Here is a 115,343-nt window from a genome sequence, read left to right as displayed (position 1 = left end):
TTATAACGACCAGCACGTTCAAATGCTACTTTACCAGGCACAAGTGCGAATAAAGTGTCATCTTTACCGATACCTACGTTAGTACCAGGGTGGAAGTGAGTACCACGTTGACGAACGATGATGTTACCGCTCTTTACGATGGAACCATCATGGCATTTAACACCAAGACGTTTAGATTCACTATCACGACCATTACGAGTACTGGACACACCTTTTTTATGTGCGAACAATTGCAAATCAAAAGTAAACATGAAGTTCACCTCCTATATTTCGTGTATTTGGACAAACTCTGGATATTGTTTACTAATTTCTTCTAGTCCGAGAAGCATAGTATTTAATATATCCTGACCGCTCTGGGTTATTTTACCAGAGAGGACCATATCACATTGGCCTTCACTATTAGAAAACTCACCGTTTTGCTTAGCAATTTTGGTAAGTCCTAACATAGCTGTAGCAGACAGTACAGATACTGCTGCACACACTATATCATAGCCATGTTCATCATATCCTGCATGACCGGACATATGACAACCAATAACTTGATTATCCTTATCCCGTTGGATTCCAATGGAAACCATAATTAAGCTTGGATAGATTCAATACGAACTTTTGTGAACGGTTGACGATGGCCTTGACGACGACGGTAGTTGGATTTAGCTTTGTATTTGAATACTAAAACTTTTTTACCTTTACCATGTTCAAGAACTGTACCTGTAACTTTTGCACCGTTTACAAGAGGAGCGCCAACTTTAACGTCGCCGTCATTCACTACAGTCAAAACTTCTTCGAATGTTACGGAATCGTTAGCAGCTGCTTCCAATTTTTCGATAGTAATTACATCGCCTTCAGCAACGCGATATTGTTTACCACCAGTTTTAATAATTGCGTACATGAGAACACCTCCTTGTTATCGAACTCGCTGAATTCGGTATCCCGACCCGAACATCGGTCGGGCGTTTAAACCTGCTTCACGCGGATTGCAAAGTTCAGTAAACCGAACTAATACTGATATAGTATATCGTATTTACATCTTCATGTCAAACACAAATCGGTAGAATCCGCTCAGTTTCTGACACTTTCATATATATACAGCCTTTAAAATTCTCCGATGATCCCTAGGTGTTGCAAGAGTATCTTAGTACCGATGAGGATTAGGACACCGCCACCGAGTATGTCTGCATATTTTCCTACAAATTGGCCCATAAATTTACCCAAATATATACCAATTAAGGATATGCCAAAGGTAATGACACCAATCATGGTCGATGCCTCCCATACATTGATAGGTAAAAAAGCAAAGGTTAAACCTACAGCCATCGCATCAAGGCTCGTTGCTACAGAGAGCATAAACATTTCCCAAGCACCTAAGAATTGCTTATCATCATCTTCGTCATCGTCATCACTAAGACCTTCACGAATCATAGCAACCCCAAGGTACCCTAATAGGCCGAAGATAATCCAGTGATCCCACTCGGAGATAACATCGATAAACTGACGACCAATGAGCCATCCAATAACGGGCATAAGGAACTGAAATAGACCAAATAAAAAGGCTAAGGTAACCTTTCGGCCATTTTCACCTACAGGCATAGTCAACCCTTTGCCAATAGAAACGCCAAAGGCATCCATCGCAAGGCCAATACTAATTAATATAATTTCAAAAACAGACACGATACTCACCTATCAACATACTACTTACTTATTCTGCTACAGCCATCAAGGAATACCCTTCCCGGCTGATTTGTGGATTGACTACGATTGATATACTGCGACCAATTGAGGCCCCCAAATCGTCGAGCACAGATTTTGTTAAGTATTGTGCTACCTCCGGATGAACCTCAATTTCTAAATTGGATTTAATGCGACCTGACTTAAAGAGTTCACGAATACGCCGTACAATCTGCATATATACAGTTCGACCAGACAACATATATCCGGTGCCGCCACATTGTGGACATGTATCAAACATCAAGGTTTGCAAACCTTGACGTGCACGTTTTCGCGTCATCTCCACGAGCCCTAGCGAACTGATACCGCAGACAACGGTTTTCATCTTATCTAATTTAGCTTGTGCACTCAACAGTTTTAACAATTCTTGTTGATGCTCTTTATCCTTCATATCAATAAAATCGACGACGATAATACCGCCAATATCGCGCAAGCGCAGTTGTCGACAGATTTCTTTGGCCGCCTCTTTATTAACTGTGAAAGCTAAATCTTCTAGCTTATTGGATTTGCCAGTATAGTGAGCCGAGTTTACATCAAATACGGTAAGGGCTTCCGTATGATCGATGCGAATAGATCCACCAGAAGGAAGATTAATATCGCGGGAGATAAGATCCTCTAATTGCGGTTCAATGTGGTTCGCTTTAAATATAGGCGTACTATCTCGGTGACGTGTTACTTTGATTTGTTGCGATGTAGGTCCGTGGCCTAATAAATCTAGCAATCGAGATTCGCCCATATCGGAATCGACGATAATTTCTTCTACATTGCGATGCGCATAATCGCGCACAAGGCGGAACCAAAAATCCGCATCACTGTAAAGGTCTGTACCGCTCTTAGCCACCTTAAAACGCTTTAACACATGTTGCCATGTACGCCACAAGTAGTCCATATCGCGAGCGATTTCATCGGCACTGGCCTTAGCTGCAGCCGTACGGATAATGAATCCACAACCTTCTTTTACATAAGGCGCCGCCAACTCTTGTAATTTAGCACGTACAGATTCATCGGTAATCTTTTTAGAAATATGCATGCCTTCAGAATATGGTAGTAATACCATAAATCGGCCCGCTAGGCTTACGTCTGCTGTAACGCGTGCCCCCTTGCCAAGCATTTCTTCTTTCACCACTTGAACGAGAATTTGTTGTCCCACAGATAATCGTGGCAATATTTTCTGTTCCTTACCTTGTTGAAGATTCAAATAGGCATTTTGAGAGCCTCCAATATCGACGAAAGCAGCTTGCATTCCATTCAATACATTTTTAACGGTCCCCTTGTACATATGGTTTGCCATGTGAGACTCATCGGTACGTTCCAAAACAAAATCAATTAACTGTTCCTTCTCATCGATAACAGCCATGCGAATTTCTTCGCGCATAACATTGACCAAAATTTTATGCATCCTATCCCTCCCTTCTGTCCAGTTCAACTATATTATATTCAAAATACAAGAAATATAGCCTTAATAATTAATGTCTAATGGAGTAAAACGACCTTCTTCGTTTTCCACCATAATTGCTTTACGGTGAATTTCGTAACCAGAAGTAATAGGCCAATTGTATTGATCCTTACCAAGGTTCCATACTTCACTTGGTTTGATAGTACCTTGTGGATAAATACCAATCCCCATCGTTAATGTCACCATACCATCGTGCATGGACGCTACAATCGGTTCTTTTACGAATTCTTTTACATCTATAATACGCGTCTTTTTAGGGGTAACTTTTTCATAGGAAATTTCAGTAGCCTCATTAAAAGGTTTAAGTAAGGTATTCCAATCCGCATTCTCTTCTGTGACAGGACCTGTTACTTCGTAGATTGCGTAATTGCAGATGGCCATCATTTTCTTGACCTTATCAGGCATGACCTTGCCTCCAAGAGCCTCAAGTCCGCGAGGAGCCACTGCATTTAATCGCGCCATAATAGATTCTAAGCTATCATCTTCCAACACATCCATATCAATATATTCTGCTTCTGCTGTTACACCTAATGCCAAGGCAGAAGAAAAACTGATTTTCATGTGCGGATTAAATCCCTCAGAATAGGCCATCTTAATCTCTGCACGGCGAATCATGCGCTCCACGGCTTGTGCAAAATCGAGATGGGACAAGAATCGTAATTCTTCGCCTTTACGTAAGGCCAAACGTAATTTTTTCAACTCTGCCACCCTCCTTATAATCTACAATAGCCGTATCTAATTCAGGGCATACATTACAACCCTTACATGGTCCACGACGACAATCTGGCGTTAATTTCTCAGCAACAGCCTGTTCCCATTCGCGTTTTAAGAAGGCCTTGCTTACAGTACAATCCAAATGATCCCATGGCAATGGCTCATCAAAGTCGCGCGTACGACGTGCATAATACGCAGGATCAACACCGCAATTTTCAAAAGCCTGTAACCATGTTTCATAGCTAAAGAACTCTGTCCAACCATCAAATTTACAGCCCAATTTCCACGCTTCGACTAATACCTTGGATAATCTACGATCACCACGAGCAAATACAGCCTCCATATAACCGGTATATCCATCGTGATAATGATAAGAGATATTGCGATTATTAATAAGTGATTTTAGATATTTTTGCTTACGATGAATTTCTTCTACATCTTGTTGGCCATACCATTGATATGGAGAATGTGTTTTTGGTACAAAAAACGATACACTAACAGTTACGCTACCATTGCGCTTACCCGTAATATCGCGATGCAAATCGAGTACCTTATACGCTAAATCAGCAATACCCGCTAAATCTTCATCAGTCTCTGTAGGCAATCCCATCATGAAGTATAGCTTTACCGTGTTCCATCCAGATTTAAAAGCATTTGTACAAGCGGCTAACAAATCTTCTTCACTAACACCTTTATTGATAACGTCGCGCATACGTTGAGAACCGGCTTCTGGTGCAAAGGTAAGACCACTCTTACGCACTTGTTGCACCTTCTTAGCAATATCGATAGAGAAGCTGTCAATACGCAATGATGGTAAACTTACACTAACCTGTTTGTCTTTAAACTCTTCCATGAGCATATCTACTAGTTCTGGTAATTTGGAGTAATCAGCAGAACTTAAACTCATCAACGAGATTTCATTGTAACCAGTATTAGCAATCGTTTCTTTTGCAATTTCTAACAATCGTTCTGGTGTTCGTTCACGAACAGGCCGATATAACATACCAGCCTGACAGAAACGACAACCCCGTGTACAACCACGGAATAATTCAAGAACAGCCCGATCATGAACGATATCTAAAAATGGTACTACCGGTTTTGTAGGGAAAAATACATGTTCTACATCTTCGATAATACGTTTTTGAATCGTAGCAGGCACGTCTTCAAAACGTGGTGTAATCGATTTAAAATCGCCTTGTTCCGTATATTCTACATCATATAATGCTGGACAATAGGTGCCAGAAATTTGAGCTGCTTTCCGCAAGAACGCTTCCTTACCACCTGGAAATCCCTTCGCTTTCTCTGCTTTCAAAAGGTCGATAAATTCATCGCCCCACTCTTCAGATTCACCGAGGGACACAATGTCAAAGAAATCCGCAATCGGTTCCACATTATACGCACAAGGTCCACCACATACGAGCAATGGGAAATCCATATCGCGATCCTTTGCATACATAGGTATACCGGCTAAATCTAGCATGTTGAGAATATTGGTAAAACTCATCTCATATTGCAGTGTAAACGCAAGTACATCAAAGTCCTTTATAGGCGTACGGGTTTCTAAAGAGAATAAGGGAATATTGCGTTTTCGCATTTCCTCTTCCATATCGTGCCATGGTGCAAATACACGCTCTGCTACTGCATCTTCACGGCGATTGACTAAGCCATATAGAATCTTGATACCCAAATGGCTCATAGCCACTTCATACACATCGGGAAATCCTAGCGCCATAGTTATATCAACAGTACTGTGATCTTTCACTATACTGTTATATTCACCGCCCGTATAACGAGCTGGTTTTTGGACATGTTGTAACCATGACGTATCTAATTGAATCATACATCCTCCGTCTTTTGTGAAAGACTTCTTTCAAACTCATTCCTAAATTAGAATGATAACTAAAAAATATATTTTTTACGCTGCATTGATATATTTAATAAAATACCAACACTTATCATGTTTGTAGTCAACGCACTAACACCATAACTGATGAATGGCAATGGTATGCCTGTAACCGGCATAATCCCCATGGTCATCCCCGCATTGACCAATACCTCGAAGCATAACATGGATCCAATCCCTGTAGCAAGTAACATACCGAAGCGGTCATTACATGAATATGCTACCTTTATGCTTCGATAAATAAGCATAAATAAAAGAATTAATACAAAGATACAGCCTATAAAGCCTAGTTCTTCACCTATAACAGAAAAAATAAAATCTGTGTGATTTTCAGGCAAAAAGTTTAGCTGACTTTGTGTGCCATTAAATAATCCTTTACCAAATATAGTGCCTGAACCAATAGCAATTTTAGACTGAATGATATGATATCCAGAACCAAATGGGTCGATATCAGGATTCATAAATACGAGAATCCGCTGCTTTTGATAGTCTTTCAACACAAACCAAGCCAACGGCATTAGTAAAACGCCTACCGTAGCGATAATACGAACTAAGCGCAATCGTATGCCAGAAACAAAGAGCATACCCACAAAAATCGCTATATAAACGAGGGACGTTCCCAAGTCTGGTTGCATGAATACTAGCAAAATAGGTATGCCTACATATAAGATAGGCACAACAAGAGATTTAAAGGTATCTAATTTATTGTAACGAGACTCTAACATCTTTGCCATACAGATAATCATCAGTAATTTAGAAAACTCTGATGGCTGCAGCGTAATAGGCCCTAACTGGATCCAACGCTGTGCTCCTAAGGCAGATGTCCCTACAAAGATTACGGCTAACAACAACATAATCGTTACTATATATATGCCGTTAGCCCAATCTTTTAATTTATGATAATCCATAAATTGAATACCAATCACAAGGGCCACATTAATAAGAAAGAAGATGAGTTGCTTCGCTACTAATGTGGAAAAATGAAGTCCTGTTTGATTAATATGGGTGGCACTACCGATGGCAACTACCCCCATGGCAACAAGTAATAGTGTACATATGATGATTGTCCAATCACAATCACGCCAAATTCTTTGTAACATATGGCACCTACTTTATACGAACCCGACGCCACATACTTTCTTTACCAGAAAGAAGTCGATTTCGCGTAGACCAAGAATTTGTATATATTACAGGATTAGTAGAATTATCATTATCAGACTCAACAGGCTGAGCTAATGTGGCCGTCACAGAAGGTTCAGTAACTTTTACAGTCGTCACTTCGTTGAAGCGCTCAATAAGTTCTTGTTCATCCCAAGCATCTCCAGAGGTTATGTACTCTACTACAGGAGCTAGCATATGGCGATATGCCTTTGGCATATCTTGAATGAGTACACCATCCTGTGTATTATCTAATATTTGCGTGTCATAAGGTAATATAGAGCCCACATATTCAGCACCGAGCGCCTCAAGCATTTCATACATATTCGGCATATCCCGATCCGTACGGACTGCATTAAATACAACGGCATAATCGCGATGGCCATATTCACGACAGAATTGAATGGTACGTGCTGCATTTCGTATAGACACCCACAAAGGTTGAGTAACAATTAGAAACCGCTGTGCTAGCTCTACAATAGATTCCAACCCACGACCGATACCTGCAGGACAATCTACAAGTACATAATCATAAGACTTAGCTAAGTGGCTTACAAGTTTTCGATATTTTTTGCGTCCCATATCTTCCCAGCGCACACTTTGACTAGCTGGCAAAAAATATAGATTATCCTGAACTTTCATGACTACATCATCAGCCATGGATTTATCTTCTAATGCATTATATGCATCAAAACATACCTCATCTTCTTTTCCCAAGATAATATCTAAGTCGCGCAAACCAAAATCGCCATCACAAAGAAGAACTCGATATCCTTGTTCGCTAAGCGCAGCCCCTAAGCAGGCTGTTATCGTCGTTTTACCTACGCCACCTTTACCTGAGATAAGACCGATTATATCCCCCATTGTATATCCTTCCTATTCCTTTACACTTGGCTTAATTTCCTGTGTTTCTTTTTTATTGGTTGTTATTTTTGTATCAGTTGTTTTTGTGTCAGTCGTTTTTGAACTACTAGTAGGCACCTTAAAATAGGCACTCAAAATATCCCGTACAATCGGTCCTGCAGAGCCTGCACCAAAACCACCTTGCTCAACGAGAGCAACGACGACAATTTGAGGCTTATCATATGGTGCATACGCAACAAACCAGCCATGATCTCGGCCATGTGCGTTTTCCGCAGTCCCTGTTTTACCTGCTACAGCAACAGGGAAGCCTTTAAACAATTCACCAGCCGTACCACCTTCGCTAGTTACATCACGAAGACCTTCTCGAATAAGGTCCATAATATTTTTAGGTACTGGAAGTACGCCTAGGTTCTTAGGTCCAAAAATTTCAGCTGGTGTCCCATCGGGATTATCAACACGACTCACCACATATGGTTGGTAACGAGTACCTCCATTCGCCACTTGACTGAGAAGTACAGCCATCTGTAATGGCGTTACCAAATGGAATGATTGCCCAATAGCCGCATCAAAGGTTTCGCCTAAATACCAATCTTGATCAAATACTTTCCGTTTATACTCTGGACTCGCTACATTACCGGCTGCTTCACCAACCAGATTGATACCCGTTTTTTCACCTAAGCCAAAGTAATGAGCATAGGTATCGATGTTTTCAATGCCTAAGCGATTACCCATTTCATAAAAATACACGTTATCAGACTTAGCCAAAGCTCGATTAAAATTCAACCAACCCAATGCTTCGCCTTCTGCATTTCTCTTATCAATGAGCCAGTGTTTCCCACTATCGAAAATCATTTCATCAGGAGTTACCTTTTTCAAGTCTAATGCAGCTGTACCAGTTACAATTTTAAAAGGTGATCCTGGTGGATATTCACCAGCAATGACCTTATTTTCAAAAGGATGACTCTTGTCATTGTTCAATTGATTCCATTGAGTCGATGTAATGCCCTTGGCAAACCAATTAGGATTAAATTCTGGCGCACTTACCATGGCAAGAACCGCGCCAGTATTAGGATCTAATGCAACTACGGCTGCACCCGTTGCACCTGAACTACGCAACTGATCCAATTCCTTTTTAACAGCCTCTTCTGCCGCTTTTTGAATATTCACATCAATAGTAAGATGAATATTTGAACCCGGTACAGTATGCTTGCGATCGACCTCTGCTACAGGTCGACCAGATGCATCAACCTCTAATTGCTTGCCACCGTCAACGCCACGAAGCACTGAATCATATAATTTTTCTAAACCAGCACGGCCTAGGATAGATCCAGCACCAACCGTTGTATTAGGATCTTGTTCCTTAATTTCTGCTAGTTCATCTTCACTTACTTCACCAACATACCCAAATAGCTGAGATCCCATAGTTTCATATGGATAATATCTTAAAGGTTCTACATCGATAGAAACACCAGGCAATTCATGACGATGTTCTTCGATACTAGTCACCACGTCCATGGAGATATCGTTAGCTATACGTATCGGTTCATAACCATGTTTGTGGTCATCTACCTTTTTTTGAATTTCTTCTGGCTTTTTATGTAACAATGCGGCTAGCTTAGCCAATTCATCATCATCTAAAGGTTTGCCATTAGGCATAATAGAAATGGTATAGGCCGGTCTAGAACCGACTAAAATCTGACCATTTCTATCATACATAACCCCACGAGCAGCCGTCATAGGTACAATGCGCAGGCGGTTACCCTCTGCTTTAGCTTGATAATAACCACCCTCTAATATTTGCATAGCAAATAGACGGAGCCCTAGAATAACGAAGATACCCATTACAATATAGAAAAGCACATCAAAACGGCTCGTTTTTTTTCTTTTATATAAACTTTCAAGCACCTATGATTCCCCTTATATGCTTTACTAAATCAGCAATACTACCAAATATAATCCTCTTTTTCTTCCATAAGGCCCATCATTTTATGTCCTATACCACCTAATATGGCATTCCAAAATACAGTTGGCATCACCATATGCCCCATGTAAGAAATGAATTGGATATCACCACCACTGGCACCGATCATGATGCAGCGCATAATTCCATCTAGAATCGTACAAACACCGATAATGCCGCATGACCAGTACCAACGCTCTTCGTATACACTACTTTTTACAAGAGACAGTAGATATACTACAACAATGTACGGAAAGAGATGTAATCCAAAAAAGTTAGATATCAAAATATCATGAATGGATCCACCTACTACGGCAGCGATAAGCCCCATTTTTCGACCTTTAAAAATCGTGACTAAAACTACAGCAGTCAGTATACAATTGGGTAGCCAATTCGTATGAAATATGGCCGGTAATAATTGAGCTTGTATAAAATACAACGCACAACATACGAGAATTAATGCAATATACCTCATTGATTTACCGCTCCTTTAGCCCCTTGCACTTGGTCACGCTGCGTTTGAGGAACTAATTTAGGTTCTAATTTTGCTTTATCTGGTGTTTGCACTGTAGAGGCAGTAATAATAAACACCTCTTCTAAGCGATTAAAATCAACGCTCGGTTGGATAGCCGCGTTTTTCACGAAACCTTCTGTATCATTTGTAATGGTTAATACATTACCCACTAACAAGCCCTTTGGATAAATTCCACCATAACCAGAGGTAATCAATTTATCGCCTACAAGGACATCACCATCACGTGCAATATTTACCATCATTGGCTCATTAGGATGATTACCATCCCCTTTTACCACACCGGCCAAGCGTGATTCAGGACGCTGTACAATAACACCAATTGCGCTACGAGGGTCCAAAATAGTTTGAACACGTGCTGAATTTGGGTATACATCGGTAACAAAGCCCACAACGCCACTTGGTACGACAACGGCCATATTAGGTTGTATACCGTCATTCTCACCACGGTCAATGGTAAATGTATTTGACCATGTACCGAAATCCTTAGTAATAATGCCCGCCAAGGTCATTGTAAACTCTGGATGGGACGATTTATAGTTAAGCATCTGACGAAGGCGAATATTTTCCGCCACAACTTCATCGTGATTTAGTACCTTTTGTTGTAAATCTGCAATGGTATTATCCTTATCATTGCTTTCAACAAAACCCGATATAGCATTATCAATGATACGTATGCCGGTTTGAATTGTTGAAAGTACACGAGCTGAACCATATGTGAATGGGGTAACAATTTTTTCAAATGGTACAGTTACAAAGGGGATACTAGTTCGCTGTTTCCAGGCAAAACCAAGAAGGGCCATGATAATACAGCCGAGGACAACAAAGATTAATAATTTACGATCTGACTGTATCATACACGTCCCCTTCTATCCTTTGAATTAATAATAAAACGAGCTAATTCTACAATTTGACCCGAACTACGATGCAAACCTTGTACAACCTTTAACTCTGGATCAGAAGCAACCTGAACAGGCACCCCCATTTCGGTGCTAATTCGCTCTGCTAGACCTTGCAAACGAGCCATACCACCTGTTAACACAATCCCATGCTGCATGATATCAGCCACTAACTCAGGGGCCGTAACGCGTATCATTTGTTGGATTGCATCTAAAAAGTCTGCAAGGCGTTTATTAATCACTTCGTAGATTTCAGATTGATGAAGTACAGCGCGTCTAACTATACCACTTGTCATATCGCGACCAGTAAAGGAAAACTCACAATCCTCCGCAGGTACAACCGCAGTACCTATAGCATGTTTAATATCCGTTATAGTTTGCTCGGATACCATTAAACCAAAACACTGATTAATATATTGCATGATGGCGCGATCTAAATCGCCGCCGCCAAACCGTATCGTCTTACTAATAACCGTGCCACCTAATGAGATAATCCCCATATCGGCAGTACCTTCACCAATATCAATAACCATAGATCCACGAGCCTCAAAAATTGGTAAACCGGAACCTATAGCGGCAGCCACAGGGCGTTCAATTAGAAAGACTTCCCGCGCGCCTGCTTGGATTACGGCATCCATCATGGCCCGTTGTTCTACATCAGTCATGCCACAAGGAACGCCAACGAGTACACGAGATCTACGCAATGTATTGGATACCTTGTGAAGAAAATATTTTAACATCGTATGCATTACGCGGTAATCGACGATAAAACCATCTTGTAATGGTGTCAACTCCATCCACATATCAGGCATACGTCGTACAATGCGATCTGCATCATCACCGACAGCAACAATTTTATCTAATTTTGTATCAGTAGCCACAATGGAGGGCTCACTCATCATGGTCTCGCGCGTGCCCCCCATGACACGTGTCATAGACGTACCAATATCGATACTCACGTCTTTTCCAAAAGACGGTAAAATGGAATTCATAATGCTAATCTCCTTCATTACATCATCATTCCATTTTACCACAACTAGCTTAATTTACCAATTTCACTCAAGCTTGTAAACTCGCCATCACCAATGACGATATGGTCTAAGACTGGAATGCCCATAAATTGTCCAGCACTAACAAATAACTTGGTAACACGTATGTCATCATCACTAGGTCTACTATCGCCGGATGGATGATTGTGAATCAAAATAATAGCGGCTGCATTACAAGCAATGGCTTTTCTAAAAACAGCCCGTTGTTCTACAAGACTTGATGTGAGGCCTCCATTAGATATGGTCTCGATGTGAATTAATTTATTCCGAGACGTCAACATAGCCGCTAATACATGTTCTTCTGTTTCATGGCGCAAGCGTTCCATTACATATTGAGCGATAACATAAGGCTGAGAAAAATCTTCGTATGTAGAGGTGATTTTTAACTCACCCAAACGCCGCCCTAACTCTACAGCAGCACAAATAGTAACCGCTTTATCGATACCAACGCCTTTAATTTTTACTAAATCATCTACGGTCATATGGTTTAGTCCATAAATGCCATCTGTGAAAGAATCGATAATCGTATGTGCTAAATCAATTGATGATTGACCTTTTAAACCGGTACGTAATAATATAGCCAATAATTCTTCCATCGCCATTTGTTTAGCCCCTAGGGCAACGAATTTTTCACGTGGCCGTTGAAATGGCAACATATCTTTTACGCTGATAGTTCTGAGTTGCATTGAATTTCTCCATTCTTACAATACATAAACAAATCAGCCTCATATTTCTACCATAACATTAGAATATCTATTTGATGTGTTAACATGACCATCAATATTAATCTAAGACTTTACACCTAATGCTTTACATAATTCTTCATATACATGTTCTACAGGCAACCCTACAACATTTGTATAGGACCCTTCAATCTTATCAACCCACAAAGCGCCCTTTCCTTGGATGCCATAGGCTCCAGCCTTATCCATCGGTTCCATGGAGTCAATATATGACTCGATTTCAAAATCCTGCAGCGTTTTAAAATATACCTTTGTTTCATTGTGAAAGACGATTTCGCGTCCCTTAATGAGTAAGGCTACACCGGTAATAACAGAGTGAACTTGACCAGATAATGTACGAAGCATTGTACGTGCCTCATCCTTACTATGCGGTTTCCCTAGCACCTTTCCATCAAACACAACAATTGTATCAGCACCTAGTACGATGCTACCATCAGGCACATCATTTGCGCAGCGCGCTTTACCAAGAGCTTGTGCTTTCACCATTTCAATAGGATCTGTAATCACTACATTATCTTCTACATAAGAACTAGTAACAACAGTATGGTCTATACCCACTTGATGCAATAATTCCGTTCGTCTTGGTGATTGACTTGCTAAATATAATCCGCTCATTCTTGTTCCTGTTCTTCCGCACTTTTAATTAGACTATCATAATATTCCTTAACATCGATGCCTTGTTTTACCGCATCAGCACGTACCGTGGCATAGAAAATAACATCCGCTTCTGGCACGCGCACACGATTAGGTACAAACTGTTCTAGTGTTTCATAGAATGCATCCTCTGCTTTCAACATAACACGACCATATTGAACCTTTTTCCCTTTAGTAATGGAATATACCATGAACCAAATCGGTCTATCATCAGAGGTAGAGCATTTTCTATATTTATATCGATAACGTAAATTCGTTAGAAAATCGCGATTATACGCATAAATACCATCAATATCATCATATTTTACAGAAAATGTACGTTTTCTAAAAAAGGATTTTTCTTTGATGATAAATTCAGAATCCGTCAATATATATGTATAGCGGCTCACAGCTTGTTTAACAATGACAATGAGCGCCATAATTTCTATGAAATATTCTGAAAGTAATATATGGCCCTGCGCAATACTTCTATAGGTGGTAAAAACCATAGCCCCCACCAACAAAATAACAAATACCACTACTAATAATTCTGCACTACGGGTGCGCTGAGATTGTTCACTATATAAAATATTCATACGTAACCCCTTTCAAAAGACTCTGCATACTATTTATTATATAGGATTCAGCTCTGAAAAACTACAAAAACCCCGCCTATATCTAAGATATAAGCGAGGTTTCTATAAAAGAGTTTAGATAACCATTAAGAGGTTATATTATTTTTTCAAAGCGCTTGTAATACGTTGAGTATCGCGAGCGATCATGATTTCTTCGTTTGTAGGGATTACGAAGATTTTTACTTTAGAACCTTCAGCACTGATTTCTTGTTCTTTACCGCGAATATTGTTGCGTTCAGGGTCAATACGTGTGCCAAGGTATTCCAAGCCATTACAGATAGCATCGCGGTTACCGATACCATTTTCGCCGATACCAGCTGTGAAGATGATAGCATCAACACCGCCCATAACAGCAGCGAACGCACCGATTACACGACGAACTTTGTAGTGGAACATGTTAAGAGCCAATTGAGCGCGTTTATTACCATTAGAAGCAGCTTCTTCGATTACGCGGAAGTCATTGGACACACCGGAAATACCCAATACACCGGATTCTTTATTCATAACACGGTCAACTTCTTCATAAGACATGCCTGTTTTATCCATCAAGAATGGAACGATAGCAGGGTCGATATCACCAGTACGAGTGCCCATGATCAAACCGGACAATGGAGTGAAGCCCATTGTAGTATCGATGGAACGACCACCTTTGATAGCGGATACGGAAGAACCATTACCCAAGTGACATGTGATGATGCGAAGATCAGACATATGTTTACCCATCAATTCTGCGCAACGTTGTGCTACATATTTGTGGGATGTACCATGGAAACCATAACGACGAATGCCGTACTCTTCATAGTAGGAGTAAGGAAGCGCATACATGTAAGCTTCTTTAGGCATTGTTTGGTGGAATGCAGTATCGAATACAGCAACTTGTGGCACATTTGGCATGATAGCTTGGCAAGCTTCGATACCTTGGATATTTGGTGGGTTATGCAATGGAGCAAGGGATGAACATTCTTCCAAAGCTTCCATTACTGCAGGTGTAATCAATACGGAATCAGCGAATTTTTCACCACCATGTACTACACGGTGACCTACTGCATCGATTTCATCCATAGATTTGATAACACCAAATTCAGGATCAACTAAGATGTCGAGCAAGATGCGTAATGCTTCTTTGTGATTCAAAATTGGTTCAACGCGTTCTAATTTGTCTGCGTTTGGACGTTTATGAGTGAAGATAGCGTCTTGATCACCAATCTTTTCAAATAAACCTTTCGCCAATTCAGTTTCGTTTGTCATATCAAGTAATTGATATTTCAAGGAAGAACTACCGCAGTTAACTACTAATACGTTCATTGATTAACCCTCTTTCTTTTGCGTAACGTAAATCTTATCTTTAATTTGTTTGCTGATATCAGCGCCTATTTGATCATCCGTAGGATATCTATAGGTTATATTCCACAATACGCCCTTATCCATAAAGACATATTGAGAGAAACTAGTTTTAATTTTGTTAACGTAAAAATCGCCAGTAATGAGCTGTGCTTGCACCCCATTTAAATCGATAGATTCCACATTAACAGTAGCACCCAATTTTGCATATTCAGATTTCTTTTGATCCACAAACTGTGCAACCGTTGGCAACGCTTTATTCGGTGCCGGTTGACGGGCCTCTACAGAAATCAACATATGTTGGCTTAGGCTACCATACGCATCCATAGGGTATCCATCAACACTCGTCGTTTCTGATGTTTTCCCCATTTCATATGGCAAGGCTACAGTCACTTCCGATTGACCGGAACGAATGACTTGATTACCAAAGCTATATATATCCATCACATTATCGGAACCACATCCGGCTAAAGCCAATAAGGATGTACCTAACACGATGGTCTGTAACGCTCGTTTCCACTGTACTTTCATCAAATCACCTCACGTCAAATCAGAATTCACAGATAATTATACCATTACACCGCCTCCCATTCTAGTACTTTCACAAGAAATTCTATAATTCCTAACAAGAAGGTCAAAAATTCCATACATTACACATGCCACCCATTATATAAATTCTTTAATTTATTATATAATAATAGAAAATAAACCTATGAAAGGAACTACGATGAAATCAATCGGTATTATTTGTGAATACAATCCGTTTCACAACGGCCATGCGCATCAATTACATACATTACGTACTACCTATCCTGATGCATTGCGTATCGCCATTATGAGCGGTTCCTTTGTACAACGGGGCGAGCCTGCGTATTTTAGCAAATTCGACCGTGCTCGATGGGCTATTCATGGTGGTGCCGACGTCGTTATCGAATTACCTACGGTCTATTCTCTAGGCAGTGCAGAACTATTTTGTACCGGTGCTGTGCGACTTATGAAAGCGCTACACATTCATAGCATTTCCTTTGGCTCTGAGCTTGACGATAATGCCATATTGCACACAGCCGCTGAATTTCTAAATACGCCACAAGGACAAGATGCCATTCAACACCATATAAAAACCGGTGTTTCTTATAGTACAGCATTACGCCAAGTGATTGCTAAGTATGTACCAAATGGAGAACTCATTAACAATGCGCCAAACTCACTACTAGGCCTTGAATATATTCGCGCTGCCCAACGGTATTTCACTAATCTTATGGTCATTCCCATTACTAGACAATCATCACATCATAGTCCTACCCTATCTCAAGGCCAAGATTTTCCTTCTGGGACCGCATTACGTAAGGCACTTGTAGAAGGCACAACCATCGATGCCTATGTACCACATGCTATCATAGATGATATGCACAAAATCATAGCACATGATGTCTATGTGGACTACGAAAGATACAATGATATTCTGCATGGCCTCAATCGCTTACTTTCAGCTGCAGAATTAGAAACATATGGAGATTTTACGGAAGGCATTGAGCATCGTTGGCACAAGGCTATGCAGCAAGTAAGCTGGACGCACGCACTGGAAGAGATAAAGACAAAACGCTATACCTATGCAAGACTACGTCGCATGGCAGCCTATACTGCGCTACAAATCACTAAGCCAATATTACAAGAAGCTCATATACTAGGTCCTCAATACGCGCGATTATTAGCATTTAATCAGCGCGGTCGCACGTGGTTAAAGCACAATACACCGAGCATTCCGCTTATTCAAAAATGGGCTAAAGCATCAACCATAGTTTCCGGTTTTGGTCGCCGAATGATGGAAATCGATACGAAGGCTACTGATCTACAGGCTTATAGTTTTAAATCCCCTATAGCGCGCACAGGTCATGAAGATTTCCGCTATTCTCCACAATATATTGAAATATAGGTTATGACAATATAGCCTTATCATATTATTCCCCTACCAAAAAGACTCGACCATGTACGTCGAGTCTTTTCATATGTCGATTTGTTATATCTACCTATTATTGTTCGATAGTTACGCCATCAGAGCCATCTAATTCCTGAACCTGTACGCGTACCTTTTCCAAATGAGACGTAGGGATATTTTTCCCCACATAATCAGCGCGTATAGGCAATTCTCGATGGCCTCGATCTACCAATACTGCTAGTTGAATAGATTTAGGACGACCAGATGTCATCAATGCATTTAAAGCAGCACGAATGGTACGACCTGTATACAAAACATCATCTACTAAGATAATGGTTTTTTCTGTAGTATCAATAGAGCAAGGTTCCCCTTCCTTAGGTCGCGTATCCCGATCATCGCGATACATAGCTACATTTAAAGGTTCACACTCAATATGAAGGCCTTCAATAGCTTCAATTTCACTTTGCAGTCGTTTAGCTAGCATAACGCCACGTCGTTCAATACCAACAATAACTGCATTTGAAAGCCCCTTATTACGTTCTAATATTTCATGACTAATACGTCTAATGGCACGTCTAATGGCGTCTCCATCCATTAAAATACGTTTTGTTTCCATAGTCTTATCCCTTATCTACGTTCTCTATATTCCTTAGCGAAAGCGATACAATTTTGAAAGTCCTCCGGTACAGGTGCTTCAAAATGCATAGGTTCACCTGTAATTGGATGCACCACATCCAATGTATGAGAATGAAGTGCTTGTCCCTCTATAGGGAAGTCCATGCGGCGATATCCATAAAAAGGATCGTTAACAACTGGATGTCCAATATGAGCAAAGTGAACGCGAATTTGATGAGTACGCCCCGTCTCTAACACACATTCCACTAATGTATGATATCCATAACGTTCTAACACTTTAAAATGAGTCACTGCTTCCTTACTGTTTTCAAACACTACAGCCATTTTCATGCGGTCTTTAGGATGTCTACCGATAGGAGCCTTAATAATCCCCTTTTCCTCCACGATATTGCCTTGAACGAGAGCTAAATATGTTCGTTTTGCACTGTGTGCTTTTACCTGTTCAGCTAAACCAATATGAGCTGCATCATTTTTAGCAGCCATCATGACACCAGATGTATCCTTATCTAAACGATGTACGATGCCAGGGCGAATTTCACCATTAATACCAGATAAGTCCTTACAATGGTAAAGCAAAGCATTCACTAGCGTTCCTGAGTAATTACCAATTGCTGGATGTACAACCATGCCACGAGGCTTGTTGACGATAATAATATCATGATCTTCATAAAGATATTCAACGGGAATATCCTCTGGTAAAATTTCTACCGATTCTGGTTCTGGAATATCTACAGAAATAGTGCTATCTGCATTAAGGCGTAAGTTAGCCTTACCAACCTTGCCGTTTACCAAAACATGACCAGATTTAATAAGACTTTGGATATAACTACGAGATCCTTCCATCACATCCGTCAGAAATACATCAAGACGTTTTCCCTCTTGTTCCAAAGATACTTTATATTCGTTCATCTATTTCTCCTCATGTTCAGATGTTAGTAAATAATATATGACACATACAACGCCTACACATATACCAATATCCGCAATATTAAAAATAGGCCAAATTCTAAAATCAAAAAAGTCTACTACCCCATGTAGTACATATCGATCTATGCCATTACCTATGGCTCCCGCAATCAACAATGCCGTTCCTACTCGTAATGAAAGTGGACCATTATTAACACGTTTACGATAGAAGCCATATACGATAATTAATACAAAAGCAACGGCTAGAAAGAACCACCGCTGATTCGTCAACATGCCAAAGGCTGCACCGCGATTAATAATATACGTAAGATGGAATACATTGTGAATAACCGGTAGTGATTCACCAAGAGCAAAATGGTTCATCACATAATATTTAGAAGCTTGATCCAATACAAGCCAAATGATTGCAATAAAATAAAACAAGTTATACTCCCTTTTAATAATATATATCTTAATAGTCCTATTATACTAAGTTACATGATTTTAGGCAAAATAAAAAGCCCCTCAATGAGGGGCGTATTTTATTTGTGATTACTCAGCGGAAATTACAGATACTGGGCAAACGGATTCGCAAGAACCGCAGTCGATGCAAGTATCGTTGATTTCGTATTTAGTTTCGCCTTCAGAAATAGCAGCAACTGGGCAAACAGATGCGCAAGAACCACATTTAATGCAACCATCAGCAATAACTCTCATGATAAACCTCCATAGGAACATTATAAAAGAAAACTTATTATTATCATTTAAAAAGGCACTTGCCTTAACTTCTGTTCTCATTATCACACAATAATAATTGAAAGTCAAACGAAAATGATAAAATTTTGTATATTATTTTGCATAACAATTGTTCCTTTTTATCATATAAAGTCTATGTTTATCATGATTTTGATATTTCTTTTCATTTATATATTCAAATATATCTTTCAATAATTGAGAATGCACCAATTATCATTTTTATCAAAATACGTAGTAATATACTAGGAATTCAATTATCAATATTTATTATCATAAAAACTATTTTTTTATTACAACAGATTTAACGCTTATCTATATTTCAATCTAACATATAAACTTCACTCTAAAAAAGGCCGAATCATACGATTCGACCTCATTTATATTTATAAAGTAAAGTAATATCTTTACTATTATTCACTATATAACAATAATACTATTTTTTTCTTATAGCACTTAGAAAGATGTTAAGAATGTTAGTGTACCTAAAATAACGCCTGCAAGGTTTGGTACGATTAAAATATAATCACGTTTAGGTGATTTTGTCCAACCATATAATACCCAGATCAAACAGGATACTGCTGCAAATAATGGTTGCCATGGTTGACTAGGTTGACCATGAAGATTAGCAATTATTTGTGGGATATAGGCTAAAAATACAAATACACCAATAAATGCACCAATAGAACCAACTAACATGTTAAATCTTTCTTTTGTCATAGATGACCTCCATATTAAACATTACATTATTATATCTTACACAATATACTATATCATATTTTTTTCGATGTAGTCAATTGTGTAAAATTAATCATGCAAATTAGTTTAATTCATATTGCTTTTGATTACACTTATATGTAATCTATATTAATATCATATAGGCTAAAATCATAAAAAACGAGGCCGAATCTTTCGATTCGACCTCGTATGTGCTTTATAGTAGAGTAACCTGTTCCCTATTATTTACCAGGGAAGAATGGCCATACCATTGGGATAATAATTAAGCTTACTACGAAGCAAACTAAAATCAATGGAACGCCAGCTTTTACATAATCAGTAAATTTGTATTGACCAGGGCCAAGTACTAATGTATTTGGAGGTGTACCTACAGGTGTACCGAATGCACAAGATGCAGCAACGCCGATAGCCATCAATACAGCATGAGGGTCAGCGCCCATACCTTGAGCAATGGAGATACCGATAGGAGCCAACAATGCACAAGATGCTGTGTTAGACATAAATTGAGTCATAACACAAGACAATGCGAATAATACTGCTGTTGCAAAGTAAGGGCTAGGGTCAGAACCCATAACACCGATTACTGCATTAGCAATCATTTTGCCTGCACCAGATTGATCTAGTGCAGTGGCAACTGGCATCATACCAGCAAATAAGAAGATTGTTACCCAGTCAATGGATGTATAAGCTTGTTTTTCGTTTAAGCAACCAGTTAATACGCAAAGCATTGCGCCAATAACTGCAACCATGCTCAATGGTAAGTTGATACCATAATCTTTTAGGAAATCACCTAAAATCATAGCAATAATTACACCTAAAAGAATAAGACCAGAGAATAATTGTTTCTTAGGATCGTTAGAAATATCTTCAGCAGCTACTTCTTGTTCAACGTCGCCAGCATCTTGAATTTCATGCTTAGGTAATAAATGTTTACCAATAAGCATCATGAATGCGATAGTTGCGACAGTTAAAGGAATACCGATCCAAGCAAATTCGAAGAAACCAAATGGTTGTTCACCAAATTTAGTCAATGTACCACTTACAATAATGTTTGGTGGTGTACCAACCATTGTAATGATACCACCGATACCTGCAGCAAATGCTAAAGGCATCAATTGGCGAGATGCAGGAATCTTAGCAACAGCACAGATACCAACAACTACTGGAAGTAATGCAGCTGTAGTACCAGTGTTAGATAAGAATGCGGACATAGTTGCTGTAACAACCATGATTGCTAGCATTAAGCCATTTTCGCTAGTACCAGCATGAGATACTACTGTTTCCCCAATTTTTTGGGCCAAACCAGTGTAGAACAATGCTGCACCAACAACGAACATGCCAGCAAACAACACAACTGTACTATCAGATAAACCAGAGAATACAACCTTAGGAGTAATAATACCCATAAGGCCAAGAGCAATTGCACCGCCTAAAGAAGTAATAGCTAAAGGAATAATTTCCGTAACAAATAAAACAGCCATGACTGCGAGGACGATTAAGGTTTGTTCTGCAGTACCCATACATCATCATCTCCCTTCAGAGAAATGCACTGATATAGTTATAAGAGGTATAAAATATAACCTACGATACCAATGGCGGAAGCCATCAAAAAAGTGATCCCATATCCCTCTCTTGTTTTAGGATACCCAAAGAATAAGGTTTCGCCTAAAAATCCTCGGCGATTAAACCAAGTATATTTAGTTCTTCGTTGAAACCATTTAGCTTTGCCTTCAACACCGATAATCAGTGCCGTAATAAAAAATACAATAAATGCCCAGATAAAACAAATCAGTATTTTTAATTCAATTGATAACAAGTGACCACCTCTACTAAATTTAAAGCACTAGAAGGTTATTGTGTGAATGCTTGTATCACCTAATGACCAATCTGAAAAGCATTTATTGCAAGTATACCCTATTTATGCATGAATACATAGATTTATAGGGTTTTTATATTCACCAATAGGTGTACCAAATTTGGCACACCTTGGTGAATAATTATTAAACTATTAGTGGCTAGACAACATAGCAAGCATTGTACCTGCTGCTACTGCTGTACCAATAACGCCAGCTACGTTCGGACCCATAGCATGCATGAGCAAGAAGTTACCTGGGTTAGCTTTCGCACCTACAACTTGAGATACGCGAGCCGCCATTGGAACCGCGGATACACCAGCAGAACCAATAAGTGGATTTGTTTTACCACCATCTACTAAGTTCATCAACTTACCAAATAATACGCCACCAGCTGTACCACCGATGAATGCAACCAAACCTAAGCAAATGATAAGGAGTGTTTGCACGCTTAAGAAGTGTTCCGCACTCATTGTTAAACCAGTACCAGTTGCCAAGAAGATAGTAACAGTATTGATCAACGCATTTTGAGATGTATCGGACAAACGATCAGTTACGCCAGATTCACGGAACAAGTTACCTAACATCAACATACCTAAAAGAGATGTAATGGAAGGAAGCAATAAGGAAATGAAGATGGTACTAATAATTGGGAATACGATTTTTTCAAAACGTGTAACATCACGCAATTGTTCCATTACAATTTCGCGTTCTTTTTGCGTAGTGAATAATTTCATTACAGGTGGTTGAATCAACGGTACCAAGGACATATAGGAATATGCGGCAACCGCGATAGCACCTAATAAATGAGGAGCTAGCTTAGTAGCTAAGTAAATGGATGTAGGACCGTCAGCACCACCGATGATACCGATAGCAGCTGCTTCTTGAGCTGTGAAGCCAAGCATCATTGCGCCACCTAACGCAACGAATACGCCGATTTGAGCAGCAGCACCTAACAACAATGTTTTAGGATTAGCAATGAGTGGACCAAAGTCAGTCATTGCACCTACACCAAGGAAAATTAAAGGTGGGAAGATTTCTTGGGAGATACCTGCGCTAATAAGTGCCATAACGCCTTCTTCGAAACCATTACGAGGAATATTAGCAAGTACACAACCAAACGCAATCGGACCCAACAATAAAGGTTCAAACTCTTTAGCAAATGCCAAATACAATAGGATCAAACCTACAAGAATCATAATAGCATTGCCTGTTGTAAATGCGAGGAACCCGCTATCATTAATAACGGATTGAATCGCAACAGCAAAAGCCTCCATATGCGTTCCCCTTTCACAAATATAAAGTTGTTATATGACGCGGCGCAGCCGCGCCATAAGACAACACTCGGTATTAGCCAAGAACAACCATGTCATCGCCAGTGGATACAGTTTGGTTAGCAGCTACGCGAACTTCTGCAACTACAGCATCATGAGGAGCTGCGATTTCGTTTTGCATTTTCATAGCTTCAAGGATCAACAAAGTTTCGCCTTTTTTAACTGCTTGACCAGCGGATACTGCTACAGATAGGATTTTACCAGGCATTGGAGCTTTTACAGTTTCAGCACCTGCTGGAACTGGAGCTGCTGCTGCAGCTGGAGCTGGAGCTGGTGCAGGAGCTGCTTTAGGAGCTGCTGCTGGTGCTGCTTTAGGAGCTGCTGCAGGAGCTGCAGCTTTTACTTCATTAACTTCTACATCATATGCTGTGCCATTTACTGTAACGTTGAATTTTTTCATCTTAAATTCCTCCAAATGTGTATATCTACACAATAATTAAATTTCATTTACACATATAATTCTGATAATCCTATCGATTACCTAAAAGCGTTAATCTTATCGATTACCGCGTAAGCGACCTTCCATTTTCCAATTGTAGCTTACGATTGGACGGATATGCGCGATTTGATCAGCGGAATAACCCATTGCCGCTAATGCGCCAACGATAACTGCTACTACATCTTGAGATGGAGCTTTACCGTTAGCTTTTGTAGCATTGCTCATGACAAATGCCTCCTAAAAAATATTAATTTCTACCGCTTAAACGACCTTCCAAGCGCCATTTAGCACTGGTTGCTGTAGGTCGAATAGATGCAATTTGTTCAGATGAATACCCCATCGCCACAATGGCACCCACGATAGCTGCTACTACTTCATCCTCATTTTGAGCAGATGCACTTGGTGTAGCCACTGGAGTAGCTGCAGGAGCTGCAACAGGAGCACTTGCCGGTGCTTCTTTTTTCTTTTTCGTAGGGTCAATCAAATGAACGATTGTCATCAAAATGCCTAAAAGAATCAACACAACAAATACAACTGTCATATTAATGGCCATGATTAACCAGGGATTGGTAGTAACTGCTTGTCCTTCCATAATCATTCCCCTTTCTAAAAAATAAGTAAAGAAAGGTATCTCCCAAATTCGATGATATGATTACCGAATCGAATTATAATGGAATATTACCATGTTTCTTTGGAGCACGGTTTTCACGTTTACTTGCAAGCATAGCCAACGCGTTGATAACAGCTGGACGAGTTTGTTTTGGTTCGATTACAACATCTACGAAGCCACGTTCTGCAGCTTTGTAAGGAGTTGCGAACTCTTCTACGTATTTAGCTGTTTTAGCGTCTTTATCTTCATCTTTTTTGAAGATAATGTTAGCAGCACCAGCAGGACCCATTACAGCGATTTCGGATGTAGGCCAAGCGTATACTTGATCGGCGCCCAAATCTTGGGAACACATAGCGAGGTAAGAACCACCATATGCTTTACGAGTGATAACAGTAATTTTTGGTACTGTTGCTTCAGAGTAAGCATACAACATTTTAGCACCATGACGAATGATACCGCCCCATTCTTGATTTGTGCCAGGCAAGAAACCAGGAACGTCAACGAAGTTAACGATTGGAATATTGAAAGCATCACAGAAACGGATAAAACGAGAAGATTTGTCAGATGCGTTGATGTCCAAGCAACCAGCCATTACTTTAGGTTGGTTAGCAATGATACCAACAGATTGTCCATCAAAACGTGCGAAGCATGTAATGATGTTTGTAGCATAGAATGGTTGTACTTCATAGTATTCGCCATTATCTACAGTAGCTGCGATAACATCTTTCATGTCGTAAGGCATGTTGCTGTTATCAGGTAACAAGCTGTTTAAGCCTTCATCTTCACGAGTTGGGTCATCACCTGTATCTACCAATGGAGCATCTTCCATGTTGTTAGAAGGTAAGAAACCTAACAAGTAGCGGATTTGAGCGATGCAATCATCTTCATTTTCAGCTGCGAAGTGAGCAACACCAGACACAGAGTTGTGAGCCATTGCACCACCAAGATCTTCAGCTGTTACTTCTTCACCAGTTACAGATTTAATAACTGCAGGACCAGTGATGAACATTTGAGATGTGTTTTTAACCATGTAGATGAAGTCAGTCAATGCTGGAGAATATACAGCACCGCCTGCACATGGTCCCATGATTACGGAAATTTGTGGAATAACGCCAGATGCATTTGTATTTTCAAAGAAAATTTTACCGTAACCAGCAAGAGCATCTACAGCTTCTTGAATACGAGCCCCGCCGGAATCATTGATACCAACGATAGGAGCACCCATTTTCATTGCTAAACGTTGTACTTTAACGATTTTAGCAGCGTGCATTTCACCAAGAGAACCACCTTCTACAGTGAAGTCTTGTGCGAATGCATATACCAAACGACCATCGATAGTACCATAACCAGTTACTACACCTTCGCCTGGTAATTCTTTTTTGTCTTGACCGAAGTTAACACAACGATGTTTAACGAATTGATCAAGTTCAACAAAAGAGTTGTCATCGAATAATTTAGCCAAACGTTCACGAGCAGTCATTTTACCTTGAGAATGTTGTTTCTCAACGCGTTTTTCACCGCCACCAGCTTTAACTTTTGCTAGTTTTTCGTGCAACAACTCAATTTTTTCTTGCACTGTTTGCATGTCAGCACCTCCATAAAAACTTGTTACAATAATATTTTATTTCATTCGTTGGCAAAGTTCAAGTAATACGCCACCTGTAGCTTTAGGATGAACGAATGCAATAGAGGAACCGCCAGCACCATAACGAGGTTTTTCGTCAATCATACGAATACCTTTCGCCATAAGATCAGCAATAGCATTTTCAATATTATCTACACGCAAAGCAACGTGTTGGATACCATCACGACCGCCATTTTTTTCGATGAATTTACCGATAGGGCCGTCTGGAGTAGTAGTTTCCAAGAATTCTAATTCAGCATCGCCGCATGGGAAGAAGGATACTTTTACTTTTTGTTCTTCTACTACTTCATCTTCAGGAAGATGTTGAATTCCCAAAGCATTTTTGTAAAATTCTTTAGTTGCTGCTAAATCATTAACACCAATACCGATGTGATCCACTTGTAATACTTTAAAAGCCATTTCGATTATCTCCTTTATAAGGCTAAATCTCTAATGCTATGTAGTCGCCGTCTACTTTAGCACGTTTGTCATTACGCCGTTAACAACTGTATATGGATCGTTTGTACGTTCATTGACAGCTGCCACTTGGCTATTAAATTCGTCGCTTGTAATGATTTTATCAGCTACATAACGACCAATTTGTTCATTAATCATTGCGATGATTTCATCGCGAGTACGTTCTGCCCGACGAGATTCCAATTCACCGGAATCTTCAAGATACTCAAAATGTTCATCTAAGGCTTCGATAAGTTCATCTACGCCTTGGTCTTTACTAGCAATTGTGCGCTTAATTGGTGGGCGCCATTTTACTTCACGAGAATCTAGGTCAAGCATCATTTCAATTTCAACATTCAAACGATCGCAACCATCTCGGTCAGCTTTATTGATAGCAAATACATCGCCGATTTCAAGAATACCCGCTTTAATAGCTTGGATATCATCACCGAGACCAGGAACAAGAACAACCAATGTAGTATCTGCATTTTTTACGATATCTACTTCAGATTGACCTACACCTACTGTTTCAATGATAATCAAATCCATGCCAAAGGCATCCATTAATTTTACAACGTCTGCAGTCTTTTTGGATAAACCACCAAGACTACCACGTGTCCCCATGCTTCGAATGAATACATTTTCATTTAATGTTAAATCATTCATTCTAATACGGTCCCCCAAGATAGCACCACCAGAGAATGGGCTAGTTGGGTCGATGGCAACGATGCCGATTTTTTTACCTTGATCTAGATAATGTTTAACAACCTTATCTGTCAAAGTACTTTTACCAGCACCAGGGGCACCAGTTATACCGAGAATACGTGCATTACCCGTTTTAGGGTAAATTGCCTTCATAATATCGATGGCATTTTCATACTCGTTTTCTACAGCAGTGATGGACCGTGCTAAGGCTAGTCTTGAGCCTTCAAAGAGGCCTTTAACTAAATCCATTCGCCTCACCACCTATCTTAGAATATGGGAATAGAGGGGAGCCAACCATTCCAGTTGAGCCCCTCTCTTGCCCAGTTAATTATTTTACGTTTTCCTTGATGAAGTCTACGATATCACCAGTTGGAGTACCAGGTGTGAATACAGCTGCTACGCCAGCTTTTTTCAAGCCAGGGATATCAGCATCAGGAATAACGCCACCGCCGATTACTAATACATCGCCCATGCCTTTTTCTTTCAAAAGTTCAACAATTTTAGGGAACAATGTGTTGTGAGCGCCGGAAAGAAGGGATAATGCAACTACATTAACGTCTTCAGAAAGTGCTGCTTCTACGATTTGTTCTGGAGTTTGACGAAGACCTGTGTAGATTACTTCGAAACCAGCATCGCGAAGTGCGCGTGCTACAACTTTTGCACCACGGTCATGACCATCAAGACCTGGTTTTGCTACGATTACTCTAATACGTTTTTCTGCCATGATAATTACCTCCGAAATTAGCCGATATTATAATGTGGAATGAGCTTGGTATTCACCGAATACTTCGCGCAATACATTACAAATTTCACCCAAAGTAGCATATGTTTTAACTGCTGCAAGAATTAATGGCATCAAGTTAACGTTTTCGTCAGCTGCGCCAGCTTTCAAATCAGCTAAAGCTTTGTCAACTGCTGCTTGATCGCGGTTAGCGCGAACTGCTTGAGTTTTCTTAGATTGGTTTACACCTACGGAAGCGTCTACGCGAAGCAAGTCTTTTGGAGCTTCTTCTTCAACTTGGAATTTGTTTACGCCAACGATTGTGCGCAAGCCAGATTCAACTTCCATTTGCCATTTGTAAGCGGATTCTTGGATTTCTTTTTGGATGTAGCCTTTTTCGATTGCTACTACAGCGCCGCCCATTTCATCAATTTTCTTGATGTAAGCCATAGCTTCGTCATAGATAGCGTTAGTCATAGCTTCTACATAGTAGGAACCGCCCAATGGGTCAACTACGTCTGCTAAACCAGATTCGTAAGCCACGATTTGTTGTGTACGAAGAGCTACTTGTACAGATGCTTCTGTAGGAAGAGCCAATGCTTCGTCACGGGAGTTTGTATGTAAGGATTGAGTACCGCCCATTACAGCAGCTGCAGTTTGAAGAGCAACACGAACGATGTTGTTATCAACTTGTTGTGCAGTCAACATGGAACCAGCTGTTTGAGTATGTACACGAAGCATCATGGATTTTGGTTTTTTAGCACCAAAACGTTCTTTCATGATAGTTGCCCATAAACGACGGGATGCGCGGAATTTAGCAACTTCTTCAAGTACATTGTTATGAGCATTCCAGAAGAAGGAAAGACGACCAGCGAATGTATCAACATCAAGACCAGCTTTCAAAGCTGCTTCTACATATGCGATACCATCAGCAATTGTAAATGCGATTTCTTGTGCTGCTGTGGAACCTGCTTCACGGATATGGTAACCGGAAATGGAAATTGTATTCCATTTTGGAACGTATTGAGAGCAATATTCAAAGATATTAGTGATCAAACGCATGGATGGTTTTGGAGGGAAAATGTAAGTACCACGAGCTGCGTATTCTTTCAAAATATCATTTTGAATTGTACCTTTCAATTCTGTGGAAGGTACGCCTTGTTTTTCAGCTACTGCGATATACATTGCCAACAAAACGGATGCTGGAGCGTTGATTGTCATGGAAGTGGATACTTTGCCAAGGTCGATGCCGTTGAACAAGATTTCCATATCTGCCAAGGAGTCAATCGCTACACCTACTTTACCAACTTCGCCTTCAGCCATAACGTCATCAGAGTCATAACCGATTTGTGTAGGTAAGTCGAATGCACAGGAAAGACCAGTTGCACCGGATTCGATAAGGTAACGGTAACGTTTGTTAGATTCTTCAGCTGTCGCGAAACCAGCATACATACGCATAGTCCAGAAACGACCACGGTACATTGTAGGTTGTACGCCACGAGTATATGGATATTCACCAGGCATACCCAAATCACGTTCATAATCAAAGCCTTCAATATCAACTGGTGTATACACGCGGTTGTATTTCAAGTTTTGACGTTCTGGAGTTTTTACACACTTTTCGTCACAAAGTTTATTGTACTCAGCAATTTGGGCTTTAAGGTTTTCGTAAGCCATGTTTTCATCATCCTCCTAAAAAAACAGGTTATTTTTTCATGCTTCCAGTTTCTGTGAAGCGTTTATGCCAAGAAAGAGCTTCGTCGAGCAACATTGGTGTATGGGCATTCTTAGTTGCAGCGAGTGCTTTTTCGAGGTATTCAGTTAACATTGGTTTGTAGTCTGGGTGAGCACATTTTTCAATGATCAAACGAGCTCTTTCCACTGGGCTCAAACCACGGCAGTCAGCAACACCTTGTTCTGTACAGAAAATCATAGTGTCATGTTCTGGGTGATCCACATGAGATACATATGGAACGATAGAACTGATGTCGCCACCTTTTGCAACGGAATTAGTACAGAAAATAGTGAGGTATGCACTACGTGCAAAGTCACCAGATCCGCCAATACCGTTCATCATTTTACTACCCATAATATGAGTAGAGTTTACATTGCCAAAAATATCAAATTCGATAGCGGTATTCATGGCAATGACACCAATACGGCGAGCAATACCAGGGTTGTTGGAAATTTCTTGTGGACGAAGAATAATCTTTTTACGATATTCGTCGATGTTGTTGTAGAAACGTTTCAACCCATCTGGAGAAGGACTTAATGCAGTACCGGAACATACAGTTACTTTACCTGCATCGATTAAGTCAAACATACCATCTTGGATTACTTCTGTATAAATGGACAAATCTTTGAATGGGCCTTGAGCCAATCCGCTGATTACCGCATTTGCTACAGAACCTACGCCAGATTGCAATGGAAGCAAGTTTTCAGGTAAACGACCTTCACCGATTTCTTGTTCAAAGAATTTGATAAGGTGTTGACTCATTGCTTTTGCATCATCATCAATAGGTGCCAAAGGTCTTGTAGTATCAGGAACATCACAAGGAACTACTGCAATGATTTTGTCTGGGTCACAAGGAATTGCATCAGTACCAATACGATCACCAGCATGTTCCAATGGAATTGGTTTGCGATATGGTGGATCAAGTGGTTCGTAGATATCATGCATACCAACCAAAGATAATGGTTGAGATACGTTTACTTCTACGATAACTTTTTTAGCTTGGCTAACAAATGTTGGAGAGTTACCAACAGATGTTGTAGGTACTAAAGAGCCATCTTCATTGATTTGACAAACTTCTACGATAGCTACGTCTAAATCACCAAAGAAACCATAGCGTACATTTTGCGCCATTGTACTTAAGTGCATATCAATGTATTTGATGTCGCCGCTATTTAAAGCTTTGCGTGTATCCCCATTTGTTTGATAAGGGAAACGACGGTTAATACCATGTGCACGTGTTAATGCACCGTCGGCTTCATCACCTACGGAAGCACCTGTCCATAAATCAATTTTGAATGGTTCTTTTTCCATTCGTTCAGCCAAAGCCAATGGTACAGCTTTTGCATAACCAGATGGAGTAAAGCCGGAAATACCAACTTTATCATTGTGGTTAATCATTTGAGCTGCTTCATAAGCTGTGACAATTTTGCCTTGGAGGGCCGCATTTTTAATGCGATCTTTGATGTCTATCATCGTACCATCTCCTTAAAATCACCTTGTTAAACGACAGTTGATCAATCTCTTGGTCTAAACCGTTCCTTAAACCAACTTCATCGTATGCTTTTACAATCGCATTGTCAACTTATATGCATAAAATGTATTTTTTGTCACATATTTATGGGTCATTATGACTAAAAGTCATGGATTTTCCATTTTTAGGATAAATTAAATTCACATCGTTATAACTCTCAGGAATTATAGATATATTTTTATAATTTCATATATATAGTTAAAAAAGAGTGAATCGAAGAATTTCTATACAATATATAGATTCTCTTCAATTCACTCTTATTCTAATTCTTATTATACATAACACAACAATTTCGATTTTTTTCGATGCGTTTTAATTATGATTGATTTTAGTCTGATTTTGTTGAACTTTCACAAAAGCACCTACCCATCCTAGTAATAACCAGAATGTAATCGTTACTTGGTGACTATATAATTCAAAATCGGACAAACCGCTCACAAGAACACCAACTGCTAAAGCACCGACACCGATGGAGGCAGCCTTACGGAACACATCACCTTTTAGACGTATAGAGGTAACCACATGACCTATTAATACAGTTATAAAGGAGATAAGTCCTGGTATGCCTATTTCAGCCAACATATTAAGGTATAAATTATGAGCGTGATACATCAATACATTAGGACCTTGAATATAATAATTATATTCTGGATATACTAAGTAAAATGTATTCCACCCAATCCCCCACACAGGATTTTCACGAACAATGTACATCGTGCTATCCCACAAGGCCCATCGTAAATCAGCCGATGTATCATGACCTTGGAATATAGACCAAAGACGAGTAGCAATTTCTCCATCATAAAAATATAGAATAATGGGGATTGCTAACAAGGATAATAATAAACGACGTTCTACAAAAATTCCCCAGTAAATAATCATGGCACCAAAACTGATCCATATGCCACGTGAATATGTTAATAGCATGGTAACAAAAAGTATTAATGCTATGGGAATCATCATGTAGATTTGTTTCTTATATTCCTCCGATAAGATTTTATCGGATAAGCCCTTCCAGTAAACCAATAAATAGCTAATACTAACGCTTAGAATCATCAACAAGTAAGCGCCCAACAGATTGGGATTTGTCAATGTTGACGACATGCGTCGCATTAATTTTGGAAATTGGATGGCATCAACCCATTCCTTTATATGATGATTAGGAATAAAAATATATTCATAAGCACCAATGCAACAAACGAGAATCGCCGTTCCCAATGTACATTGAAGAAAATAACGCCACTGTTTTGGCGTACTAATATAGGTACGTACTAAATAATAAATACCGCCACCGGCCACAATCTGATAAAACCAACTTGTCAAAGCCCATTGCGCATTATCGGAAAGGGCAGCTGATACGCCCGTCCAAAGGACGAAAAACATAACAGTCCACGATAGCCATCCCGTAGGAAAGCTAAGACTACGACTTCGTATTAAATCGACAATGGCAAGCCCAACGGCCAACCACAAGAGCACATCCCCTACCATCGGTTGTAGAGGCATGGCAATAGCCACACCATAAATGAGTCGTTCAATATAAAACTTCAACTTTGTTTCCGTTGGAAATAATGAGTGTTCCATAACGATTACCTAGTGGCTCATACGGTTCTGTAACCAACCGCGAGCTTCGCCAAGAATATATAACGATCCACACACAACAATGATATCTCCATCTTGTGTCGATTGTAATGCTAAATCAAGAGCACTGCTCACAGAACCTTCTGTCTGTGCCACTACCCCTTTCACACATTGCCGAACGGTTTCTACCAATTTCTCTGGCACCTCTGTACGTGGTGTTGGTGCAGCCACTGCAATGACTGTATCTTTTGGTTTTACAACTTCATGAATAATACCCATTTCATCCTTATCTGACAAAATAGCCATCACCATTGTTTTTGGCGTATCTCCAAATAATTCATGGTAAGTCATACCGAAAGATTCTGCGCCGGCTGCATTGTGGGCACCATCAAATATAAATGTTCGATCCAACGTTTTTTTAATCTCAAAACGACCAGCCCAAGTGGCACGGGCAAAGCCTTCGCGCATTGTTTCTTCACTAATAGCATCATCATGTTCCATAACTAGGCGTACAGCTTGTAATGCACAAGCCAAATTGACAGATTGATGAATCCCAGCCATCGTTGTAAATAACATAGCAGGCGGTGCGCCAATAGCACTGACCGTAATCAATTGCCCACCAGGCACTACACTACGGCTATCGATACCAAACTTTTTGTTAAACACATATAATGGTGCATGTTTTTCTTCAGCTGTCTCTTCAATGACCTTTAATGGTCCTTCTTGAGCCGCCGTTACAACAGGAACACCTTCTTTTATAATGCCCGCCTTATGCTTGGCAATCTCTTCAACCGTATTGCCACAATACGCTTGATGATCAAGGGTAACATTAGTAATAACGGAAACCACTGGTGTCACAACATTCGTTGAATCCAGTAATCCACCCAAGCCAGCTTCTACAACAGCATAGTCTACACCTTGTTCTTTAAAGAATAGGAATGCTGCGGCCGTTAGAATTTCAAATTGCGTAGGTGGCTCTACCCCATCAGCAATAATCTTATCTACGCCTTGTCGAACACAATCGATCAAATTGCCAAAAGCGTCTTTGCTAATTTGAACATCATTAATTTCTATACGCTCCGTATAAGATTCAAGGTGAGGCGATGTAAATCGCCCCACCCGTAATCCACTGGTAAATAGAGCATACGAAATATAGGTTGTTACAGAACCTTTACCATTTGTACCCGTAACATGAATGATTTTATAATCTCGTTCAGGATTCCCCAACGCTTGCAATAATGCACGAATACGCTCTAACCCCGGTTTTATGCCAAAGGATGAAGTATCTTCTAAATACGTTAAGGCTTCTTCGTATGTCATATAAACCTCCTATAAGGTTTTTAAGAATTCTTCACGTTCTAACAACGCTTGTTGTTTTTGTTTATATTCTTCTAGTTTTTCTTTTTCTTTTGCTACAACTGCTTCTGGTGCTTTTGCAAGGAAACCTTGATTGCTCAATTTACCTTCTAATCGTGCAATTTCTTTTTGCATTTGACCTTTTTCTTTTTCGATACGTTCTTTTTCTTTATCTGCATCGATAAGATCCTTCAAGAGAAGATATACTTCCATACCATTTACAACAGTTACGGTTGCATTTTCAGGTTTTGGATCATCAGCACCTAGAATAGTTACCTTTTCAGCCCATGCAAGTGTTACGAAATAATCGCTATGCTCTGCAACGGCCTCAGCAATAGACACATCAGTCGGTGCTACGATAACTTCGGCTTTTTTGCCCAAAGGTACATTCATTTCGGCGCGCATGTTACGAATACCTTTAATAGCATCCATCATGATTTCCATTTGACGTGCAGCCTCTGTAAGATTTGTGAAAGCTAATGCTTCTGGCCATTTAGCAATCACAATGCTTTCACCTTCATGAGGCAAGTGTTGCCAAATATGTTCTGTAACAAATGGCATAAATGGATGCAACAATTCAAGCATATGACGCAAGATTGTTACAAGCAAATATTGTACAGTGCGACGATCGCGTTCATTAGCATCGCTATACAAACGAGGTTTTGCAAGTTCAATGTACCAGTCGCAATAGGTATTCCAAATGAAATCATATACGGAGCTAGCCGCTTCACCAAGCTCAAATTTATCAAGATTTGCAGTAATACTTGCTACGGTTTCATTGTATTTTTCAACAATCCATTTGTCCGCCAATGTTAAATCAGCCTCAGTAGGAACGAAACTTTCATCATAATTCGTCAAATTCATGAGAACGAATTTAGAAGCATTCCAAATTTTATTTGCAAAGTTGCGGTTTGCTTCCACACGTTCCATATAGAAACGCATATCATTGCCCGGTGTATTACCTGTTACAAGTGTAAAGCGCAATGCATCAGCACCATATTCGCCGATTACATCTAATGGATTAATACCATTGCCTAAGGATTTACTCATCTTGCGGCCTTGGCTATCACGTACAAGACCATGAATAAATACATGTTTGAATGGAATTTCATGTTCAAACTCAAGAGCCATGAAAATCATACGAGCAACCCAGAAGAAGATAATATCATAACCAGTTACGAGTACACTTGTTGGATACCATTGTTTAAGCTCTGCTGTATCTTTAGGCCAACCCATGGTAGCAAATGGCCATAAACCAGAACTAAACCATGTATCAAGCACATCTGGATCTTGTGTTACATGTCCATGACAATGAGGGCATTCTGTAATGTCTTCACGGCTAACAATCGTTTCACCACAGTCATCACAATACCATGCTGGAATACGATGGCCCCACCATAATTGACGAGAAATCGTCCAGTCGCGGATGTTTTCGAGCCAATTTACATATGTTTTAGTAAAACGTTCAGGAACGAATTGAACTTCACCATCTTTTACAACCTTCAATGCTGGCTCTGCAAGAGGTTTCATATCTACGAACCATTGTTTAGAAACCATTGGTTCAATAATTGTTTTACAACGGGAACAATGGCCAACCGCATGGTCATGATCTTCGATTTTTTCTAGCAATCCTAATTCATCAAGCTCAGCTACCACTTGTTTACGCGCTTCTTCGCGTGTCATGCCGTTAAATTTACCAGCACCTTCGTTCATTGTCGCATCATTGTTCATAACAACGATGGATTCTAAGTTGTGACGTTGACCCATTTCAAAGTCGTTAGGGTCATGGGCTGGTGTAATTTTTACACAACCTGTACCAAAGCTTGCATCTACATAGTCATCAGCAATAACAGGAATTTCACGATTAACAAATGGCAAAATTAATGTTTTACCAATTAAATCTTTATAACGGTCGTCTTCAGGATTTACTGCTACCGCTACGTCGCCGAACATTGTTTCAGGACGTGTTGTCGCAACGATAACAAAACGACCTTCTTCACCTTTTACAGGGTATTTAATATGCCATAAATGACCGTGTTCATCTTCGTGTTCTACCTCCACATCAGACAACGCTGTTGCACAACGAGGGCACCAGTTGATGATGCGTTCACCACGATAGATCAAACCTTTTTCATAAAGGCTTACAAATACTTCACGTACTGCATAATAGTATCCTTCATCCAATGTAAAACGTTCACGGCTCCAGTCACAGGATGCACCTAAGCTGCGAATTTGTTTAACAATGGTATCGCCATATTCTTTCTTCCATTTCCAAACGCGTTCTACGAATTTTTCACGACCTAAATCATAGCGAGATTTGCCCTCTTCTTTAGCGAGCATTTCTTCTACCTTGATTTGTGTAGCAATACCAGCATGGTCTGTACCAGGCATCCATAATACATTGTAACCTTGCATACGTTTAAAACGAATCAAGATATCTTGTAATGTATTATCTAGCGCATGCCCCATATGCAACATACCTGTTACATTTGGAGGTGGTAATACAATGCTAAATGGTTCCTTGTCAGTGTCTACTTCTTCATGAAAGTAACCTTGGTTTTCCCAATAGGAATACCATTTACTTTCGATTTCACCAGGATTGTAGGTGGTTAAATTTTCGTAGGTTTTCATCGTTCCTCCTGAAAGTAAGTACTTATCGTTTCATCACTTTAGCTAACACAAAGAGGCTAGTTTCATATAATAATATCATCGGCAATGCAATCATGGTTTGTGAGAACATATCCGGTGTAGGTGAAATTACTGCACCTATAATAAAGGAAAGCAAAATAAATATTTTGCGTTTCTTTTTTAAGAATTGGGATGTAATTAAATTAAAATATCCCATAATGATAATGACCAATGGCAGTTCGAATATAAAGCCGAACGGTAGTACAAAGGCCAATACAAAGTCCATATATTGACCAATGGAAAACATCGGTTGCAATTCATCGGTGGCAAAGCCCATAAAGAACTTAACCGCAGCAGGCAATACTAAGATATAGGAAAAGAAAATACCTGTTACAAACAACAAAAAGGCTACTGGTAAAATCCAGTTTGATAGATGTTTCTCGCGAACTGTCAATGCTGGTTTCACAAAGAGCCATATTTGATGCAGTATGATAGGCGATGCCAAAATTATGCCGCCTACGATGGATACCTTCATATATGTAAAGAAGGCTTCCGTAGGTCGCATGTAATACAATTTGCCTGCAGGGGCCAATAAAATATCTAATAATACGTCTACATAATAATAGGCAATGCCCGTTCCTATGATAATAGCAACAACCATAATTATAATACGTCTACGAAGTTCTGATAGATGACCTACCAACGATAAATTGGCAGCTTCGTCCATCATCTTTTGTTCCATCTCCGTATATAACGGCTCTGGAGCATCCTCTTCCTGTTCAGTATTTACCACGGCATATTGCTCTTGTTCTGCTTTTTGTGCTTGTTCCCGACGCTTTTGTCGAACTACGCTATCAAATGAAGGTTTCTTTATGGGATATTCGAAATCTTTAGGTTCGAAGGCCTCCATATTATACCTTTCTATCTGCTAAGTTTTGAACAGCTAATACTAAAAACTCTTTGCCATCAAAATCACGTATAGATTGTAATGCAGATAACGCATCATCACAATATTGTTGTGCGACCCGTAATGTATTATCTATACCACCCTGAGCGATAACATAATCGATAATCTCTTGTTCATTACCGCCATGATTAAGGTTCTTAATATCTTGCAACAACTGATTCTGATTGCTTTCATTAACGATACTAAGCAATGGATAGGTTAACAAGCCCTCTCGAAGATCATTCCCCACAGGTTTGCCTGTCGTGTCTGAGGTTTCGCGATAATCCATAATATCATCGGTAATCTGGAACGCCATCCCCAACGCATGACCATATCGTTTTAGGTACATAATTTCATCACTAGACCAGCCACCTAACAGACCCCCTAGTTCCATGCAGCCCTCCATAAAGTCGGCTGTTTTCTTTTGCGTCTTTGTCATATATCGATCTATGCCTTGGTCAATGCGATACACATCTTCCATTTGCATAAATTCACCTTCCACAAGACAGGTGATGATATGAGAAAAGATCTTTAAATATTCCATATGTGGCATTTCGGATACGATACGGAATGCCTTAGCAAATAAATAGTCACCACTTAAAATGGCAACCTTATTGCCTTTGTGCTTATGAATTGTCTCTTCACCGCGACGTATTTCCGCTTGATCTAAGACATCATCATGAATCAACGTCGCTAGGTGTAACATTTCTACAGCTTCTGCAATCTTAATACGTTCCGCCTCTACCGATGTACCCGCATTGGCAATAAGCAAGCATAATTGCGCGCGCAAACGTTTACCGCCGGCCTCGGATAAAGGTCTAATCAGTGTATTAAAATCTTCAGACCCTGTATTAAAGGATGACGCAAGAGCACGTTCAACACCCTCTAAATCAAGAGCGATGCGTTCCATCATCTCTAATTGGTTTGAATTACTCATGCTTCCTCCCCTACTAGTACTTGATTAATTCGTTGCTGCAATAACTCACGGCCCGTATGTTTCAGTGAGCTATACATAATCGGTGGAGAATCAGTTGGATACATGGCTTTAACTTTTGCTAAATTTATTGATTTTTCTTTAGCATTGAGCTTATCTACCTTCGTCACCACGATTTGGAGAGGCACACCGGCCTCAACGAGCCAATCAAACGCCACTTTATCGATAGGCATCTCTGGATGACGCCCATCGATAAGCAAGCATAATAACATTAATCGTTCAGAATGCAATATATAATCAGATATAAATGATGACCACATATTGCGATTATCTTTATTCGTCTTTGCAAAACCATATCCAGGCAAATCCACTAAGAACCAGTGATACCGACGTTCTTCAGTTTCACTAATATCCTCTTTTGATTCAATATCAAAATAGTTTATCGTCTTTGTTTTCCCTGGCTGTCCACTCACAAGAGCAAGGCCACGATAATTACATAAGGAATTAATCAATGAGGATTTGCCCACATTAGAGCGTCCTAAAAAGGCTACTTCTACCGTATCCCCTTCAGGATATTGATCTGCTTTTACACAGGATGTATTATATTTTGCTGCTATAATGCGAGGCCCCTTAATTTCTTTTCTTGTATATTGTGGTTTTGGCCCCATATGTTTTGTGGATTTTTTCTTCTTTTGCATTATACAAGTGCCTTTGCTAAAACTTCATCCATTGTCTTAACAGGTGTGATGATAAGACCTTCTTTTACACTATCTGGTAATTCAGGAATATCCTTTTCATTACCTTTTGGAATTAAAACCTCTTTCACACCGTATAACAATGCTGCCAACAATTTCTCTTTAAGACCGCCAATTGGTAATACGCGGCCACGCAATGTGATTTCACCAGTCATAGCGAGATCAGCGCGCACCTTACGTCCCGTCAAGGCAGATACCATTGCTAATGTCATCGTAATCCCTGCTGAAGGACCATCCTTTGGTGTTGCCCCTTCTGGAAGATGAACGTGAATGTCTAACTTTTTATAGAATTCTTCATCGATTTTCAAGGATTTTGCATTATGACGAATATAGCTCATAGCAGCATGACCGGATTCTTGCATTACTTTACCAAGGCTACCGGTTAGTGCTAGTTTGCCAGTCCCTGCCATTGTTGTCGCTTCACAAGGTAATACTACACCACCTACAGAGGTCCAAGCAAGTCCGTTAACATAGCCCACTTGAGGTTTCTTTTCACGTTCTTGATCGATAAAGATAGGTGCGCCTAAGTATTCGTGTAAATTCTTGACGGAAACCTTCGGAGTTTCAATATCTTGTTCTACTACTTGGTAAGCCATTTTTCGGCATACTTTAGCGATAGTTTTTTCCAAGGTACGAACGCCAGCTTCACGAGTATATTCGGATACAATTTTCTTTAACACTGCATCAGATAATTTAATTTTATTATCTTTTAAACCGTTCTTTTCGATTTGTTTAGGTGCTAAATAGCGCTTAGCGATTTCTAATTTTTCATCTTCCATGTAGCTTGAAAGCTCAATAATTTCCATACGGTCTAATAATGGGCCTGGAATATTAGAGGCCACATTCGCCGTAGTAATCCAGAATACATCGGAGAAATCAAATGGAATTTCAATAAAATGATCGCTAAATGTACTATTTTGTTCCGGATCCAACACTTCTAATAATGCAGAAGATGGATCACCTTTATAATCGGATGCCAATTTATCGATTTCATCAAGCAAGAATACAGGATTACGTGTACCTGCATTTTTAATGCCCTGAATCATACGACCTGGCAATGCGCCAATGTATGTACGACGATGGCCACGAATTTCAGCTTCATCGCGAACACCACCTAAGGATGCGCGTACGAATTTACGATTCATCGCTTTAGCAATAGATGAAGCTAACGATGTTTTACCAACACCAGGAGGTCCTACTAAGCAAAGGATGGAACCGCTATTCTTACCTGTCAATTTGCGAACTGCCAAGAATTCTAAGATACGTTTCTTAACCTTTTCTAAGCCATAATGATCAGCCTCTAAAATATCTTTTGCTTCATTGATATCTAGACGATCATCGGTAACATCGTTCCATGGTAAGCTCAATACCCAGTCAAGATAATTTCTGAGAATGGTCGCTTCAGGCATCATTTGTGGCATGCGGCTATAGCGAGAAATTTCTTTATCGATACGATTGTGAACCTCTTCGCTCAAATTAAGAGCTTTTAATTGTTCTCTTAATTCATCTGCTTCTTCCTCAGGATCGCCCTTATCACCTAATTCATCATGAATGACGCGAATTTTTTCACGCAAGAAATATTCTTTTTGTGTTTTTTCCATAGCTTGACGAACTTGATTGTTGATGGAATTTTCCAAATCAGAAATTTGTAATTCCATATTAAGAATGCCTACAATCATGTTCAATCGTCTTGCAACAGATAATTCTTCTAGTAACTCTTGTCGTTTTGCATTATTAACAGGCAGCATAAATGCTACTTGATCGGCTAGTTCACAAGGGTCACGCAATTCCATAACGCGTGTAACGCCTTCTTCAGTGATTGTTTTAGCTTCATCAGCCCATTCATTGAATTTAGACTGTACTAAACGACGATACGCCTCAAGTTCTACATCATCTTCGAAAATGGATGCTACACGTTCATAGTCCCCTACATAATAAGGATCCATGCTCGTAATGTTCATAACACGAATACGAGTAATACCTTCAACGAGAACACGAACAATACCACCTGGTAAGCGCAACATTTGTTTAATTTTTACAAGTGTACCCATTTGGGCTAAATCATGAACGGTAGGTGCATCTACAGAATCATCCTTTTGGGATACTACTGCCATAATGCGATCTTCGTTCATTGCGGCTTCTACCGCTTTGATGGATTTGTCTCGACCGATATCGAGGTGAATCACGATATTCGGATATACAACCATCCCTCTAAGGGGAACGGTAGGAATACCTACTTCGAGTAAATTCATATGTCCTCCAAGGATTTATATTATGAAAAGAAACTCATTCCTACACAGAAATGAGTTTCTTCGAATTACGATTTCAGCTGGATGTCTTTGTCTGCCTCATTTTTGAGTATAGGTTCACCTGTGCCCTTTACGGCTTCTCTGGTAACTATGCATTTTGCCACATCATCCATAGATGGAACTTCATACATAACATACTTCATTACCTTCTCAATAATGGCACGCAAACCACGAGCACCAGTTTTACGCTGTAATGCTTCATCAGCGATTTCTTCTAATGCATCATCTTCAAATGTTAATTCTACACCATCAAGGGATAGAATTTTTTCATATTGCTTAGTCAATGCATTTTTCGGTTTTGTAAGAATTTGGACCAATGCATCCCGATCTAATAGGTCTAATGTTACCATAACAGGCAAACGACCAATAAATTCAGGAATCAAACCAAATTTCAATAAATCTTCAGGTACAACCTCTTTGAGAATCGCAGATACATCGCGTTCTTCAGCACGTTGTACATCAGCACCAAAACCTAATGTTTTCTTAGCGGTACGTTTTGTAATAACCTTATCCATGCCATCAAATGCGCCACCACAAATAAAGAGAATATTAGTAGTATCGATTTGTAACATTTCTTGATTAGGATGCTTACGACCACCTTGAGGTGGCACCGAAGCAACGGTACCTTCTAAGATTTTTAAAAGTGCTTGTTGCACACCTTCCCCTGACACGTCACGTGTAATGGAAGGATTTTCAGACTTACGGGCAATCTTATCGATTTCATCGATGTAAATAATACCGCGTTCAGCCCGTTCAATATCATAATCGGCGGCTTGAATGAGTTTTAATAGAATATTTTCTACATCTTCCCCTACATAGCCAGCCTCGGTTAAGCTTGTTGCATCTGCAATTGCAAATGGAACCTCTAACATTTTTGCCAATGTTTGAGCCAATAATGTTTTACCACTACCTGTAGGTCCAATAAATAGAACATTGGACTTTTGTAGTTCTACATCATCTACCATATTATCTGTTTGTAGACGTTTGTAGTGATTATATACTGCCACCGCAAGGGAAACTTTAGCATCATCTTGACCAATGACATATTGATCAAGATGAGCTTTAATTTCTTTTGGCGTTGGCAATTCTTTTAATTTAAAGTCTTCTGTACCGATGTCACCAAGTTCATCTTCAATGATGCGTTCACAAACTTCTACGCATTCATCACAGATGTACACATTAGGACCGGCCACTAGTTTTCTTACTTCATCACTTGTGCGTCCGCAAAAGCTACAACGCATAGTATCTTTATCTTTTGCCAATGAGCGCCTCCATTACTTGCTTTCTAGAGTATCGCGAGTTAACACCTCGTCAATCAAACCGTATTCAACGGCATCTTGGGCACTCATGAAGTTATCACGATCAGTATCACGTGCTACCACTTCAATATCTTGGCCACTGCGAGCTGCTAGGATACCATTTAACTCTTCACGCATACGAAGAATTTCACGGGCATGGATTTCGATTTCAGATGCTTGACCTTGTACACCACCCAATGGTTGGTGAATCATAACGCGCGCATGAGGCAATGCAAAGCGTTTTCCCTTTGCACCGGCTGTCAATAATACAGCCCCCATACTTGCAGCAGAGCCTACGCAAATGGTAGACACATCTGGTTTAATATATTGCATCGTGTCATAGATAGCCATACCAGCAGTTACAACACCACCTGGGCTATTAATATATAGATGAATATCTTTATCTGGATCCTCTGCTTCTAGGAAAAGCATTTGGGCAATCACCGCATTTGCAACATTATCATCAATAGGTCCACCTAAAAAGATAATGCGATCCTTTAATAAGCGAGAGTAAATATCATACGAACGTTCACCACGTTCGCCTTGTTCAACTACGATTGGTACATACATATAATCACCTTTTCATGTACCTAGTGAGCAAGCATTATTCTGCTGCTTCTGCACCTTTTGCATTATCGATGATGAATCGAGCTGCTTTTTTGCGAGCTACAGAGCCTGCTAACATAGCTACACGACCTTCTTTTGCAATAATATCCCAAACTTCTTTAGGATCTGCCCCAAAGTTTTGAGCCATAATGAAGATTTCGCGATTCATATCATCTGGAGTTACTTCGATACCTTCAGCAGTTGCAATAGCGTCCAATACTAAATCAGCGCGTACATTTTCAGCTGCGGAATCTTTGTATTCAGTGCGTAAATCTTCGATAGTTTTATTGGAGAATTTCAAGTAGTCATCAAGTTTCAAGCCACGGCCTTCCATGTTCATAGCCAATTCTTGAATCATTTGTTCTACGCGATCGTTAATCATCACTTCTGGAATATCTACAGTTGCATTTTTAACAGCTGCTTGGATCAAATCAGCATTGTAAGTGTCGATGGCACGACGGGATGCTTCTTCTTCCATTTTAGCGCGAAGATCGTTTTTCAATTCTTCAATTGTTTCGTAAGAGCTTGCTTCTTTTGCGAATTCATCGTTCAATTCAGGCAATTCTTTACGTTTAATATCATGGATATGAGTTTTGAATTCTGCTTCTTTACCAGCTAATTCAGCTACAAAGTAGTCTTCTGGGAATGTTACTTTTACAGTTACATCATCACCAGCTTTTGCGCCGATCAATTGATCTTCGAAACCTGGGATGAAGCTACCGGAACCAATTTGTAATGGGTAGGATTTACCTTCGCCACCATCAAATGGTTTACCGTCAACAGAACCAGCAAAATCGATTACTGCGAAGTCGTCTTTTTGAATTGTAGCGCCTTCTTCAGCAACAACCATTTTAGCTTGTTGTTCACGAATATTGTTCAATTGTTCTTCGATTTGTTCATCAGTTACAGTAGCGTCTTGTTTTGTAGCTTCTAAGCCTTTGTAATCGCCAAGTTTAACTTCTGGGCGTTTTGTTACAGTTACTTTGAAGATTAAATCTTTACCTTCTTCGAATTGTACGCGTTCTGTTTCTGGATCAGATACAGGAACGATATCATTTTCACGAAGAGCAGCACTATAGTTTTGGCTAGCCAATACGTCAAATGCTTCTTCCAAGATAGCTTCTTTACCAAAGTTCATTTCCAATACACGACGAGGTGCATGGCCTTTACGGAAGCCAGGAATGTTTACTTGATTTGCAATGCGTTTTACCGCTTGTTTGATACCTTTGTCTACTTCTGCTGCAGGTACTTCGATAGTTAAAGTTACTACGTGTTGATCAACAGGATTTACAGTTGCTTTCATTAAAATATGTCCTCCTTGAAGGGCAAACGCCCAAATTTCTGTAGTATATTATGCACTCCTTATAATATCATAAATGAAAATTCAATGCAATTCTTAGCATTATAAGGAAACAGCCACTCATAGGGAGTGGCTGTTTAGTATTGCATATATGTAAATAATTAGTTATCTTTTGCAATCAATTTAATGATATCACGACGAGATAAAATGCCAATCAAACGGTACTCTTTATCTACAACAGGGACATTTTTCAAATGTTGATCAAGCATAACGGATACAATTTCTTCTACATCTTTATCTGGTGTTGTAGTAATAACATCGCTAGTCATCAATTCATATACGTGGGATGCTAACAATTTTTTGAATTGTGCATTATATTCACCAATACCATTGTAATAGATACTAGCGCCCAAAACATTTACATAATGAGGTACATGAGGGCGAACCTTTTTGTATAACAAGTCACCTTCTGAAATAATACCTAACAATATATTTTCTTCATCCACTACAGAAACAGCTGTTAAATTATATTTAACTAATAAGTCTGCTACATCAGAAATAGGAGCATCTTTACCAACTGTAACAGGATATTTATTCATTACGTCTTGGATTTTCATAGGGAATTCCTCCTTCATATAACTTTACTCTTTATTATACTATTCGACCTTAGAGTTGAAAACTCCTTTTTCATAAATTGTATATAAATAATATTTAGTTAAGTATATCACCAGTGGTATGGTTCATTGCGATTTATCTTAGCACTGCGGTAAATCTGTTCTACTAACAACAATCGAACCATTTGATGAGTAAAGGTCATAGGGCTAAAGGATAACTTAAATTTTACAGAACGGCGCAATTCATCACTAACGCCAAAGGCACCGCCTATGATAAAGACCATATCACTGATGCCGTCCACCTCTAATTTAGATACCATAGAGGCCAAATTTTCAGAAGATATCGTTTTACCATATACATCTAGCAATACGGTGTATGCCGATTTAGGGACGGCCTTTAACAACCGCTGTCCCTCTTCTACGACTACTTGTTTACGGTCCGCATCACTGGGCTTATCCCCTATTTTACTTTCATTCAATTCAGTAATTGTAACGCCTCCATAGGGGCGCATACGTTTTACAAATTTGGCCACACCTTCACGAAGGTAAGCCTCTTTTAATTTACCAATACAGATTACATGAAACTTCATACAAGATGTACCTCTAATTTTTATGAACAGACTGCATGGATACTATTTCGTTAGGTTGGCCATGCTGTAATTTCATTTCCGGTCCAATTTTTACGCCCCCATCGACGAGCATTTGACCAATCGTCTGCGTTACGAGGACAGGGTTATTATTATTTTCAGAGCGATGTGCCAAAATGACCTGCATAAAATCAGGTCGTTTCATCATGAGTAAGGCCTGTGCAGCCATTTCGTTACTCAAATGACCTTCATCACTGGCTACGCGTTGCTTTAAAAATGGTTGATACGGTCCAAAACGCAACATTTGAGGATCATAATTGGCCTCCAAGACTAGCAATGTGCTGTCATCTAATCGGTGCAATATAGTATCCGTAATCACCCCCGTATCGGTGACAACTGTTGCCTTGTCTTTACCGGAAAATACATTGATGCCTATAGGATCTGCCGCATCATGACTAACACTAAAGGGTTCCACCGTAAGATTTCCAAGCTCCAAACTCCCCTTTGTCAATTCCACCAGTTGATGTTTTGGAACGATTAACTTATCTTGGATTTCACGCCACGTGCCTTGCTTAGTATATACAGGAATATCAAAACGCTTTAATAGTTGTTGTAGCCCCGCAATATGGTCGGTATGCTCGTGGCTAATAAATATTCCCTCAACCTGACTCATATCGATATGTAATTCTTTCAGCCCATTAACGATGCGCCGGCAACTAATACCCACATCATGTAATATAACAGAATTTCCTTTTTTTATAACTGTACAATTACCCTTGCTACCGCTGGCAAGAACATGGACCTCTAAAGGTGAGGTTTCACTCATTAAACTACTCCATATAATTAATTATTTCTATTGGTGAAAGTCTTTCAATCACCGTACGATTGCGTTAGTGAAAGCCCAACTTTCACAACTATTATTGTTTCAATTGTGACAGTTCTTCTAATCGATTAACAAAATATGCCATATTCGACTCAAGATCTGGTCCACGACGGAACATATCGCCTCCAACGAGGAACATCGTATCATTTCCGTACAACTCGACTAATTCTGTAAGGCGCGCATCAGTCACGCCACCACCAGGAGCCGGACAGCCTGCTTTCACCAATCCTACAGGATGTTTAATATACGCGGAAATACGCTTACATTGCTCTTGGGTAAAAGTAAAGCGCCCTCCATAGGATACAAAAACCATCATATCAGCGCCAAATAGGCGAGGCAAGAATCCCAACTGTAAATAGTCGGCAATGCCGGATACACCAGGGCTCACAAAGCCACCAGAATAGGCAGGATGGTGAATAATCGGCAAGCGCAATTTTTCATCGGTAGCCAATTTATGTAACCAACCAGAGCCCACTAAACCTGTGGCTACCATAAGGGCCGTAGCACCCGCCTCTTTAGCGAAATAAGCACGTTCTAATACGTCTGTGCCATCACCAGACACATTAGCTGCATATAATGCGTGTTTTCCATGCGCTTCATTCATCTCACGCACCGCAGCAGCACATCGTCTTACACGATCCTTAAACTGCGAAAAGGATTGGTTCGTAATGCCATGATCATCCTTGATAACATCAACACCACCACGCGTATACGCTGCACACATGCGAGCTAGTTCTTCATTAGGCGTTCCCATAGGTTTAATTACAGCTTGAATCATCGGTCTTGTAGGCGTTTCAACCAATCTACGAATACCATGCAATCCAAATCGTGGACCTTTGAATACGTCAAATAATGTAGGACATAGTTCTATGTCTACCACCCAAATATGAGGTTGTAACGATGAGTTACCAAATACAACATTTAAAAATTGCGTTGCTTCTAATGCGGTAGTATCTACATGATATGAAATGCGAGCTAGATAATACCGAGAAGCATCAATCACTACATTAGGCATCACTCCCACAGTTGCATATGCGGAATCTGGCGCCATCGGTTCGAGAGATTCCAATCGACCGGTAATTGTATTTTTAATATATGGATCAGTTACAAATTCATAAGGAAATTCAATCGTTTGTTCTACTTGAACAGCCCAAGCAATAGACTTTGCGTCTTCATATGTGTCGGCTTCAATTCGGTAGGTAACTATAAATCGCTCGTCCTTCATAATGCGTCTCCTTTGCAATAACATTATTTAATTATATACCAAAGCAGTACACCTTTCCATAAATAGATACAAAAAAGACTATAGCGATGTCACATCCATCGCTATAGTCTTTATATAATATGAAGTTGTTATGCGTTAGCTAAAGTTTTACCCAATTCTTGGCATTGTGCGTTGCCGTCATCATCTGGTTCACCCAAGATTGCCACACCGTCAGCTACTAATTCGCCGCCAGCATCTTTAATGCGAGTGCCCCAGTCTTCTAACCAAGTGCCACCCCAACCATAGGAGCCAAAGATTGCTACTTTTTTACCACTCAATTTACCTTCTAATTCAGTGTAGAATGGTTCGAATTCGCCTTCTTCTAATTGTTCAGCACCCATGTCAGCGCAACCAAGAGCCAATTTATCGTAAGCTGCTGCTTCATCAACAGATACTTCAGAAACGGATTTTACTTCTACGTCTTGACCTGCAGCTTTGATACCTTCAGCTACTTCATAAGCCATTCTTTCTGTATTGCCTGTACCGGACCAAAAAATTACACCAATCATCTTGTACCTCCTAGGCCGTTCTTGCGACCAATGAACTAAATGTTTTTCCCAACATCAATTGAGTTTGACAAAATTCACGACATGCTTTGTAACATAGGAAAGAGCGTTGTGCATCTACTACATCGTGGTAAACCTTCCATTCACCACACATAGAATATCCATTACCGCGACGAGAAATAAAATACTTCACATCCATTAATGGATATCCAAGGAACACACCAATTTCATGAGGGAAATCAACGCTTGATTCCATACGATATCGCAAATGTTCAAGCATCTCCATAATGCTCATACTATCTTGATAACCGTAGGCTTTCAAAAATGTCATCACCGCAGGTTGCCGTACATAGTCTCGTAATTGTGTTTCACGGAACACCAATAATAGTCTACGTGCTTTACAGCGACATAATTCAAAGAAGAATAAACCCTTTTCATTAAACTCTTTATTATATTCAGTCAAAACGAATTGGATTTGTTCATTCATGTCCCGTGGAATAGAAACCAAATTCGAGACCTTAATGCCTCGAATTGCCGGTGCACAATGAAATCCAATGATATTGTCAATTGAATCCATCATAGTCGTACCTGCCTGTTGCATATCTATATAGAATCCGCCTCATTACTTGAGATTGATTACTATATACACATAGTACTCTCGATGAGAAATATTGTCAAGATAATTGATAATTTATTTCAATAATTATTTATTATTTACCCGTTAACAAGTTGCCCACACGAGGAAATACCTTAGCATCACTTTCTTCATCTATAGCGATAAATCGCACACTAGGGCCCTCGTATTTACTTTCAGAAACAGCAATATGAAGAATCTCATTATAAGAATTATTATTATCTTTACTTGTATATTTTAGTGCACCTACATATGTTTTATTATGCTTAGCCAAAGGTGTCACCACTTGGTATTGGCCTAGCTCAGCAGCTTTACCTCCATTGATAGACGCCACCAAATTACCGACATCACTGGCATCAGTGCTCACATGCTTGGTGTTAACAAGATTATGTTTACCACCTACGACCACATTCGCAAATACAGCGTAATTCATTTCATTTTCTCGTTTTACGTTAAGCGTATATACCTCGGCACGGCTGGCACCAGCTTGCATAAGAGCCGTTTTTACATCGGTTTTACCTGCACCGGCGAACAAAGCCTTTGGCGCATTGGCATAAATCGTAACACCTTCGTTAAGTTTCATACCATTATACGTTCCATATGCAGCGGCATATTTACTAGCATTAATATTAGCCGCATCAACAAGTACAGGTGTGCTCATCGCTACAACACCAGCGAGAGCTAAAGCTATCATTGATTTCATAGTTTTCTCCTAAACAAAACCGCCCCTTAAAGGGGCGGTATAATCACAACTATTTCTTTTGTTGTTTTGCCCATGTATCACGTAAACCTACGATGCGGTTTACCACAATATAATCGGCAGTGCTATCCTTATCAGTTACGAAGTAACCTTGACGCAAGAATTGGAATCTATCGCCAGGAACAGTATTAGCAAGGCTTGCTTCACCTTTACTGTGCATAACTTGTAACGATTCATGATTAAAATCAGCTAAGAAGTCTTTACCATCAGATTCTTCTTTAAGCAAGTAGTCATATAAACGAGTTTCAATATCTACAGCCGTAGAAGCTTCAACCCAATGCAATGTACCCTTTACCTTACGTGTGCAACCACTGCCGCTCTTCGTTTCAGGGTCATAGGTACAATGGATTTCGGTAATGGTACCGTTTTCATCCTTTACAACAGATTGGCAAGTAATGAAATAAGCGCCTTTTAAGCGTACTTCTTTTCCCGGAGCCAAGCGGAAGAATTTCTTAACCGGTTCTTCCATAAAGTCGGCGCGCTCAATATAAATTTCGCGACCAAACATAACTTCTCGAGTACCGAGTTCTTCATTTTCTGGATTATTTTCAACCACACAAGGTTCTGTTTGACCTTCTGGATAATTATCGATAATAACCTTAACAGGGTCGATGACAACCATTGGACGTGGAGCTTTTAATTTCAAATCTTCACGAATACAGAATTCAAGCAATGCAATATCTACAGTGCTATCAGCCTTAGCTACGCCAATGCGGTCGCAGAAATCACGGATGGCTTCTGGTGTATAGCCACGACGGCGCAAGCCAGAAATGGTAGGCATACGAGGATCATCCCAACCGGATACGAGGCCAGCCTCTACAAGAGCACGTAATTTGCGTTTAGACATAACCATTTTTGTTACATTTAAACGAGCGAACTCGATTTGGCGAGGTTTTTCAGTATCTTCCCAATCTTCGAGAACCCAATTATACAATGGACGATGCACTTCAAATTCCAATGTACATACGGAATGGGTAATGCGTTCAATAGCATCCTCGATAGGATGTGCAAAGTCGTACATTGGATAAATGCTCCATTCAGATCCTGTACGGTGATGCGCTGCATTTACAATACGATACAATACAGGATCGCGCATGACGATATTAGGATCCGCCATATCAATTTTAGCGCGTAATACCTTTTCGCCATCCTTGTATTTCCCCTCTTTCATTTCTTCAAAGAGTTTTAAATTTTCTTCTACAGAGCGATCGCGATATGGGCTATTCGTACCAGGTGTAGAGAAATCGCCACGCGTTTGACGAATTTCTTCTGCTGTTTGATCATCTACATAAGCCTTACCCAAAGTGATAAGCTTTTTAGCATAATCATACATTTTACCAAAGTAATCAGATGCATACCGTACGTCGCCATCCCAATGGAATCCAAGCCATTCCACGTCTTCCTTAATGGAATTTACATATTCCACATCTTCCTTTTCTGGATTTGTGTCATCAAAGCGCAAATTGGTTAAGCCCTTGTATTCTTCGCCTAAGCCAAAGTTAAGGCAAATGGACTTAGCATGGCCGATATGTAAATACCCATTTGGTTCTGGTGGGAATCGCGTATGTACACGGCCACCGTATACGCCCTCTTCATTATCTTTATTTATTTCAGCTTCGATAAAGTTAATGGATACAACTTCTTCAGGAGCTACAGTTTGTTCAGTATCTTTATGTTCCAACGTTACAACCTCCATACGATAAATATTCTTTTATTTTACCATATTTTATATAGGACCGCACATTTTATAATTCACCTCTTCATTAACACATGTTTGTAGAGGTTTTTTATGAACACCAGCAATGATATTATTCGCTGTCAACATGGACATATCATATCGCGTCCGATCTGTATACGAACCAATATGAGGAACAATTAAACAGTTATCAATGGACAACAATGGATGATCTGCTGGTAGTGGTTCTGGATCAGTTACATCAAGTGCCGCATAATCGATTTCACCAGTTTTAAGAGCATCGATGAGTGCATCTGTATCAACGATAGCACCGCGACCTACATTGACGAACAATGCGGTCTTTTTCATTTTCTTAAAAAACTCGGCATCGCACATATGATACGTTTCATCCGTAAGTGGCGCCATGATACATACCACATCACTCGTAGCAAGTAACTCATCTAATTCCATATATGTTGTTCTATACAATTTATCATCATTACGTTGATGTCGATTATGATATACAACGGTCATACCAAAGGCGCGAGCACGTCGAGAAATGGAAACACCGATGGCGCCCATACCAATGATACCCAATGTGCGGCGACTCAAATCAAAGCCCTTAATATTAGAAGGACGCTCAGCCCAACGGCCATTTTTTACAAAAATTGCATTTTCAATAATGCGACGACTGGCCGTAGCAATCAATGTGAAAGCGAGTTCTGCTACGGTTTCGTTGAGAACACCTGGCGTATTGCCATAAGGAATGCCCGCCGCCGTAAGTTCATCAATCTTTACATTGTCATAGCCTACTGAGGCTTGTGCAATGACCTTTAAATTAGGCGCATCTTTCACAAGGTCCGCATCAACCGATATGGAATTAATAGACCACAAACCATCAGCATCGCGTAACCATTCTTTTAAAACCTCTCTAGGCATTTTAGTTTTTTCCGTCCACTGACGTACGTCAACATGTTCTTGTAAATAAGCAATAGCATCACGTCGCACTAAGCCAGGTACCACTACTAATGGTTTACGTTCCATAATCATTTCATCCCTTCTCTATATATTCTTAAATGCTGTAACAACATATCATTTACAACGAAAACTATATGTATCTATATTGTATCCTATAATTGGAAATTTACCAAAACTCAGGGCTAAGTTACAACAAAAAAGAGTTCTAAAAGCATTATGCTTCTAGAACTCTTTCTTAGTGTGTTGATTATTTTAAATCAGATGTACAGTTAGGACATTTAACCGCATCAATATTGATTTCTGTTTTACAGAATGGACATTCTTTTGTAGTCGCTGGTGCTTCTTCAGCTTCTTTCTTAGCACTTTGCATTAGCTTCGTCAACGCGCGAATCATTAAGAATACAACAAATGCTAAGATTAAGAATTGAATAAGGTCAGTAATGAATGTACCATAAGGCAATACAGCACCAGCAGAGCGAGCTGTTGCAATATCAGCACCATTTACAAATGCCTCTTTAGACGCTTCACTTAATGGCAAATATAGATTGCTAAAATCAATACCACCAGTGAACACACTGATTAATGGCATGAACAAATTGCTAACTACAGAATTCACTAATGCTGTGAAAGCTGCACCAATAATCATACCTACAGCGAGGTCCATCATGTTCCCTTTGAAAGCGAACTCTTTAAACTCTTTGATAAATTCCTTCATGTTTAACTCCTACTCACACTTAAAACCGTTCGGAAAAATTAACCTCATTAATCATAAAAGAAAACTACATCTATGTCAAGATTTTTCGATATAGTTTATTGAAAGTTTTTAATATACTTATCATCCTATTTTCATAATAGATGATTCTAGAGATAAGACTTTAGCCCGTTCAATAACCGCAATAAAGGCTGGCGGAATCATATGATCAGGTATATAATAGGCAATTCTGCGCCCTACAATCACACCTTTATTGCTATAAAACCAAGAGAAATAGTACGTCAATAATGTATCTATATCCTTTGCCTTGATATTTTTCAAACATCGTTGTACCACTTGATGATCATCAAGTCCCAACTTGGCAAAACCGCGGCGCGCCATATCCTTTGTTACCATACCACGCCCTGTATCAATAAGATCTTGAATAATGGCATCCAATATATCCCGATGATGATGTCGAATCAAATGGGATACTACATCCATTTCAAAACAGATTTCATTTGTGTAAAAGACATTAACATGAGACTTGCTATGCTTATCCATTACATCTCGGTCATAAAGTGCCACCGTTGGAATAGCAAAGCTTTTAAATAATTTATGAAGTTTACTAATAGAAGATTCCCCACGTGCATTGATAAGACATATACCAAAATAATCAAAATCTACATTTAATTTTTTAGCGATACCTGCAAAACTACCATACTCAGTTTCCCCTTCCACCAAGATGATACAACGTGCATAGAGGGCTTCCTTTGCTTCAGGAAAATGCATAATCAAATGTTTCTCTACTTCGCGAGCAAATTTAAATGTCACCCCGCAAGCAGCGCGAACGAGCCCCATCTCATCACGATACATGCGTATAATATGACGATAATCATCTACCAATGCATCGGTACTATGAGTTACCACAAACAATTGACCTAATAGGCCATCAATTTGAAATAACTGTTTAATTAATGCTAAAAATTCAGCATTTTCATTGGTCGCAATTTGACGATAATAGTTTAATACGGCTCGTTGCAAATAAGGACTCAAATGTAGTTCTGGTTCATCGACACTGATAAATACCGGTAAATATCGACGGCCTTCACTGTCATACACGAGCAATGATTCTAAATTGGAGGATGCACTGTGCACCTTCATGTAAATTTGAGCCAAAATCTTTAGCGCTACCGCCATGATAAGGCGTACATTATCTATGGAATACTTGCGTATTAAATTTGCCTCTGTAGAGGATGTTAACAATTCCACAAGGCGCTGTATATTAAGAACACATTCGGGATCAAGCCCCACTCTTACATTGATAAAGCTATCTAATGCGATGGCATCATCTGATGTCAATCCAGTCTTAGGCAGATAGGTAACAAGCTGTTTCCCCAGTTCCATATACACCGATGTAGGAATGGAATAAAGTTCCGCCTCCGATGTATCGCGATGACACATATATATTGTATGGCGCAACATAGACAATGGTACCGGTGTGAATTTCTCTCCATCCAGCTTATAGAGTCGTGGATATACCTCTTGTACCACTTGTTCAAGGCGTAGATATATACCATCTTCTGGACCAATCATATCCTGAAATGATGTAGTGAGCTCAGAAAAAGACATTTTACACTCAATGCGTATTGGTCTATGTACATCAGCAAAGTCACTTTCTTGAAAACCTCGGGCATTCATCATTTGCTCTAAGAGGTCAAGAAAATTGGATTTCCCCACTGCATTTTCGCCTACAAAGTAATTGATATCATTGTGAAAGTGTAGTTCAATATCTACGAGATTACGATAATTCTCAATTTTAATCCACTCCATAAACATAGTCATCACACTCCTACAATATACAAAAAGATGCAACCATACAATAATATTCCTAATTGATGGTCGCATCTTAATTATGCACCAATACTACTTATATAGTATTCGACATTTATTTTGTTTTTTCCTCTATAATTTTGCCTGCCCGAATAGGTCCATCTTGCTCTTTTAATCGCGCCAACATAACGGACGCCACAAACATGGCAATACCAGCCCCCACCGTTTCGATGGATAGACTTTCACCAAAGAATAAAAATCCATAGAAGGAACTAATGAATACGCCTACATATTGCAAGAATTGTGCTACTACAGCATTCGTTGTAACAAAAGCGCCCGTTAAGAAGAATTGCGCCACTACGGTTATACCGCCAATAGCAGTAATGATTAGCCATTCTTGACCTTGAGGCATGACAAATCCATCTGTCGTCACAAGGCCCGCAATCATTCCTGTAATTAAGAAATAAGCCATGATCTCAAAATTACTATGTTGTCCATGCTTACTAATGGAGCGAATTGTTGTATACGCAGCGGCAGATAACGCTGCACCTAAGATGGCAACTAAGGCATACCAGGTAAATCCGCCATAACTAAATGGATTAACCATAACCATTACAGCTATGAAGATTAAGATAAGCCATTTACCAGCCCCCTTCGGAACGCGTTCCTTAAGGAAAAAGGCGCTAAAGATAAACACGAAAATTCCCGATGTTTGAAATAATATGGTAGCATCAGACATCTTCATATGTACCAAGGCTATAAAGTTACACACCATGCCAAAACCGCCATAGAGGCCTCGCATAATAAGCAGTCCTCGGTCCTCCGTGGAAAATCGGATGCCCTTCATATACATAACGACAAGGACAGCAACGGTGCCAAATAAGCCGCGAAAGAAAGCAATCTCTCCAGATGGAATATTGGATCCCAGCATCTTAACAAATAAATTCATGGTACTCAGCAATAGTGCCGAAAGGAGTGCATAAATTAAACCTTTTTTTGCCATATATCCCCCTATCTCATCAATACAATATATCGATAACCATTACAATAAGAAACCGCCCCTCCAAGGAGAGGCGGCATAGTATTATTTAGAGAATGTATCGACAAAATCTAGAATTTCTTGTTTCATATTTTCTTTGTCGATGGCTTTTGTAAAGCGTAATGATTTAGCCTTTAACGCAGCCAATTGTTTAGGGAATGCTACACCGGTTACAGCTGAGATGTTATCCAAGCTTTCATAAGGCGTAGAACCAACTTTAATATCAAGGGCCTCACAAATAGGTGTTGGGAATTTGAATGGATGTGCAGTAGATGCGATGATTGTATGACGAGCACCATCTTCTGGATGAGCTTCTAATTCTTTCATATACGCACCCATCGCAACAGCTGTATGAGGATCCATTAAATAGCCATAGGAGTTATACACTTGCTCAATAATAGCCTTTGTTTCTTCGTCATTGACATAGGCACCGCTGAAATTAGCTTGTACACGTTTAAATTCTTCTTCATTAACAGATAATTTACCTGTGGATTTCAAATCTTTCATCCATTGAGCTGTTCTTTCACTATCCTCGCCGGAGATATAGTACAAGAAACGTTCAAAATTAGAGGACTCAAGGATATCCATAGATGGAGAAATCGTCGTATAGAATGGACGATTCATATCATATGTACCAGTGTTAAAGAAATCAGTAAGCACGTTATTTTGATTGGATGCACAGATCAATTTACCGATAGGAATACCCATCTTTTTAGCATAGTAAGCAGCCAAGATGTTACCAAAATTACCTGTTGGAACCACTACGTTAAACGCCTCATCTTCATGGATAGCACCTTGTGCAACAAGCTCAGCATAAGCATTTACATAGTATACTACTTGCGGTGCTAAACGACCGATATTGATGGAGTTCGCACTGGAGAACATAACGCCTTTTTCGGCTACTTCTTTTGCTGTATCAGCATCGACAAATAAGCGTTTCAAAAATTGTTGAGCGTCATCAAAGTTACCATGAATAGCAGTTACATTAACATTAGCGCCTTCTTGCTTTTGCATTTGTTCCGCTTGCATAGGGCTAACGCCATCAGTTGGATAGAATACTTGAATATGTGTACCAGGTACATCTTTAAACCCTTCAAGGGCAGCCTTACCTGTATCACCAGATGTAGCCGTCAAGATAAGAACCTCTTTATCTTCGCCTTCTGCTTCTTTCGCTGCTACCAATAAATATGGAAATAGTGAAAGCGCCATATCTTTAAATGCTTGTGTACGGCCGTGGAACAGTTCTAACACAGATAGTTTTTCAAGCAAAGAATGTAGAGGTGCAATATCACGAGTGCTAAAGTTTGCATCGCTGTAAGCGGAGTTAATCATTTCCTTGAGATGTGCTTCGGAGAAGCAAGGGAATAATTTTGCTAATACAACAGCAGCTACCTCTTGGTAAGATTTATCTTTGATGTCGTTATAGCTCAAGCAATTCGTTGGAAATAAAGCCGGTACGTATAAACCGCCATCTTCCGCCAAACCATGTAATAATGCATATGTTTCATTTACGGCAACAGTGCCACGTGTACTTGTATAATTCATGGGCAACCTCTACAAACTAAAATTCTACAGAATCAATAATATTCTTTAATTATAGCATAAAAGCGCCCCCAAAGGGGCGCTTTCTATAGATTTTATTGCATATTATTTTATCATTGCATATATCGTAAAATTATAACGATTATAATTCGCCTTCTGCAATAGCATCCAATGTATCAAGGGATGGAATAAAGAATAGCATACCGGTAATAGGTTTAGAATAATCTAGCAATTTATCGTTTTGAGTAAACATGTTTGTAAGCATTGTTTTCGTTACATCCCAATAACGAGCATAGCCGATGAAATATGTGCCACGCACACCTTGACCAGGTTGTGCAAATGGTACATTCATACGAACGATTTTATGTTCTTCATCGTCACGATTATCTTGAGCTACTACATTGTGAGCTGCTGGATCTTTTTCATCGTCTTCCAATTCAATATCGCTGAATTTACGACGGCCAATGAATTTTTCTTGCATTTCTGTAGGAAGTGCACGCCACGCATCAAGATCGTGTTCATATTTTTGTGCAAAAGCATAAGAACCATTCGTGAATTCAGGGTCTTCATCACCGATAACGCCCCATTCTACCGCTTCTTGGCCTACAGGATTTTCCGTACCATCAACGAAATCGATGATAGCACGGCCTTGTTCATAATGGAATCCATGAGTTTCATCAACTACGGATGTAACAGGACGTAAGAATTCCATGATTTGGTCCACTACTGTATATGTAACAGATTCATCATTGGAACGTACATGCAAGAACAAGTCAGCCGCTACAGCTGGCACATCTTGTTTGTCCCCTTTAATACCTTGAAAGTCTTCTAACTCTTTTGGTACAGGTGCATTAGGGAATAAATAGTCCCATGCTTTACGGCTAAAGCCAAACGCAATACCCAAGCCTTCACCATTAGCACGAATACTAACAGAACGTTTAATGGCTTGAATACGATCTGCCATGTCTTGAATTACTTCTAATTCTGCATCGCGATCTTTACGATTTAATAATAATGTTGTGAAATTGACACTTTGGCCAGCATCTTTATATACATCTTGTGTTCTGGATACATCTACTGCCATTTGGGACCTCCTAATGAGAAATACTACTATATTCCAATCATAAGTGATTAATAACTTATTGTCTATGTGATATTTATCGGAATAAATTTATAAAGGCTTTATTTCTTTACCATATAAGCGTTCCATACCTTGACGGGTTACAAGCCAATTTCTTCCGGACTTTCTAGCTTCATCTTCAGTGAACTGATTATTTGCATATCGCTTTAAACAACATTGTTTTATTGAATCAGCCGGTACATTCCATCTCTCTCCCGCCTCTTGTGTGGTCATTACATCTTCTAGTTTCATTTAAATCCCCCTAATAATCAACTTTTAATCGATGTCAAAATGGTGTCAAAAGTTAACCTGATAAAATAATGTCAAAATAATAAGAAAAACCCGCACCGTAGTGCGGGTTTATTTTGGTGGACCACCAGGGGTTCGAACCCTGGACACCCTGATTAAGAGTCAGGTGCTCTGCCAGCTGAGCTAGTGGTCCATGACATGAATTATTATATGCTTATTTTATAGGAATGTAAAGAATATTTATTACATTCCCATAAAATATATCAATTTGATTTATACCATCTCTATAGGTATAGGATATTAGAATTCTAACATCCAATTCTTTATCGTTTCACAAGCCTCGGTAGGAATGATATCCGTAGTCCCCACACATTCCTCGCCATGGTAAATTTGAATAACGCTATGGGTACGACTTACTTCTTTCACAATGATGTCTGTTACATCAGCCTTAGGCACGCTAAATTGTAATCCATAACGTCCTATATAGGTAAATATAAGCTTTTGTGTATCATATTCCATGTGGACTTGCAGCATTTTACCACCAGGCCAACAGGATTCGACAAACTCTTTATTTCTCGGTTTCAGAAAATCAAAGAATCCCATACTATCCTCCGATGCGCCACATAGGGCGTTCTGGTTGATCCATCGTAACACCATCATGACGTTCTTGTTTACGTTGTAGAGCCCATTCAATATGACTGGCGAGTTCAGTCTCACTTAAGCCTCGACGTACAAGAGACACTAAATCGGCCTCATCATCACGCAAAAGGCAGAGTCGCATTTGACCATCCGAAGTAAGACGAACGCGATTGCATGTATCACAATAACTATGAGACATGGAGAAGATAAAACCAATCTCCTTACCACTCGGTAAATTGTAATACGTGGCAGGTCCAAAACCGTACACACCGTGATTTTCAGTGAGGATACCACCGCTGACGCGTTCTAATTGAGCCTTCCATTCATCGAAGGTCGGCCCATGAAACGCATCGCCCTGAAATGGCATATATTCAATAAAGCGCCAAATCACCGGCCAAGTTTCCACATATGTTAGTAAAGCACGAACTTCATCATCAGTCCAATGTCGGGATAATACAGTGTTAATTTTAACAGAAGTAAAGCCCGCATCAATAGCACTTTGAATACCACTTAGAACGGAGTCGAGTTGGTCAGCTTTGCCCACACATAGAGCAAAAGCGTCGCTATCAAGGGAATCAAGGCTAATATTGACTCTGTTCAAACCGAGTTCTTTCAATTTCTCGGCCCGCGGCGCCAATAGACTGCCATTGGTTGTCATAGAAATATCTTCAAACCATCCGGTCTGCTTGATACGTGCTAATAACTCTTCAATATGAGGATATAGTAACGGCTCACCACCGGTGAGGCGTACAGCTTTCACCCCTACTTGGTGAAACGCACCTAAAATAGTCATCCATTCATCCACAGATAGTAGTTGATGTTGGCTTTGTGGTGTAATCTCTGCTGGTCTGCAATAAGGGCAGCAAAAATTGCACGCATCTGTCAACGACAGACGTACATATTCAATTGTTCGGCCCCATGCATCCTTCATAGCACACCTCTTTACATCCTTATTTAATAATGGATACGTCATCACCTACGTTAATTGTACCATTTTTTAGAACTTTACCAAAAATTCCTTGCGTAGGCATAATACAAGATCCAACTTGTTTCATAATTTCACAACCATGATGACATTCTTTACCAATTTGTGTGACCTCTAATAACACCTCAGGACCTAGTTGTAATTTCGTACCGACCGGTAAATCATACAAAACAATGCCTTCGACGGTGATATTTTCAGCAAAATCACCAGGTTTTACATCGGCCCCTTTTTCACGCATATGCTCAATACTTTTAATGCCGAGTAAACTAATTTGGCGATGCCAATTACCTGCGTGTGCATCGCCTTCCATGCCGTGATCTACGATGAGATTGGCAGATTCAATATTATGTTTCTTTTGCCCTTTTTTCTCGCTAATCGAGATGGCAATAATCTTACCTTCAGCCATAAACTCCTTCCCTTCTTATGGGAACAAATTATCTAAATTTATCAATTTATTATACCATAGTATATAGGTGTAACCCCTGTGAGTTTAGTCACTATTTGGAGATTATTACTTTCAAAAAAAGAACCCTACCCACTACGAGTAGAGTTCTTAGTATTAATAATGGTGAAAGCCGATTAACGACGACCCATTTCTTTGAATTCATCGCCCTTGTTCACGCCATTGAGCAATAGGTTAAGGAGGATAGCCATGATACTACCGAATGTAATACCAGATTTTAATAAAATTTGAGCCCATGCTGGGAAATGCGCATAGAATGTTGGTGCAGCGATAGGAATCATGGAAACACCGATACTAATCGCCACAAGCATCAAGTTTTGATTGCCATCAAAATTAACTTTACCAAGAGAACGGATACCGCTAGCAATAATCATACCAAACATGGCAATACCAGCACCACCGAGCACTGCATTTGGAATGCTTGCTACAACAGCCGCCAATTTAGGGAATAAGCCTAATAGAATTAAGATTACACCAGATGCAGCTACTACAAAACGACTTTTAACGCGTGTTACAGCGATAAGACCAACGTTTTGAGCAAATGCTGTATATGGGAAACTGTTAAGAATACCACCAATAACAGTGGAAAGACCATCGGCACGGATAATGGATGCCAATTCCTTACGATCGATTTTTTTATCTACGATTTCACCGATTGCGATACTATCACCAGTTGTTTCAACCATAACAACGAGCATAACAACTACCATGGAAATAACAGAGGCCCAATCAAATGTTGGTAATCCAAAGTATAATGGTTCAATAACAGCCAGCCAATGAGCTTTGCCAACCTCAGCAAAATTGGCTACACCCATGGCAAAGGCAATAGCCGTACCACCAATAAGACCAATTAAAACAGAAAGATTACCAAGAAAACCTTTGGCAAATTTATAAGTAAAGATAACGATTAAGAATGTAAGGAATCCGAGACCGATATTGGTAAGACTACCAAACTGCGGATTGCCTACACCGCCCCCCATCCAGTTTACAGCTACAGGCATGAGGTTAATACCAATGATTGTAATAATGGTGCCTGTTACAACAGGTGGGAAAAGTCGAATCAAACGACTAAAAAATGGTGCTACTAAGAATGTAAAAATACCGGCTATGATGATGGCACCGTAAATGGCGGTCATACCATGTTGGGCCCCGATCATGGCCATAGGTCCAACAGAGGCAAAGGTTACACCTTGAATCATCGGGATACGACCACCAATATTGCCAAACCCTAATGTTTGAATAAGTGTGGCAATACCGCAAGTAAATAAGTCCGCTGTAATAAGTCGAATTAAGTCCTCTACAGGCAAATGCATAGCTTGCGCAATAATGATTGGTACCGCTACAGCACCGGCATACATTGCTAATACGTGTTGTAAACCATAGGCAAACAGCTTAGGTATTGGCAACATAGAGTCAACAGTATTGTTTTGTTCTGACATAATGGTCTCCTGTTTTCTAAACTACAAACATTACACTTATATTCTACGTTATTATTCGGATTTTAACAATAGAAAAAGAAAAACCTTAGAAATTTTATTTTCTAAGGCTTTCTATTTTATTTTTTCCCGAACATTCTTAGTGTAAAAGTATGTTATCGTCCATTTATTTGTACAAGGCTAAAACGGATGCTTCCCTTTCGTCTAGTTCAGATTCTATTTGATTCATTTGCGCTTTCAAATCAGCTACATAGCTTTCATCCTTAATGCCAGATATATTGATACGCACATTTAAAAAGGCTGCCTTTACCGCAGCTCTTGCATTAATAGCTGCAATAATACCATCGGTAATGAGATTTTGGTTGCCCTTCGTAGCCGCAACATAGGCAAGATCAAATATTTCATAACTAATCATGCCTATTTCTAAAGGTACATTAGCCGCATCCTTATAAGCCTGTTGAATCGCAGCAGTACGCGCTAATTTTTCTTCATCTGTATTTTTTGGCAATGCCAAGGCATCCATAAACAAATTAAATACATTAGCATCTGCTTGTGCTAGTGAAATCGCTTTTTCTCGAATAAACTCTGCTTTTTGTTGTAAAAGATGCATCTCCTCTTGCACATCTTCGTACCCTTTTTTATCAAAGGTTAAATTCGCTACCATTTCAGCTAACGCTGCACCTGTGGCGGCCGTCAATGCTGCAATAGCACCGCCACCTGGAGTTGGCTCCTTTGAAGCGGTTGCCGCTACAAAATCTTTTACAGAACTCGTCAATAAATCCATATATACTCCTCAATAACAAAAGGGGCCATCGCCCCCTCTGTATACTATGTCAATAAAAATACTATGTCGATTACAATACCATATTATTAGAATAAGCCTTTAATAGTGCCGTCCGCATCAATATCCATGTTAAGTGCAGCAGGACGTTTAGGTAAACCTGGCATAACCATAACATCACTTGTGCGGCATACGAGGAATCCTGCACCATTAGCAACGCGAATATCCGTTACATTGATTGTAAAGCCTGTTGGTGCTCCTAATAGAGCTGAGTTATCGGACAAGGAATATTGCGTTTTTGCCATACAAACAGGTAGATTATCAAGGCCCCAGTCTTTTAATTGAGCGATTTGTTTTTTCGCCTTTGCCCCAAATGTAACGCCATCACCGCCGTAAATAGTGCGAACGATTTTACTAATTTTATCTTCAATACTATCTGTTAATTCGTATACGAATTTAGGTGTTGGTTCGCTGCCTTCCACGAGTTCCACAACGCGTTTAGCCATATCGATACCGCCTTCGCCACCTTTTTCCCAACATTCATTGAGCTCTACAGGCACGCCATAGTCATTGCACAAACGAGTTAACTCCGCAATTTCTGCATCCGTATCAGTAACGAATTTATTGATGGCAACCATAACAGGTACACCGAAGAAGCGCATATTTTCAATAGCTTTACGCAAATTGCTAAAGCCCTTTGTTACAGCCTCTACGTTTTCTGTATTTAATTCTTGTTTTGACACGCCGCCATGCATTTTAAGAGCGCGCAATGTAGCGACGATGACAACAGCATTTGGGAAGATATTGCCATAACGGCATTTAATGTCGAGGAACTTTTCTGCTCCTAGATCAGCGCCGAATCCAGCTTCTGTCACCACGATATCACCAAGTTTCATGCCGAGTTTTGTAGCCACCACGGAGTTACAACCATGTGCAATATTGGCAAATGGACCGCCATGAACAATGGCAGGCGTATGTTCCAATGTTTGTACAAGATTTGGTTTAATAGCATCTTTCATAAGAAGTGCCATCGCACCTTCACATCCGAGTTGATGTACATACACCGGTTCACCCTTAAGATTAGGGCCGATAACGATGCGACCAAAACGCGCTTTTAAATCTTCTAAATCCTTAGCTAAACATAAAACGGCCATGATTTCAGAGGCAACGGTAATCATAAAATGATCTTCCCGAGGGAAACCACATACCTTGCCCCCCATTGCGACAGTTACATTGCGCAATGCACGATCATTCATATCGAGAACACGTGTCCAAGAAATTTGACGCAAATCGATTTGGAGCTCATTACCTTGGTGGATGTGATTATCAATCATAGCGGACAACAAATTATTTGCCGCTGTAATGGCGTGCATATCACCGGTAAAATGAAGATTAATATCATCCATTGGTACAACTTGGGCATAGCCACCGCCAGCAGCGCCGCCCTTGATACCGAACACAGGTCCCAATGATGGCTCGCGAAGTGCGGCGATAGCCTTCTTACCAATTTTATTTAATGCTTGCACCAAACCAATGGAGGTCGTAGATTTACCTTCCCCTGCTGGCGTTGGTGTAATAGCCGTAACGAGAACTAATTTCCCGTCTTTTTTATTTTCTAAACGCTTAATGGCATCAAAGGAAATTTTTGCCTTATAATGACCATATTGCTCTATATCATCAGGCGTAAGACCACATTTATCAGCAATAACCTGAATTTTTTCCATCTTATTTTGTTGAGCTATTTCAATATCGGTAAGCATAATTCCTCCTCATATCCACCTGTTTTGTCTACTGTGAATGTATATTTGTACACTCGTTACCTTTCTATTATATGTGAAAGTGCGGATTATGTCTAATCATTTCTTACTTATATGTATATTGCTTTTTCTAATCAATAGGCTAAGGCACACATAGTCTAAGGAGTTCAACAAAATAAAACCGCCACCAACGGTGACGGTTTAATATCACTTACTATATAAAATTACTTTGTACATATTAGAACGGGAATAGGATTGGCAATAATACTAATGCTACAATACTAGACACGACAATGAGTGGTAAACCAGCTTTCACATAGTCCATGAAGCTATAACCAGCTATATTATATACCATAGTATTCGCAGGCATACCAATTGGGGTAGCATACGCTAAGGAACTAGCGATTACGATAGCTGCAAGCACCGCTTTTGGATCAAATCCCAATTGAGATGCTAAGCTAAGACCGATTGGTACCAATAATGCACAGGTAGCAGTATTAGACATGAAGTTCGTCATGAACACACCAAGCACAAAGATTACTACTAGAACAACAATTGGAGATGGACTAGCACCAAGGCTATTTACGATAACATCTGCAATTACAGAACCAGTACCTGTTTTAACCATTGCATCCCCAAGGGCCATAGAGCCAGCGAAGAGCATGATTGTTTTCATATCGATAGATTTTACAGCCGCTGTTTCACTAATAACATTTGTAGCTACTAATACAAGAGCACCTACCCAGGCACTCACATAAAGTTTTACGCCCAATTGTTTTTCAAAGATCATAGCACCAACTGTCAAAATCAATACAAGTGCTGAAGTCCATTTTTTCCAAGACGGTATATGGCTATAATCTTCATTGCCTTCAAAGGCACCATCTGGTTGATGACTTGGAGCATCTGGTAAGAAACGTTTACCAATTGTAGCATAGAAAATAGTACCAACAATTAGAATTGGCAAACCTACTAGACCATAATCAAAGAAACCAAAAGAGCCTAGGCCCGCTTGTTGTAAGCCCGCTTGCGCAATCATATTGCCAGGAGCGCCGATAAGTGAAATATTACCACCCATAGCTGCAGCAAATACAAGAGGCATCAATAATTTAGTTTGTTTAAAACCACTTTTTTTACAAATACCAATAATTACAGGAATTAGTACAGCAGCTGTACCAGTATTAGATAAGAAACCAGATAATATACCTGTAATCATCATAACAGCAACGAGCAAAGACGTTTCAGTTTTGGCAAACTTATGAACTACATTACCTACACCCACTGCTACACCAGTTGCAAAGAAGGCTTCACCAATAACAAACATGCCCATAAATAGTAAGACATTTGGATCTACAAAACCGGCGAATGCTTCTTTAGCGGATAAGACTCCACTTAAGTGCAAACCTACTGCTACAACCATAGCAGTAATAGATAATGGGATTTTCTCCCATGCAAACATGACGATGGCAAATACCAAGAAGCCAAGAGTTATCATTACACTCGTATCCATACATACCTCCCAATACGTGTAAATCCCTAAAAAAGGGTACAAAAAAGGAGGATTGTACAAAATCCGTATAATCCCCCTATTAAATTGAAGATCACAATTCGATTATTTAATGAAGCTTACGTGTTTATAAATCTCTTCTAACACTTCATCTTTCTTCGCATTGTATTCTACTTTTTTATTTTCAAAGTAGTTATTCCCTTCCGCATCGATGGATACGATGAGCGGACCAAATTCTTTTACACGACAAGTCCACAAGGTTTCAGGCATACCGAGTTCACGCCAGTTCGCAGATTCGATTTCTTCTACTTCTGTAGCAGCAAGTACGGCATTACCTGCTGGGAATACACAGTGAAGAGCACCAAAATCTTTACATGCACGAGTTGTTTCAGGACCCATGCCACCTTTACCAACGATAAGGCGTACACCGGTTTGTTTTACAAATTCGTACTCGAATTTTTCCATACGCATAGATGTAGTAGGACCTACGGAAATCATTTCAAATTTATCGTCACCATGATCGCGTACGATTGGACCTGCATGTAGGATAGCACCGTTGCGAACATCCACTGGTAACTCCCGTCCATATTCGACGAGACGACGATGAGCAACATCACGGCATGTTGTGATATGACCATTTAAGTAAATAATATCCCCTGCTTTAATTCCTTTAAGATCAGATGCTTGAATTGGTGTTGTCAAAATATGTTTAGCCATTAGAATGTCACTCCTTTGTGAGATAAAATTTCGTACTTACCGTCTTTATCAAAAACTACATGACCGCGACGATGGTTCCAACAACCAACGTTTACAGCTACGGAAATTACAGATGGATGACGAGAACCATGTTCGATATTTACGCCCATTACGGATTTGTCACCACCCATACCTTGAGGTCCAAGGTGCAATGCGTTAATACCGTCTTCAAGTAATTGTTCCATGTACGCTGCTTTTTCATTATCTGCTTTGGAGGATACAGGGCGCATCAACGCTTTTTTAGACATAGTTGCTGCTGTATCGATGGATGTAGCAATACCTACACCAACCAATAATGGAGGACATGCATTCAAACCATAACTTGTCATCAAGTCCAATACGAATTTAGCTACCCCTTCATAACCTTCGCCTGGCATCAATGTTTTACCAGATCCTGGCAAGGAGCAACCGCCACCAGCCATATATGGGAAAATTTCTACATCATCACGATCAGGTACGATATCCCATGTAATGTAAGGTGCAGTGCGACCAATATTTTTACCAGTATTGAATTCATCAAATGTTTCTACACAGTTATGACGAAGTGGCGCATCTTGCGTAGCTTGATATGTGGCATTGCGCAAAATTTCTTCCAATTCACCGATTAATGGATAATTAGAACCAACCTTCACCCAGAATTGCAATACTCCTGTATCTTGGCAAGAAGGACGATTCAATTCATACGCAAGATTCATATTTTTATGCATCGTTTCATAAATTGTTTTAGCTAATGGATTCTTTTCATCGGCTGCCAATTCTTTAATTTTAGCTTCCACATCATCAGGTAATTTCTTTGCCATATAAGCAATGAACTTAGCAATGACATTCGTCATCTCTTGTACTTGTTGTTCTTTCGTACTCATCGTAAACCTCCAACAGGACTTCATTATTTAAAACTTAGCATTTATTTTGTATCGGAACCTTAGCTCCTTTCAATGATTTCATTATACTCTTTTTTCAGGATATAACTATCCAATATACAAGTTGATTTTTGAGAGTGAAATCCCTATACAATCATAATGAATCACCTATATAAGTAAATTTTAACGCATACAAAATATACAATTTAACCTATATACAAGCACAAAAAGAGCACTACCTATCAAAAAGTAGTGCTCTTTCAGGATCTAATGACCAATTACTTTTGAATATACAAAATCACCTATACCTAATGATTGTATATCTCCCTAAATTTAAAACGCAAAGCCATAAAATTATAACAATTTACAATGGCTGTACTAATTAAGGTTAGGATTGTAATTTTTTAACAACAGATTCAATCTGTTCTCTAACAACTTGTAATTTTTGATTCGCTTCCTCTAGCTTTAACTTATAACTAGAATCATGTTCATAAGGCAAACAAGATTGTAGTAGTTCTACAATATCTTCCTCTTGTGTAGATATAATCTCTTTCCAATCATGTAATTTGGTCTTACGCCCTAACTCTTTTGCTTGCTTACGATATTCTGATGGTGTCGTATGAAAGTGCTTTTTAAAGGCAACATTAAAGGCTTTAATATCTGCAAAGCCACAACTACTTGCAATATGAGCAACCCCATCATCAGAATTAGCTAAACGAACTGTAGCCTCCCTTAGCCTCATCCGCAAGAGATACTCTAAAAAGGAAACGCCTAATTGGCGTTTAAAGAACTGAGATGTATAGTTCACATTATAGCCACCAATTTGGGCAATATCTTCTAATTCAATCTTTTGCTGATAATTTTTATCTATATAGGCAATCATCTTATCAAAGGTAGCCACCGTCATATCAACAGGCTTAGAATGTACATGAATAGACTTAACCGCATCAATTTCATCATATACCTCACTGGCTAATGCTAAATAGTGATGTTCTAACCACATCTGATTAATGGGGCTTTCACCATTAGACTTAATCAACATCATCATGGCTGCGTGATGTCGTAAAGAGGTAAAGAACGGATTATGCCGATTAGACTTATCAGAGCGTATCACAAATTGATACATTCCAAAGTTCGGATCAAATTGTTGAAAGAAATCCTTACCTACATGAATAACCAATGCCGTCGTATCCTGCTCTAATGCCAACGTAGCGTGCCCCACTTGAGGAGAAATAATGATAGAGTCGAGAGGTTCCATTGTGAAAACCTCACTATTACAACTCATCTCGATACGGCCCTTTAGCAAAATAAGAATTTCCGTTTCTCCATGCCAGTTGTAATGATAAGTACTAACCTTGTATATATGGCTACTGAAATCTATATGATTATGTTTATATGTATAGTAAAAGTAATCCATAATTACCTCATCTTCTAACATAAAAATGCATCCCTAATAAATCCAAGGGATGCATTTATTATGATATATATAATTAAAAACGGTCAACAGTATTTTAAGATTATTTATTGATTAAGTTACATCAAGTCCCACGAAAGAGAACTCGATGTGAAATGCTTATGTAGAAAATTACATAAGAGCTGTAATAGCTGCTGCTAAACCGAAGAAGATGCCTGGTGCATTGGCCAATGCAACTGGAATATCTCTATGTTCTTTAAACAAGCCATATGCTACCCATAATGTGCAGTTGATAGCTGCTACTAATGGTTGGATCCAATCACCGGTGCCTGGATGAGCTAGGTTGTTCATAATTTGTGGGAAATAAGATACATACATTGCTACTGCTGTAACTGTTGCAACTTTACCTACATTTTCCATGAATTTAATACGAGTCATTATATCCTCCAAAATTAGTAACTCAATACGGGTTTGTTATCTGATGAATCATATTCTACTCGTTTTGGTCGATATAACTATCCATATTAAAAGGTAATTTGTTAGGTAAAATCATAAAAAACATATGGAATCATCACTATTTTTCTCATTTTGATTAATCTAAAATCTATAGATTTTCCTATAAAAAGAGCACTACTTATCAACAGTAATGCTCTTCTAAGAAATATATGATTTTTAAATATATAGAAAATCACCTAGGTCTAATTTTTCTATATGCTACCAAAAATATTTTGCATGAACAGCAAAAGTTCCATCATTGCCACACCATACAATAGATAGTAATTATAATTCGCTAACAACATCGGCAAGCTTCGCTTTCAATGATTCTAGCTTGTGGCTCATGTACTCTAACTCCACCTTTGCTCTAGCATCATCTTCATAAGACAAGAAGGATTGTAATAGGTCTAGTACATCTTGATTTTCAACCGAAATAATTTCCTTAGAATCTTGTACCATTGTTTTACGTCCAATTTCTTTCACTTGCTTACGATATTCTGTTGGCGTCATATGAAAATGCTTTTTGAAAGCTACATTAAAGGCCTTGATATCTGCAAATCCACAACTACTTGCAATCCTTGCAACAGCCTCATCCGTACTAGTTAATTGTGTCGTAGCATCTCGCAGTCTCAACCGCAACACATAGTCCACAAAAGAAATGCCCATTTGCCGTTTAAAGAATTGTGATGTATAGGCCACATTATAGCCACCTATTCTCGCAATATCTTCTAGTTCTAACTTTTGTTGGTAATGTTCGTCGATATACTCAATCATTTTATCAAAGGTAGCCGGTTTAATATCACCAGGTCTTGCATTTTCATGAATTTTTTTGACTGGATCAAATTCTCTAAATACATCCCCCGCTAAAGCCAAGTAATGATGCTCTATCCACATACGATGAATTGGGTTTTCACCTTTATTCATTAACAACATCGTCATGGCCGCATGATGGCGTAATGTCGTAAAAAATTCATTACGACGTGTGCTCGCATCCGAACGAATAACAAACTCATACATACCAAAATCCGAATCATACTGTTGATAAAATTCATTACCTACTTGAATAACAAAGGCAACCACATCCTCTTCAAGAGCGAGTGTTGAATGCCCCACCTGAAGAGAAATAATAACAACATCAAGAGGTTCCATCGTAAAAACCTCATCATTACAACGCATCTCAACACGACCCTTTAAGAGAATAAAAATCTCTGTTCCCCCGTGCCAATTGTATGTATAAGTACCAACCTTATATATACTACTGGTAAACTCTATATAATTGTGCTTATAGGTATAATCGAAATAATCCATAGCATCTAACCGCTCCATATGCAAAAAGCATCTCGTTCCAATCAAAGAGATGCTTTAATTATGATATATTCATTCAATTACGGTCAATATCATCTTTATTTTTTAATATCGATTCCGATACATACTGTTCCCAAAATTAGTACAGGCCTGTTCTATTCGCGATGAGCCTATACATGCAGTCCTAGAATTAGTACACGCCTGTTCTATTTGTAACGAGCCTATACATATGGACCCAGAATTAGTACAGGCCTGTTCTAATTTAAAAAGGGACTCATACATGAGTCCCTTGCAATTTATTATATTGTTGGTAAGAGGCCTAGCAAATACACCTTAAATATATCCCCTTCGTGTACTTCGTGCACACCTTGAGGAATGCAGGCTAAAGCGTTAACGGTATATAATCCGAGCATACTACTGCTATTAAAGTGACGATTTGCCACAAAACGCGGTTGTCCATCACCGAATATGACCTTGCCTTGCACGTAGCGATCAAAGGCATTGCGTTTAGACAGGTCACAATCCATCACACAATTAAGTACTGGGGTAGACCAATTTTTAATACCTTTATATCTACGCAATATTGGAACCACTAGTAGGTGCCAACCATTAAAGGCAGCACCGGGATTACCGGATAAGCCAAAGATAAGTTGGCCTTTAGGGGTAACTGCACCATAGGAGGCTGCGCCAGGTCGCATTTGGATGCGTTCATATAGGGTCTTAGCACCTAATTTTTCATATATAAGAGGCATGGTGTCAAACATGCCTACAGATACACCGCCCGAGCTGATGATGATATCGGCTTGTTCACCGAGTTCAAGAACGCGTGCAATTTCTGAGTCTAATTTATCCGGTGCATCGCTTACATGATAATGTGTGATATGACGGAACCCTAAATCATCTAGCAAGCTGCAGATCATCATACGATTAGAGTTGTAGATTTTCCCAGCAGCCAACGGTTCGCCCGGTTCAATAACTTCATGGCCCGATGTAAGAACGAGAACACGTGGCATTGCATACACAGATACATCCGTATACCCTAAACCAGTTAAAATAGTCTGTACTGTAGAGGTTATTTCTGTCCCCTTTGGTATGACAACGGTCCCTGCGGAACATTCTTCACCACGAGGGATAATATGGCTACCCTTTTGTTGCGTACCTTGTATAGTAATTATAGTCCCTACTTCACCAGTTCCTTTTACTTGTTCTTGCATGATAACTGTATCACATGTACTTGGTACAGGAGCACCGGTCATAATACGTACGGCATGGCCTGTTGTTACGGGCTTATCCCATACAACACCGGCACCAATAATACCATCCACAATATATTCATCGCGACCAGACTCATAGGCTAATGCATAGCCATCCATAGCAGATTTATGAAAAGCGGGCACATCAGTCGGTGCCAAAACATCTTCGGACAACACACATCCTTTTGCGTCGCCAACGGCAACGGATTCGATGCTATGATGTTGTTCTCGTAAAGCCTCATTCCACAAATGAAGCGCTTCATCAACAGTAACGGCTATCATCTAAATTCCTCATCATACTTTGTATTTGACATACCAACGCTGGTAAACATTGATCTAATTCAGTAACCTCGATAGTTTCTACGCGTTCTATATCACTGGATATCAGCGATTCTGTATATCCCTCTCGGGTTACCTCTACAATCGGAAATATACCTTGAGATCTCGTTTCTAGTATAGCAATATCTACAGGTAATTGCTGTACCAAATCATACAGACTAGATTGTTTTTCAGTGCGAATGCGTATGGCTGTTTCCGATGGGCCTGCAATGGCTACAGCTGTGGCGCCTGCTTTCATAGCAAGATCCGTATCGGTTCCTTCATAATCCATGTGAAAGCCATGTTTATCGCTTTTTACAACGCCTACAGAGAACCCAATTCGTTCTAATTCCTTAACGAGTCGCGTTACCACCGTAGTTTTACCAGTCTTACGTTTTTCAGCAACCACGCTGATAAGTGGAACATGACGATTCGCATTAACAGCCTCTGCGCGGGCCCACTTATAATCCTCTACATGATTCACATTGCGTAAATGATGACAGGAATCACCTACATCGATAGTTACCACAGGTCTTACAATATCTAATGCATGATGCAAGGACACATCGTCTCCAGCTAAAGCAGTTTGCAATAATGGAGCAATGGATGGCTTATATATCCCCGCCATCGGCTCATAGCGTCCGCTTTCACCAACAGGCACAATCACATGCCAGTCATCGCCCTCTACTTGATAGAGCCAATCGTAATATAAATTAAAGTCCATAAATGGCATATCTACGGCTAACACCGCATAGGCATGACTCTTGCCTACGGCCAATGTGCTATATAATCCGCCTAACGGACCACTTCGAGGAACAGAATCCCGAACGATAGAAACTTTTTCTTTTTCTTTATTCGACAATGTGTCGATAATATTAGCTTGAATGGCTTGACCTAGACTTTCATCATCACCAATAGAAATGAGAATATCATTAGCATCATGTTCTAATGCATTGCGCAACGCATGAGAAATGAGGCTTTCACCATTCGTCCAAGGCAATAAAGCCTTAGGATATCCCATGCGGGAACTTAGGCCACCGGCCAAAATAATTACGCCTAAATTAAGCACCGCGTCTCAACCCTCTTTTTACCCCTTGGTAAACAAACAACAACACGATAATATTAAGAATTCCATCTGGCACCATATAAGATGCATTATAAATCATAGAGTAAATCCATGGGTTTTGACCTTGCGGCGCATAGCTAGCAAACACAACGGCACCACTTGTTACGGACGCAAACCAGCGAAGCGCAATGGCAACAATAGATCCACTAATAAGACCGGTAGTATTGTCCTTAAAATATCCACACACACCAATAACACCATAGGCTACAAGATAGTCTAAGATGATGCTGAGATAATGGATAGATGATTTAAAACCGAGCAAGAAATGAAGTATACCATATACAACGCCAGCCAAAATACCACGCGTACCGCCCCAGCGATAGGCAAAAATCATGAGAGGTACCATGGACGCGGCCTTAATGGAACCGCCTTGTGGCATATGAAAAAGTGTAATAAAAGATAATACTTGTGCAATAGCAATAGCTACACCAGCTTCTGCTATCATGCGTGTCTTGGAATGTTCCATTAAAATAACCTCCTATTAATATAATGTTTATATAATGGGCTGAACATAGAGAAAATGTACAGACAAGCTACCTATAAAATTGTATAATAACTATATGAGTGTTTTTAATATTCGGAATGTATTGAAAATTGAAAACAAATTCAGTATAATGGTACAGGTTCAATTTATTATACCTCAAAGGAGATATAGAAACTATGATTAATACAACTAACATCTTCGATTATGAAGACGTACAACTGATTCCTAATAAATGTATCGTAAACAGCCGTAGCGAATGTGATACTCATGTTAAACTAGGTAATCGTACATTTAAATTGCCTGTAGTTCCTGCAAACATGCAAACTATCATTGATGAGGAGTTAGCTGAAAAACTAGCAGAAAAAGGCTATTTCTATATCATGCATCGTTTCCAACCTGAACGCCGTCTCGACTTTGTAAAACGCATGCAAGAAAAAAACTTATATTCTTCTATTTCCATCGGCGTAAAGGAAGAAGAATTTGCATTGGTTGATGAATTAGCGAAAGCTAACCTTATTCCTGATTATATCACAATCGATATCGCACATGGTCACTCTAATGCTGTTATCGACATGATTCAATACATTAAAAAGAATTTACCAACAACATTTGTTATTGCTGGTAACGTAGGTACTCCAGAAGCAGTTCGTGAACTTGAAAATGCTGGTGCTGATGCTACAAAAGTAGGTATCGGTCCTGGTAAGGTTTGTATTACGAAATTAAAAACTGGCTTCGGTACTGGTGGTTGGCAATTGGCTGCTGTACGTTGGTGTGCAAAAGCAGCTACGAAACCTATCATCGCTGATGGTGGTATCCGTGATCATGGGGACATCGCTAAATCCATCCGCTTTGGCGCTACTTTGGTTATGATTGGTTCCCTATTTGCTGGTCATCAAGAATCTCCAGGGGAAGAAAAAATTGTTGACGGCCAAGCTGTAAAAGAATACTTTGGTTCCGCTTCCGAATTCCAAAAAGGGGAACGTAAAAACGTAGAAGGCAAAAAAATCTTCATTCCTTCCAAAGGCTCTATCTTCGATACATTAATCGAAATGGAACAAGATTTACAATCTGCTATCTCCTACGCTGGTGGTACTACTCTACAAGCTATCCGCAAGGTAGACTACGTACTTGTTAAAAACTCCATCTTCAACGGCGACCGCTAATCGGTTACTAACATACTAAGAGGGGCTACGATTCACACGAATCGCAGCCCCTCTTCTTTTTATTTGCAGCATCTAAACGAAGAAACTATTCTTCTACGCCACAATTTTTATTCATTAAATAATATGCATATTTGCCGATACCAGCACTGATAACTAGCAATGCAGTCAATACAATGAATGCAATGGTAAGGCTTGTACCATGAGCAATGAAACCAATTAATGCAGGCCCCATCAAAATGCCCATATAGCCAAGCATAGTAGATGTTGCCACAGCTTGTGTCATAGGAATAACATTTTGTTCCCCCATAGCGGAGAATAGATTTGGTACAACCATGGCTAAAGAGATACCTAGTAATAAGTACGTATACATAGAAGCATGGCCAGGTAAGAACACGATGAGTGCCATAGCAATAGCACCTAGTAAGTAACCACCTACAACAACTTGCTTAGAAGTTACATGTTTACCGATTGTATTGCCAAGAAGGCGACCAATACACATGGTACCATTAAAAAGCATGACGCCCATGACAGCTTCTTGAATAACAATACCTTTATCTTCAAATAAGTAAAGTGCACTCCAGTCCCCTACGGCACCTTCTACCAAATAGGATACAAAGGATAAGAGACCAAAGATAATAGCAATTGGATGGAATGATAACGGACTTTTAGACTTTTTCATAACCTTTGCATTTGGATCACGACCAAAGGTTAACATAAATTGACTAACTGCGATCATCGCAATAAAGAGTATGATGAGAAGGCCCCAAATACTTTCATTAACAGGTAATGATAATATTTTTAAGAGAACAAGCAATACACCGGCACCTGCAAAGCCACCTAAGCTCCACCCACCGTGATAAGCACCCATTAAATGCTTTTTACTTACCTTTTCGGTTAAAATAGCTTGTAAGTTGGCAGAAGCACCACTAAGGCCTACGCCAATGCCAAAGAAGAATAAGGCTATTGTGGTTGTCACAATTGTAGAACACATGGTAACAACAGCCAGAGACAACATGCCGATAAAACTAGCCAATAAAACGACTTTCTTACAGCCCAAGCTTTCTACAAGCTTACCGGCTATAGCCATTGATAAACAAGAACCTACACCGAGCAACAAAATCATGGAACCTAATACATCCTCACCGATGCTTAGTTTCGCTTTTAAATATGGCACAAATCCGGCCCATAAGGCGGTGTACATACCAGGGATAAAAAATGCACCAAAAGCACCACGAATATTAGATTTTGAAACGGAAACTTGTTCGCTCATCATGTCCTTTCTGGTTTCTAGAACCGTTCGGCGAAGAAAGGCCCTTTTGTATCCGCTAGACCGCGATAACATGCGTTTCTAGGGGAAACCATTTTAACTACAAGAAAATTATATTGAGAATATAGTAACCCTCTTTACACATAATGTAAAGAGGGTTCTTAAAATTTAAATTTAAATTAAAAATGTAAGGCCCATAGCGATAAAAATAGCAGGTAATAAATTAGCTAAACGAATCTTATTAGGCCAAATTATATTAATGCCTACACAGAAAATTAAGATGGATCCTACATAGGATAAATTGTCGATAGCCTGCTGTGTCATAAGTGGCGCCGCAACATGCGCTAAGGCCGTGATCAACCACTGCGTGATACCTACAGGAATGAAGGAGAATAATGCGCCCTTCCCCATGGATGAGGTCATAACCATAACAATAACACCATCAAGGATTCCTTTGAGTAGCAAGGTTTGGTAATCTCCTGTCAATCCATCTTGAATTGAACCGAGCACGCCCATCGCACCCACCGTAAATGTAAGCGATGCAGTGATAAACGCTTGCGTAAACTTAGGGTCCCCTGTATTACCGGTTTTATCTTTCACCCAGTCACCAAAGACCGTAATCCATCGGTCTAAATCAATGATTTCACCAATCACAGCACCAACTACCATGCTGATAATCATCAACAAAGGTCCAGTAGTTTGCAAGGAACCATTAACGATAACCAGCATAAATTGCATGGCCCCGCTCATCCCTAGTAACAGCACGATGATACCACATACTACCATAAGGGTTTGTTTTAAATTGTCCTTCATAAATCGGCCGCACGTGAGCCCAATAATACTACCACCGATAATGAGCCCCATGTTGATAACCGTACCTAAACCAATCATCTTCTTATCCTTTTCCTTACGTATGAAAGTTATTATGAAAGTAGTATATCAACTATATCGATAACAATCAATATAAAATATCACAAAAAAACCGTATCTATGTTTCAGTAGATACGGTTCTATTTATATTAATCATCTATTGTCATATAAACCACAGGATTAGCCTCATTGATTTCATTAAAACAAGGGCAATCCTTACCGTGATCGTTGATGAGACCACTAGCTTGTAAATGGGAATAGATGGTCACAGGTCCTACAAATTTGAACCCTCGTTTCTTAAGATCTTTGCTAATGCGCGTAGATAATTCATTTTTAGCAGGCACCCTTCCCTCAGAATGGCCTTCATAGATAAGAGTCTTATGATTGGTGAAAGCCCATATATATTCACAAAAGGATCCAAATTCGTCTTGAATGCGTTGAAACGCCTGTGCATTATTGATGATGGCTTCGATTTTCTTACGAGACTTTAACATACCGTCTGTACTCATAATGCGCTCTATATCTGTTTCCGTATATTGAGCCACCGCATCAACATCAAAATAGTCAAAACACTGGCGTATAATTTCTCGTTTATTTAAAATCGTAAGCCAACTCAGACCGCATTGTAGACTCTCTAAACATAAATGTTCAAATTGTTGTTGGTCATCATGAATAGGACGCCCCCATTCATAATCATGATACGCCTGATACAGTGGTGTTGTGGGCCAGGAACAAGTGACTTTCATGAAGGCTCCTTTCTATACTACAACTAGCCTGTTACTAGAAATCGCATTATATATACAATAATACCTATGCTCACTAGGTTTGTAAAGAATACCATACATCGTATTCACTGCCCCTAATATGTAACTCATCTATTAATAATTTAAATATTTTTAAAATAAAATTATGAAAATTCATTTACAATTCACGAAAAATGTTATATTATTTTAAATATATTTTAAATGTGTCTGACACAAAGTCTTTATAAAGTGAGTATATATCTATCTTTCATTATATAAGAGAGTATTAAATCAACCGATAGATATATATTCATTTATGAAGAGTCTTTCACAATATAAAAATAAATTACAAATTAAGTAATATAGTTGAGGTGTAAGAGAATGAGAGCGAGAAATAAGATGTTATTGTCCGCTGTAATGATGACCATGTTGTCATCTACAGTGGCCCTTCCTAGCACGTGGGCGGCAGCAGGCCTTGGTTCTAATGGCAATGTGTTTGCAGTAGGTTCTGAAAGTAAATTTGAAAGCACTGGCAATACGACGGCAACAGGTGTCATTGCATCAAACGGCGGTCAAGTGACTATTGCCTCCTTGGATACACCTGATCAAAACCAATTGCCTAAGCGCCATCGCCAACCAGCTTTCATTACAGGCATGCTAGATAATAGTTCCATTCAAGTGGATGGCGGGGTTATGAACGTGAATACGGCCCCATGGGATGCACCCTATCCACTAGCATTTGCCTATAACAGTAAAATTAATCTTGGTATCGATGATTCAGGTACTGTAAAACATAAAGTATTTAATATGCAAGGTAATATACTTGTATCTGATAAAACGATGCCTCCATACCAACAACAGCAACCATCCGTGATTAATATTGGCCTCGGCCGTGCGCACAATAGCCCTAACCAATTTACCGGCAAGGCTGTGAACACATTAGAGGATAAGGGTGGCGAAATCAACATAACCTTTGATGGTGGCATGTGGAGCCACGATAACATGGGTGGCTTGGAGGCATTCCAAATTAAAGGCAACGAAGCGCGCAGCAGTATCAATACACTCAAAGGCACTCGTACACGTGAAGGATTCAGCCGTATTTCCCAAGATTCTCGTAGCGACATCCACGTTAATAATTTAGACGGCCACATCAATGTCATTTACGATATGAGCGCTGGTACTGGTTTGAACTTCGCTAAACCAGCCGCTCAAAAAACAGGCCTTGATGCATCTGACATCGAAGGCGGTAACTTCATCGTAAAATCCGCTACAACAGGGTCTGGTGTACATGGCTATGTAACAGGCGATCATCTCGATACGTCCTCTGAAAGCAATGTAAACAAGATTCTAGATAACTTGGCGCATAAATTCTATTACGATAATTATATGAATGGTGAAAGAAACCTTTCTGGTACTGTATCCATCGCTTCTAATGGCATCGTGTCAAGCTTCCAAAAAGCGTTAACTACAGACCAAAAAGAAGGTACTATTACATGGCAAAACGGTAATGGTCAAGGTTCCTATGCGGCTCCTACTCCAACGCCTACGCCAGCTCCAACACCAGTAACTCCTGTTACTCCGGCACCTAGCCCTGTAACTCCGGTTACTCCAGCGCCTACACCTGTAACTCCAGTTACTCCGGCTCCTAGCCCTGTTACTCCGGTAACTCCAGCACCTAGCCCTGTGACACCTGTAACTCCTGTTACACCGGCACCTACTCCGATAACTCCAGGTGCTTACGATACACCACAAATGCGCGGCATTCGTTCTGCTGTAGTTGGTAATATCAACGCATGGCGTACAATGACGAGCGATATGAATCGTGCTAACCAATTACAACAAGGTTCCCCAACAGGTATTTGGGCTCGTATTGGTGGCGGTCGATATAATTATGCTAATGACGGTATCAATACAGCTACTGATTACACAAGCATCCAAGGTGGCTATGATACGAAAACTAGCCGTGACTGGACCGTAGGCGGCCAAGTTTCTTACCTACGCGGTTCTGAAGATTATGTATTCAATGGTTCTGGCAAGGTAAAATCCTATGCTGTTGGCGCTTATGGATTGAAAGACCTTGGTAAGGATCAATACGTACATGTAGAATCTCAAGTAGGTCGTATCTCTAATAAATTTACAGCGCGTAATGAAATCGGCCAAGCTAAATCTGGTGATGTAAAATCCAATGCGTATAGCATCGGCGTTCGCTACGGCAAAACTATAAAATCTGCTAATGGTTTCTATGTAGAACCACAAGCACAATTAAACTATACACACTTCGGTGGTCGTGACTTTACAGCAGGCAATGTATCCGTTAACCAAGCTGGCGTAAATAGCACATCCGGCAAACTAGGTCTCGAAGTAGGCAAACATTTTGGCAATGGTAACCTATATACACGCTTTGCTGCAGGTCATGCTTTCACAGGCAACATGAAAACTACCTATGCTAGCGGTAATGCCGTAAAATTGACAGAACAAGACCTCAAAGGCACTTGGACTGAACTCGCATTCGGCGGCCGTTATGGTTTCAATACTAACAACAGCGTATATGCGGACGTTACTACCGGTCTATCTGGTGATTACCAAGCTGACTGGGGTGTAAACGCTGGATTTACTCATAAATTCTAATTTATATTACATACCGTTATATACGGCCATATAGTTGTACAACCATAGATATCTCCCCTGTATATCCCTTACATATCTATGAGAGACGCATCCTAATATATTTCCCCTTTTTATGCAATACTACTCCCATAGGATGCTACTTCCCCCTCTTATCGTAAGCTGTATGGCCTTATATACATACATTTAGATTCCCGTCTAAATGTTTACTAACTTTCTTACTACAATGCAAAACGCCCTCTTCACTGGCAACCGTAGATGGTTGCTGTGAATGGGGCGTTTTGTGATGGTTAAAGAATTTCCACACAAAGTATTGATTATTTTAATTCTAAGTACCCAATACATACTTTTTCATTATTTCCTCATTCAACTATTGATCTTAAATATAATTATATGATCTAATAATGATATAAGGAGGATAATCATATGGCCAAAATAACATCCGAAATGCAACCTTTATCTCAAGTATTAGTTCGTTCTTCTAATCAGTTTCTCATTCCTGATTTTCAACGAGCTTTTGTTTGGACTGATGAGGAAGCCAATAATTTAATTAACGATTTTCTCGAGGATACTGATAATTTGTCGGTTGATATAAATTTATTGCCAGGCTATCTATTAGGTAATATAGTATTAATAAATAACGAAGATGAAAATACCGTCGATGTCGTAGATGGTCAACAACGACTAACCACATTAACACTCTTATTCAAAGCTATATTCATTACATTAGAGACACTTCAACAAAATGATACACAAAATGCTCATAATTGGTATCGTGTTATGGCAGATATAGATAAAGCATTTCAATTTCTTGATAATAATGATGCATTTAAAGGATTACGAATTTTACATAATCCTAGTTTAGGATTTGGAGATACTTATAAATCAATCATAACTGATCAACCTATCTCTACAACTAAATCATTAAATGAATCTGACGAAAATCTAAATCTAGTCTTTGACACATTATGTGAGCGTGTAAATGAAATTAGACAATTAGGAGATATTGAGTTTAAAAAATTTATCAAATACATACAAGACAAAGTTATGCTTATTGTGACAACAGCCGATTCAAAACAAAAGGCATTTCAACTTTTTGAGGTTTTAAATAACCGTGGACGCTCACTTGAACCAATGGATTTACTAAAAAGTAATTTTATGAAAATACTCTATAGTGATAATTCCATTACAGATACAAAGAAATTAGAATTCAATAACAATTGGAACCATTTTATTAATATATTATCAAAACAAAAAATACAAACATCTTCTTTTACTAAACATTTTATTTTAGGTACATATGGAAAAAATGTAAAACAAGATGAATTATTCACATTCTTTGATACTAAAAAATTAACAAGTAATGAGATATTACATCTTTCAGAACTACTAAAGGAAAGTGCCACAATATATAGCAGTATTATAAAAAATACTACTACAAATAAATTTGTATCTGATAGTAAGAATAGCTTTATTTTATTTACCTTACTAAAATTAAAACAGATGCTCTCTCTTTTGATACCATTTTATAATAGTTCTGATGACTTAAAAGAAAAGATATTAGACTTAGCAGTTAAATACGGCGCATCAGTTTTATTTTCCTTCACCCAAACAAACCAAATTGAAAAAGAATTGGAAATAGCATTATCAAAAGCGTTAAAAGAAAAAACAGATAGTAAAAAATATGATATTATACAAGACCATTTAAAAAATCGAATTTCAGATAATCTAAAACAACTAAAAGTTGTTTTACCAACTAAATCATTTGCAAGTGCTGCTGGTAATGCTAACAAAAAAGCCTCTCTATTACTTCGTTTTATTGAATTATACTTTAATGACAATGTAATTATTCTCGCTCCACCACGGAAAATCGAATTAGAACATATTATGCCACGTGATGCTGATGCTCAACGCTATCAATTCGCAAGTGATAAAGACAAAGCTGAGTATATTAATCGTATTGGTAATCTAACTCTACTTGATAAATCAGCTAATATTGCTGCTAAAAATAAAGATTTTATAGAAAAGAGCATCTATTATGAGCAATCAGACTATAAAGTAACAAGTAGTATTGTTAAAGCCATTACAACTGCTGTAAATTCAGGAACTGATGCACAGCGTATACAATTACAAGCCCAATATCAACCTCAATATATAGTACAAAATCTTTGGTTAGAAAAAAATATTACTGAACGAAGTAAAAATATTGCAACACTGCTAGAAAAAGCATTAGAAATTTAAGATTTTTAATATTTATATTTGAAATGTTGTTACATCTCCCCTTTACTGAACTACTAGCAAAGGGGAGATTTTCATGTGATATATAACGGTTTTAAAACTGAACATTTATCATTCAAGACTTTTACAATATTGCTAGAAAATGACATTAACTATTATAACAACACATGACTTATATTAATTAAATTTAGACTTATAAAATATAAGGAGAGAAACAGTCATATGTTTAAAACAATAAATGATATGTGACTAGGGAATCAGTATAATATCCATATCCCCACACAGCTCGTAATTAGTGCTACAAATACAGGTACAGAGGTTCGTTTAAGCAGATCTACCGATTTAATATGCGCCACCCCTGCTACACCGACCATAACAGGACTAATAGGGCTCAAAAACAGGCCTAGGCTAGCCCCATTCTGCATGCCAAGCATGGTTGTAATAGGATCTAATCCGAGGTTAGATACGATATTAGGTACTAGCGGTACCAATGTAAATAAAGGTGCTACATTACTACCTGTTACCATGCTAAGGCCTAGCATAGCGCCACCCATGACAGAGGTAAGTCCCACAGAGTTAAGGGATAGTGTTTGAAGTGCGCTAACTAGAGAATCAATAAGCCCTAAACTCACTAAGCCTTGTGCGAAAACCTGTCCACCAATGATTAAAGTTACAGCATAGGAAAACTGATTACCCATGCCTTCAAAAAATACAGTTGTACTTTTAAGGACGGTCCTTAAATTACGATGACGGATAAGTTCTGCCAATAAAGCAATGCCAAAGGCAAGCATCATGGCAAGGGTTACATTCATCTTTACGCCAGGCAAACCATATTGGCTAAATCCCAAGATAAAACATAGTGGCAATAAAGGAAATATCATATATATCTTAGGACCAATTGGCGCCTCAGGAATGCTTTCACAAGCACCTACGTCCATAGGGCCATCTAAGCGATCGCGATATCGTTGCCACAAGAAATGTGCTACAGCCGTCACAACAGCAACTAAGAAATAGAGACGTAATTGGTAACCAACGAAATAGTTTGGTACCGGTATATTAAGAGTCTTAGCTATAAGCAATGTCGAAACGGCACCAGGCCCAACGTCCATCAAATGTCCTGTGGCGATAACCGCAGCAGCGCCGACAGGACTTACACCTAGTCGCAGCAGCACTGGATAGATGGTGACCATCATAAGCAAAGCAAGGCTCAACGGATTTGGTACACATATGGATAGCCCCATATTGAGTAGAAACATAAGTGCTAGCACTATATACGGCCGATTAAGGCGATATAAGGGTTTTATAAATGTATGCGCTAATCGTGTCCCTGCCCCAATGTGTTCCATGTATTTTGCATAACCAGCACAGGTCATAATCATGAGGCCTAAACTCACTACATTTTCAGACGTTGTAATTCGCACAATATCCATCGCATCAAACACCAGAACGCCTGTAGACTGAGATTCATCTAATATAGCGTGAATCCAGTTACCTTCATAGGCGATAAACATCATGAGAATGCCCATGCCAATTAAAATAGGCTGTGGTTGATAACGCTTCATCAGTAATATGCCGGTAATGGCAATAATGATGAGACATATAAGTATATTCATAAATACCTCTCATATAAACGTTCTTGTATAATATAATTATAGTATACACAAAGCACAAATAAAAATACATGATAAAAGCACCATCATCAGATACGATAATGGTGCTTTCTGTGTTTTATACACTACTATGTTATTTATGCTCTTTCAACCACTGAATAGCATATTCCGCATACACAGCCGATGCCGCAGACAATACGCTATCGTCCATGGTGAATCGATTGTTATGGTGATCAAAGGTAGCGCCTACCTCTGGATTTTGAATGCCGATAAAGGCAAAGCAGCCTGGTTTATCTTGTAGGTACCATGCGAAGTCTTCGCCTGGCATAACCTTACGCATTTTGGAAAGTTTTTCTTTTCCTAGTGTATCGATAACAACGCGTTCAGCCAATTCACTGGCAGCTGCGTCATTAATGGTTGGCGGTACTTTCTTTTCATAAATCAATTCAGCCGAAGCACCATAAGCTAATGCTGTATGTTCTACTATGCGACGTATGGATTCTACATAATGCTCTTCTTGCATAGGATCAAAGAAACGGATAGTACCACCCATTTGTGCTTCTCCTGGGATGACATTCCATTCTGAGCCGGAATGAATATTACCGATGGTAAGCACAAGCGAGTCTAGGGCACTCACATTACGAGACACTACAGTTTGTAGGTTCATAACGATGGCACTGGCTACGACAACGGCATCAATGGCTTGATGCGGTTGCGCACCATGGCCTTGTTTGCCTTTTACTCGAATCGTAATTTTACTGCTCGCTGCCATGCGGGGACCTTCCTCTACAGAAATAAGACCAGCTGGTAAATCAATCCATACGTGACCACCGAAGATGGCATCAATTTTTTCAAACCAATTATCAAACTTCATGAAATCAGGGGCACCCGCACCGGTTTCTTCGGCCGGTTGAAAAGCAAGGTATACGTCGCCTTCGATGCGGTCTTTCATAGCGGTAAGCATCTTAGCCGCACCGAGTAAAATCGCCATATGACCATCATGGCCACACGCATGCATCTTACCATCTACATCGGATTTAAAATCAAATGTATTATGCTCTTGTACAGGCAAGGCATCGATATCTGCACGGAGGGCAATCGCTTTACCCGGTTTTGCACCATGAATAATGCCGATGAGTCCGGTTCCACGTTCCGTATCTACATGAACCTCTACACCCATGGATTCTAATTCTTTAGCCAATGTTTTGGTTGTTTCGAACTCTTCATTACTGAGTTCTGGATGTTTATGAAAGTATCTACGCCAATCTTGGACATAGGTTTTATATTGTTCAATTAAATCGCGACTATGCATGATATCGCCTCCTTAGCTTTTAGCACAGATTAACAAAATATACTGGAAATCCCCATATTTATGGGAATAACAGGGTAAATGTAAAAGAAAACGACAGGCAATGCCATGTCGTTTTCTTTATGCTTCTTATCGATTGCGCAATACCGCTTGTACCGCCAAGGATACAACAGCAGTTGCCACCGCTACAGCTGCTGTAATTTTTGCAGTTGTGCAGAGCTCATCTTTTGTTGGTTTTGCTTTTGCTGCAATATCTAATGTTTTAGCAACAGCAGGAACCAATACATCATTACGTAAGGATTCTGTATTCATATTTACTCCTCCAATATAGACTATTTATTCTAGGTTATCACGAATAGAATATAAAGTCTACATATTCATCGGATTTTATCTATATATTTATCTATTCTGCATATAAAACAAACAGATTTATCAATCTAAGTTTATTTGCTAGCCAATTCACCGATTACATCTGCCAAGATAGTAATAGCTTTTTCTAGTTGTTCTTGAGGAATGTTAAGAGCTGGCAACAAACGAACCTTGTTTTTAGCAGATAAGCATACTACGCCCTTTTCTAGACATTTAGCAATAACGTCTTTAGGATCTACTGTTGTTTCGATACCAATCATAAGACCCATACCGCTAACGCCAACAACGCCTGGTTTACCTTCTAAGGCATGTTTTACGTAATCACCTTTAGCTTTCACAGTAGCCAAAAATTCTGGTGTTAACCGTTCAATGATAGTGCACCCTGCAGCGGCACAAATTGGATTGCCACCAAATGTAGTAGCATGCGCACCTGCAGTTAATACGAATTGCGTTTTTTCATTGAATAAAGTAGCGCCCATAGGCAAGCCACCAGCTAAGCCCTTAGCCGTAGATACGATATCTGGTTCGATGCCAAATTGCTCATATGCATATAGGCTGCCAGTCCGACCATTACCTGTTTGAACTTCGTCAATAAGCACGAGTTGATCGTGTTCATGAGCATATTTTGTAACCGCTTGAACGAATTCCTTATCGAGAGGCATAACGCCGCCTTCACCTTGAATTGGTTCCATCATGATAGCGCAAACTGCTGGATTTGCTAAGACTTTTAAAGCCGCATCAATATCATTGGCAGGCGTATGAACGAATCCTTCTGTGAATGGGAAGAAATGTTGATGGAACACATCTTGACCTGTAGCCGACAAGGTCGTTACCGTACGGCCATGGAAACTATTAACGAGTGTAACGATGACGTTGCGTCCATCGCCGTATTTATCATGGCTATATTTACGAGCCGCCTTGATAGCACATTCGTTAGATTCTGCACCGGAGTTACAGAAGAACACTTTTTTCATGCCAGTCCGTTTACATAATAATTCAGCCAATTTAATTTGAGGCACGGAATAATATAGATTAGAAATATGGTTTAATGCATGTGTTTGTGCAATTACAGCCTTAGACCATTCATCATCATCTACACCAAAGGCCGTAACACCAATACCAGAGCCAAGGTCGATGTACTCTTTACCTTCTACATCCCATAACAAGGAACCTTTGCCTTTTTCAAAGCAAACGTTAAACCGGCCATACGTATTGGCTATATACTCTTTATCTTGTTGTTCAAAATCTTGTGTCTTACTCATCATATCCTCCAAACGTACGACCTAGCCGCCGTCTATCTATACGTCATGTAACGATGGCAAATGATGTTACCATCGTTATATCTACTATATTACTTTACAAACATTGTGCCAAGACCTTCATCGGTTAATAGTTCGATGAGGATGGCATGTGGAATTTCACCGTTAATGATGAAAACCTTTTGTGCCCCTGCATTAATAGCCTCTAAGCAGCAGTCTACCTTTGGTATCATCCCGCCAGCGATAATGCCTTCTTTTTTTAGTTGCTCTGCTTCAGCAAGGGTAATCTTTGAAATAAGGGAATTAGGATCATTTACATCCCGTAGTACCCCATCAATATTCGTCATGGCCACCATGGTTTCCGCGTTAAGGGCACCAGCGATTTTAGCGGCCGCCGTATCGGCATTAACATTATATACATTGCCTTCTGTGTCACATCCGACGGATGAGATAACAGGAATGTACCCCTTACTAATGACATCATCGATGACCTTTGGATCGATTTTATCTACTTCGCCCACATAGCCAAGTTCTTCGTTTTTCTTATGTACTTGGATGAGTTCACCGTCCACACCACAGAGGCCGATAGCACGGCCACCAAAGCCGATGAGGTCTGCTACGAGGCCTTTATTGACCTTGCCAGCGAGCACCATTTGTACTACATTCATCGTTTCTTTGTCGGTTACACGCAACCCATTGCTAAATTTCGATTCAATATTCATAGCTTCCAATGTGCTATTAATATCTGGACCGCCACCGTGAACGAGGACTACTTTCACCCCTACGAGTTGCAATAAAAGCAAATCGTTCATAACGGATTTTTTAAGTTCCGGATCCGTCATGGCATTGCCGCCGTATTTAACGACTACGTATTTATCTGTATATTGTTTAATATATGGAACGGCCGCCGTTAAGATGTGCGCCCGCATTGCATTTGTTACACTGTTCATAGTGAAAGCCCCGTTTCTTCTGGCAATCCAAGTGCGATGTTCATACATTGTACGGCTGCACCAGAAGCGCCCTTTCCTAAATTATCAAAAATAGCGTGAACGACCATGCGGTCATTGTTACCTGTTACAGAGATGACCATGCCATCCGTATTGCTTAGTTTGTTAGCATTTAGCAATTGTTTATTGTCTTCTTCTAAGTTAAGTGGTGCTACCTTGACGATGGTGCTATCCTTGTAAAAATCTACCAGTGCAGCGTGCACATCCTCTACAGTAACCGGTTTTGCTAATAGACGTGTATGTAGGCCAACACTTACCTCCATGCCACTGTAGTAATCATCTACGATGGGCATGAATATGGGTGCTTCTGTAAGACCGCATACATAGGTTACTTCTGGCAAATGCTTATGTTGTTGACTAAGTCCATATTGACGTGGTGCGTAGAGGAAATAATCCTTCGGCTCCGATTCGTATTGACCAATCATCTTCTTACCACCACCGCTATAGCCTGTTAAGGATGTAATGGTGAAAGGATAATCTGCTGGGGCAATACCGGCTTTCACAAGCGGTGCAATGCAAGCAATCATGCCGCTCGCATGACAGCCAGGATTTGCAATATGTTGTTTTGTTTTAATATCGTTTTTGTAGCTTTCACCAAGCTCAGGAAAGCCATAAGCCCAATCATCAGCCGTTCTAAACGCCGTGGATGTGTCGATAATCTTGCAAGGATACTCACCGATAGCAGCCACCACCTCTTTGGAAGCCGCATCAGGCAAGCACAAGAACACGATATCCGCATCCTTTGCAATGCTCGCAATGACATCTATATTTTTACGGTCCTCATCGGAAATGGATAATAATGTAATATCCTTCCGACCGGACAGCCGTTCATGAATTCTAAGGCCCGTCGTTCCTTCGTGACCTAAGATAAATACCTTATATGGATTCATTCTATAACCTTCTTTACTATACGTGCTAGATGACCTCTCCCGCCATCTGTGTCCTAACTATTATTTCATTGGATAATCGCCAAATGTAGCAACCATAACTGCCTTGATGGTATGCAAACGGTTTTCTGCTTCTTGGAAAGCCAAGGAATTAGGGCCTTCAAATACGTCCTCTGTTACTTCGATACCATTCATGCCGAACCGTTCAAAGATATCTTTACCAACTTGTGTTTCTGTATTGTGGAATGCTGGTAAGCAGTGACAGAATTTTGTATTTGGATTGCCCGTTAAGGCCATCATGTCCGCATTGATTTGGAATGGTTTAAAGAGGTTAATCCGTTCTTCCCACATATCGTAGGTATCACCCATCGTTACCCATACGCCTGTGTAAATCACATCAAGACCTTTAACGCCTTCTGCCACATTATCTGTGCACGTAATCGTAGCGCCTGTTTCCTTTGCTACCTTCAAGCATTCTTCGTAGAACGGACCAGCTGGCCAGAATTGTTTAGGCCCGATAAGACGGAAATCCATGCCCATTTTTACGGCACCGCTCATCAAAGCATTACACATATTGGATTGACCATGACCTACATAAGCATAGGAAATTTCGTTCAATGGTTTATCGATATTTTCTTGCAATGTAAGGAAATTAGCCAATGTTTGTGTAGGATGGTCCATATCTGTTAAGCCATTCCATACAGGCACACCAGAATATTGTTCCAATGTGTCCACGTCTTCTTGGTCAAAGCCACGGAATTCAATGGCATCATACATGGAACCAAGAACACGAGCCGTATCCTTTAAGGATTCTTTTTTATTCATTTGAGAACCTGTAGGTCCAAGGTATGTCGTATGTGCCCCTTGGTCTGCTGCCCCTACTTCAAAGGCACACCGTGTTCTCGTAGAATCCTTTTCAAAGATGAGTACAAAATTTTTGCCTTCCATCGTTTTGATTTCTGTGCCCGCTTTTTTATCTGCCTTTAATTTAGCAGCTAGATCTAAGTAATATTTAATTTCTTCTGGTGTGTAATCTAGCATTGTCTTAAATGATTTATTATGTAAACTTTTCATGATAACTCCTTCAATCTATACGGTATATATTTATACAATTTTATTTTTGTTATTTATGAAAGCTACTCTTTCGGTTGTAAATATTCTGCAGCCAGTGCCGCCATCATGGTAATACCGGATTCTAAAATTTTTTCATCAATGGTAAATCCTGCATTATGAAGTGCTGGATTGCCTTCAAAACCAGTTCCTAACCAAAGGAAAGCGCCCTTGATTTTATGTAAGTATGCGGAAAAATCTTCTGCCGCCATAGACGGATGTTCTGGATGTACTACGGCGTCCTTGCCAAGGTATTTTTCTACAATGGATGTAGCATAGTCGATGGCATCTGGGTCATTCGTTGTCGCTCCATGACCACGTTTATAATCTAAGGTACTCTTTGTCTTGTACATCATATCCAAAGCTTGTAAACTTTCACCTAAACGACGTTCAATATAGTCACGTTTCGCTGGTTCGTAGGTACGGCAAGTCCCTTCGAGGTATACATCGCCGCAGCCCACATTATAGCGATCACCACCGTTGATTACCCCGATGGTGCATACGAGATTTTCCATTGGATTCGTCTCACGAGCCACCATGGACTCTACATTAACAATCCAGTTGGCAGCAGCCACGATGGCATCGATACCATTGTGAGGTTCTGCACCATGCGTAGATTTACCGTGAATATGAACGAGAAAATGATCAGATGCCGCCATAAGATGACCTTTCTTAAGGCCTACCGTGCCTACCGGCAATTGAGGCCATACATGAAGTCCAAAAATTTCATCTACATCATCTAGGATACCGCTGTCCACAATGCCTTGTGCACCAGGAAATAACGCCTCTTCTTCAGAAGGTTGGAATACGAGTTTAACGGTACCGTGCAATTCATCTTTAATAGATTGCAACACAGCCGCCGCACCAAGCAAAATCGATATATGTCCATCGTGTCCGCAAGCATGCATAACACCTTCGTTTTGTGATGCAAAAGGTAGTCCCGTCTCTTCATGGATTGGCAATGCATCAATATCGGCCCGTAACGCAATAACAGGGCCTGTGTGAGCGCCCTGTATTTCACCGATAACTGCATAATCTGAAACATCATTGACAAATGGAATCCCTAGTTCTCCAAGAGTCTTTTGAATGAATAAAGATGTTTCTTTTTCTTGACCAGATAATTCTGGATGACTATGAATATGTCGACGCCATGCTATAACTTGTTCTTTATATTGTGCTGCATATTTTTTTATTAAATCTTGTAATGTATTCATGACGTTATCTCCTTTATACACTGTATGTATATTTTATACATCATTTGTGTATTTTTATAACCTATGTACGTATTATAATACTATTGCTTATATTATTCAAGTTTTATACATATATTTTGTATTTTTATTTGTTATGCTATGCATTAATTTTAATCATAGAACTATAAGCTATAAATTATATGAATTTCTAAGTTTTACGAAAAAAGAGCTGTAATAGCATACGCATACTACTACAGCTCCATTTATTTTTCAATGACGGACTCATCTATCTGTGTTCCATCAGCCAAGAAGGCTCGTACAACTAATCGATTCGGTGTAACCGTCATCGTCATATAATTATTTTTTTCTCGATCCGGTGCCACATATACATCCAAAGGATGTTGTTGCCAATTAGGTCGTCGTGCATCACCCGCTATACCGGTCAAAATATACAATGGCCCTGATGCATCACGTTCAAAGTTACGCACATGACCACGATTACGATAGGAATGTAGATGAGCCGATAAGACTAAATCTACATTGAACTCATCAAAGATAGGCATAAATAATACGCCCTCTTCATCAAAGCCAGCAGCCCTACTCGCACCAGGACGATTAAAGGCATATTGGAATGGATCACGATGCATAAGAACTACGGTCCATTTCTTCGTATTCGATGCTAAATCTTGGCGTAGCCACTGCACCTGTACATCATATAAATCGGGATGATGTACATCATGGTTATCCTCATGAGTACTTTCATATAGCTGCGTATCCAACACAACATAATGGACATCGCCATAATCATAAGAATAATAATGGCGGTCAAATGTTGTATTTCCATTAGATGGTACATCAAAATAGTTCAAATAGGCACGTGGCTCACGCATCTTCCAATCTAGCGTATACATCTCGTGATTGCCCAATGTAGGGGCCAAAGGAATACGTGCACTCAACGGCTTAATAGAATCGAGCCACGTCCGCCATTGATAGGCCTGTTCCCCATTATCTACGAGGTCACCCATGCTGATATACAAGGCCGCATTTGGATTCCTATCAGCAGAATTTTTTACCAATTGCTCCCACCCAGAATAATCGCCAGATTGAGAATCTGGATAGATGAGAACCTCATACTCACCAGCACCTGCTGTTTCTAATGGATACCAATCACTACGGCGGTCTGTACTATAACCAATGCGATATTCATATTTAGTATCAGGTGTTAAATCTATAATCGTCCCCTCATGAATATACGTCATACTACCATCATCTGTGAAAGCTGCATCCGAAGCCGATAAGGTCTTAATATCATCACTACTAACTAGACGATACTCAATAACCGCATCAGGTTCACTGCTATCCGATTGCCACATAATGGTGCGGCTCGTGCTATTATCCTTTGCTACAATTTGGCGAATATAACGTCCTTCAGAATCTAAGAGCGGCTTGATTTCTTGACCGCTTACGATAGCCACAGCCCGAGCGATTCGACTGTAAATAGCCTCTCGATATGTATATCCACCTACAGAAATGGCTACCACAGATACAATAGCTAAAACAGAAGTAAATAATCGTTTTCTGTTCATATAATTCCTTTATTAACTAAACTATTTTGCTAACATTTAATATGAACACATTATAAAACTTAAACTTAACTTTAAGTCAAATAAGATTTTTCTATACTTCGTGAACATCTACTTTTCTATATCTTGCAGAAATACATCCCAACATATTTAATTGTGGTATATTCCATTCATTAGGTAAATAGATATCACACGTAATCTCATCACCTATAGAATTATTAGCTATAAATTGATAGCGCCCTAATTCTTCATTGCTGTATACTCTTTCAACCTGATTTAAAGTGGTACCCATCCAAAATCGACTAAATTCCGTCCAAATAGTTTCTGCATCAACACAAGACAGTTCAACCTGCAGTCTGTATTTTATACCCACTTTACAGCGTTTTTTTAATCCCTTTTCGTCAGCACTACAAACTTTAGTGGAACCTTTATCAAAAGACCATTCTAGACCGTCTAAGGATTGAACTTGGGTAGAAATGAGATTTTTAAAATTTGAAAAATCTGCAAGAAAATGTTTACACGCTACCTCAAATATATCTAATCTATTTATATTACTCAATTCACAATACCTCTATTAAAGAATTAAGCTACTATTTTTCGTAATATTGTTTCATTTGTGTATAGCCGTTGACAAGGACCTCAATTTCACCAGTTCTAGGATGGAAAATTAGACCGTGAATCGGCACATCTTTAGGAATCAACGGATTCATACGTAATTCATCTACTGTTTCCTCTACATTTTCAGCAGGATGTGTGAATCCATCCGCCCAATGTTCCATCTCCTTTTTCACCATATGAATGGCCTCAGGTGCAATACCACGAACTAACATTTTTTCTGTTAAATCTTTAGCCGTAGTTTTAGCCATACCACACTCATGATGACCGATGATAAAGATTTCGTTAACACCTAACTCATAAATGCAAACCAACAAACTACGAACGACACCATCAAAAGGTCCTGTAATACAATTACCTGCAGTCTTAACAATCTTAGCCTCACCACGACCAATATCCATGGAATCCTCTAAGAAATTCACAAGACGCGTATCCATGCACGTTACAATCGCCATCTGACGACTAGGCATCTTACTACATTTTGTATCTACATCAACATATCCTGTATTTTGATCTTCTACATATTCCTTATTATGCTTCAAAATATCATCAAGTAAACTCATATTTCCTCCAGGTAAAAAAGACCTTGTCTAAATTAAAGCAAGGTCTCTATATTTAATACATTCGATATTTTATTATACCATAAAACAAACAGACATTATTGTCCAAGTGAAGCTCATACTAGCACAGTGACTTTACTAGGTCAAGGCCCTCGGCCGAAGACCGTTAAGGTAGCTGGAACGAGCAAGTATGAGCTGAACGCCAAACTTTGGCCCTGCGTAGCCCGAAGGGCGAAGTCAGACCCGGCCGGTGGAGCGAGCAAGTACGGGCTACTCAACATGAATACTCTAGGTCTATACCTCACTAGCGATCCGGAGTCGCCAATGCCTCAATTGCGACACTGCCACCACGAACAACTTCGATGCGATTAACGAACATATCCTTAAACAAGGCAATCATATCATTGTTCTTGGATACTGTTTTCACGCATTGTACAAGTACAGATTTTCGATTGTAGTCAATGACCTTAAGGTCAAAGGTTTCTGCAATGCGGAATATTTCTTGTTTGTCCGATTCTTTACAGTTATTAACCTTGATGAATAATAATTCTTTTTTTGTAATCGGCATATCTGTAAAGTCGATAACCTTAATAACCTCAACACTGCGGTTAAGTTGCTTGATAATTTGTTCGTATGTCAAATCATCGCAAGTGAGTTCAATGGTCATACGTGACATGGTAGGGTCTTCTGTTTCACCTACTGTCAACGTATCAAGGTTATAATTTTTACCCGCGAAGAGGCCAGAAATTTTGGCCAATACGCCGATTTGGTTTTCTACATATGCTGAAATGCAGCGTTTTTCTAAATGTAATTCCATAGCCCCTCCTATTTTTTATCCTTTAATAACATGTCGCTCAACGATTTGCCGGCTGGTACCATTGGCAATACATTTAACTCAGTTGGAATGATGCATTCAATGAGTGTTGGTCCTTTTTTGAAAGCATCTGCCTTTTTAAACGCTCCTTCTAATTCTTCAGCTTTTGTAACACGTATACCTTGTGCGCCATAGGCCTCTGCTAATTTCACAAAATCTGGTACGTATTCAAATTCACCGTCATCGATCATATCACGAGTGACGATAGCACTTTCATCCATCAACAAATTAGTACATGCATAGCGTTTATCGTAGAATAATTGTTGCCACTGACGTACATTACCAAGATAGCCATTATTGATAACAACCAAGGTCACAGGCAAATGGTAATGCATAGCTGTTGCAAATTCTTGAATATTCATTTGCACACCCCCATCACCACAAATGGCGAATACACGTTTTGTAGGATTACCAAATTGAGCACCAATAGCCGCAGGGAATCCATAGCCCATCGTACCTAAGCCGCCGGATGTCAACAATTGATGATTACCTTCGATTTCAAGGAATTGCGTAGTCCACAATTGGTTTTGACCTACATCAGTTGCCACCACTGGACGGTCATAATGGTCATTAATGTAGTCGATAATATTTTGTGGCGTAAGACCTTCTTCACCAGCTTGCGTAACAGGACGCTCTTCTTTTAACTGTTGCAATTGAGCCGGCCAATCGCCTAGATCGTGAGGTTCAATATATTCTAATAGAGCTTCAATAGCTAATTTTGCATCCGCCACGATTGGAATATCTACCTTAATATTTTTAGAGATAGATGCAGCATCTACATCAATATGTACAATTTTGCAGTTTTGTGCAAATGTACTCAATTTACCGGTGATACGGTCATTGAAACGCGTACCAATGGAAATCATAACATCACAATCGGTAATGGCCACATTCGGTGCATAACCACCGTGAATGCCTACATTGCCTAAGTACAATGGATGATAGGAACTAATAGCACCTTTCCCCATCAAGGTAGTGACCACAGGGATACCCGTTTTATCTACCAGTTGAGTCATCAATTCATTGGCGCCACTGATGCTAATACCGCCACCTAATAAGAATAAAGGACGTTTAGCCTTAGCAATAACGGAGCACGCTTTTTTTACCTGACCAATGTGAACTGTGGTATTGGGCTTATAACCACGAATGTTAACTTCATCAGGATATACATCAGACCCCATCGCTTTTTGGATATTCTTAGGAATATCTACGACAACAGGACCCGGGCGGCCTGTACGAGCAATGTAAAAGGCTTCTTTCAAAATACGACCTAGATCTTTACGGTCACGAACCGTAACAGCATACTTACTTACATTACGAACAATGCCGACCGTATCTACTTCTTGGAATGCGTCATTGCCCATCAATGCTAAATCTACTTGGCCTGTAATACACACCATAGGTACACTATCTGAGTAGGCTGTAGCAATACCAGTAACAAGATTTGTCGCACCTGGGCCAGAGGTAACCATACAAACGCCAACCTTGCCAGTGCTGCGTGCATAACCATCAGCAGCATGTGCTAATGCTTGCTCATGGCGAGGTAAGATTACTTTCACCTGATCTTGTTTATATAATTCATCCATTATATCGATGGTTGCTGCGCCAGGATAGTTGAATAAAATATCAACATTCTCCTCTTGCAATGCTTTCACCACGTATGCGGCACCTGAAATCATAGCCATCCTCCTATATATCAACCTACAAATGCTAGTAGATTATATCTGAAAAATTGAATATTGTTATTATTTATGATATACTTTTTAATATATCACATCTTAGTTGATGTGAGTATGAAATAACTCAATAAATCACTAAATTTAGTCGTATTTTCTGAAAGGACTGAATACTATGAAAGAAATTCTAGGTTTCCACTTAAACGGTTGCCCTTATTGCCATAACGCATTCCGTGCAATCGAAGAATTGCAAGCAGAAAATCCTGCATATAAAAATATCAAAATCGACTGGGTTGAGGATCAAGATGCTCACGAATTATTCAAAACGCATCCATATGAATACTACCCTAACCTTTGGTTCGGTACTGATAAACAATACGAAGCACAACCTGGTGAAAGCTATGACCAAACTAAGGCATACATCAAGGCTGTATTCGATAAAGCGCTTGCATAAAACTATATAACCAATAAAAATGCACCTCTAACATACCATCTAATGTTAGGGGTGCATTTTAGTATAATAAAAGGTTATAGGGTTATAGCTTTTTGGGTACTATAAATTTACTGATTGCCTTATACACAATTAAAATCAATGCAATCTCTAAGGGGAAACAAATAATATTTTTAATAAGACGTCCAACAAATATAGCGGATACAGCTTTATTATAAAATATTGTCAGCCACAGTGTATTCAATAGCAAATGTATGCATACTGTCACAATCGCTTCTGGTAAAAGTAATCGTTTAAATGTAACATTACGACCATGTAAAAAATGTCCATACACATAGCCTACAAGAAATTCAGATACGATAAAGCCGGGAAAGAATACGCCTTGTCCAAATAGAGCCATGCCTATAAAGCAGGCAATAGCAGCCATTATACCAGCTGCCATCGGCCCATAAAGAATGGCAAATATAGCGGTTGATAGAAATCCAAAAGTGATATGTATAAAGGTAGTGTGAATAGCAAATATATAAGATAGTAAAACCGTCAACGCTACAAATATTCCCGTTCTTACAATCATATCAGTTTTCATGAGATATATGGCTCCTTTTTCTATCCTTCCACTCTAAATACATATGACGAACAACCTGAATTGGAGAGTGTAGTAACATCCGCGGGCCACCGTAGCGCATGATTTCACGGATTTTTCCTCGGTACGTCGGCGCATAACAATGTGTTTTACATACGCTACAAAACGTCTTATGCTCCATGTGTGGGCATACATCGATGCGATGCTGTGCATACTGCCATACCTCTTCACAATCTTCGCATAGTTGGCCCTTTGGCGTATGATGTTTATCATGACAATAGATGCCAATGATTTGACGCATCGTTTTGAGTTCTAATTGACGCTTTTCTTCTACTGTCATAATGCCTCCTATTTAACCGACCAAGATACCCATGCAACCGTATCCACTGTCTTATTATGAATTTTACCATCAATAGCACGCGGTTCAATGAGTTGTCTAATTTCTCGCTTCATATCTTCCATGGTGCCCCACTCATTATTGTGGAGACGCATCGTGAAATAATCTACCGCTTTATCAAGGCTCATAACCTCTGTTTCGGGTACAGTTTTATACGTAACTTTCACATTATGACCTATCTCATGAATGGCATCTAAACATGCTTTCATCTTACCAGCCCACGGAAATGAATCTCGTCCGAAGAAATGTTCTGACAACATATCTACCGTTTCATCCATACGTTCACTAAACGCAATCCATAGACATGTATCATGGCTTGCATCATGCATGGCCCGTATATTCTCTACATCAAACATGATAGGACAAAAAATACTATACGCCAAATCAAAGGATTTATCCCAGCCTAATTTCTGCCTAGTTTCTTCAGACCATGGTGCAATATATAGGCTCACATCAAGGCCTTCTTTATCTGCCAGTTGTTTTGCACCATGAATCATGCCATCGGACAAATCAATTCCCGTAGTTTTGTAACCTTCTCTAGCTAATCCAAGTGCATAATCACCAACACCACAACCAATGTCGAGAGCGGTCCCACCATTTGGAGGTAATAGATGTTCGTCCTTTAAAAATGAGAGAAAGTCAGTTACCTGTGCCTTACGATCTGCTCGATTATGTAGTTCTACGAAAAATTTAGATCGATTATTCCAGGCCGCTTGTTCATCGCGCCAATCATGGAGATCAACGGATACTTCTTGTATTGTATTATTCATATTATATCCTCTACTATGATACTGTATATGTGACTGTAAATATAGTTAACACAATATCCATATGGCCCTATCGTTCCAAATGGGCAGTTCAGATTTTGTATATGGATACTATACTTTTTATTGTATATTATTCTCAATAATTTTTGTGTTACTATAGTCACATTTACATATATTATCTAAAGTATCGAATATCCTATTCTATATATTTACATTGTATCGGATAAAATATATCGTATAGAACGTCCCTTACCAATCTGTTTAAGTCGCCCCTTCTCCACTAATCGTCGTAACACTCTACCGCTCGTGGCCTGTGCTACTTTTAATTCTGTATCAACATCACTCCGTTTGATGCTTCCACAATCACGAACTAGATTAATGATCTGCTCTTCTTGCTGATAGCTAATTTTAGGTACATTGTGTTCAGATATAGGCTCATCGATATTGCAATTTGGTAATATTAATTTAAATGCATTAGTAGTCACAATAATTTGAGGTTTAACCGTTTTATTTTTATAGGCATCCATAATTTTTTGTAAGCCTGTCCCATAGGCTTCAATTAATTCTAACCGATAAAATACATTAGCTAATTTGGGATTCCGGCACAATGAAAACCCATCTAATAAAATATCGTCTAAACTAGTTCTAGGTGGCAACCCGCCAAGCGATGTAAACTCAATACGATTATCATATATGCCTATGGTTGGACTGGCCATATACGAATAATCTCTATGAACTAGCATATTTAATAATGCTTCACGAATAGCAATCTGTGGATAATCTCGTTTATCCTTTCTATGAAGCCCTTCAATAGTGGCTTTAACTGCATTTCGATTATCTATATACTCGTACGCTTCATATAATTGATCTAATAAGGCCCCTCTGATTTCACGCCTATCTCTAAAAATATATCCATCTGTTCCCTGAAATACTGCGATTTTCAACTCATGAGGACATTGATCAGACAATAGCAACCCCAGATTGGTATAAATATCATCAAATTCAGTAATTCCTAAGGTTCTTTTTTGCAGATCATTAAAGGCTAGAGTTTTACCATCAAATTCATGTTTTAACCGTTTAAATGTTAATTTTTGTTGTAAGGATCTAGCACTTTCGTAACTATCTCCGTCAGTATCGCGAATCATATCCTTAATTAACATATCACTAGCTGGCACAGAAGCGAAACCTTGTCGCACATATACACCACTAGGTTTTAATCCCTTACTATGAATATAATAAGGTCTTAACGTGCCACGTTGGACTGTAATTTTTAATATATTTTTATCATGCTCTACCAAATTATCGTAATGAATAAATGCAGTAATATCTGGCTTAATGGAATCTCGCACTAAATTACCTATTTTCAACATAAGAGCATCACAATCATCTATACCTACAATATCGCCATTATCATCAATACCAACATAAATAGTACCACCATTAGTATTAGCAAAGGCAATAATCTCCTTTCGAATATCCGTTGTATATTCTCTTTTCAACTCTATTATTTCCGATTCTTTATACATATAAACCTCCTTTCTAATCTAATCTAATCTAATCCAATCTAATCTAATCTAATCTAATCTAATCACATTGTACTATTTTAATGATTAGAAAACAATATATTTCATTATTTCCCAATAATCATCAAAAGGGACTATACCCACATGCAATATATTTGCATAAGGTATAGTCCCTTATAGTTAGATAAATTATTTTTTATCATCTTGCTTAGTTTCTTCTGTATCTACAGATTTACCAAGCTCATTTTGTTTTAAAACTTGTTGTTCTAATTCTTCTACACTAGTTGGTTGTTCAGATTGTTCAGGTTTATCTTGAGGTTTAAATTCAGCAGGTTTCTTATCGAATGTATCTCTAAGTTTATCAGTACCTTCTTTAGCTAAGTTTTTGATAGCCTCAGGATCTGCACCGCTGAATGCTGCAAGAGCTTCTTCATTCTTAGGATCAAAGAATGGCGCTTGTTTAAAGCCCAACATAGCAGCTACGAATACCATGGGAATTTGCGCAATAGCACTGTTGTATTCTTTTACTTGGAAATTATAAATTTCGCGTTTATTAGAAATGAAAGTTTCATTTTCACTAATCGCTTCTAAAAATTTACCATATTGACTATCTGCTTTTAACTCTGGGAATTGATTAGCTAACGCCGTAATATTTTGAACAGCCTTAGCCGTTGCACGTGCCATTTCCAAGAAATTATCAGACACCTTTAATTGAATAGATTTCTCATAATCGCCATATTCATCAACTAAACCAGAGTATTGATTGATAATAGCTACCTTTTTCTCATAGGCTACGATAATATTAGCGCGAGCTTCTTTAATCTCTACAGTTAATTTTTGCAATGCATTATATTGCTTAATAAAGAAAATTACCAATGCTAATATCAGCAGAAATATTAATGAACTCATATAATCCTCTCTCCATATCTGTAATTCTATAATGAAAACCAAACTAACATGAACAACATGAATAATTTGGTAACATTATACCATATCAAATATATAACTGATATGAAATTTCATTCATGAAGTACAAACTATAGAATACATTTTATGAACCTGTTATAAGCCGATATATTGAAGTTTCGCCATCTAAACGATGCATACCTTTCGACTATTAATAGCTATGCCATTGGATTCCAATTCGCTTTATTATCCTCTATATAATTGATGATATCCAAGGTGAAAGCATCATTACTCATATACTCTTGATTAGAAAATTCCCAATACACTGATGTCAGTACATCATCAGTACTAGGAGTAGCCGCTAATTTCTCTTCTACTAATTTTCTTGTTTCCCTTTTGCGGTTCGTGCATGTGTGTCCATTCATTTCTCTCCTATTAATACATACAAATAACGCTTCAATGTTAACGATAAAAATTATTTCGTACACCACTTATATTTATTATAATAAAGAAAAGGAGGACTTGAAAGTATGGGAACCTATATACTAATCCTAATGTTTGTATTAGTTGCTATTGCCGTGACATTTGCGACTTATAACTTATCTATGATTAAATCCATGCCGCCTGAAGAACGTTATAAACTTCTCTATTTTAAAGATGATCAAGTCTCTATAGGCATTGGTTTAGTAAGAAGAGCCTATAAATTAAAAGATATTCGCGAAGTGCGTTTCTCTAAAGGCAAAAAATTCCGCAGCATGGGTAGCTGGGCCGGAAGAATGAAGATTTGCAAAATAAATGGTAAAACAAGTCGTTGGATAGAATTTGATGGTACTGTCTATTACAAAAAAATGGTATATATATCTAACGAAGAAATTATTGATAAATCAATAGACATACTCATGAAAGAATTTAGATCTAGAGGAATTCAATGTAATAAATATAGATAGTAACATATAAAAACGGCTTCTCGAAATTTCGAGAAGCCGTTTGCTATTGGTGCGCCTAGCAGGATTCGAACCTGCGCACCCGGTTCCGGAGACCGGCGCTCTATCCCCTGAGCTATAGGCGCATGTGTACTAAAGAATTATACCATATTACAGCATGCTTCGATAGTATAAAGTATATTAGCACATGGACATATAACATACGCCCCTATCATTAGCTAATCGATGAAATAATAATAGAGGCGTATTATTTTACATATTCTTTTTAATGATCTGTAAGAGTGCATCACAGCTACGACTGACATCATCATAGGTTTCGTCAAAGTTTCCCGTATACCAAGGATCTTTTACATCTCGGCTTTCACCAACAAAGGTCATAGCCTTATGCACCTTATGATCCACATCATCACCGATAATACGACGTAAGTTTCGTGCATTATTTTCATCCATGATGATGAGATAATCAAATTTACGGTAATCATCCATTGTCACTTGGCGCGCCTTACGACGAGTATAAGGAATACCCATTTCATCTAATTTTTGTTTAGTACCATAATGAGTATCATTTCCTATCTCCTCACGAGATGTGGCAGCAGATTCGATATAAATAGAATCAGTCAAACCTGCCTCGTTAACGATATGCTTCATATAAAACTCTGCCATCGTAGAACGACAAATATTTCCGTGACAGATAAATAAAACATTAACCATTATATCTCCTTTAACACCACACCAAGTGCCAAATTATTAACGTACAAAGTTCGTAGATACATTTTTCTCTGTATCTGGATATGGCACACCTTGCTCCTTGGCTACCGCAAAGCTACGCATCATCCAAATCATATTACGTGCAAGGTTGCGCATAGTTTGCATCCCTTCTTCATCCTGTTTAGCATCCGCTGCTACTAGGCCATGGCTAATATTCCAATATGTAGAGCCTGCAATTGGCATTTGAGAAATACCAAAGTATTTATTGAGTACATCAAAGGACGCCGTTGTACCACCACGACGAGCTACAGCAATAGATGCACCTGGTTTAAAGGCAAATGGATTTGGTGTTACATTTTCTGCACTGAAAAATACACGATCTAAAAAGGATAAAATACGACCACTTGGATGTGCATAATATACAGGTGTTGCAAAGATAAAACCATCTGCATCTTTCGCTTTTTCTACGAAAGAATTTACATCATCATCCTTAAATACACATTCACCATGCTCAAAACAATAGCCACATTGAATACAATCACGAATAGGTTTATTGCCAAGTTGAATGACCTCTGTATCTACATTAGCATCACTGAATACCTTTTGTACCTCTTGTATAGCTTGCATAGTCGTGCCATTCACATGACTACTACCATTTACGATTAAAACTTTCATATTGTAGCCTCCTAATTCTTACTTAAGAAGTTTTATAAATTCTAGTTTTTATATATTAGCATAGAAATGTGAATTTGTTAAATTAATAGATTTCCTTGCTGCAATACACTAATTATGACATAATAAAGGCATAATTAAGATTATTTTAGGAGGTGAAAATATGCCAAGAATAATACCTATGAAAGACTTACGCAATACAAATGAAATCATGGATATGTGTAAGGAATCTAATGATCCTATTTTCGTTACAAAAAACGGATACGGTGAACTTGTTATTATGAGTATGGAAGCATACGAATCACTAACACGCTCTAACGAAATCGATAAAGCAATAACACAATATGAATCAGATATAGCTAATCATGTGCATGGAAAAGATGCAAGAACCCTCTTTTCAGAATTAAAGGAGGAGTATCTTGGACACCTATAAAGTCACAATTTTCCCCTCTGCAGAATCGGACCTCCATAATATATTTATGTACATTCTAGATAAGCTTGTATCACCAAATACTGCACTAGAAATATATAGTGATTTACTTCAAATGATTTTGAGTCTTGAAACCTATCCAACACGTGGCAGTTTACGAAAAGTTGGTCAATATCGTAATAAAGGATACAGACAGCTCTTTTATAAAAATTACACTATCGTTTATGCAGTTAAAGATAATGAAAAAGAAGTACATATCATCGCCGTAAAATATACCCCTAGTAATTTTTAATAAATAATCAATTATCATATTATAAAACAAAAAATTTTTATCTTATAAACAAAAAATGTAGTAGCTCTCTTTCAGGCTACTACATTTTTTCATATATTCAATTAAAAGTTATGTCGTACCCCCGCATCGATACGCCATGTATTATCTATAGTAGCACCAAAGTTTTTCGTAAATGTGCCATATAGGTATGTACTAGGGCGAACACTCCAGGAGCCACCGATTTCAGCATCAAGCCAAGTATCTTTCAAATCAAGTTCTGTTTTTACTGTTGGATTGCCTGGTGCGGAATAGGTTGTATTCATCTTGCCAGAGAATTCATGAGCCAATGCGAGTTTTGCAAAGATGTTGGATTTTTCTGTTTCTTTGCCAATGCCAAAGCCTAATCTACCTACAGCAGAGTTAACGCCGTCAGCTTTCACATGCATGGAGCCACCGCCAGCAATATTAGCATCATAGGATACGCCATTCAAACGACCTACGATGAATTCTACGCTAGGGTCGATGTAGAAGCCATTTTGTTTCTTAATGCGTTTACCGTATTCAGCACTCAAGGATGTGCCAAATGTGTGGTAATCACCGTTCACACGTTGACCGCCTACCGAATAAAGTTTGTAATTATTGGACAAACGGTTGCCACGAGCGATGATGTCTAGATAGCGACCATCATCATGTTGTTTTGTGCCATATAACGCAAGGCCTCCAATTTTACCATCACCACTGCCAACGGCATAGGTATTGCTAGATGTACTGTAATCTAGGGCACCGCCAAAGATCCAGCCATTAGATGCCTTATGGTCGTAACCAAGTTGTACACCATTATAGGTCATACGAGCATCAGCGCCATCTGTAATCTTTGATTTACCACCAATATATTTAGCCCACACACCTTGATCTGTATTAGCTAAACGAAGGTCGCCTAAACGACGTTGTAAATCGTTTGTATTATTACGCCATGCCATAGCCGTAGATGCAAGAGCGGATTTTGTACCGCTTACCAATGAGGATTCCCCAGCGTGTTTAACAGTCGCTGTATTACCTACAACGAGATTACCTTGCGCATCAAACGCATCTGTACCAAGTTCTGCAACAGCTGCAGGGCGTGTTATGCCTTCATTGATTTGAACTGCGGTAGCTAGTTTTTTATCATTTCCAGTGTATTGCAATTTATTAGCCAAAGATTGCATTTCAGCACGATAGCTAGCATCATCGGTTAAGTTTTTAGCACTATCCCCTTGCACCATTACATGGCTATTGTCAGCTGCATGTTGGATAATGATTTGCCCCTTACCTTCTTCACTAGCTGGTGTACCTGCTTTGTAATCAGCATTCACAAAGCCACTATAGTTTTGAATCGTGATTGGACGTGCATCGATTGGATGAATGATACCTGCTGCAGTTGGATTTGCTCCACCTACGAGATTACGTACTTTACTGCCCTTATATAGGTACGCCTCATTATCCCCAGAAGGACGTTCTTTTTTAGGCGTAGGACGTTCCATGCCAATCCATTCATTATTCCAAGTAGCCCCATTTTGTAGATAAATATCCGCACCAGAATTATGTGGATTTTTATTGCTTTCAGCATATTCATTCAAAACAGCACCGGTAAGGCTAGAGTTAGGTGTTGTGAAAGCTAGTGCTATATTAGTTGGTTCAACATTATGATTTGGATCACGGCCATAGTCCTTGTTGATAAGTCCCACATTACCAACAGCAACTAGGTCCTTAGTACCTGGATGTTTGCCATCAGCGCCTGCATTAACATATACATCCCCTTCTTCTGCTACTACAGAATAGGTATCAGATGTTTCTACAGGATGCGTGATAATCTTACCGCCTCCATCAACAAGGATATGACCTCGTTGATTGACTTGTAAACCAGAGCCGATAGCATCAATATCTACATTGCCTTTAACATGAATATTAGTATCCCCAAAATCTCGGTCCGGATTATCCTTGCTAAGACGTGGTACCTTACCGCCGTAACCAGCATAAACAGCACTCATATAATAATGACCCAATTCTCGTTTAGAAGCAGGCGCATCATTTTTAAGACGAACCACTAAATCCTTATCTACCGTTAACTGGGATCCAAATCCATTATAGATACCTGTTACATTTTTACTTTTACCTGCATCGGTCAAGCTTTTACCATGTACATTAACAGTTAATGTATCTTCAAAATGCTTAACCTCTGGTTGCGTTTGTGTAGGGGACCCCATGGATAAACCAAGTAATTCTTCTGCTTTATCACTTGATACATTAATATCAGTAGCCCCAGCAGAATAAGATAAACCTGTTAACACTAAAGCAGCCATGACTGCCGATACATGACGATATAATTTCATAAAGTTCTCTCTTCTTTCTTAGCCAGTCTTAATTTACACTCTCAACAGACTGGTTTATATACACTCAAAAACATAGAAAGACCCCCTAAGGCCAACTTAGGAGGTCTTTTATTAACTCACACACTCGGTAAGTACTAGAAAATACTAATTATTATTCTTCAGGAGAAATAAGGAATGACAATGCACTAAAGTATTTATTTTGTTCCCCTTTATTTTGTGTAGGGAATGCTACTTCTACGCCCACTACATTTAAGCCATCAGCAGTAACCGCTACCGTAGCTTTACCGTTTTCATCAGCTTTAGCTTCACCAGTCAAATCATTGACTAAATCTTTAATAAGAGGTGCATTTGCATAAGGTTTACCATCTTTCAATACTTGAATTTCATAAGTATCGCCTTTTCTAAGTGTTAATGGGTTAACAGATGGAATGATTTGGATAAATGCATTTTTATCTACGAAAGGTTTTGCTTGTGCATTCCAATAGTGAATATCATATTTGATAGCATGTGTACTCTTAACAGCACCTGGTACTTCTGTAATTGGTTTATGAATCATTTTGCCATCTTTAGTTTTAGTCCAGTAGCCATAGTCAAAATTAGTTACTGTAACACCAAGATCTGCTGGTGGAACAATAGCTATATTTTTTTCATGTTTAACAACTTGTACTGGAATTTGTTTGCCTTGTACATCATAGCCAGTAATGTTTTTCACCATATCTGCACTATAGGCATTATCTACCGGGCCTTCACCAAGAACTAATACTTTTTCATCGGTACGGTTAGCAAAGAATACACCATGAGCGTCAACGGAAGAGCATACAAAACCTGCAGCCAAACCTACAGCAAATAAGGATGCTAATAATTTCTTATTCATAAGAACCTCCATAATCAATAACTTATATCAACAAACTTGCTATTATTATACAAATTTATGGAGGTTTCGTATATACCTATACCCGTATAATCAAGCTATTATGCATACTTTATATATATAGGCATTACTATGCTTATCTATCATAAATGATAAATTTATCATCTAACATTCATATGCATATAATAAATAGGAATACCTAAACCTTACAAAAATACAAAAACGACACTCACTAGGAGTGTCGTTTTCATATATCTTGTATAGATATTATTTTTTATTTTTTGCAGCTTTCGCACGTGCAGCACGATCAAGGATTGTTTTACGCATACGAATGCTTTCAGGTGTTACTTCAACAAGTTCGTCATCGTTGATCCACTCAAGAGCTTGTTCCAAGGAGAAGATACGAGGTGGAGTCAAGCGAACCGCTTCATCAGAGGAGCTAGAACGCATGTTAGTAACGTGTTTTTTCTTACATGGGTTAACATCCATATCAAGTTCACGAGTATTTTCACCGATAACTTGGCCTGCATACACGTCTTGGTTAGGACCAACAAACAATGTACCACGGTCTTGAACAGAGTTCAAACCATATGGTGTAGTTTCGCCATTTTCGAATGCTACCAAGGCACCGCGTGTACGGGAAGGAATTTCACCTTTGTATGGTGCATAACCATGGAATACATGGTTCATGATACCATTACCTTTTGTAGCTGTTAAGAATTGTGCACGGAAACCGATCAAACCACGTGCAGGAATTACGAATTCCATGCGAAGGTAACCAGCTAACTCAACCATGTTAGTCAATTCAGCTTTACGTTGACCAAGATTTTCCATTACAGTGCCCATGAATTCTTGAGGTACGTCGATAGTCAATGCTTCTAATGGTTCGCACAATTTGTCGTTAATAGTTTTGAAAATTACGCGAGGTTTACCTACTTGTAATTCATAGCCTTCACGACGCATAGTTTCGATCAATACAGCCAAATGCAATTCGCCACGGCCAGATACTTTGAAAGCATCTGCAGAATCAGTTTCTTCTACCTTCATAGAAACGTTAGTTTCTACTTCGCGGAACAAACGATCACGTAAGTGACGGGATGTAACGAATTCACCTTCGCGACCTGCGAATGGAGAGTTGTTTACGGAGAATACCATAGACAATGTTGGTTCGTCGATGGAGATGGATGGTAATGCTTCAGGATTTTCAGCATCTGCTACAGTTTCGCCGATATTGATATCGTCGATACCAGCGAACGCAATGATATCACCCATTTGTGCTTCATCAGTTTCAACACGGTTCAAGCCATTGTATGTATATACGCGGCCAATTTTCGCTTTACGAGTACTTTCACCAGTCATGATAGCTACTTGTTGGTTAGTTTTCATTTTACCGCGAACGATACGGCCTACTGCGATTTTACCGATAAAGTTATCGTAATCAAGTGTAGTAACCATGAATTGAAGAGGACCTTCCAAATCACCTTGTGGTGCAGGAATTTCTTTAATCAATGTTTCAAACAATGGTTCCATATTTACAGCTTCGTCATCCCAGTTAGTTTTAGCCACACCAGCACGAGCAGATGCGTATACTACAGGGAAATCTAATTGGTCATCATCAGCTTCAAGTTCCATGAACAATTCAAGAACTTCATCTTCAACCTCTTTAACACGTTGGTCAGGACGGTCAATTTTGTTGATAACAACGATTGGTTTCAATTTTTGTTCTAATGCTTTACGCAAAACATATTTAGTTTGAGGCATTGGACCTTCGTAAGCGTCTACGAGAAGCAATACGCCGTCAACCATGTTAAGTACACGTTCTACTTCACCGCCGAAGTCAGCATGGCCTGGAGTATCAACGATGTTGATTTTGATGCCATCATGCATAACTGCAGTGTTTTTAGACAAGATAGTAATACCACGTTCACGTTCCAAATCATTGGAGTCCATTACGCGTTCTGCTACCTTTTCATTTTCACGGAACACATGGCTTTGTTTTAATAATGCGTCCACCAAAGTAGTTTTACCATGGTCAACGTGGGCGATAATCGCTACATTACGAAGATTTTCGCGAATCATAAGATCCTCCCTTTAATTCCTTTAGTATATTCTATATCATATAACGCTTGTGAAAGTCGCTATATAGGTATATTCCCAAAATTGGCAACACTTAATTATAACGTAACTAATTCAATCATGTCAAAGAAAACACTATAAAAAAAGATTTCTTATGAATTCATCATACCTAAAAAAGGATAACGGTTCATAAGAAATCTTGTATGAGTATTTAGTTTGTATTAATCTTCGCCAATCATACGTACTTCTGGTTCAAGATGCACACCATGTTGGTCATATACGCGACGTTGTACTTCAGCAATTAAATCGAGTACATCCTTCGCACTAGCACTGCCTGTATTAATAACAAAGCCCGCATGCTTATGGGATACTTGCGCATCTCCTACGGATAATCCCTTTAGGCCTGTTTGTTCAATCAAGGTTCCTGCAAAATACCCTGGTGGGCGTTTAAAGGTGGATCCAGCACTAGCAAATTCTAAAGGCTGTTTGGACTCGCGTTTCTCTGTAAGCTCATCCATTCTAGCCTTGATAACATTTTTATCGCCTGGTTTAAGCGTCATAATCACTTCGCCAATAACCTCATGATTATCATGGAATACACTATGACGATACCCAAAATCTAAATGCGATGCATCGTATTCTTTGATATTGCCTTGAAAATCTACAGCTCGAACAGCTGTAACGACATGGCTCATTTCCCCATCATAAGCGCCAGCATTCATAAACACGGCACCCCCTAATGTACCTGGAATACCGATGGCAAACTCTAGGCCAGTCAATCCATTTTCCCATGCGAACTCAGAAGCGTCTTTCAACATATACCCAGAACCGATACACAATACGTTATCATTGCAGTCCATAATTTGTGTCATATGTCGAACAGATACAACAGCACCGCGAATGCCACCATCCTTCACGAGAATATTGGATCCGCAACCAATAATGGTAACAGGCACATCAAACTCGTGAATGGTGCGAAGCGCAAAGCTCAATTCAGCCATCGTTGTAGGCTCAACGAACAAATCAGCAGGACCACCAATTTTAAAGGTCGTATGATGACGTAAATATTCCTCTTCTCGTACACGTGTACTTGGTAATGTTTCTAATAAAGCCGTCTGTAAGGCCTTAATGTTGTGGTTGTTGTTTTTCCCCATGATCTAACACTTTCATCCCCTCAGTGATTGGTTCGCTAATGATTTTATAAATATCATTAGATACTTGGCTCCAACGCATTTGCGCTTGCAAATAATTAGCCGCTGCCGTATTTGCTTGAATTTGAGGCATCAATTCCTCTTGTTTCTTTTGCAAATCATCTGCTTCAGGCGCGCCGGACAACTTAGCATATTCCCATTGCATTTGTTGAGCCATAAATGTGCGCACCAATGCAGTTGCTTCTGCGTCAGCTTTCACAGCCTCTTGCGCTTGCATCAACTCTTTATACTCTTCAGATTCACGCATTGCGTGTGCTAAATCATGGGCTTTATCGTAATTCATATTCATTCCCCCTATTGTATACACTATTCTTTGTGAAAGCTAAGTCTCACGAACATCATACATTATTTTACTTATGGCTAATCCAATTGCCAACTTCTTTCAAATCTGGATAATCCAATTGACGCATAGCCTCATAGGCAATAATAGCCACAGAATTAGAAAGGTTTAAAGACCGAGCCTCTTCCACCATAGGAATGCGAATGCACGTTTCCTCATTACCTTCTAATAAACTTTCAGGTAAACCTCTAGTTTCAGGACCAAACACGAGCATATCACCGATTTCAAATTTCACATCAGAATGCACATGTTTTGCCTTTGTAGTAGCATAAAAATAACGACGATCAGGATATTTCGCATATAGTTCTTCTATATTTTCATGTACCTGTACATCTACCAAATGCCAATAATCAAGGCCCGCTCGTTTAACGTGCTTGTCATCAATGGAAAAACCCAATGGCTTGATAAGATGCAAGGTCATATGATTTGCCGCACAAAGGCGTGCAATATTACCGGTATTACCAGGAATCTCCGGTTCATATAATACAATTTCCATATTATTCCCTCTATTCTTATATCTATATTATTCTACCTAATCTAAAGTACGTATTCAAGTAGTGAATTCTATTTTTCCTAGGTGGGACACAAATAGCCCTACACCACTAAGATTATTTACTGCTACTTCGAATAAAATGGCCGCTCTTGCCCCCATCTTTTTCAACGAGATACGTAGGCCCCATAATCATGCCTTTATCAATGGCCTTGCACATATCGTATACCGTAAGAAGGCCCACTTGAACAGCCGTAAGTGCCTCCATTTCCACACCGGTTTGCCCCGTTGTCTTAACCGTAGCCGTAATTTTAACCGCTTTATTATGTGTATCCGTTGTGAAAGCCGGACTTTCACCATCAGCAAGGTGACAATGAACCTCGACCTTCGTAAGCATCAAGGGATGGCACAACGGAATGAGATTACTCGTTTGCTTAGCCCCCATAATGGCAGCCAATTGAGCGACAGACAAAACATCCCCTTTCTTCATCGTCCCACCTTGAATGCGCTCAAAAATATCATCATTGATAGCGATAAAACCTTCTGCTACCGCAATGCGATGCGTATGGTCCTTTCCCGAAACATCCACCATCCACGCATTACCTTGTTCATCAAAATGTGTTAATTCCATAATATTTCCTTATTTTATGTATAAATGTACATCAATAGTTTTACTTTTTCCATTTCTATTATACAATATAATTAAATTAGTATATATGAGGAAGGAAGTGTTCCTATGAAAACAAAATTAACTTATTTCGGCCATGCGTGCTTTATGTTAACAAACGGTGACGTATCCATGATTTTCGACCCATTTTTAACAGGCAATACATGGGACATCGCAAAAAAAGAAGATATTAAATGCCAATACATCTTCGTCAGCCACGGTCACGATGATCACTACGGCGACACAGAGTTCATCGCTAAAGCTAACGATGCGCTCGTAATCTCTACAGCTGAAGTTGCTGGCAAAGCAGCTGCTGCAGGTTGCCGTACACACGCGATGCACCTTGGCGGTAAATATGACTTTGAATTCGGTTCTATTCGTATCGTTCCAGCCTTCCATGGCGCAGGTGTACCAGGTGGCCACGCAGCAGGTTGTATCGTCAACTTTTTTGGCGACATCGTATACTTTGCAGGCGATACTGCCCTCTTTAGCGACATGAAACTATTAAACCGCTTTGGCGATATCGACTACGCACTTCTCCCTATCGGTGATAACTACACAATGGGCGTTGAAGATGCAGCCCTTGCAGCTAGCTATGTAAAAGCTCGCATCTCCATCCCAATCCATTACAAAACATGGCCTGTCATCGACCGCGAACCAGCTGTATTCACAAGCCTAGTAGAAGGCAAATACAACCAAACTGCGGTTATTATCGATCCAGGTTCTTCTATTGAATTAAATAGCTAACCAAGTATAGAACATCAAGAAGACACCTACTTCCGAAATCTTCCACCGGCTTTTTCTTCGCCCCTCTGGGGCTCAGGCCAAAGTCAGATTTCGAAAGCAGGTGTCTCCTCGCTCTTCATCACTACATAAAACAAATATATTCAATAGACTTTACAAAAAAAGGACGCAATGCGTCCTTTTTTATTTTGGAAATAACGTAACAATCTTAATTGATTAAGTATCATCTCCGCTCAAAAGAAAGTTAGGGACCTCTAAAATTTAACCCGTCCCGCCCTCTGTATATACGTCTAAAAATTAGAACCCTAGTGTAATCGGTAACTTAACACTCTTAATTGATTAAGTATCATCTGCGCTCAAAAAAAAGTTAGGGACCTCTAAAATCTAACCCGTCCCCCTCTGTATATGCGTCTAAAAATTAGAACAGGCCTGTTCTATTTCTAGAGCCCCAGTGTAATAGGCAACTTAACAATCTTAATAGACTAAATTAACGAGACGTTCAGAGGGGAGGTGAGGGTGTTTAAAATCTGACTTTGGCCTGAGCCCGTCTCCTCGTCACCAGAGTAATCAGCAACTTAACAATCTTATTGATCAAATTAATAGAAGGTTCAAAGGAGCGCGATGGCTTTCAAAATCTGACTTTGGCCTGAGCTCGCGGAGCGAAGAAAAAGCCGGTGGAAGATTTTGGAAGCCATCGCGCCCCCTGCCGTAT

At 39.3% G+C, this 115,343-nt stretch carries 115 protein-coding genes and 2 tRNA genes (1 of these 117 running past the window's edge); 9 read left to right on the top strand and 108 right to left on the bottom strand.

Annotated elements, in window-relative coordinates; translation table 11 throughout:
* From rpmA to HMPREF1151_RS07440, 18 genes are all read right to left on the bottom strand, one after another.
* Positions 1 to 251: the 5' portion of a 50S ribosomal protein L27 gene (gene rpmA / locus HMPREF1151_RS07525; RefSeq protein ID WP_004696430.1), read on the bottom strand. It extends 34 nt beyond the left edge of the window; the window shows 251 of its 285 coding nt (coding positions 1–251); its start codon is at positions 249 to 251; its stop codon lies beyond the left edge, outside the window.
* Positions 252 to 263: 12 nt separating this feature from the next.
* Positions 264 to 578 (bottom strand): ribosomal-processing cysteine protease Prp, encoded by a 315-nt coding sequence (locus HMPREF1151_RS07520; protein WP_009661560.1) that lies wholly within the window; start codon positions 576 to 578, stop codon positions 264 to 266.
* 2 nt (positions 579 to 580) lie between these two features.
* Entirely contained in the window at positions 581 to 892 is a 312-nt protein-coding gene (gene rplU / locus HMPREF1151_RS07515) for a 50S ribosomal protein L21 (protein WP_005377353.1), read from the bottom strand.
* Between the two features lie 203 nt (positions 893 to 1,095).
* The gene (locus tag HMPREF1151_RS07510; protein WP_009661593.1) at positions 1,096 to 1,671 is read right to left on the bottom strand and encodes a manganese efflux pump MntP family protein; all 576 of its coding nucleotides are present in this window, start codon (positions 1,669 to 1,671) and stop codon (positions 1,096 to 1,098) included.
* Positions 1,672 to 1,699: 28 nt separating this feature from the next.
* Positions 1,700 to 3,127 (bottom strand): Rne/Rng family ribonuclease, encoded by a 1,428-nt coding sequence (locus HMPREF1151_RS07505; protein WP_009661607.1) that lies wholly within the window; start codon positions 3,125 to 3,127, stop codon positions 1,700 to 1,702.
* 60 nt (positions 3,128 to 3,187) lie between these two features.
* On the bottom strand, positions 3,188 to 3,883 hold the full coding sequence (locus HMPREF1151_RS07500) for a TIGR03936 family radical SAM-associated protein (protein WP_009661592.1): 696 nt from the start codon (positions 3,881 to 3,883) through the stop codon (positions 3,188 to 3,190).
* A complete protein-coding gene (locus HMPREF1151_RS07495; protein WP_009661590.1) occupies positions 3,855 to 5,738 on the bottom strand; it encodes a TIGR03960 family B12-binding radical SAM protein in 1,884 nt (627 codons plus the stop codon). The genes HMPREF1151_RS07500 and HMPREF1151_RS07495 overlap by 29 nt, the downstream gene beginning before the upstream one ends.
* A gap of 59 nt (positions 5,739 to 5,797) precedes the next feature.
* Positions 5,798 to 6,901 (bottom strand): rod shape-determining protein RodA, encoded by a 1,104-nt coding sequence (rodA, locus tag HMPREF1151_RS07490; RefSeq protein ID WP_005377365.1) that lies wholly within the window; start codon positions 6,899 to 6,901, stop codon positions 5,798 to 5,800.
* 7 nt (positions 6,902 to 6,908) lie between these two features.
* Positions 6,909 to 7,823 (bottom strand): P-loop NTPase, encoded by a 915-nt coding sequence (locus tag HMPREF1151_RS07485; protein WP_009661591.1) that lies wholly within the window; start codon positions 7,821 to 7,823, stop codon positions 6,909 to 6,911.
* Between the two features lie 12 nt (positions 7,824 to 7,835).
* The gene (gene mrdA / locus HMPREF1151_RS07480) at positions 7,836 to 9,728 is read right to left on the bottom strand and encodes a penicillin-binding protein 2 (protein ID WP_009661570.1); all 1,893 of its coding nucleotides are present in this window, start codon (positions 9,726 to 9,728) and stop codon (positions 7,836 to 7,838) included.
* A 38-nt stretch (positions 9,729 to 9,766) separates the two neighbouring features.
* Positions 9,767 to 10,258 (bottom strand): rod shape-determining protein MreD, encoded by a 492-nt coding sequence (gene mreD, locus HMPREF1151_RS07475; RefSeq protein WP_009661595.1) that lies wholly within the window; start codon positions 10,256 to 10,258, stop codon positions 9,767 to 9,769.
* A complete protein-coding gene (gene mreC, locus HMPREF1151_RS07470; RefSeq protein WP_005377430.1) occupies positions 10,255 to 11,172 on the bottom strand; it encodes a rod shape-determining protein MreC in 918 nt (305 codons plus the stop codon). Before mreC ends, mreD begins: the two co-directional genes overlap by 4 nt.
* Positions 11,169 to 12,206: a rod shape-determining protein gene (locus HMPREF1151_RS07465; RefSeq protein ID WP_005377434.1), complete on the bottom strand. Its 1,038-nt coding sequence runs from the start codon at positions 12,204 to 12,206 to the stop codon at positions 11,169 to 11,171. Before HMPREF1151_RS07465 ends, mreC begins: the two co-directional genes overlap by 4 nt.
* 44 nt (positions 12,207 to 12,250) lie before the next feature.
* Positions 12,251 to 12,949: a DNA repair protein RadC gene (gene radC, locus HMPREF1151_RS07460; RefSeq protein ID WP_009661619.1), complete on the bottom strand. Its 699-nt coding sequence runs from the start codon at positions 12,947 to 12,949 to the stop codon at positions 12,251 to 12,253.
* A 102-nt stretch (positions 12,950 to 13,051) separates the two neighbouring features.
* Positions 13,052 to 13,621, bottom strand: coding sequence for a nucleoside triphosphate pyrophosphatase (locus HMPREF1151_RS07455; protein ID WP_005377410.1), 570 nt, complete (start codon positions 13,619 to 13,621; stop codon positions 13,052 to 13,054).
* The gene (locus HMPREF1151_RS07450) at positions 13,618 to 14,235 is read right to left on the bottom strand and encodes a hypothetical protein (protein ID WP_005382586.1); all 618 of its coding nucleotides are present in this window, start codon (positions 14,233 to 14,235) and stop codon (positions 13,618 to 13,620) included. The genes HMPREF1151_RS07455 and HMPREF1151_RS07450 overlap by 4 nt, the downstream gene beginning before the upstream one ends.
* Before the next feature lie 138 nt (positions 14,236 to 14,373).
* Positions 14,374 to 15,579 (bottom strand): acetate/propionate family kinase, encoded by a 1,206-nt coding sequence (locus tag HMPREF1151_RS07445; RefSeq protein WP_005377317.1) that lies wholly within the window; start codon positions 15,577 to 15,579, stop codon positions 14,374 to 14,376.
* Between the two features lie 3 nt (positions 15,580 to 15,582).
* The gene (locus HMPREF1151_RS07440) at positions 15,583 to 16,146 is read right to left on the bottom strand and encodes a hypothetical protein (RefSeq protein ID WP_009661597.1); all 564 of its coding nucleotides are present in this window, start codon (positions 16,144 to 16,146) and stop codon (positions 15,583 to 15,585) included.
* 196 nt (positions 16,147 to 16,342) lie between these two features.
* On the opposite strand from HMPREF1151_RS07440, the gene HMPREF1151_RS07435 reads away from it, so the two are divergent.
* Positions 16,343 to 17,548, top strand: coding sequence for a nucleotidyltransferase family protein (locus HMPREF1151_RS07435; protein WP_009661596.1), 1,206 nt, complete (start codon positions 16,343 to 16,345; stop codon positions 17,546 to 17,548).
* 97 nt (positions 17,549 to 17,645) lie between these two features.
* On the opposite strand, the gene pyrR is transcribed toward HMPREF1151_RS07435, so the two are convergent.
* From pyrR to thiT, 58 genes are all read right to left on the bottom strand, one after another.
* Positions 17,646 to 18,167 carry a bifunctional pyr operon transcriptional regulator/uracil phosphoribosyltransferase PyrR gene (pyrR, locus tag HMPREF1151_RS07430; RefSeq protein WP_005382582.1) on the bottom strand — a complete coding sequence of 174 codons (522 nt, stop codon included), beginning with the start codon at positions 18,165 to 18,167 and terminating at the stop codon, positions 17,646 to 17,648.
* Between the two features lie 11 nt (positions 18,168 to 18,178).
* Positions 18,179 to 19,096: an RluA family pseudouridine synthase gene (locus HMPREF1151_RS07425; RefSeq protein ID WP_005380712.1), complete on the bottom strand. Its 918-nt coding sequence runs from the start codon at positions 19,094 to 19,096 to the stop codon at positions 18,179 to 18,181.
* A complete protein-coding gene (lspA, locus tag HMPREF1151_RS07420) occupies positions 19,097 to 19,555 on the bottom strand; it encodes a signal peptidase II (protein WP_071529971.1) in 459 nt (152 codons plus the stop codon).
* A gap of 90 nt (positions 19,556 to 19,645) precedes the next feature.
* Positions 19,646 to 19,810 carry a DUF362 domain-containing protein gene (locus HMPREF1151_RS07415; protein ID WP_005377422.1) on the bottom strand — a complete coding sequence of 55 codons (165 nt, stop codon included), beginning with the start codon at positions 19,808 to 19,810 and terminating at the stop codon, positions 19,646 to 19,648.
* A gap of 492 nt (positions 19,811 to 20,302) precedes the next feature.
* Entirely contained in the window at positions 20,303 to 20,566 is a 264-nt protein-coding gene (locus HMPREF1151_RS07410; RefSeq protein WP_004696474.1) for a SemiSWEET family transporter, read from the bottom strand.
* A 239-nt stretch (positions 20,567 to 20,805) separates the two neighbouring features.
* Positions 20,806 to 22,104, bottom strand: coding sequence for an SLC13 family permease (locus HMPREF1151_RS07405; protein WP_005377332.1), 1,299 nt, complete (start codon positions 22,102 to 22,104; stop codon positions 20,806 to 20,808).
* A gap of 38 nt (positions 22,105 to 22,142) precedes the next feature.
* Positions 22,143 to 22,400, bottom strand: coding sequence for a hypothetical protein (locus tag HMPREF1151_RS07400; RefSeq protein ID WP_009661594.1), 258 nt, complete (start codon positions 22,398 to 22,400; stop codon positions 22,143 to 22,145).
* 192 nt (positions 22,401 to 22,592) lie between these two features.
* Entirely contained in the window at positions 22,593 to 23,714 is a 1,122-nt protein-coding gene (locus HMPREF1151_RS07395; protein WP_009661611.1) for a sodium ion-translocating decarboxylase subunit beta, read from the bottom strand.
* Positions 23,715 to 23,787: 73 nt separating this feature from the next.
* A complete protein-coding gene (locus HMPREF1151_RS07390) occupies positions 23,788 to 24,171 on the bottom strand; it encodes a biotin/lipoyl-containing protein (RefSeq protein WP_005377346.1) in 384 nt (127 codons plus the stop codon).
* A gap of 96 nt (positions 24,172 to 24,267) precedes the next feature.
* On the bottom strand, positions 24,268 to 24,435 hold the full coding sequence (locus HMPREF1151_RS09845) for a hypothetical protein (protein WP_005377348.1): 168 nt from the start codon (positions 24,433 to 24,435) through the stop codon (positions 24,268 to 24,270).
* 22 nt (positions 24,436 to 24,457) lie between these two features.
* Complete coding sequence (locus HMPREF1151_RS07385) at positions 24,458 to 24,802, bottom strand: OadG family protein (RefSeq protein ID WP_009661566.1); 345 nt, start codon at positions 24,800 to 24,802, stop codon at positions 24,458 to 24,460.
* A 73-nt stretch (positions 24,803 to 24,875) separates the two neighbouring features.
* Complete coding sequence (locus HMPREF1151_RS07380; RefSeq protein ID WP_005377385.1) at positions 24,876 to 26,405, bottom strand: carboxyl transferase domain-containing protein; 1,530 nt, start codon at positions 26,403 to 26,405, stop codon at positions 24,876 to 24,878.
* A gap of 36 nt (positions 26,406 to 26,441) precedes the next feature.
* Positions 26,442 to 26,864, bottom strand: a complete 423-nt coding sequence (gene mce / locus HMPREF1151_RS07375) for a methylmalonyl-CoA epimerase (RefSeq protein WP_005377395.1) — start codon at positions 26,862 to 26,864, stop codon at positions 26,442 to 26,444.
* Between the two features lie 51 nt (positions 26,865 to 26,915).
* Entirely contained in the window at positions 26,916 to 27,854 is a 939-nt protein-coding gene (meaB, locus tag HMPREF1151_RS07370) for a methylmalonyl Co-A mutase-associated GTPase MeaB (RefSeq protein WP_005380522.1), read from the bottom strand.
* A gap of 79 nt (positions 27,855 to 27,933) precedes the next feature.
* Entirely contained in the window at positions 27,934 to 28,329 is a 396-nt protein-coding gene (locus tag HMPREF1151_RS07365) for a cobalamin B12-binding domain-containing protein (RefSeq protein ID WP_005380683.1), read from the bottom strand.
* A gap of 27 nt (positions 28,330 to 28,356) precedes the next feature.
* Positions 28,357 to 30,003, bottom strand: coding sequence for a methylmalonyl-CoA mutase (locus HMPREF1151_RS07360; protein ID WP_005380642.1), 1,647 nt, complete (start codon positions 30,001 to 30,003; stop codon positions 28,357 to 28,359).
* Between the two features lie 28 nt (positions 30,004 to 30,031).
* Positions 30,032 to 31,534, bottom strand: a complete 1,503-nt coding sequence (locus HMPREF1151_RS07355) for an acetyl-CoA hydrolase/transferase family protein (protein WP_009661618.1) — start codon at positions 31,532 to 31,534, stop codon at positions 30,032 to 30,034.
* Between the two features lie 370 nt (positions 31,535 to 31,904).
* On the bottom strand, positions 31,905 to 33,173 hold the full coding sequence (locus tag HMPREF1151_RS07350; RefSeq protein ID WP_009661598.1) for an O-antigen ligase: 1,269 nt from the start codon (positions 33,171 to 33,173) through the stop codon (positions 31,905 to 31,907).
* A gap of 9 nt (positions 33,174 to 33,182) precedes the next feature.
* Positions 33,183 to 34,490 (bottom strand): folylpolyglutamate synthase/dihydrofolate synthase family protein, encoded by a 1,308-nt coding sequence (locus tag HMPREF1151_RS07345; protein ID WP_009661613.1) that lies wholly within the window; start codon positions 34,488 to 34,490, stop codon positions 33,183 to 33,185.
* 9 nt (positions 34,491 to 34,499) lie between these two features.
* Entirely contained in the window at positions 34,500 to 37,157 is a 2,658-nt protein-coding gene (locus tag HMPREF1151_RS07340) for a valine--tRNA ligase (protein ID WP_009661609.1), read from the bottom strand.
* A 22-nt stretch (positions 37,158 to 37,179) separates the two neighbouring features.
* Complete coding sequence (gene tatC, locus HMPREF1151_RS07335) at positions 37,180 to 38,064, bottom strand: twin-arginine translocase subunit TatC (protein WP_009661568.1); 885 nt, start codon at positions 38,062 to 38,064, stop codon at positions 37,180 to 37,182.
* Position 38,065: 1 nt separating this feature from the next.
* Positions 38,066 to 39,037 carry a polyprenyl synthetase family protein gene (locus HMPREF1151_RS07330; RefSeq protein WP_005380584.1) on the bottom strand — a complete coding sequence of 324 codons (972 nt, stop codon included), beginning with the start codon at positions 39,035 to 39,037 and terminating at the stop codon, positions 38,066 to 38,068.
* Positions 39,034 to 39,732, bottom strand: coding sequence for a ribosome biogenesis GTP-binding protein YihA/YsxC (gene yihA / locus HMPREF1151_RS07325; RefSeq protein ID WP_009661550.1), 699 nt, complete (start codon positions 39,730 to 39,732; stop codon positions 39,034 to 39,036). Before yihA ends, HMPREF1151_RS07330 begins: the two co-directional genes overlap by 4 nt.
* Positions 39,732 to 42,041, bottom strand: coding sequence for an endopeptidase La (gene lon, locus HMPREF1151_RS07320; RefSeq protein WP_005380575.1), 2,310 nt, complete (start codon positions 42,039 to 42,041; stop codon positions 39,732 to 39,734). Before lon ends, yihA begins: the two co-directional genes overlap by 1 nt.
* A 65-nt stretch (positions 42,042 to 42,106) precedes the next feature.
* The gene (clpX, locus tag HMPREF1151_RS07315) at positions 42,107 to 43,360 is read right to left on the bottom strand and encodes an ATP-dependent protease ATP-binding subunit ClpX (RefSeq protein WP_005380648.1); all 1,254 of its coding nucleotides are present in this window, start codon (positions 43,358 to 43,360) and stop codon (positions 42,107 to 42,109) included.
* A 12-nt stretch (positions 43,361 to 43,372) separates the two neighbouring features.
* The gene (gene clpP / locus HMPREF1151_RS07310; protein WP_005377316.1) at positions 43,373 to 43,966 is read right to left on the bottom strand and encodes an ATP-dependent Clp endopeptidase proteolytic subunit ClpP; all 594 of its coding nucleotides are present in this window, start codon (positions 43,964 to 43,966) and stop codon (positions 43,373 to 43,375) included.
* A gap of 34 nt (positions 43,967 to 44,000) precedes the next feature.
* Positions 44,001 to 45,305, bottom strand: coding sequence for a trigger factor (tig, locus tag HMPREF1151_RS07305; RefSeq protein ID WP_005377404.1), 1,305 nt, complete (start codon positions 45,303 to 45,305; stop codon positions 44,001 to 44,003).
* Positions 45,306 to 45,463: 158 nt separating this feature from the next.
* Positions 45,464 to 45,919 carry a CBS domain-containing protein gene (locus HMPREF1151_RS07300; RefSeq protein ID WP_009661584.1) on the bottom strand — a complete coding sequence of 152 codons (456 nt, stop codon included), beginning with the start codon at positions 45,917 to 45,919 and terminating at the stop codon, positions 45,464 to 45,466.
* A 107-nt stretch (positions 45,920 to 46,026) separates the two neighbouring features.
* On the bottom strand, positions 46,027 to 46,506 hold the full coding sequence (gene rlmH, locus HMPREF1151_RS07295; RefSeq protein WP_009661554.1) for a 23S rRNA (pseudouridine(1915)-N(3))-methyltransferase RlmH: 480 nt from the start codon (positions 46,504 to 46,506) through the stop codon (positions 46,027 to 46,029).
* Between the two features lie 13 nt (positions 46,507 to 46,519).
* Entirely contained in the window at positions 46,520 to 47,329 is an 810-nt protein-coding gene (locus tag HMPREF1151_RS07290; RefSeq protein ID WP_009661581.1) for an MBL fold metallo-hydrolase, read from the bottom strand.
* Between the two features lie 91 nt (positions 47,330 to 47,420).
* A complete protein-coding gene (locus HMPREF1151_RS07285) occupies positions 47,421 to 48,611 on the bottom strand; it encodes a RuBisCO large subunit C-terminal-like domain-containing protein (protein ID WP_009661556.1) in 1,191 nt (396 codons plus the stop codon).
* A gap of 128 nt (positions 48,612 to 48,739) precedes the next feature.
* Positions 48,740 to 49,159, bottom strand: a complete 420-nt coding sequence (locus HMPREF1151_RS07280) for a flavodoxin (protein ID WP_005377355.1) — start codon at positions 49,157 to 49,159, stop codon at positions 48,740 to 48,742.
* 10 nt (positions 49,160 to 49,169) lie between these two features.
* A complete protein-coding gene (locus HMPREF1151_RS07275; protein ID WP_009661585.1) occupies positions 49,170 to 49,757 on the bottom strand; it encodes a DUF3793 family protein in 588 nt (195 codons plus the stop codon).
* A gap of 109 nt (positions 49,758 to 49,866) precedes the next feature.
* On the bottom strand, positions 49,867 to 50,493 hold the full coding sequence (locus tag HMPREF1151_RS07270; RefSeq protein WP_009661588.1) for a hypothetical protein: 627 nt from the start codon (positions 50,491 to 50,493) through the stop codon (positions 49,867 to 49,869).
* 49 nt (positions 50,494 to 50,542) lie between these two features.
* Positions 50,543 to 52,231: a glutamine--tRNA ligase/YqeY domain fusion protein gene (locus HMPREF1151_RS07265; RefSeq protein ID WP_009661621.1), complete on the bottom strand. Its 1,689-nt coding sequence runs from the start codon at positions 52,229 to 52,231 to the stop codon at positions 50,543 to 50,545.
* Positions 52,232 to 52,276: 45 nt separating this feature from the next.
* Positions 52,277 to 53,269, bottom strand: a complete 993-nt coding sequence (locus tag HMPREF1151_RS07260) for a D-glycerate dehydrogenase (protein WP_038141507.1) — start codon at positions 53,267 to 53,269, stop codon at positions 52,277 to 52,279.
* A 181-nt stretch (positions 53,270 to 53,450) separates the two neighbouring features.
* Positions 53,451 to 53,918, bottom strand: a complete 468-nt coding sequence (gene mscL / locus HMPREF1151_RS07255; RefSeq protein ID WP_005377370.1) for a large conductance mechanosensitive channel protein MscL — start codon at positions 53,916 to 53,918, stop codon at positions 53,451 to 53,453.
* A gap of 120 nt (positions 53,919 to 54,038) precedes the next feature.
* Complete coding sequence (locus tag HMPREF1151_RS07250) at positions 54,039 to 55,733, bottom strand: ATP-dependent endonuclease (RefSeq protein WP_009661557.1); 1,695 nt, start codon at positions 55,731 to 55,733, stop codon at positions 54,039 to 54,041.
* A 109-nt stretch (positions 55,734 to 55,842) separates the two neighbouring features.
* Positions 55,843 to 56,730 (bottom strand): DMT family transporter, encoded by an 888-nt coding sequence (locus HMPREF1151_RS07245; protein WP_009661574.1) that lies wholly within the window; start codon positions 56,728 to 56,730, stop codon positions 55,843 to 55,845.
* Between the two features lie 81 nt (positions 56,731 to 56,811).
* Complete coding sequence (gene thrC / locus HMPREF1151_RS07240; RefSeq protein WP_009661601.1) at positions 56,812 to 58,311, bottom strand: threonine synthase; 1,500 nt, start codon at positions 58,309 to 58,311, stop codon at positions 56,812 to 56,814.
* Positions 58,312 to 58,450: 139 nt separating this feature from the next.
* On the bottom strand, positions 58,451 to 59,392 hold the full coding sequence (locus HMPREF1151_RS07235) for a Dyp-type peroxidase (RefSeq protein ID WP_009661599.1): 942 nt from the start codon (positions 59,390 to 59,392) through the stop codon (positions 58,451 to 58,453).
* A gap of 87 nt (positions 59,393 to 59,479) precedes the next feature.
* Positions 59,480 to 59,680, bottom strand: coding sequence for a helix-turn-helix domain-containing protein (locus tag HMPREF1151_RS07230; RefSeq protein ID WP_009661583.1), 201 nt, complete (start codon positions 59,678 to 59,680; stop codon positions 59,480 to 59,482).
* Positions 59,681 to 59,794: 114 nt separating this feature from the next.
* Positions 59,795 to 59,870 (bottom strand) — tRNA-Lys (locus tag HMPREF1151_RS07225).
* Positions 59,871 to 59,977: 107 nt separating this feature from the next.
* A complete protein-coding gene (locus HMPREF1151_RS07220; RefSeq protein ID WP_038141496.1) occupies positions 59,978 to 60,280 on the bottom strand; it encodes a hypothetical protein in 303 nt (100 codons plus the stop codon).
* A 1-nt stretch (position 60,281) separates the two neighbouring features.
* Positions 60,282 to 61,247: a GTP 3',8-cyclase MoaA gene (gene moaA / locus HMPREF1151_RS07215; RefSeq protein WP_009661576.1), complete on the bottom strand. Its 966-nt coding sequence runs from the start codon at positions 61,245 to 61,247 to the stop codon at positions 60,282 to 60,284.
* Positions 61,248 to 61,266: 19 nt separating this feature from the next.
* The gene (locus HMPREF1151_RS07210; RefSeq protein ID WP_009661571.1) at positions 61,267 to 61,707 is read right to left on the bottom strand and encodes an MOSC domain-containing protein; all 441 of its coding nucleotides are present in this window, start codon (positions 61,705 to 61,707) and stop codon (positions 61,267 to 61,269) included.
* Positions 61,708 to 61,880: 173 nt separating this feature from the next.
* Positions 61,881 to 63,203 (bottom strand): nucleobase:cation symporter-2 family protein, encoded by a 1,323-nt coding sequence (locus HMPREF1151_RS07205; RefSeq protein ID WP_009661604.1) that lies wholly within the window; start codon positions 63,201 to 63,203, stop codon positions 61,881 to 61,883.
* Positions 63,204 to 63,366: 163 nt separating this feature from the next.
* The gene (locus tag HMPREF1151_RS07200) at positions 63,367 to 63,984 is read right to left on the bottom strand and encodes a cyclodeaminase/cyclohydrolase family protein (RefSeq protein WP_009661606.1); all 618 of its coding nucleotides are present in this window, start codon (positions 63,982 to 63,984) and stop codon (positions 63,367 to 63,369) included.
* Positions 63,985 to 64,070: 86 nt separating this feature from the next.
* Positions 64,071 to 65,741 carry a formate--tetrahydrofolate ligase gene (locus HMPREF1151_RS07195; RefSeq protein ID WP_009661586.1) on the bottom strand — a complete coding sequence of 557 codons (1,671 nt, stop codon included), beginning with the start codon at positions 65,739 to 65,741 and terminating at the stop codon, positions 64,071 to 64,073.
* 235 nt (positions 65,742 to 65,976) lie between these two features.
* Entirely contained in the window at positions 65,977 to 67,245 is a 1,269-nt protein-coding gene (locus HMPREF1151_RS07190) for an SLC13 family permease (RefSeq protein ID WP_009661549.1), read from the bottom strand.
* Between the two features lie 102 nt (positions 67,246 to 67,347).
* Entirely contained in the window at positions 67,348 to 67,959 is a 612-nt protein-coding gene (gene ttdB, locus HMPREF1151_RS07185; RefSeq protein ID WP_005377424.1) for a L(+)-tartrate dehydratase subunit beta, read from the bottom strand.
* Entirely contained in the window at positions 67,959 to 68,861 is a 903-nt protein-coding gene (ttdA, locus tag HMPREF1151_RS07180; protein WP_009661565.1) for a L(+)-tartrate dehydratase subunit alpha, read from the bottom strand. Before ttdA ends, ttdB begins: the two co-directional genes overlap by 1 nt.
* Positions 68,862 to 69,246: 385 nt before the next feature.
* Positions 69,247 to 70,275 (bottom strand): AraC family transcriptional regulator, encoded by a 1,029-nt coding sequence (locus HMPREF1151_RS07175; protein WP_038141504.1) that lies wholly within the window; start codon positions 70,273 to 70,275, stop codon positions 69,247 to 69,249.
* Positions 70,276 to 70,443: 168 nt separating this feature from the next.
* Positions 70,444 to 70,710: a membrane protein gene (locus HMPREF1151_RS07170; protein ID WP_005377360.1), complete on the bottom strand. Its 267-nt coding sequence runs from the start codon at positions 70,708 to 70,710 to the stop codon at positions 70,444 to 70,446.
* Positions 70,711 to 71,052: 342 nt separating this feature from the next.
* Complete coding sequence (locus HMPREF1151_RS07165; RefSeq protein ID WP_038141502.1) at positions 71,053 to 72,075, bottom strand: AraC family transcriptional regulator; 1,023 nt, start codon at positions 72,073 to 72,075, stop codon at positions 71,053 to 71,055.
* A gap of 296 nt (positions 72,076 to 72,371) precedes the next feature.
* Positions 72,372 to 73,607 (bottom strand): molybdopterin molybdotransferase MoeA, encoded by a 1,236-nt coding sequence (locus HMPREF1151_RS07160; RefSeq protein ID WP_009661558.1) that lies wholly within the window; start codon positions 73,605 to 73,607, stop codon positions 72,372 to 72,374.
* Positions 73,588 to 74,712 (bottom strand): molybdopterin-guanine dinucleotide biosynthesis protein MobB, encoded by a 1,125-nt coding sequence (locus HMPREF1151_RS07155; RefSeq protein WP_009661567.1) that lies wholly within the window; start codon positions 74,710 to 74,712, stop codon positions 73,588 to 73,590. The genes HMPREF1151_RS07160 and HMPREF1151_RS07155 overlap by 20 nt, the downstream gene beginning before the upstream one ends.
* The gene (thiT, locus tag HMPREF1151_RS07150; protein ID WP_009661612.1) at positions 74,705 to 75,235 is read right to left on the bottom strand and encodes an energy-coupled thiamine transporter ThiT; all 531 of its coding nucleotides are present in this window, start codon (positions 75,233 to 75,235) and stop codon (positions 74,705 to 74,707) included. Before thiT ends, HMPREF1151_RS07155 begins: the two co-directional genes overlap by 8 nt.
* A 194-nt stretch (positions 75,236 to 75,429) precedes the next feature.
* Here thiT and HMPREF1151_RS07145 point away from each other — a divergent pair, with 194 nt between their 5' ends.
* Positions 75,430 to 76,416, top strand: coding sequence for a GMP reductase (locus HMPREF1151_RS07145; protein WP_009661555.1), 987 nt, complete (start codon positions 75,430 to 75,432; stop codon positions 76,414 to 76,416).
* Positions 76,417 to 76,501: 85 nt separating this feature from the next.
* Here the strand turns inward: HMPREF1151_RS07145 and HMPREF1151_RS07140 are convergent, their stop codons facing one another.
* From HMPREF1151_RS07140 to HMPREF1151_RS07130, 3 genes are all read right to left on the bottom strand, one after another.
* Positions 76,502 to 77,686: an MFS transporter gene (locus HMPREF1151_RS07140; protein WP_038141491.1), complete on the bottom strand. Its 1,185-nt coding sequence runs from the start codon at positions 77,684 to 77,686 to the stop codon at positions 76,502 to 76,504.
* A gap of 171 nt (positions 77,687 to 77,857) precedes the next feature.
* Positions 77,858 to 78,574, bottom strand: coding sequence for a DUF554 domain-containing protein (locus HMPREF1151_RS07135; protein WP_005378605.1), 717 nt, complete (start codon positions 78,572 to 78,574; stop codon positions 77,858 to 77,860).
* A 128-nt stretch (positions 78,575 to 78,702) separates the two neighbouring features.
* A complete protein-coding gene (locus tag HMPREF1151_RS07130; RefSeq protein WP_009661579.1) occupies positions 78,703 to 79,299 on the bottom strand; it encodes a DNA-3-methyladenine glycosylase I in 597 nt (198 codons plus the stop codon).
* Positions 79,300 to 79,677: 378 nt separating this feature from the next.
* Between HMPREF1151_RS07130 and HMPREF1151_RS07125 the strand changes: the two genes are divergently transcribed.
* Together HMPREF1151_RS07125 and HMPREF1151_RS07120 are read left to right on the top strand one after the other, a co-directional pair.
* Positions 79,678 to 81,924 (top strand): autotransporter outer membrane beta-barrel domain-containing protein, encoded by a 2,247-nt coding sequence (locus HMPREF1151_RS07125; RefSeq protein WP_038141488.1) that lies wholly within the window; start codon positions 79,678 to 79,680, stop codon positions 81,922 to 81,924.
* A 423-nt stretch (positions 81,925 to 82,347) separates the two neighbouring features.
* Positions 82,348 to 84,162 carry a DUF262 domain-containing protein gene (locus HMPREF1151_RS07120; RefSeq protein WP_009661610.1) on the top strand — a complete coding sequence of 605 codons (1,815 nt, stop codon included), beginning with the start codon at positions 82,348 to 82,350 and terminating at the stop codon, positions 84,160 to 84,162.
* Positions 84,163 to 84,416: 254 nt separating this feature from the next.
* On the opposite strand, the gene dcuC is transcribed toward HMPREF1151_RS07120, so the two are convergent.
* The 13 genes from dcuC to ilvB form a co-directional block, all read right to left on the bottom strand.
* Positions 84,417 to 85,772, bottom strand: coding sequence for a C4-dicarboxylate transporter DcuC (dcuC, locus tag HMPREF1151_RS07115; protein ID WP_009661605.1), 1,356 nt, complete (start codon positions 85,770 to 85,772; stop codon positions 84,417 to 84,419).
* Between the two features lie 130 nt (positions 85,773 to 85,902).
* Positions 85,903 to 87,081, bottom strand: coding sequence for a M20 family metallopeptidase (locus HMPREF1151_RS07110; protein ID WP_009661572.1), 1,179 nt, complete (start codon positions 87,079 to 87,081; stop codon positions 85,903 to 85,905).
* 126 nt (positions 87,082 to 87,207) lie between these two features.
* Positions 87,208 to 87,390: a hypothetical protein gene (locus HMPREF1151_RS07105; protein WP_005378597.1), complete on the bottom strand. Its 183-nt coding sequence runs from the start codon at positions 87,388 to 87,390 to the stop codon at positions 87,208 to 87,210.
* A 131-nt stretch (positions 87,391 to 87,521) separates the two neighbouring features.
* Positions 87,522 to 88,709 (bottom strand): aspartate aminotransferase family protein, encoded by a 1,188-nt coding sequence (locus HMPREF1151_RS07100; RefSeq protein ID WP_009661622.1) that lies wholly within the window; start codon positions 88,707 to 88,709, stop codon positions 87,522 to 87,524.
* An 89-nt stretch (positions 88,710 to 88,798) separates the two neighbouring features.
* The gene (gene argB, locus HMPREF1151_RS07095; RefSeq protein WP_009661562.1) at positions 88,799 to 89,656 is read right to left on the bottom strand and encodes an acetylglutamate kinase; all 858 of its coding nucleotides are present in this window, start codon (positions 89,654 to 89,656) and stop codon (positions 88,799 to 88,801) included.
* Positions 89,653 to 90,603, bottom strand: coding sequence for an N-acetyl-gamma-glutamyl-phosphate reductase (gene argC / locus HMPREF1151_RS07090; protein WP_009661608.1), 951 nt, complete (start codon positions 90,601 to 90,603; stop codon positions 89,653 to 89,655). The genes argB and argC overlap by 4 nt, the downstream gene beginning before the upstream one ends.
* 60 nt (positions 90,604 to 90,663) lie before the next feature.
* On the bottom strand, positions 90,664 to 91,674 hold the full coding sequence (gene argF / locus HMPREF1151_RS07085) for an ornithine carbamoyltransferase (RefSeq protein WP_005378617.1): 1,011 nt from the start codon (positions 91,672 to 91,674) through the stop codon (positions 90,664 to 90,666).
* A 62-nt stretch (positions 91,675 to 91,736) separates the two neighbouring features.
* Positions 91,737 to 92,924 carry a M20 family metallopeptidase gene (locus tag HMPREF1151_RS07080; protein ID WP_009661551.1) on the bottom strand — a complete coding sequence of 396 codons (1,188 nt, stop codon included), beginning with the start codon at positions 92,922 to 92,924 and terminating at the stop codon, positions 91,737 to 91,739.
* A 242-nt stretch (positions 92,925 to 93,166) separates the two neighbouring features.
* Positions 93,167 to 94,489, bottom strand: coding sequence for a metallophosphoesterase family protein (locus tag HMPREF1151_RS07075; protein ID WP_009661577.1), 1,323 nt, complete (start codon positions 94,487 to 94,489; stop codon positions 93,167 to 93,169).
* Between the two features lie 91 nt (positions 94,490 to 94,580).
* On the bottom strand, positions 94,581 to 95,045 hold the full coding sequence (locus tag HMPREF1151_RS07070; protein ID WP_009661561.1) for a hypothetical protein: 465 nt from the start codon (positions 95,043 to 95,045) through the stop codon (positions 94,581 to 94,583).
* A gap of 31 nt (positions 95,046 to 95,076) precedes the next feature.
* A complete protein-coding gene (locus HMPREF1151_RS07065; RefSeq protein ID WP_009661620.1) occupies positions 95,077 to 95,664 on the bottom strand; it encodes a carbonic anhydrase in 588 nt (195 codons plus the stop codon).
* Between the two features lie 301 nt (positions 95,665 to 95,965).
* Entirely contained in the window at positions 95,966 to 96,478 is a 513-nt protein-coding gene (ilvN, locus tag HMPREF1151_RS07060; RefSeq protein ID WP_005382900.1) for an acetolactate synthase small subunit, read from the bottom strand.
* An 8-nt stretch (positions 96,479 to 96,486) separates the two neighbouring features.
* Positions 96,487 to 98,214 (bottom strand): biosynthetic-type acetolactate synthase large subunit, encoded by a 1,728-nt coding sequence (gene ilvB / locus HMPREF1151_RS07055; protein ID WP_009661552.1) that lies wholly within the window; start codon positions 98,212 to 98,214, stop codon positions 96,487 to 96,489.
* A 172-nt stretch (positions 98,215 to 98,386) separates the two neighbouring features.
* On the opposite strand from ilvB, the gene HMPREF1151_RS07050 reads away from it, so the two are divergent.
* Positions 98,387 to 98,665, top strand: coding sequence for a glutaredoxin (locus HMPREF1151_RS07050; RefSeq protein WP_005378607.1), 279 nt, complete (start codon positions 98,387 to 98,389; stop codon positions 98,663 to 98,665).
* Between the two features lie 82 nt (positions 98,666 to 98,747).
* On the opposite strand, the gene HMPREF1151_RS07045 is transcribed toward HMPREF1151_RS07050, so the two are convergent.
* The 6 genes from HMPREF1151_RS07045 to HMPREF1151_RS07020 form a co-directional block, all read right to left on the bottom strand.
* A complete protein-coding gene (locus HMPREF1151_RS07045; RefSeq protein ID WP_005378600.1) occupies positions 98,748 to 99,248 on the bottom strand; it encodes a folate family ECF transporter S component in 501 nt (166 codons plus the stop codon).
* Positions 99,238 to 99,585, bottom strand: coding sequence for a nitrous oxide-stimulated promoter family protein (locus HMPREF1151_RS07040; protein ID WP_005378649.1), 348 nt, complete (start codon positions 99,583 to 99,585; stop codon positions 99,238 to 99,240). Before HMPREF1151_RS07040 ends, HMPREF1151_RS07045 begins: the two co-directional genes overlap by 11 nt.
* 8 nt (positions 99,586 to 99,593) lie before the next feature.
* A complete protein-coding gene (locus HMPREF1151_RS07035) occupies positions 99,594 to 100,412 on the bottom strand; it encodes a class I SAM-dependent methyltransferase (protein WP_009661582.1) in 819 nt (272 codons plus the stop codon).
* Between the two features lie 206 nt (positions 100,413 to 100,618).
* A complete protein-coding gene (locus HMPREF1151_RS07030) occupies positions 100,619 to 101,935 on the bottom strand; it encodes an RNA-binding domain-containing protein (protein ID WP_009661603.1) in 1,317 nt (438 codons plus the stop codon).
* A gap of 186 nt (positions 101,936 to 102,121) precedes the next feature.
* Positions 102,122 to 102,841 carry a LemA family protein gene (locus HMPREF1151_RS07025; protein ID WP_009661564.1) on the bottom strand — a complete coding sequence of 240 codons (720 nt, stop codon included), beginning with the start codon at positions 102,839 to 102,841 and terminating at the stop codon, positions 102,122 to 102,124.
* 215 nt (positions 102,842 to 103,056) lie between these two features.
* A complete protein-coding gene (locus tag HMPREF1151_RS07020) occupies positions 103,057 to 103,263 on the bottom strand; it encodes a hypothetical protein (protein WP_009661553.1) in 207 nt (68 codons plus the stop codon).
* A 105-nt stretch (positions 103,264 to 103,368) separates the two neighbouring features.
* Here HMPREF1151_RS07020 and HMPREF1151_RS07015 point away from each other — a divergent pair, with 105 nt between their 5' ends.
* Positions 103,369 to 103,785: a hypothetical protein gene (locus tag HMPREF1151_RS07015; protein ID WP_009661559.1), complete on the top strand. Its 417-nt coding sequence runs from the start codon at positions 103,369 to 103,371 to the stop codon at positions 103,783 to 103,785.
* 47 nt (positions 103,786 to 103,832) lie between these two features.
* Here HMPREF1151_RS07015 and HMPREF1151_RS07010 read toward each other — a convergent pair.
* From HMPREF1151_RS07010 to HMPREF1151_RS07000, 3 genes are all read right to left on the bottom strand, one after another.
* A tRNA-Arg gene (locus HMPREF1151_RS07010) sits at positions 103,833 to 103,907 on the bottom strand.
* 127 nt (positions 103,908 to 104,034) lie between these two features.
* Positions 104,035 to 104,493, bottom strand: a complete 459-nt coding sequence (locus HMPREF1151_RS07005) for a low molecular weight protein-tyrosine-phosphatase (RefSeq protein ID WP_009661575.1) — start codon at positions 104,491 to 104,493, stop codon at positions 104,035 to 104,037.
* A 36-nt stretch (positions 104,494 to 104,529) separates the two neighbouring features.
* A complete protein-coding gene (locus tag HMPREF1151_RS07000) occupies positions 104,530 to 105,165 on the bottom strand; it encodes a flavodoxin family protein (RefSeq protein ID WP_009661578.1) in 636 nt (211 codons plus the stop codon).
* A 160-nt stretch (positions 105,166 to 105,325) separates the two neighbouring features.
* Between HMPREF1151_RS07000 and HMPREF1151_RS06995 the strand changes: the two genes are divergently transcribed.
* Complete coding sequence (locus tag HMPREF1151_RS06995; protein ID WP_009661589.1) at positions 105,326 to 105,595, top strand: type II toxin-antitoxin system Phd/YefM family antitoxin; 270 nt, start codon at positions 105,326 to 105,328, stop codon at positions 105,593 to 105,595.
* Positions 105,582 to 105,884, top strand: coding sequence for a type II toxin-antitoxin system RelE/ParE family toxin (locus HMPREF1151_RS06990; RefSeq protein ID WP_038141484.1), 303 nt, complete (start codon positions 105,582 to 105,584; stop codon positions 105,882 to 105,884). The genes HMPREF1151_RS06995 and HMPREF1151_RS06990 overlap by 14 nt, the downstream gene beginning before the upstream one ends.
* Positions 105,885 to 105,985: 101 nt before the next feature.
* Here HMPREF1151_RS06990 and HMPREF1151_RS06985 read toward each other — a convergent pair whose 3' ends face one another.
* From HMPREF1151_RS06985 to moaC, 7 genes are all read right to left on the bottom strand, one after another.
* Positions 105,986 to 108,232, bottom strand: coding sequence for an autotransporter outer membrane beta-barrel domain-containing protein (locus HMPREF1151_RS06985; RefSeq protein WP_009661602.1), 2,247 nt, complete (start codon positions 108,230 to 108,232; stop codon positions 105,986 to 105,988).
* Positions 108,233 to 108,383: 151 nt separating this feature from the next.
* Positions 108,384 to 109,106: a DUF4198 domain-containing protein gene (locus HMPREF1151_RS06980; RefSeq protein WP_005381927.1), complete on the bottom strand. Its 723-nt coding sequence runs from the start codon at positions 109,104 to 109,106 to the stop codon at positions 108,384 to 108,386.
* 264 nt (positions 109,107 to 109,370) lie between these two features.
* Positions 109,371 to 111,182, bottom strand: a complete 1,812-nt coding sequence (gene typA, locus HMPREF1151_RS06975; RefSeq protein WP_009661616.1) for a translational GTPase TypA — start codon at positions 111,180 to 111,182, stop codon at positions 109,371 to 109,373.
* Positions 111,183 to 111,400: 218 nt separating this feature from the next.
* Entirely contained in the window at positions 111,401 to 112,333 is a 933-nt protein-coding gene (gene murB / locus HMPREF1151_RS06970; protein ID WP_005378587.1) for a UDP-N-acetylmuramate dehydrogenase, read from the bottom strand.
* Complete coding sequence (locus HMPREF1151_RS06965) at positions 112,305 to 112,673, bottom strand: YlbF family regulator (protein ID WP_005378601.1); 369 nt, start codon at positions 112,671 to 112,673, stop codon at positions 112,305 to 112,307. Before HMPREF1151_RS06965 ends, murB begins: the two co-directional genes overlap by 29 nt.
* A gap of 67 nt (positions 112,674 to 112,740) precedes the next feature.
* Entirely contained in the window at positions 112,741 to 113,226 is a 486-nt protein-coding gene (gene trmL, locus HMPREF1151_RS06960; protein WP_005381877.1) for a tRNA (uridine(34)/cytosine(34)/5-carboxymethylaminomethyluridine(34)-2'-O)-methyltransferase TrmL, read from the bottom strand.
* A 112-nt stretch (positions 113,227 to 113,338) separates the two neighbouring features.
* Positions 113,339 to 113,851: a cyclic pyranopterin monophosphate synthase MoaC gene (gene moaC, locus HMPREF1151_RS06955; protein ID WP_009661600.1), complete on the bottom strand. Its 513-nt coding sequence runs from the start codon at positions 113,849 to 113,851 to the stop codon at positions 113,339 to 113,341.
* A gap of 105 nt (positions 113,852 to 113,956) precedes the next feature.
* Here moaC and HMPREF1151_RS06950 point away from each other — a divergent pair, with 105 nt between their 5' ends.
* A complete protein-coding gene (locus tag HMPREF1151_RS06950; protein ID WP_009661580.1) occupies positions 113,957 to 114,634 on the top strand; it encodes a metal-dependent hydrolase in 678 nt (225 codons plus the stop codon).
* Positions 114,635 to 115,343: the final 709 nt, after the last annotated feature.

Origin of the sequence: Veillonella sp. ACP1, assembly GCF_000286635.1 — a bacterium.
GTDB classification, from domain to species: Bacteria; Bacillota; Negativicutes; order Veillonellales; family Veillonellaceae; genus Veillonella; species Veillonella atypica.
The sequence above is the reverse complement of the archived record's forward strand: the minus strand, read 5'-3'. Positions and strand labels throughout refer to the sequence as shown.

Excerpts from the sequence above, each read along its gene's own strand:
- HMPREF1151_RS07520 (WP_009661560.1), bottom strand. The coding sequence starts at position 578 with ATGGTTTCCATTGGAATCCAACGGGATAAGGATAATCAAGTTATTGGT.
- rplU (WP_005377353.1), bottom strand. The coding sequence starts at position 892 with ATGTACGCAATTATTAAAACTGGTGGTAAACAATATCGCGTTGCTGAA.
- HMPREF1151_RS07505 (WP_009661607.1), bottom strand. The coding sequence starts at position 3,127 with ATGCATAAAATTTTGGTCAATGTTATGCGCGAAGAAATTCGCATGGCT.
- HMPREF1151_RS07495 (WP_009661590.1), bottom strand. The coding sequence starts at position 5,738 with ATGATTCAATTAGATACGTCATGGTTACAACATGTCCAAAAACCAGCT.
- rodA (WP_005377365.1), bottom strand. The coding sequence starts at position 6,901 with ATGTTACAAAGAATTTGGCGTGATTGTGATTGGACAATCATCATATGT.
- HMPREF1151_RS07485 (WP_009661591.1), bottom strand. The coding sequence starts at position 7,823 with ATGGGGGATATAATCGGTCTTATCTCAGGTAAAGGTGGCGTAGGTAAA.
- mreD (WP_009661595.1), bottom strand. The coding sequence starts at position 10,258 with ATGAGGTATATTGCATTAATTCTCGTATGTTGTGCGTTGTATTTTATA.
- mreC (WP_005377430.1), bottom strand. The coding sequence starts at position 11,172 with ATGATACAGTCAGATCGTAAATTATTAATCTTTGTTGTCCTCGGCTGT.
- HMPREF1151_RS07465 (WP_005377434.1), bottom strand. The coding sequence starts at position 12,206 with ATGAATTCCATTTTACCGTCTTTTGGAAAAGACGTGAGTATCGATATT.
- radC (WP_009661619.1), bottom strand. The coding sequence starts at position 12,949 with ATGCAACTCAGAACTATCAGCGTAAAAGATATGTTGCCATTTCAACGG.
- HMPREF1151_RS07455 (WP_005377410.1), bottom strand. The coding sequence starts at position 13,621 with ATGAGCGGATTATATTTAGCAAGTCAATCACCAAGACGAACGGAATTA.
- HMPREF1151_RS07450 (WP_005382586.1), bottom strand. The coding sequence starts at position 14,235 with ATGAATATTTTATATAGTGAACAATCTCAGCGCACCCGTAGTGCAGAA.
- HMPREF1151_RS07445 (WP_005377317.1), bottom strand. The coding sequence starts at position 15,579 with ATGAACGTATTAGTAGTTAACTGCGGTAGTTCTTCCTTGAAATATCAA.
- HMPREF1151_RS07440 (WP_009661597.1), bottom strand. The coding sequence starts at position 16,146 with ATGAAAGTACAGTGGAAACGAGCGTTACAGACCATCGTGTTAGGTACA.
- HMPREF1151_RS07435 (WP_009661596.1), top strand. The coding sequence starts at position 16,343 with ATGAAATCAATCGGTATTATTTGTGAATACAATCCGTTTCACAACGGC.
- pyrR (WP_005382582.1), bottom strand. The coding sequence starts at position 18,167 with ATGGAAACAAAACGTATTTTAATGGATGGAGACGCCATTAGACGTGCC.
- HMPREF1151_RS07425 (WP_005380712.1), bottom strand. The coding sequence starts at position 19,096 with ATGAACGAATATAAAGTATCTTTGGAACAAGAGGGAAAACGTCTTGAT.
- HMPREF1151_RS07415 (WP_005377422.1), bottom strand. The coding sequence starts at position 19,810 with ATGAGAGTTATTGCTGATGGTTGCATTAAATGTGGTTCTTGCGCATCT.
- HMPREF1151_RS07410 (WP_004696474.1), bottom strand. The coding sequence starts at position 20,566 with ATGACAAAAGAAAGATTTAACATGTTAGTTGGTTCTATTGGTGCATTT.
- HMPREF1151_RS07405 (WP_005377332.1), bottom strand. The coding sequence starts at position 22,104 with ATGGGTACTGCAGAACAAACCTTAATCGTCCTCGCAGTCATGGCTGTT.
- HMPREF1151_RS07395 (WP_009661611.1), bottom strand. The coding sequence starts at position 23,714 with ATGGAGGCTTTTGCTGTTGCGATTCAATCCGTTATTAATGATAGCGGG.
- HMPREF1151_RS07390 (WP_005377346.1), bottom strand. The coding sequence starts at position 24,171 with ATGAAAAAATTCAACGTTACAGTAAATGGCACAGCATATGATGTAGAA.
- HMPREF1151_RS09845 (WP_005377348.1), bottom strand. The coding sequence starts at position 24,435 with ATGAGCAATGCTACAAAAGCTAACGGTAAAGCTCCATCTCAAGATGTA.
- HMPREF1151_RS07385 (WP_009661566.1), bottom strand. The coding sequence starts at position 24,802 with ATGGAAGGACAAGCAGTTACTACCAATCCCTGGTTAATCATGGCCATT.
- HMPREF1151_RS07380 (WP_005377385.1), bottom strand. The coding sequence starts at position 26,405 with ATGCAAACAGTGCAAGAAAAAATTGAGTTGTTGCACGAAAAACTAGCA.
- mce (WP_005377395.1), bottom strand. The coding sequence starts at position 26,864 with ATGGCTTTTAAAGTATTACAAGTGGATCACATCGGTATTGGTGTTAAT.
- meaB (WP_005380522.1), bottom strand. The coding sequence starts at position 27,854 with ATGGATTTAGTTAAAGGCCTCTTTGAAGGCTCAAGACTAGCCTTAGCA.
- HMPREF1151_RS07365 (WP_005380683.1), bottom strand. The coding sequence starts at position 28,329 with ATGGCAGAAAAACGTATTAGAGTAATCGTAGCAAAACCAGGTCTTGAT.
- HMPREF1151_RS07360 (WP_005380642.1), bottom strand. The coding sequence starts at position 30,003 with ATGGCTTACGAAAACCTTAAAGCCCAAATTGCTGAGTACAATAAACTT.
- HMPREF1151_RS07355 (WP_009661618.1), bottom strand. The coding sequence starts at position 31,534 with ATGATAGACATCAAAGATCGCATTAAAAATGCGGCCCTCCAAGGCAAA.
- HMPREF1151_RS07350 (WP_009661598.1), bottom strand. The coding sequence starts at position 33,173 with ATGGAACACTCATTATTTCCAACGGAAACAAAGTTGAAGTTTTATATT.
- HMPREF1151_RS07345 (WP_009661613.1), bottom strand. The coding sequence starts at position 34,490 with ATGACATACGAAGAAGCCTTAACGTATTTAGAAGATACTTCATCCTTT.
- HMPREF1151_RS07340 (WP_009661609.1), bottom strand. The coding sequence starts at position 37,157 with ATGAAAACCTACGAAAATTTAACCACCTACAATCCTGGTGAAATCGAA.
- tatC (WP_009661568.1), bottom strand. The coding sequence starts at position 38,064 with ATGGAGGCCTTCGAACCTAAAGATTTCGAATATCCCATAAAGAAACCT.
- HMPREF1151_RS07330 (WP_005380584.1), bottom strand. The coding sequence starts at position 39,037 with ATGAGTAATTCAAACCAATTAGAGATGATGGAACGCATCGCTCTTGAT.
- yihA (WP_009661550.1), bottom strand. The coding sequence starts at position 39,732 with ATGCAAAAGAAGAAAAAATCCACAAAACATATGGGGCCAAAACCACAA.
- lon (WP_005380575.1), bottom strand. The coding sequence starts at position 42,041 with ATGAATTTACTCGAAGTAGGTATTCCTACCGTTCCCCTTAGAGGGATG.
- clpP (WP_005377316.1), bottom strand. The coding sequence starts at position 43,966 with ATGTATGTACCAATCGTAGTTGAACAAGGCGAACGTGGTGAACGTTCG.
- tig (WP_005377404.1), bottom strand. The coding sequence starts at position 45,305 with ATGAAAGCAACTGTAAATCCTGTTGATCAACACGTAGTAACTTTAACT.
- HMPREF1151_RS07300 (WP_009661584.1), bottom strand. The coding sequence starts at position 45,919 with ATGAAAATCCAAGACGTAATGAATAAATATCCTGTTACAGTTGGTAAA.
- rlmH (WP_009661554.1), bottom strand. The coding sequence starts at position 46,506 with ATGAAGTTTCATGTAATCTGTATTGGTAAATTAAAAGAGGCTTACCTT.
- HMPREF1151_RS07290 (WP_009661581.1), bottom strand. The coding sequence starts at position 47,329 with ATGAGTGAAACCTCACCTTTAGAGGTCCATGTTCTTGCCAGCGGTAGC.
- HMPREF1151_RS07285 (WP_009661556.1), bottom strand. The coding sequence starts at position 48,611 with ATGAAGGACGAGCGATTTATAGTTACCTACCGAATTGAAGCCGACACA.
- HMPREF1151_RS07280 (WP_005377355.1), bottom strand. The coding sequence starts at position 49,159 with ATGATTGGTGTAATTTTTTGGTCCGGTACAGGCAATACAGAAAGAATG.
- HMPREF1151_RS07275 (WP_009661585.1), bottom strand. The coding sequence starts at position 49,757 with ATGCAACAGGCAGGTACGACTATGATGGATTCAATTGACAATATCATT.
- HMPREF1151_RS07270 (WP_009661588.1), bottom strand. The coding sequence starts at position 50,493 with ATGAAATCAATGATAGCTTTAGCTCTCGCTGGTGTTGTAGCGATGAGC.
- HMPREF1151_RS07260 (WP_038141507.1), bottom strand. The coding sequence starts at position 53,269 with ATGGAACGTAAACCATTAGTAGTGGTACCTGGCTTAGTGCGACGTGAT.
- mscL (WP_005377370.1), bottom strand. The coding sequence starts at position 53,918 with ATGAAGGAATTTATCAAAGAGTTTAAAGAGTTCGCTTTCAAAGGGAAC.
- HMPREF1151_RS07250 (WP_009661557.1), bottom strand. The coding sequence starts at position 55,733 with ATGTTTATGGAGTGGATTAAAATTGAGAATTATCGTAATCTCGTAGAT.
- HMPREF1151_RS07245 (WP_009661574.1), bottom strand. The coding sequence starts at position 56,730 with ATGGCAAAAAAAGGTTTAATTTATGCACTCCTTTCGGCACTATTGCTG.
- thrC (WP_009661601.1), bottom strand. The coding sequence starts at position 58,311 with ATGAATTATACAAGTACACGTGGCACTGTTGCCGTAAATGAAACATAT.
- HMPREF1151_RS07235 (WP_009661599.1), bottom strand. The coding sequence starts at position 59,392 with ATGGCAGTAGATGTATCCAGAACACAAGATGTATATAAAGATGCTGGC.
- HMPREF1151_RS07230 (WP_009661583.1), bottom strand. The coding sequence starts at position 59,680 with ATGAAACTAGAAGATGTAATGACCACACAAGAGGCGGGAGAGAGATGG.
- HMPREF1151_RS07220 (WP_038141496.1), bottom strand. The coding sequence starts at position 60,280 with ATGGGATTCTTTGATTTTCTGAAACCGAGAAATAAAGAGTTTGTCGAA.
- moaA (WP_009661576.1), bottom strand. The coding sequence starts at position 61,247 with ATGAAGGATGCATGGGGCCGAACAATTGAATATGTACGTCTGTCGTTG.
- HMPREF1151_RS07210 (WP_009661571.1), bottom strand. The coding sequence starts at position 61,707 with ATGGCTGAAGGTAAGATTATTGCCATCTCGATTAGCGAGAAAAAAGGG.
- HMPREF1151_RS07205 (WP_009661604.1), bottom strand. The coding sequence starts at position 63,203 with ATGTCAGAACAAAACAATACTGTTGACTCTATGTTGCCAATACCTAAG.
- HMPREF1151_RS07200 (WP_009661606.1), bottom strand. The coding sequence starts at position 63,984 with ATGGATTTATTGACGAGTTCTGTAAAAGATTTTGTAGCGGCAACCGCT.
- HMPREF1151_RS07195 (WP_009661586.1), bottom strand. The coding sequence starts at position 65,741 with ATGCTTACCGATATTGAAATAGCTCAACAAAATAAGATGGAAAAAATT.
- HMPREF1151_RS07190 (WP_009661549.1), bottom strand. The coding sequence starts at position 67,245 with ATGGATACGAGTGTAATGATAACTCTTGGCTTCTTGGTATTTGCCATC.
- ttdB (WP_005377424.1), bottom strand. The coding sequence starts at position 67,959 with ATGGCTAAACATATTTTGACAACACCAATTCAAGCATCTGATCTTAAA.
- ttdA (WP_009661565.1), bottom strand. The coding sequence starts at position 68,861 with ATGAGTACGAAAGAACAACAAGTACAAGAGATGACGAATGTCATTGCT.
- HMPREF1151_RS07175 (WP_038141504.1), bottom strand. The coding sequence starts at position 70,275 with ATGGATTACTTTTACTATACATATAAACATAATCATATAGATTTCAGT.
- HMPREF1151_RS07170 (WP_005377360.1), bottom strand. The coding sequence starts at position 70,710 with ATGACTCGTATTAAATTCATGGAAAATGTAGGTAAAGTTGCAACAGTT.
- HMPREF1151_RS07165 (WP_038141502.1), bottom strand. The coding sequence starts at position 72,075 with ATGGATTATTTCGATTATACCTATAAGCACAATTATATAGAGTTTACC.
- HMPREF1151_RS07160 (WP_009661558.1), bottom strand. The coding sequence starts at position 73,607 with ATGATAGCCGTTACTGTTGATGAAGCGCTTCATTTGTGGAATGAGGCT.
- thiT (WP_009661612.1), bottom strand. The coding sequence starts at position 75,235 with ATGGAACATTCCAAGACACGCATGATAGCAGAAGCTGGTGTAGCTATT.
- HMPREF1151_RS07145 (WP_009661555.1), top strand. The coding sequence starts at position 75,430 with ATGATTAATACAACTAACATCTTCGATTATGAAGACGTACAACTGATT.
- HMPREF1151_RS07140 (WP_038141491.1), bottom strand. The coding sequence starts at position 77,686 with ATGAGCGAACAAGTTTCCGTTTCAAAATCTAATATTCGTGGTGCTTTT.
- HMPREF1151_RS07135 (WP_005378605.1), bottom strand. The coding sequence starts at position 78,574 with ATGATTGGTTTAGGTACGGTTATCAACATGGGGCTCATTATCGGTGGT.
- HMPREF1151_RS07130 (WP_009661579.1), bottom strand. The coding sequence starts at position 79,299 with ATGAAAGTCACTTGTTCCTGGCCCACAACACCACTGTATCAGGCGTAT.
- HMPREF1151_RS07125 (WP_038141488.1), top strand. The coding sequence starts at position 79,678 with ATGAGAGCGAGAAATAAGATGTTATTGTCCGCTGTAATGATGACCATG.
- HMPREF1151_RS07120 (WP_009661610.1), top strand. The coding sequence starts at position 82,348 with ATGGCCAAAATAACATCCGAAATGCAACCTTTATCTCAAGTATTAGTT.
- dcuC (WP_009661605.1), bottom strand. The coding sequence starts at position 85,772 with ATGAATATACTTATATGTCTCATCATTATTGCCATTACCGGCATATTA.
- HMPREF1151_RS07110 (WP_009661572.1), bottom strand. The coding sequence starts at position 87,081 with ATGCATAGTCGCGATTTAATTGAACAATATAAAACCTATGTCCAAGAT.
- HMPREF1151_RS07105 (WP_005378597.1), bottom strand. The coding sequence starts at position 87,390 with ATGAATACAGAATCCTTACGTAATGATGTATTGGTTCCTGCTGTTGCT.
- HMPREF1151_RS07100 (WP_009661622.1), bottom strand. The coding sequence starts at position 88,709 with ATGAGTAAGACACAAGATTTTGAACAACAAGATAAAGAGTATATAGCC.
- argB (WP_009661562.1), bottom strand. The coding sequence starts at position 89,656 with ATGAACAGTGTAACAAATGCAATGCGGGCGCACATCTTAACGGCGGCC.
- argC (WP_009661608.1), bottom strand. The coding sequence starts at position 90,603 with ATGAATCCATATAAGGTATTTATCTTAGGTCACGAAGGAACGACGGGC.
- argF (WP_005378617.1), bottom strand. The coding sequence starts at position 91,674 with ATGAAAAGTTTACATAATAAATCATTTAAGACAATGCTAGATTACACA.
- HMPREF1151_RS07080 (WP_009661551.1), bottom strand. The coding sequence starts at position 92,924 with ATGAATACATTACAAGATTTAATAAAAAAATATGCAGCACAATATAAA.
- HMPREF1151_RS07075 (WP_009661577.1), bottom strand. The coding sequence starts at position 94,489 with ATGAACAGAAAACGATTATTTACTTCTGTTTTAGCTATTGTATCTGTG.
- HMPREF1151_RS07065 (WP_009661620.1), bottom strand. The coding sequence starts at position 95,664 with ATGAGTTTACTTGATGATATTTTGAAGCATAATAAGGAATATGTAGAA.
- ilvN (WP_005382900.1), bottom strand. The coding sequence starts at position 96,478 with ATGGAATTACATTTAGAAAAACGCTGCATTTCAGCATATGTAGAAAAC.
- ilvB (WP_009661552.1), bottom strand. The coding sequence starts at position 98,214 with ATGATTTCAGGTGCCGCATACGTGGTGAAAGCATTGCAAGAGGAGAAT.
- HMPREF1151_RS07050 (WP_005378607.1), top strand. The coding sequence starts at position 98,387 with ATGAAAGAAATTCTAGGTTTCCACTTAAACGGTTGCCCTTATTGCCAT.
- HMPREF1151_RS07045 (WP_005378600.1), bottom strand. The coding sequence starts at position 99,248 with ATGAAAACTGATATGATTGTAAGAACGGGAATATTTGTAGCGTTGACG.
- HMPREF1151_RS07040 (WP_005378649.1), bottom strand. The coding sequence starts at position 99,585 with ATGACAGTAGAAGAAAAGCGTCAATTAGAACTCAAAACGATGCGTCAA.
- HMPREF1151_RS07035 (WP_009661582.1), bottom strand. The coding sequence starts at position 100,412 with ATGAATAATACAATACAAGAAGTATCCGTTGATCTCCATGATTGGCGC.
- HMPREF1151_RS07030 (WP_009661603.1), bottom strand. The coding sequence starts at position 101,935 with ATGTATAAAGAATCGGAAATAATAGAGTTGAAAAGAGAATATACAACG.
- HMPREF1151_RS07025 (WP_009661564.1), bottom strand. The coding sequence starts at position 102,841 with ATGAGTTCATTAATATTTCTGCTGATATTAGCATTGGTAATTTTCTTT.
- HMPREF1151_RS07020 (WP_009661553.1), bottom strand. The coding sequence starts at position 103,263 with ATGAATGGACACACATGCACGAACCGCAAAAGGGAAACAAGAAAATTA.
- HMPREF1151_RS07015 (WP_009661559.1), top strand. The coding sequence starts at position 103,369 with ATGGGAACCTATATACTAATCCTAATGTTTGTATTAGTTGCTATTGCC.
- HMPREF1151_RS07005 (WP_009661575.1), bottom strand. The coding sequence starts at position 104,493 with ATGGTTAATGTTTTATTTATCTGTCACGGAAATATTTGTCGTTCTACG.
- HMPREF1151_RS07000 (WP_009661578.1), bottom strand. The coding sequence starts at position 105,165 with ATGAAAGTTTTAATCGTAAATGGTAGTAGTCATGTGAATGGCACGACT.
- HMPREF1151_RS06995 (WP_009661589.1), top strand. The coding sequence starts at position 105,326 with ATGCCAAGAATAATACCTATGAAAGACTTACGCAATACAAATGAAATC.
- HMPREF1151_RS06985 (WP_009661602.1), bottom strand. The coding sequence starts at position 108,232 with ATGAAATTATATCGTCATGTATCGGCAGTCATGGCTGCTTTAGTGTTA.
- HMPREF1151_RS06980 (WP_005381927.1), bottom strand. The coding sequence starts at position 109,106 with ATGAATAAGAAATTATTAGCATCCTTATTTGCTGTAGGTTTGGCTGCA.
- typA (WP_009661616.1), bottom strand. The coding sequence starts at position 111,182 with ATGATTCGCGAAAATCTTCGTAATGTAGCGATTATCGCCCACGTTGAC.
- murB (WP_005378587.1), bottom strand. The coding sequence starts at position 112,333 with ATGGGGAAAAACAACAACCACAACATTAAGGCCTTACAGACGGCTTTA.
- HMPREF1151_RS06965 (WP_005378601.1), bottom strand. The coding sequence starts at position 112,673 with ATGAATTACGATAAAGCCCATGATTTAGCACACGCAATGCGTGAATCT.
- trmL (WP_005381877.1), bottom strand. The coding sequence starts at position 113,226 with ATGGAAATTGTATTATATGAACCGGAGATTCCTGGTAATACCGGTAAT.
- moaC (WP_009661600.1), bottom strand. The coding sequence starts at position 113,851 with ATGGAATTAACACATTTTGATGAACAAGGTAATGCGTGGATGGTGGAT.
- HMPREF1151_RS06950 (WP_009661580.1), top strand. The coding sequence starts at position 113,957 with ATGAAAACAAAATTAACTTATTTCGGCCATGCGTGCTTTATGTTAACA.